At 49.4% G+C, this 102,302-nt stretch carries 90 protein-coding genes and 2 pseudogenes; 40 read left to right on the top strand and 52 right to left on the bottom strand.

The window, feature by feature from the left end; translation table 11 throughout:
• Positions 1 to 82 precede the first annotated feature (82 nt).
• Together DRI82_RS16830 and DRI82_RS16825 are read left to right on the top strand one after the other, a co-directional pair.
• Positions 83 to 1,033, top strand: a complete 951-nt coding sequence (locus DRI82_RS16830; protein ID WP_114195058.1) for an Rpn family recombination-promoting nuclease/putative transposase — start codon at positions 83 to 85, stop codon at positions 1,031 to 1,033.
• 68 nt (positions 1,034 to 1,101) lie between these two features.
• On the top strand, positions 1,102 to 1,335 hold the full coding sequence (locus DRI82_RS16825) for an RpnC/YadD family protein (RefSeq protein ID WP_211317672.1): 234 nt from the start codon (positions 1,102 to 1,104) through the stop codon (positions 1,333 to 1,335).
• 95 nt (positions 1,336 to 1,430) lie between these two features.
• Here DRI82_RS16825 and DRI82_RS16820 read toward each other — a convergent pair whose 3' ends face one another.
• Both DRI82_RS16820 and purB read right to left on the bottom strand, forming a co-directional pair.
• Entirely contained in the window at positions 1,431 to 2,834 is a 1,404-nt protein-coding gene (locus tag DRI82_RS16820; RefSeq protein ID WP_114195057.1) for an anion permease, read from the bottom strand.
• A 146-nt stretch (positions 2,835 to 2,980) separates the two neighbouring features.
• Positions 2,981 to 4,324, bottom strand: a complete 1,344-nt coding sequence (purB, locus tag DRI82_RS16815; protein ID WP_114195056.1) for an adenylosuccinate lyase — start codon at positions 4,322 to 4,324, stop codon at positions 2,981 to 2,983.
• Positions 4,325 to 4,729: 405 nt separating this feature from the next.
• Between purB and DRI82_RS16810 the strand changes: the two genes are divergently transcribed.
• From DRI82_RS16810 to DRI82_RS16800, 3 genes are all read left to right on the top strand, one after another.
• Positions 4,730 to 5,767 (top strand): LacI family DNA-binding transcriptional regulator, encoded by a 1,038-nt coding sequence (locus tag DRI82_RS16810; protein ID WP_114195055.1) that lies wholly within the window; start codon positions 4,730 to 4,732, stop codon positions 5,765 to 5,767.
• Positions 5,768 to 5,866: 99 nt separating this feature from the next.
• Positions 5,867 to 6,763, top strand: a complete 897-nt coding sequence (locus tag DRI82_RS16805; RefSeq protein WP_114195054.1) for a leucine-rich repeat domain-containing protein — start codon at positions 5,867 to 5,869, stop codon at positions 6,761 to 6,763.
• An 80-nt stretch (positions 6,764 to 6,843) separates the two neighbouring features.
• Positions 6,844 to 7,359, top strand: coding sequence for a ClbS/DfsB family four-helix bundle protein (locus tag DRI82_RS16800; RefSeq protein WP_114195053.1), 516 nt, complete (start codon positions 6,844 to 6,846; stop codon positions 7,357 to 7,359).
• Between the two features lie 16 nt (positions 7,360 to 7,375).
• On the opposite strand, the gene DRI82_RS16795 is transcribed toward DRI82_RS16800, so the two are convergent.
• The gene (locus DRI82_RS16795; protein ID WP_114195052.1) at positions 7,376 to 8,629 is read right to left on the bottom strand and encodes an MFS transporter; all 1,254 of its coding nucleotides are present in this window, start codon (positions 8,627 to 8,629) and stop codon (positions 7,376 to 7,378) included.
• A gap of 300 nt (positions 8,630 to 8,929) precedes the next feature.
• Between DRI82_RS16795 and DRI82_RS16790 the strand changes: the two genes are divergently transcribed.
• Positions 8,930 to 12,703, top strand: coding sequence for an autotransporter outer membrane beta-barrel domain-containing protein (locus DRI82_RS16790; protein ID WP_211317671.1), 3,774 nt, complete (start codon positions 8,930 to 8,932; stop codon positions 12,701 to 12,703).
• A gap of 76 nt (positions 12,704 to 12,779) precedes the next feature.
• Here DRI82_RS16790 and DRI82_RS16785 read toward each other — a convergent pair whose 3' ends face one another.
• The 6 genes from DRI82_RS16785 to DRI82_RS16760 form a co-directional block, all read right to left on the bottom strand.
• Positions 12,780 to 13,340 carry a type 1 glutamine amidotransferase family protein gene (locus DRI82_RS16785; RefSeq protein WP_245956868.1) on the bottom strand — a complete coding sequence of 187 codons (561 nt, stop codon included), beginning with the start codon at positions 13,338 to 13,340 and terminating at the stop codon, positions 12,780 to 12,782.
• Between the two features lie 79 nt (positions 13,341 to 13,419).
• Positions 13,420 to 14,043 carry an ABC-type transport auxiliary lipoprotein family protein gene (locus DRI82_RS16780; protein ID WP_114195050.1) on the bottom strand — a complete coding sequence of 208 codons (624 nt, stop codon included), beginning with the start codon at positions 14,041 to 14,043 and terminating at the stop codon, positions 13,420 to 13,422.
• On the bottom strand, positions 14,043 to 14,984 hold the full coding sequence (locus tag DRI82_RS16775) for an MlaD family protein (protein WP_114195049.1): 942 nt from the start codon (positions 14,982 to 14,984) through the stop codon (positions 14,043 to 14,045). Before DRI82_RS16775 ends, DRI82_RS16780 begins: the two co-directional genes overlap by 1 nt.
• A complete protein-coding gene (locus tag DRI82_RS16770) occupies positions 14,985 to 15,785 on the bottom strand; it encodes an ABC transporter ATP-binding protein (protein WP_170138726.1) in 801 nt (266 codons plus the stop codon).
• On the bottom strand, positions 15,779 to 16,912 hold the full coding sequence (locus DRI82_RS16765; RefSeq protein WP_114195048.1) for an MlaE family ABC transporter permease: 1,134 nt from the start codon (positions 16,910 to 16,912) through the stop codon (positions 15,779 to 15,781). The genes DRI82_RS16770 and DRI82_RS16765 overlap by 7 nt, the downstream gene beginning before the upstream one ends.
• Before the next feature lie 144 nt (positions 16,913 to 17,056).
• Positions 17,057 to 18,118 carry a malate/lactate/ureidoglycolate dehydrogenase gene (locus tag DRI82_RS16760; protein WP_114195047.1) on the bottom strand — a complete coding sequence of 354 codons (1,062 nt, stop codon included), beginning with the start codon at positions 18,116 to 18,118 and terminating at the stop codon, positions 17,057 to 17,059.
• A gap of 575 nt (positions 18,119 to 18,693) precedes the next feature.
• On the opposite strand from DRI82_RS16760, the gene tdcB reads away from it, so the two are divergent.
• From tdcB to DRI82_RS16740, 4 genes are all read left to right on the top strand, one after another.
• The gene (gene tdcB, locus DRI82_RS16755) at positions 18,694 to 19,686 is read left to right on the top strand and encodes a bifunctional threonine ammonia-lyase/L-serine ammonia-lyase TdcB (RefSeq protein WP_114195046.1); all 993 of its coding nucleotides are present in this window, start codon (positions 18,694 to 18,696) and stop codon (positions 19,684 to 19,686) included.
• Positions 19,687 to 19,711: 25 nt separating this feature from the next.
• A complete protein-coding gene (gene tdcC / locus DRI82_RS16750) occupies positions 19,712 to 21,040 on the top strand; it encodes a threonine/serine transporter TdcC (protein WP_114195045.1) in 1,329 nt (442 codons plus the stop codon).
• Positions 21,041 to 21,094: 54 nt separating this feature from the next.
• Positions 21,095 to 22,312: a propionate kinase gene (gene tdcD / locus DRI82_RS16745; protein WP_114195044.1), complete on the top strand. Its 1,218-nt coding sequence runs from the start codon at positions 21,095 to 21,097 to the stop codon at positions 22,310 to 22,312.
• Positions 22,313 to 22,587: 275 nt separating this feature from the next.
• The gene (locus tag DRI82_RS16740; RefSeq protein WP_114195043.1) at positions 22,588 to 25,383 is read left to right on the top strand and encodes an autotransporter outer membrane beta-barrel domain-containing protein; all 2,796 of its coding nucleotides are present in this window, start codon (positions 22,588 to 22,590) and stop codon (positions 25,381 to 25,383) included.
• Between the two features lie 163 nt (positions 25,384 to 25,546).
• On the opposite strand, the gene DRI82_RS16735 is transcribed toward DRI82_RS16740, so the two are convergent.
• Positions 25,547 to 26,647 (bottom strand): baeRF11 domain-containing protein, encoded by a 1,101-nt coding sequence (locus DRI82_RS16735; protein ID WP_114195042.1) that lies wholly within the window; start codon positions 26,645 to 26,647, stop codon positions 25,547 to 25,549.
• 313 nt (positions 26,648 to 26,960) lie between these two features.
• On the opposite strand from DRI82_RS16735, the gene DRI82_RS16730 reads away from it, so the two are divergent.
• A complete protein-coding gene (locus tag DRI82_RS16730) occupies positions 26,961 to 28,472 on the top strand; it encodes a Na+/H+ antiporter NhaC family protein (protein ID WP_114195041.1) in 1,512 nt (503 codons plus the stop codon).
• A 7-nt stretch (positions 28,473 to 28,479) separates the two neighbouring features.
• Here DRI82_RS16730 and DRI82_RS24560 read toward each other — a convergent pair whose 3' ends face one another.
• Complete coding sequence (locus DRI82_RS24560) at positions 28,480 to 28,611, bottom strand: hypothetical protein (protein ID WP_281269788.1); 132 nt, start codon at positions 28,609 to 28,611, stop codon at positions 28,480 to 28,482.
• A gap of 245 nt (positions 28,612 to 28,856) precedes the next feature.
• Here DRI82_RS24560 and creB point away from each other — a divergent pair, with 245 nt between their 5' ends.
• The 3 genes from creB to creD all read left to right on the top strand — a co-directional run bounded on the left by creB (position 28,857) and on the right by creD (position 32,453).
• On the top strand, positions 28,857 to 29,555 hold the full coding sequence (gene creB / locus DRI82_RS16720; RefSeq protein ID WP_114195066.1) for a two-component system response regulator CreB: 699 nt from the start codon (positions 28,857 to 28,859) through the stop codon (positions 29,553 to 29,555).
• Positions 29,552 to 30,973, top strand: a complete 1,422-nt coding sequence (gene creC / locus DRI82_RS16715) for a two-component system sensor histidine kinase CreC (protein WP_114195039.1) — start codon at positions 29,552 to 29,554, stop codon at positions 30,971 to 30,973. The genes creB and creC overlap by 4 nt, the downstream gene beginning before the upstream one ends.
• Before the next feature lie 82 nt (positions 30,974 to 31,055).
• Positions 31,056 to 32,453, top strand: a complete 1,398-nt coding sequence (creD, locus tag DRI82_RS16710; RefSeq protein ID WP_114195038.1) for a cell envelope integrity protein CreD — start codon at positions 31,056 to 31,058, stop codon at positions 32,451 to 32,453.
• A 170-nt stretch (positions 32,454 to 32,623) separates the two neighbouring features.
• Here the strand turns inward: creD and DRI82_RS16705 are convergent, their stop codons facing one another.
• Positions 32,624 to 32,785: a stress-induced protein gene (locus DRI82_RS16705; protein ID WP_114195037.1), complete on the bottom strand. Its 162-nt coding sequence runs from the start codon at positions 32,783 to 32,785 to the stop codon at positions 32,624 to 32,626.
• Positions 32,786 to 33,592: 807 nt separating this feature from the next.
• Here DRI82_RS16705 and DRI82_RS16700 point away from each other — a divergent pair.
• The 4 genes from DRI82_RS16700 to DRI82_RS16685 all read left to right on the top strand — a co-directional run bounded on the left by DRI82_RS16700 (position 33,593) and on the right by DRI82_RS16685 (position 37,943).
• Positions 33,593 to 34,939, top strand: coding sequence for a purine-cytosine permease family protein (locus DRI82_RS16700; RefSeq protein ID WP_114195036.1), 1,347 nt, complete (start codon positions 33,593 to 33,595; stop codon positions 34,937 to 34,939).
• Between the two features lie 89 nt (positions 34,940 to 35,028).
• The gene (locus DRI82_RS16695; protein ID WP_114195035.1) at positions 35,029 to 35,859 is read left to right on the top strand and encodes a nitrilase-related carbon-nitrogen hydrolase; all 831 of its coding nucleotides are present in this window, start codon (positions 35,029 to 35,031) and stop codon (positions 35,857 to 35,859) included.
• Between the two features lie 54 nt (positions 35,860 to 35,913).
• Complete coding sequence (locus DRI82_RS16690) at positions 35,914 to 36,648, top strand: IclR family transcriptional regulator (RefSeq protein WP_114195034.1); 735 nt, start codon at positions 35,914 to 35,916, stop codon at positions 36,646 to 36,648.
• 365 nt (positions 36,649 to 37,013) lie between these two features.
• The gene (locus tag DRI82_RS16685; protein WP_114195033.1) at positions 37,014 to 37,943 is read left to right on the top strand and encodes a DUF1177 domain-containing protein; all 930 of its coding nucleotides are present in this window, start codon (positions 37,014 to 37,016) and stop codon (positions 37,941 to 37,943) included.
• Between the two features lie 119 nt (positions 37,944 to 38,062).
• Here the strand turns inward: DRI82_RS16685 and DRI82_RS16680 are convergent, their stop codons facing one another.
• Positions 38,063 to 38,968, bottom strand: coding sequence for a LysR family transcriptional regulator (locus DRI82_RS16680; RefSeq protein WP_114195032.1), 906 nt, complete (start codon positions 38,966 to 38,968; stop codon positions 38,063 to 38,065).
• 111 nt (positions 38,969 to 39,079) lie between these two features.
• On the opposite strand from DRI82_RS16680, the gene DRI82_RS16675 reads away from it, so the two are divergent.
• The 4 genes from DRI82_RS16675 to DRI82_RS16660 all read left to right on the top strand — a co-directional run bounded on the left by DRI82_RS16675 (position 39,080) and on the right by DRI82_RS16660 (position 41,451).
• On the top strand, positions 39,080 to 40,180 hold the full coding sequence (locus tag DRI82_RS16675; RefSeq protein WP_245956867.1) for an alanine racemase: 1,101 nt from the start codon (positions 39,080 to 39,082) through the stop codon (positions 40,178 to 40,180).
• An 89-nt stretch (positions 40,181 to 40,269) separates the two neighbouring features.
• Positions 40,270 to 40,668: a RidA family protein gene (locus tag DRI82_RS16670; protein WP_114195030.1), complete on the top strand. Its 399-nt coding sequence runs from the start codon at positions 40,270 to 40,272 to the stop codon at positions 40,666 to 40,668.
• Positions 40,665 to 41,345 (top strand): HAD-IA family hydrolase, encoded by a 681-nt coding sequence (locus DRI82_RS16665; protein WP_114195029.1) that lies wholly within the window; start codon positions 40,665 to 40,667, stop codon positions 41,343 to 41,345. Before DRI82_RS16670 ends, DRI82_RS16665 begins: the two co-directional genes overlap by 4 nt.
• A 4-nt stretch (positions 41,346 to 41,349) precedes the next feature.
• The gene (locus DRI82_RS16660; protein ID WP_114195028.1) at positions 41,350 to 41,451 is read left to right on the top strand and encodes a hypothetical protein; all 102 of its coding nucleotides are present in this window, start codon (positions 41,350 to 41,352) and stop codon (positions 41,449 to 41,451) included.
• Positions 41,452 to 41,475: 24 nt separating this feature from the next.
• Here DRI82_RS16660 and DRI82_RS16655 read toward each other — a convergent pair whose 3' ends face one another.
• Entirely contained in the window at positions 41,476 to 41,865 is a 390-nt protein-coding gene (locus DRI82_RS16655; RefSeq protein WP_114195027.1) for a GFA family protein, read from the bottom strand.
• A 518-nt stretch (positions 41,866 to 42,383) separates the two neighbouring features.
• On the opposite strand from DRI82_RS16655, the gene DRI82_RS16650 reads away from it, so the two are divergent.
• A complete protein-coding gene (locus tag DRI82_RS16650) occupies positions 42,384 to 43,235 on the top strand; it encodes a prepilin peptidase (RefSeq protein WP_114195026.1) in 852 nt (283 codons plus the stop codon).
• A gap of 50 nt (positions 43,236 to 43,285) precedes the next feature.
• On the opposite strand, the gene DRI82_RS16645 is transcribed toward DRI82_RS16650, so the two are convergent.
• Both DRI82_RS16645 and DRI82_RS16640 read right to left on the bottom strand, forming a co-directional pair.
• Complete coding sequence (locus DRI82_RS16645; protein ID WP_114195025.1) at positions 43,286 to 44,761, bottom strand: Na+/H+ antiporter NhaC family protein; 1,476 nt, start codon at positions 44,759 to 44,761, stop codon at positions 43,286 to 43,288.
• Positions 44,762 to 44,932: 171 nt separating this feature from the next.
• Positions 44,933 to 45,274, bottom strand: a complete 342-nt coding sequence (locus tag DRI82_RS16640) for a TfoX/Sxy family protein (protein WP_114195024.1) — start codon at positions 45,272 to 45,274, stop codon at positions 44,933 to 44,935.
• Positions 45,275 to 45,691: 417 nt separating this feature from the next.
• Here DRI82_RS16640 and DRI82_RS16635 point away from each other — a divergent pair, with 417 nt between their 5' ends.
• The 3 genes from DRI82_RS16635 to DRI82_RS16625 all read left to right on the top strand — a co-directional run bounded on the left by DRI82_RS16635 (position 45,692) and on the right by DRI82_RS16625 (position 49,826).
• A complete protein-coding gene (locus tag DRI82_RS16635; RefSeq protein WP_114195023.1) occupies positions 45,692 to 47,902 on the top strand; it encodes a bifunctional diguanylate cyclase/phosphodiesterase in 2,211 nt (736 codons plus the stop codon).
• Positions 47,903 to 47,973: 71 nt separating this feature from the next.
• Positions 47,974 to 48,900 carry an amino acid ABC transporter substrate-binding protein gene (locus DRI82_RS16630; RefSeq protein ID WP_211317670.1) on the top strand — a complete coding sequence of 309 codons (927 nt, stop codon included), beginning with the start codon at positions 47,974 to 47,976 and terminating at the stop codon, positions 48,898 to 48,900.
• A 14-nt stretch (positions 48,901 to 48,914) separates the two neighbouring features.
• Complete coding sequence (locus DRI82_RS16625; protein WP_211317669.1) at positions 48,915 to 49,826, top strand: amino acid ABC transporter substrate-binding protein; 912 nt, start codon at positions 48,915 to 48,917, stop codon at positions 49,824 to 49,826.
• Between the two features lie 29 nt (positions 49,827 to 49,855).
• Here the strand turns inward: DRI82_RS16625 and DRI82_RS16620 are convergent, their stop codons facing one another.
• The 3 genes from DRI82_RS16620 to DRI82_RS16610 form a co-directional block, all read right to left on the bottom strand.
• Complete coding sequence (locus tag DRI82_RS16620) at positions 49,856 to 50,212, bottom strand: VOC family protein (protein WP_114195022.1); 357 nt, start codon at positions 50,210 to 50,212, stop codon at positions 49,856 to 49,858.
• 231 nt (positions 50,213 to 50,443) lie between these two features.
• On the bottom strand, positions 50,444 to 50,986 hold the full coding sequence (locus DRI82_RS16615) for a CS1 type fimbrial major subunit (RefSeq protein WP_114195021.1): 543 nt from the start codon (positions 50,984 to 50,986) through the stop codon (positions 50,444 to 50,446).
• A gap of 320 nt (positions 50,987 to 51,306) precedes the next feature.
• Positions 51,307 to 52,317, bottom strand: a complete 1,011-nt coding sequence (locus DRI82_RS16610) for a LacI family DNA-binding transcriptional regulator (RefSeq protein WP_245956866.1) — start codon at positions 52,315 to 52,317, stop codon at positions 51,307 to 51,309.
• Between the two features lie 169 nt (positions 52,318 to 52,486).
• Here DRI82_RS16610 and DRI82_RS16605 point away from each other — a divergent pair, with 169 nt between their 5' ends.
• The 3 genes from DRI82_RS16605 (at position 52,487) to DRI82_RS16595 (ending at position 55,516) form a co-directional block, all read left to right on the top strand.
• Positions 52,487 to 53,221: an SDR family oxidoreductase gene (locus DRI82_RS16605; protein ID WP_114195020.1), complete on the top strand. Its 735-nt coding sequence runs from the start codon at positions 52,487 to 52,489 to the stop codon at positions 53,219 to 53,221.
• Between the two features lie 31 nt (positions 53,222 to 53,252).
• Positions 53,253 to 54,878, top strand: coding sequence for an FGGY-family carbohydrate kinase (locus tag DRI82_RS16600; RefSeq protein ID WP_114195019.1), 1,626 nt, complete (start codon positions 53,253 to 53,255; stop codon positions 54,876 to 54,878).
• Positions 54,879 to 55,027: 149 nt separating this feature from the next.
• Positions 55,028 to 55,516 (top strand): GFA family protein, encoded by a 489-nt coding sequence (locus DRI82_RS16595; RefSeq protein WP_114195018.1) that lies wholly within the window; start codon positions 55,028 to 55,030, stop codon positions 55,514 to 55,516.
• 69 nt (positions 55,517 to 55,585) lie between these two features.
• Here the strand turns inward: DRI82_RS16595 and DRI82_RS16590 are convergent, their stop codons facing one another.
• Entirely contained in the window at positions 55,586 to 55,861 is a 276-nt protein-coding gene (locus tag DRI82_RS16590) for a hypothetical protein (protein ID WP_114195017.1), read from the bottom strand.
• 432 nt (positions 55,862 to 56,293) lie between these two features.
• Between DRI82_RS16590 and DRI82_RS16585 the strand changes: the two genes are divergently transcribed.
• From DRI82_RS16585 to DRI82_RS16575, 3 genes and pseudogenes are all read left to right on the top strand, one after another.
• Positions 56,294 to 57,640, top strand: a complete 1,347-nt coding sequence (locus tag DRI82_RS16585; RefSeq protein WP_114195062.1) for an ISNCY family transposase — start codon at positions 56,294 to 56,296, stop codon at positions 57,638 to 57,640.
• A 232-nt stretch (positions 57,641 to 57,872) separates the two neighbouring features.
• A pseudogene (locus DRI82_RS16580) lies at positions 57,873 to 57,990 on the top strand (transposase); the annotation flags it as partial.
• Between the two features lie 737 nt (positions 57,991 to 58,727).
• Positions 58,728 to 60,773 (top strand): autotransporter domain-containing protein, encoded by a 2,046-nt coding sequence (locus DRI82_RS16575; RefSeq protein WP_114195016.1) that lies wholly within the window; start codon positions 58,728 to 58,730, stop codon positions 60,771 to 60,773.
• Here the strand turns inward: DRI82_RS16575 and DRI82_RS24070 are convergent.
• Positions 60,762 to 60,989: pseudogene (locus tag DRI82_RS24070) on the bottom strand (GNAT family N-acetyltransferase); the annotation flags it as partial. The gene DRI82_RS16575 and the pseudogene DRI82_RS24070 overlap by 12 nt on opposite strands.
• On the bottom strand, positions 60,980 to 61,264 hold the full coding sequence (locus DRI82_RS16565) for a type II toxin-antitoxin system TacA family antitoxin (protein WP_114195015.1): 285 nt from the start codon (positions 61,262 to 61,264) through the stop codon (positions 60,980 to 60,982). The pseudogene DRI82_RS24070 and the gene DRI82_RS16565, both read right to left, overlap by 10 nt.
• Before the next feature lie 122 nt (positions 61,265 to 61,386).
• Between DRI82_RS16565 and DRI82_RS16560 the strand changes: the two genes are divergently transcribed.
• Positions 61,387 to 61,938 (top strand): DUF924 family protein, encoded by a 552-nt coding sequence (locus tag DRI82_RS16560; protein ID WP_425452667.1) that lies wholly within the window; start codon positions 61,387 to 61,389, stop codon positions 61,936 to 61,938.
• Positions 61,939 to 62,115: 177 nt separating this feature from the next.
• Positions 62,116 to 62,586: an SRPBCC family protein gene (locus DRI82_RS16555; protein WP_114195014.1), complete on the top strand. Its 471-nt coding sequence runs from the start codon at positions 62,116 to 62,118 to the stop codon at positions 62,584 to 62,586.
• Positions 62,587 to 62,616: 30 nt separating this feature from the next.
• Here the strand turns inward: DRI82_RS16555 and DRI82_RS16550 are convergent, their stop codons facing one another.
• From DRI82_RS16550 to DRI82_RS16510, 9 genes are all read right to left on the bottom strand, one after another.
• Entirely contained in the window at positions 62,617 to 63,321 is a 705-nt protein-coding gene (locus DRI82_RS16550; RefSeq protein WP_114195013.1) for a response regulator transcription factor, read from the bottom strand.
• A complete protein-coding gene (locus tag DRI82_RS16545) occupies positions 63,318 to 64,862 on the bottom strand; it encodes a sensor histidine kinase (protein ID WP_114195012.1) in 1,545 nt (514 codons plus the stop codon). Before DRI82_RS16545 ends, DRI82_RS16550 begins: the two co-directional genes overlap by 4 nt.
• Before the next feature lie 54 nt (positions 64,863 to 64,916).
• Positions 64,917 to 66,263: a vWA domain-containing protein gene (locus DRI82_RS16540; protein WP_114195011.1), complete on the bottom strand. Its 1,347-nt coding sequence runs from the start codon at positions 66,261 to 66,263 to the stop codon at positions 64,917 to 64,919.
• Between the two features lie 258 nt (positions 66,264 to 66,521).
• On the bottom strand, positions 66,522 to 66,902 hold the full coding sequence (locus DRI82_RS16535; RefSeq protein ID WP_114195010.1) for an FMN-binding protein: 381 nt from the start codon (positions 66,900 to 66,902) through the stop codon (positions 66,522 to 66,524).
• Between the two features lie 71 nt (positions 66,903 to 66,973).
• A complete protein-coding gene (locus DRI82_RS16530) occupies positions 66,974 to 68,338 on the bottom strand; it encodes an MFS transporter (protein WP_114195009.1) in 1,365 nt (454 codons plus the stop codon).
• Positions 68,339 to 68,354: 16 nt separating this feature from the next.
• The gene (gene nrfD, locus DRI82_RS16525) at positions 68,355 to 69,314 is read right to left on the bottom strand and encodes a cytochrome c nitrite reductase subunit NrfD (RefSeq protein WP_114195008.1); all 960 of its coding nucleotides are present in this window, start codon (positions 69,312 to 69,314) and stop codon (positions 68,355 to 68,357) included.
• 35 nt (positions 69,315 to 69,349) lie between these two features.
• On the bottom strand, positions 69,350 to 70,045 hold the full coding sequence (locus DRI82_RS16520) for a 4Fe-4S dicluster domain-containing protein (RefSeq protein ID WP_114195007.1): 696 nt from the start codon (positions 70,043 to 70,045) through the stop codon (positions 69,350 to 69,352).
• Between the two features lie 261 nt (positions 70,046 to 70,306).
• On the bottom strand, positions 70,307 to 71,833 hold the full coding sequence (locus DRI82_RS16515) for an FAD-dependent oxidoreductase (protein ID WP_211317668.1): 1,527 nt from the start codon (positions 71,831 to 71,833) through the stop codon (positions 70,307 to 70,309).
• A 301-nt stretch (positions 71,834 to 72,134) separates the two neighbouring features.
• A complete protein-coding gene (locus DRI82_RS16510; RefSeq protein ID WP_114195006.1) occupies positions 72,135 to 72,833 on the bottom strand; it encodes a helix-turn-helix domain-containing protein in 699 nt (232 codons plus the stop codon).
• A 325-nt stretch (positions 72,834 to 73,158) separates the two neighbouring features.
• Between DRI82_RS16510 and DRI82_RS16505 the strand changes: the two genes are divergently transcribed.
• A complete protein-coding gene (locus DRI82_RS16505) occupies positions 73,159 to 73,437 on the top strand; it encodes a YdgH/BhsA/McbA-like domain containing protein (protein WP_114195005.1) in 279 nt (92 codons plus the stop codon).
• An 88-nt stretch (positions 73,438 to 73,525) separates the two neighbouring features.
• On the opposite strand, the gene DRI82_RS16500 is transcribed toward DRI82_RS16505, so the two are convergent.
• Positions 73,526 to 74,473, bottom strand: a complete 948-nt coding sequence (locus tag DRI82_RS16500; protein ID WP_114195004.1) for an NAD(P)H-dependent flavin oxidoreductase — start codon at positions 74,471 to 74,473, stop codon at positions 73,526 to 73,528.
• A 290-nt stretch (positions 74,474 to 74,763) separates the two neighbouring features.
• Between DRI82_RS16500 and DRI82_RS16495 the strand changes: the two genes are divergently transcribed.
• A complete protein-coding gene (locus tag DRI82_RS16495; RefSeq protein ID WP_114195003.1) occupies positions 74,764 to 75,408 on the top strand; it encodes a TetR/AcrR family transcriptional regulator in 645 nt (214 codons plus the stop codon).
• A gap of 122 nt (positions 75,409 to 75,530) precedes the next feature.
• Here the strand turns inward: DRI82_RS16495 and DRI82_RS16490 are convergent, their stop codons facing one another.
• From DRI82_RS16490 to DRI82_RS16480, 3 genes are read right to left on the bottom strand one after another with little or no spacing between them, the layout of a single operon-like run.
• Complete coding sequence (locus DRI82_RS16490; protein WP_114195002.1) at positions 75,531 to 76,010, bottom strand: Hcp family type VI secretion system effector; 480 nt, start codon at positions 76,008 to 76,010, stop codon at positions 75,531 to 75,533.
• Between the two features lie 47 nt (positions 76,011 to 76,057).
• Positions 76,058 to 76,249, bottom strand: coding sequence for a hypothetical protein (locus DRI82_RS16485; protein ID WP_114195001.1), 192 nt, complete (start codon positions 76,247 to 76,249; stop codon positions 76,058 to 76,060).
• A gap of 2 nt (positions 76,250 to 76,251) precedes the next feature.
• The gene (locus DRI82_RS16480; RefSeq protein ID WP_114195000.1) at positions 76,252 to 76,944 is read right to left on the bottom strand and encodes a hypothetical protein; all 693 of its coding nucleotides are present in this window, start codon (positions 76,942 to 76,944) and stop codon (positions 76,252 to 76,254) included.
• A gap of 449 nt (positions 76,945 to 77,393) precedes the next feature.
• Between DRI82_RS16480 and DRI82_RS16475 the strand changes: the two genes are divergently transcribed.
• Genes DRI82_RS16475 through DRI82_RS16465 form a run of 3 tightly spaced genes read left to right on the top strand, consistent with a single transcriptional unit; the run spans position 77,394 to position 80,005 of the window.
• On the top strand, positions 77,394 to 78,383 hold the full coding sequence (locus tag DRI82_RS16475) for an ABC transporter substrate-binding protein (protein WP_114194999.1): 990 nt from the start codon (positions 77,394 to 77,396) through the stop codon (positions 78,381 to 78,383).
• 12 nt (positions 78,384 to 78,395) lie between these two features.
• The gene (locus tag DRI82_RS16470; protein WP_114194998.1) at positions 78,396 to 79,244 is read left to right on the top strand and encodes an ABC transporter permease; all 849 of its coding nucleotides are present in this window, start codon (positions 78,396 to 78,398) and stop codon (positions 79,242 to 79,244) included.
• The gene (locus DRI82_RS16465) at positions 79,244 to 80,005 is read left to right on the top strand and encodes an ABC transporter ATP-binding protein (RefSeq protein ID WP_114194997.1); all 762 of its coding nucleotides are present in this window, start codon (positions 79,244 to 79,246) and stop codon (positions 80,003 to 80,005) included. The genes DRI82_RS16470 and DRI82_RS16465 overlap by 1 nt, the downstream gene beginning before the upstream one ends.
• A gap of 77 nt (positions 80,006 to 80,082) precedes the next feature.
• Here DRI82_RS16465 and DRI82_RS16460 read toward each other — a convergent pair whose 3' ends face one another.
• The 13 genes from DRI82_RS16460 to DRI82_RS16400 all read right to left on the bottom strand — a co-directional run bounded on the left by DRI82_RS16460 (position 80,083) and on the right by DRI82_RS16400 (position 95,860).
• Complete coding sequence (locus DRI82_RS16460; protein WP_114194996.1) at positions 80,083 to 80,655, bottom strand: helix-turn-helix domain-containing protein; 573 nt, start codon at positions 80,653 to 80,655, stop codon at positions 80,083 to 80,085.
• Between the two features lie 45 nt (positions 80,656 to 80,700).
• Positions 80,701 to 81,831, bottom strand: a complete 1,131-nt coding sequence (locus DRI82_RS16455) for a fimbrial protein (RefSeq protein ID WP_114194995.1) — start codon at positions 81,829 to 81,831, stop codon at positions 80,701 to 80,703.
• Positions 81,832 to 81,891: 60 nt separating this feature from the next.
• On the bottom strand, positions 81,892 to 84,546 hold the full coding sequence (locus tag DRI82_RS16450) for a fimbria/pilus outer membrane usher protein (protein WP_114194994.1): 2,655 nt from the start codon (positions 84,544 to 84,546) through the stop codon (positions 81,892 to 81,894).
• Between the two features lie 68 nt (positions 84,547 to 84,614).
• Complete coding sequence (locus DRI82_RS16445; RefSeq protein WP_114194993.1) at positions 84,615 to 85,337, bottom strand: fimbrial biogenesis chaperone; 723 nt, start codon at positions 85,335 to 85,337, stop codon at positions 84,615 to 84,617.
• A 60-nt stretch (positions 85,338 to 85,397) separates the two neighbouring features.
• Positions 85,398 to 85,940 carry a fimbrial protein gene (locus DRI82_RS16440; RefSeq protein WP_114194992.1) on the bottom strand — a complete coding sequence of 181 codons (543 nt, stop codon included), beginning with the start codon at positions 85,938 to 85,940 and terminating at the stop codon, positions 85,398 to 85,400.
• Positions 85,941 to 86,107: 167 nt separating this feature from the next.
• Complete coding sequence (locus DRI82_RS16435; RefSeq protein ID WP_114194991.1) at positions 86,108 to 86,491, bottom strand: winged helix-turn-helix domain-containing protein; 384 nt, start codon at positions 86,489 to 86,491, stop codon at positions 86,108 to 86,110.
• Between the two features lie 617 nt (positions 86,492 to 87,108).
• The gene (locus DRI82_RS16430) at positions 87,109 to 87,843 is read right to left on the bottom strand and encodes a fimbrial biogenesis chaperone (protein WP_170138724.1); all 735 of its coding nucleotides are present in this window, start codon (positions 87,841 to 87,843) and stop codon (positions 87,109 to 87,111) included.
• Positions 87,844 to 87,907: 64 nt separating this feature from the next.
• Positions 87,908 to 88,120: a fimbrial protein gene (locus DRI82_RS16425; protein ID WP_114194989.1), complete on the bottom strand. Its 213-nt coding sequence runs from the start codon at positions 88,118 to 88,120 to the stop codon at positions 87,908 to 87,910.
• Between the two features lie 1,080 nt (positions 88,121 to 89,200).
• Complete coding sequence (locus tag DRI82_RS16420) at positions 89,201 to 90,298, bottom strand: fimbrial protein (protein WP_114194988.1); 1,098 nt, start codon at positions 90,296 to 90,298, stop codon at positions 89,201 to 89,203.
• Between the two features lie 14 nt (positions 90,299 to 90,312).
• Positions 90,313 to 92,877 (bottom strand): fimbria/pilus outer membrane usher protein, encoded by a 2,565-nt coding sequence (locus DRI82_RS16415; protein WP_114194987.1) that lies wholly within the window; start codon positions 92,875 to 92,877, stop codon positions 90,313 to 90,315.
• Positions 92,861 to 93,613 carry a fimbrial biogenesis chaperone gene (locus DRI82_RS16410; RefSeq protein WP_114194986.1) on the bottom strand — a complete coding sequence of 251 codons (753 nt, stop codon included), beginning with the start codon at positions 93,611 to 93,613 and terminating at the stop codon, positions 92,861 to 92,863. The genes DRI82_RS16415 and DRI82_RS16410 overlap by 17 nt, the downstream gene beginning before the upstream one ends.
• 67 nt (positions 93,614 to 93,680) lie before the next feature.
• Entirely contained in the window at positions 93,681 to 94,232 is a 552-nt protein-coding gene (locus DRI82_RS16405) for a fimbrial protein (protein WP_114195059.1), read from the bottom strand.
• Between the two features lie 722 nt (positions 94,233 to 94,954).
• Positions 94,955 to 95,860, bottom strand: a complete 906-nt coding sequence (locus DRI82_RS16400) for a GntR family transcriptional regulator (RefSeq protein ID WP_114194985.1) — start codon at positions 95,858 to 95,860, stop codon at positions 94,955 to 94,957.
• A gap of 149 nt (positions 95,861 to 96,009) precedes the next feature.
• Between DRI82_RS16400 and DRI82_RS16395 the strand changes: the two genes are divergently transcribed.
• The gene (locus tag DRI82_RS16395) at positions 96,010 to 97,032 is read left to right on the top strand and encodes a zinc-binding alcohol dehydrogenase family protein (protein WP_170138727.1); all 1,023 of its coding nucleotides are present in this window, start codon (positions 96,010 to 96,012) and stop codon (positions 97,030 to 97,032) included.
• A gap of 50 nt (positions 97,033 to 97,082) precedes the next feature.
• Here the strand turns inward: DRI82_RS16395 and DRI82_RS16390 are convergent, their stop codons facing one another.
• The 4 genes from DRI82_RS16390 to DRI82_RS16375 form a co-directional block, all read right to left on the bottom strand.
• Positions 97,083 to 97,682: a TorD/DmsD family molecular chaperone gene (locus DRI82_RS16390; RefSeq protein WP_114194983.1), complete on the bottom strand. Its 600-nt coding sequence runs from the start codon at positions 97,680 to 97,682 to the stop codon at positions 97,083 to 97,085.
• Positions 97,683 to 97,751: 69 nt separating this feature from the next.
• The gene (locus DRI82_RS16385) at positions 97,752 to 98,531 is read right to left on the bottom strand and encodes a dimethyl sulfoxide reductase anchor subunit family protein (RefSeq protein WP_114194982.1); all 780 of its coding nucleotides are present in this window, start codon (positions 98,529 to 98,531) and stop codon (positions 97,752 to 97,754) included.
• A gap of 1 nt (position 98,532) precedes the next feature.
• Positions 98,533 to 99,150 (bottom strand): DMSO/selenate family reductase complex B subunit, encoded by a 618-nt coding sequence (locus DRI82_RS16380; RefSeq protein ID WP_114194981.1) that lies wholly within the window; start codon positions 99,148 to 99,150, stop codon positions 98,533 to 98,535.
• Between the two features lie 15 nt (positions 99,151 to 99,165).
• Complete coding sequence (locus DRI82_RS16375; protein WP_114194980.1) at positions 99,166 to 101,592, bottom strand: DMSO/selenate family reductase complex A subunit; 2,427 nt, start codon at positions 101,590 to 101,592, stop codon at positions 99,166 to 99,168.
• Positions 101,593 to 102,302 lie beyond the last annotated feature (710 nt).

The raw sequence follows: 102,302 nt of genomic DNA, 5'->3' as shown, positions 1-102,302 counted from the left end.
GCAAGCCTCGGAACAGGCTGCATATTAACAAATTGCTGCTTGTGATAAAGTTCCTCCAGGCAATTTTGGACAGTGACCCGCCATGAGAAAAAATACTACACCGACCTTGCATGACGCGGTATTCAAACAGTTTCTGACTCATCCTGAGACAGCGCGTGATTTTCTCGATATTCATCTACCCGCAACATTACGTAAGATCTGTGACCTCGACACGCTCCAACTGGCGTCAGGTTCTTTTATCGAAGACGATTTACGCCCCTACTACTCCGATGTGCTTTACTCGCTGCGTGCAGGGGACGGCGACGGGTACATCTACGCGTTGATCGAGCATCAAAGCTCCCCCGACAGACACATGGCGTTTCGCCTGATGCGTTACGCTATTGCCGCCATGCAGCGTCACCTTGATGCGGGGTATAAAACGCTACCGCTGGTGATCCCAATACTCTTTTACCAAGGGAAAGTCAGCCCCTATCCCTATTCCATGAACTGGCTGCAAGAGTTTGACAACCCAGAGCTGGCTGGACATCTCTACGGGGACAGTTTCCCCCTGGCGGATATCACTGTCATCCCCGACAATGAAATTATGCAGCATCGTCGCATGGCGGTACTTGAGCTGCTGCAAAAGCACATTCGTCGGCGCGACCTCGCTGAACTTTTGGACCAGTTGGTCACACTGCTGCTTAGTGGCTACACGACTCAAGAACAGCTAATATCTGTGGTAAACTACATGTTGCAGGCGGGAGAGTCAGAAGATCCCGCTGCATTGATAAACACCTTGGCATCACGAGTGCCGCAGCACGAGGAGGTTCTGATGACCATTGCTGAAAAATTACGTCTTGAGGGCGAACAACGCGGAATCCAGAAAGGTATGCAGCTCGGTGAGCTAAAAGGACGCGAGGAAGGACGCGAGGAAGGATTGCTTCTCGGTAAACTTGATGTTGCCCGAAGCCTGTTGAAAATGGGAATGTCACGCGATGCTGTTCTTGAAGCAACCGGTCTTTCCGAAGACGAACTGGCACAGATTCGCCATTAAGTATTTGTGAGTCAGCTTACGCAAAACTGACTTCGATTCTTTCTCGACGGCAGCACGAGGAGGTTCTGATGACCATTGCTGAAAAATTACGTCTTGAAGGCGAACAACGCGGAATCCAGAAAGGACGTATGGAAGGTATGCAACTTGGTGAGCTAAAAGGACGCGAGGTAGGACGCGAGGAAGGATTGCTTCTCGGTAAACTCGATGTTGCCCGAAACCTGTTGAAAATGGGAATGTCACGCGATGCTGTTCTTGAAGCAACCGGTCTTTCCGAAGACGAACTGGCACAGATTCGCCATTAAGTATTTGCGAGTCAGCATTCGCTAAACTGATTGATGTAAAATTGCCCCTTTCGTAAGGGGCAATTCTCAACGCCGATCTTCGCTGCGATAACGACTTACCACAGCCCAAGCACCTTCCACCAAACTGCGCCGACACCTACCCAAATAACCAGATTCACCAGTGAAAAAATGAAGCCAAGTCGCCACCAGGTAGGAAGTTCAACGTATCCCGCACCGTAATAAATCGGGCCAGGTGCGCCGCTGTAGTGGGTCAATGCCAAACAGATATTTGCGGTGAATGCCAGCGCCAGCACGGTAAGATACGGAGGTGCGCCACTGGCAACCGCAACGGCCACAAACGCGGCGTACATCGCAGAAATATGCGCGGTAAGGCTGGCGAAACCGTAGTGCGAATACATGTAAATCACGATCAGCAGCCCCAGACAGGCAGCCCACGGCAAGTGTGACATCGCTGAACTCGCCGCATCCGCGAACCAGGGAATAAAGCCTTTTTTGGACAGCTCAGCCGCAAGACCAACCAGGCTTCCCATCCAGATTAAGGTATCCCAGGCGCCTTTTTCCTGAATCACATCGTTCCAGGTGAGGACTTTGGCGATCAAAAGTGCCGACACCGCCATCATGGCAACGGTAGTGGCATTGAGTTGGTTCCAGCTTGAGGTACACCAGAGAAACAGTGCCACAACGAAAGTCACCGCCAGCGTGCCCTCTTGAAGAGTAAGCCGTCCCATTTTCAGCAACTCTTCTTTCGCAATTTCCTTGGCTTGCGGCACATGTTTGAGTTCTGGTGGATAAACCAGGTACAGCAACCACGGAATCAGGATAAACGCGGTCAGCCCCGGAACCGATGCCGCCAATGCCCACATCCCCCAACTGATTTGAATCCCGGTCACTTTCGCAGCCAGTTCGACCATTAGGGGGTTACCGGCCATGGCGGTCATAAACATCGCACACACCACGCCTTCCGTCTGGTAAACCACTTGCAGGAAGTAGGCACCGGCACGACGTGACGTTGGGCCAGGCTCAGATCCAAGCGCCGACGCCAACCCCCGGGCGATGGGGAAGATGATTCCTCCCGCACGGGCCGCACTCGAGGGCGTCGCAGGCGCGAGAATCAGATCGCTGATAGCCAGCGCATACCCCACTTTCAGCGTACTGTTGCCGATACTGCGCAATACCAGATAGGCAATGCGCCGCCCGAGTCCGGTTTTAATGAATCCGCGGGCAAAAAGGAATGCGGAGACGATCAACCAGATTGCACTCGAGCTATATCCCGCCAGACTCTCGGCAAGTGTGAGGGTATTGGTGAGAATAATCACCGTAATACCGATAAATGCCACCGCGCCAACCGGCAGGGGTTGCAGGATAAAACCGATTATCACCGCCACCATCAAGGCAAAAAGATGCCAGGCCTGCGGGGATAATCCTTCGGGCACTGGCGTAAACCAAATAGCCAGTGCGACAAATATAATCAATAATGAATTTCTAATTTTTTTTGACATGGCAGCCTCTCAGACCTGACCACGTTGCTATGTTCACAACCATTCGATCCCTGTCGTTGATTGTGCATACCCTGGCCAGAGCAAGGGAAAAATATCTGACACCGCACCGGACGATGGGTGGCAGAGGTGAGGGCTATCGCCCCGTGTTAAGGACGTTTCGCCAACACCCGATCAACAAAGGTGGTTGCCAGTCCGATATAGTGATGTGGCTCCAGCATCTGTTGAATCTCACTCTCGGTGAAGTACTGCATAACCTCTGGCTGTGCCAGCAGGGCCTCTTCCATGCTGCTGCCCTTTTCGAAGACCGCCATACAGATTTTATAGACGATATCGTGCGCGCTCATTCGCCCCATTTTTTGCCCCAGATGCATCATGACCGACTCGGACAGCATCAAGCCCTTCAAATGGAACAGGTTTTTTTCCATTTTTTCCGGATAGACGATCAAGTTCTCCAGGATATCGACGCTCTTCTCCAGTGAGGTATCGAGCAACAAACAGGCACGCGGCACAAAATCCCATTCGGCGATTTCACAGCTCCAGTCCCTTTCGTTTTCACAAATCATCGCTTCTACCGCCAGTGGAGCCAAGGCACGCACACTGCGGGTCAGGGCGATGACGTTCTCACACACCTGCGGATTACGTTTATGTGGCATGGTGCTGCTACCAACCTTGCCCATAAAGAACGGCTCCTCCAGCTCACCAATTTCAGTGCGCTGCAAGGTAAGCACTTCATGGGAAATCTTCGCCAACGTCGCGGCGATCATGGCGAGCAAATTGATAAATTCTGCGATGTGGTCTCTGGCGGTATGCCAGGCAATGTCTGGAACCGCCAGATCGAGAAGTTCCATCATCCGTTTCTGCACGTCCAGCCCGCGATCTTCCAGTGAGGCCAGCGTTCCAACCGCACCTGAGAACTGGCCAATGAACAACCGTGGCGCGATCTCCTCCATCCTGACGACATGGCGGCTCAGTTCAGACGCCCACACGGCGGCTTTGAATCCCATGGTGATCGGTAATGCATGCTGCACGTGGGTACGTCCTGCCATGACAACGTCCTTGTACTTTTCAGCCAAGGCGTAGCTGGCACGTTCACATTGGCGTAAACGTCCCAGTAGCAGTTGGTATGCCTGGCGGATTTGCAAAATCAAACCGGTATCCACGATGTCCTGGCTCGTCGCACCCCAATGCACAAACTCCCCTGCATCGTTATCGAGAATTTTTTTGAACGCTTTCAGCAGTGGCACCATGGTGATCGAGCTTTTGTAAAACTCACCGATTGCGGGGATATCCACCCATTCGGCCCTGGCTTTACTGCAAATTTCCTCCATAGCCTGCTGAGGGATAATTCCGAGTTCACCCTCGGCTCTGGCGAGCGCTGCTTCAGTATCCAGCCAGCTTTGCACAAGATTCTGGTCGCTGAATATCCGGCGCATATCATCTGTACTGAAGAGGGGACCAAACACCTGGCTATCGAAAACAGTAGAATTCATCGTGGAGCTCCTTGACTTTAACGTTAAAGTTATTCGTGTAAAAAAAGGGACATGGATGTCCTTTCATCTGCGTACATAGCGCAAACCGAATCATGTTCTTAGAATGCCTTTCGACTTTAACGTTAAAGCTGACCGCTTTTCATGTCCATTAATTTTGTATGGTTTTGTGATGGTGATGTCATAATTCGTGCAGATTTTCACCACTAAACTCAAATGGGCAGGGGAGTAAAAAACACTAAAATGGACAAAAAAGAACCAGCAGTCGTTGCAATCAACAGGGAAAAGCAGATCCGTCTATCGAGGTGTAGCCTGCAAATAACAGCAAGGATCAACAGGATAAGATGGGAGTAAGAGATATTTACGTTATAATAGCCACACATTCTCACTGGAAAATTCAAAACCATAATGGCAGACAAGAGCCGTGCACGAGTGACAGTCAAGGATATTGCCAAAGTTGTCGGTGTATCGGCGACCGCAGTTTCCATGGCCCTGAACAACAATGGTTCTCTGACTCAAGCCATGCGCGACGAGATCAAACGTGTCGCCAAAGAGCTGGGATACGTGCCGAATACCGGTGCCCGTTTCCTTCGCGGTACCTCGACACGTTCATTCGGTGTGGTTATAAACTATTTCAATAACCCTTTCTTCCATGATTTTTTTATAGGTCTGGAAGATGCCATCAACCCGCGTGATTTTTCCTATTGGGCAACGCAGTCCTGGGACAATCTTCTCACCGAACAGCAGCAGGTGCGCAAACTGACGCAGATGGGCGTCGATGGGCTGATTGTTCTGCCGTGCTCGAAAGAGACCGAGCATCTGGATGAGGTTTACCAGCAGTTGAACATTCCGCTGGTGTTGATCAGTCACTCTATCGGCGATCGCTTCCCTGCCGTAGTGGCCGATAACCATGCGGGTGCGAAGTTGGCGACGCAGCACCTGTTTGACGAACTCAAACGGCCAGTTATCCATATTGCGGGACCGATCGGGGCAAAATCGGGGGTTGAACAGCGTTATAACGGTTTTTGCGAAACCATGGCGATGCTCGATCAGCAATTTTCTGCTGAAAATTCGGTATTCTTTGCCAAAGAGCTGCGTGCCAAAGCGGGCTATGACGTGATGTGTGAGATTATGCAGCGCATACCATTGCCGGTTTCTATTTTTGTAGTCAATGATGAAACGGCATTGGGCGTATTTGATTACTGCATGACCCATAACTTGCGCATGCCTGAAGATGTCGCGTTGGTCGGCTTTTCCAATATTGATTTACTCGACACCCTGAAAATACCCCTTTCCACCATCAACATTCCCAAACGAGAAATGGGGCAGTGCGCCGCAGAACTGTTGTTTGCCCAATTGGATAAGAAAAAACCACCGCTCAGCGCAGCAGATAAAGTGCGGGTTTTGCCTGTCTCCTTAATAAAACGCGGCTCCTCCCACTCTTGATCCTCCGCCTTTTTTGCTTGCCGGTAAGCGTTTTGATGACCTCTTTATGGTAAAGTTTTGGCGTGAATAATAGAGAGTCGCACGTAGGGATACAGCGCCATGCTTCATCAAGTTTCAAAAGCAGAAAAGCAGTCAGGTTCGTTACAGGAAATACTCAATCTCGACAGTCAAGGACTGGCCGAGATACCGCCTGGTGTGGCCAAGTTGTCTCATCTTAAGCAATTCAGTATGTATAACAACAGGTTGAGTGCTTTTCCTGAAGAGATATGTTCACTGCAAGCATTGCAGGTGCTGAATCTTTCCTGCAACCAAATAACCGCTATCACGGGCAGAATCGATCAACTACGCGCGCTCAGAATGCTGGATCTGGGACATAACCAGATTGACTCGATCCCGCAAGAAATCGGTAATCTGGAAGCCTTGGAATACCTCTACCTGAGCGATAATGGTTTCGCGACGTTGCCAGACTCGCTCTGCGCACTTAAAAAACTGAAGTATTTAAACGTTACGGATAATGCGCTGACGAGTATTCCCCAATGCGTATTCAAACTGGTCAATCTTCAAGAAATCCGCTTGTATAATAATAAGATAAACGCGCTACCTGCCGATGTGGGTGCCTTGACGCAAACCCGTGAGCTTTACCTGATGAAAAATGAGATCGTTCACATCGCCCCCGATATTGCCGGAATGAAAAGTCTGCGGGTTATTGATCTCTCCAATAATCACATCCCAGCATTACCCACTGAAATGACCTCTTTATCAGAACTGGCTGACATAAATCTGCGGTTTAACAATATCCAGCGTCTGCCTGATAGCATTGGAAATCTGGTTAATCTGCAAAGCCTTGATCTCCGGGCCAATCGTCTCTCATCTCTGCCGGACAGTTTTGCGCAATTGCGTAATCTTAAGAGACTGGATTTGCGTTGGAATCATTTCACGCAGGAACCGGATGTATTGCAGAGGCTGCGTGACAAGGGCTGTCTGGTGCATATTTAAGCCGGACTTGATATAAAAGTGACCCTGTCACTCAAATTGTCTCGTCACACCTTTCTACAAAATTCATAAGGATCATGAGTATGGCCGTACCGCAGAACAAGGATGAATTACTGAGTGAGATCGCCAGGAATTATGAACGGTTGCGCAAAGATTTAATCGCCTTGCCTGTGGAAAGATCCGTTGAGAAATCCCTTGAGGGCCATGCCAAAGGCACAATGATGAGTGCGTGCAATTTGGTGGCGTATTTACTCGGTTGGAATGAGTTGGTACTGAAATGGATTGCCCGGCATAAGGACGGGCAAGAGATTGATTTTCCTGAAACCGGCTTCAAATGGAACCAATTGGGCCGACTCGCGCAGAAATTTTATGAGGACTATGAGGCTCTGACGTATCAGGAACTGATTGAACGCCTCGATTCAGCGAAAAAGGAGATTGTCACCTTTATAGAATCCACTGATAACCACGATCTCTATGAGTGCGCCTGGTACGATAAATGGACGATGGGGCGCATGATTCAATTCAATACCTTGTCGCCTTATCTCAATGCCCGTGTCCGGGTACGCAAGTGGGCGAAACAACAGGGTATTATGCTGTGATCCCCCTGACACGGCCTTATTCCTGACTCCGCCGCTGTGCATCTTCCAGGAATTTAGGGCGCACCGCCGCGCCCCCAGCGATAACCATCAATATCGACATCGCCGTCAAAAACCAGAATGAGATCTGCCAATCGCCTGACAATGCGTAAAAATAACCAAACAGAAATGGGCCAACGCCCGCAAATACATAGCCAATGCCCTGCGTAAAGGCCGAGAGCGAGGCAGCGCCCGCCACGGTCCGGGTTCTAAGATTGATTAACTGAAAGGTAGTGGGGATCGTCATCAGCCCCGGTGCAGTAATCACGGTCCAGACCCAGACGTAAGCTGGCGCGTACAGGTAGCCCATATAACCTGTGATCTGCAGCACACCCGCGACACACACCACGATATACGGATTTTTCATCCGGCCAAGGTAGATCGGCAGCAGGATCGAATGGAATACCCCCAAAATAATATAAACACCGAGAATACTGCCCGCCGTATTGACTGAAATACCTTGCTGTATCAACACGGTCGGTAACCAGTTCAGCATGGTGTACATACTCATCATGCCGACGCCGAACAAAATGACCATCGACCAGGCCACCGGCCATTTCCAGACTTTCACCTGATTTAGCGCGCGTTGAGGAGTGGCGGCAGGTTGAGGCTCAGGGAGTATTGCTGCGGCGGCTGACGACTTTTTCTGGCGGGTAAGCAGCACTACAAACCACGGTACCGCAGCCATTAGCGCCACAATCGCCCAAAGGAAAACATTGGCCCGCCAACCAAACGCAGCGGTAATCGGCACTGCCACGATCGGCGGAAAACCTCCCGACACGGCGAGCATAACGGCAAATGCAGCAGTGATCGGGCCGATACGGCTGGGGAAATATTTTTTTATCAGCGGTTGGATCAGCACATTGCCAAACCCCATTCCCGCCAATGAAATCAGGCTCCAGAGGACAAACAGAGGGAAGGTATGTGCGAACGAACGAAGGGCAATACCAATAAAAATCATCAACATGGAGAGCATCAGGGCGCATTCATACCCCATCCGGCGGGAGAATGTCGTCGCCAACGCACCAAATAATGCAAAACAGAGAACCGGAATGACGCCAAGGAGCGGCACATTGAAACCCGTGACATCCTGGGCAATAAAACCATAGATGGCACTCAGTGACGTCACCCCCGCACGCAGATTCAGTGATACCAGAATGATACCCAGCAAGGGTACAAATCGCCGCTGAGTTGCAGCAGTTGGCGCTACTTCCAGAGGCGTTGACTGACTCATCTTGTTCTCCTGAATGGCAAAGCGACAAACGTTTTTGTCGGTATGGCGCAAGTCTTTTCGATATAACCACTTGAGTGGCATAGACTTCCAGTCATTATAGGATTCTATCCATTTTGCGCCTGGATGTCCGCTATCGCGATGCCATTAAACAGATTCACGTTGTCCTGTGTGCCTCTTCGCGACTCATGAACCCAGAAATCGCCATTCACACCCATTCAGCAGGAACTGAGGAGACAAAAAAACAATCATAAACTAAAGTGAATATTAATGGGGTCAGCAATAATAAATGAAGGCATGAAAATGCATAAATACGCTTTCCGTTCACACTTGATATTCTTGGGTTTATTTTATGTCTCTATCGTTGAAGCAGACTGTATCTCAAGCGCAGGGACGACTTACGATATCAATGTGGTCTGCGATACTTCAGTTCCCAACCCTTATTTGACAAACATTCAACCGGCTCCGGGGGTAACCGCCAACATCCTTCTTCAACCTGGGGCGCAAGTTTCCATTTCAGGAGGAGGAAATGGCGTATTAATCTGGGGTGGGAGTTTGATTACCAATAATGGCACGGTGCTGGTGAATATTAATGATGTCGAATTTTTCGATGCGCTCTCTGCTCGCGGGGACAATAACCAGATTTTTAACTTTGGTACACTGAATACAACGGGTCTCCGGTCAGAAGGTATTTATACCAATGGCACGAATTCGTCTTTTTTGAATGCGGGAACCATTCATACAACCTCAGATTTATCGGATGGTATTATCAGCGATCGGGGTTCATCAGGTAATACCCTCATCAATCAGGGTACGATCACCACTGATGGGGACGGATCTTCAGGTATGGAAGCGTTTGGTGACAATCACGCACTAACCAATGAAAACACTATCATAACAACAGGAAGTGACAGTTACGGACTGAAAGTTGATGGTTCAAATTCAGTATTGACCAACCAGAGCGCGGGGGTAATCACTACATCTGGGACAGGTGCTGATGGCCTTGAAGGAATTGGCAGCAATCATCAGTTAGTCAATCAGGGAAGCATTAATACCACAGGGAATAGCGCCGCAGGAATATTCGCTTATGGTGACGGAAGTCAATTAAATAATGAAAGTTCGATCATCACCAGTGGTAATTCTGCTCATGGTATTTACGCCAATGGTAATAATCTCCAGATTGTTAATCAGGGTTCAATTCTGGTCAATGGTGAATCTTCCGATGGCATCCGTTCCATAGGCAGTACCAGCCAGAATTTAGGGTCAGTTATTAACAGCGGACAAATTGAAACTCAAGGTTCATTCGGCGATGGCATAATGGTGTCCAACCCTGCCACAGTAACAAACACAACCAATGCGTCTGTCCACAGTGCCGGCGGTGAAGGTATTAATTTTATTTCCGGTGGTGTGCTGAATAATGATGGAAGCGTGCGCAGTGATACGTCTTATGGCGTATATATGGGCGGTAACGCTCAGATAACTAACACAACGCATGGCAATATTCTTGGTACCTCTGCTATTTATAATAATGCCGGAACCACTACACTGAATAATCAAGGCATATTAACCGGGCAAAATGGCGCCGCCATTTTTCTGCCGGGTAACAATGCCAGCACTATCGTAAATAGTGGAACACTCCAGGGAGGCGCAGGTAACGCCATCGTTACAGGGGATGGTAACGACAGTTTTACCCTGACGGATGGTACCGTTATCGGCAATATAGAACAAAATGGCGGCATCGACAGCGTCAATATTCAAAATGGAATTGTTACTGGAGCAATATCCCAGGGCACTGGCATTGACGATTTTGTGATGAGCGGTGGTCAGATCGGTTCCCTTGCACAAGGCGACGGTCTTGATACGTTCACGATGACCAGCGGTTCCATCGTCGGCGCATTTGTTGATGGTGATGCCGCGCAGATGAGCGGTGGGACTATTGGAAGAGTGGATATGAGGCTCGCCAATAATATCTTCAATATGTCGGGCGGAAGGATCATCGGTAATCTGGTAGCTGGCTTCGGCAATGACAGCATCACGCTAAGTGCAGGGGAGATAGGCGGTAATATCAGCGTCAGTGGCGGAACCGACAGCGTCATCATTACGGGGGGGACAGTCCAGGGCGAAGTGCGCATGAGTGCGGGCAATGACAGTTTTCTCTGGGAAAATGGCGGGGCGGTCAATGGCGCAATCCTGATGGGCGAGGATAACGATAATGCAGTTTTACGCGGTCTGAGTGCAGCAACTCTCTCCTCAACCCCCTCAATTGATGGCGGGACCGGGACGGACAATCTGACGATAGACAATACGATAGCAGATAATCCCGCCCGCTTTATCGATTGGGAAAACATTGCGTTAAATAATCAATCCCAACTCATTGTCAACAGCCCGCTCACGTTGGGGGACGCCGTTACCCGAACGGGTACGCTGAGTCTGGATAGCAGCAGCGCCATAGTTGCCGGTGGTTTGGGCGCATCAAGCATTCAGTCCAGTGATGGAAGTGACACCGTCACGGTGAATAATGCGGGCACCATCGATCTTACTGGCGGTTCACAAAGTATGGCGGACTCGCTGACTATTCATGGAAATTACGTTGGCGAAGGCAGTAGCGCTACGCTTAAGTTGCAGACTGAATTGGGTGATGAAAATTCGCCAACGGACAAACTCATCATCTCCGGGGGAAGTGCCAGCGGACAAACCGGCATTCAGGTAACAAATATCAATGGGATAGGGGCCTATACCAATGGCAATGGGATTGAACTGGTGTCGGCAATTAACGGCGCAACGACCTCCACGACGGCTTTCAGCCTGAATGGTGGTTCCATGTCTGCCGGTGCCTATGAATATGTTTTGTTTCATGGCGGGGCTACCGCCGGGAGTGAAAATAGCTGGTATCTGCGTAATACGCTGATCGCGCCGCCGATAACTCCCGAACCGTCTGAGCCTACCAATCCAACGGAGCCTACGGATCCGGGTACGCCAACGACGCCAACCAATCCGGCTGAGCCCGGCAATCCCGCAGAACCCACTAACCCCGGAACACCCACTCAACCGGGTATTGCGGTTCCCACACCCGCACCAGGCAGTCCTGCGCTGCCTGCAGCGGTATCAGGTCGCAGTGCGGTGCCGCTTTATCGTCAGGAAACCCCCATGTATAGCGTGCTTCCCCCGGTGGTATTCAAACTAGGAATGACTGCATTGGGGACTTATCATGAGCGTGAAGGCGGGCAACCGCAATTGACGGGTAACACCAGCGATCCAGAAGGATGGGCGCGTATTTTTGGTACACAAACCGACCAGCATTGGTCAGGTGATGCGGCGCCATCTTTTGACGGGAATTTCACTGGCGTGCAGGTAGGACAGGATATCTATGCTCACCAATATGATAACGGCCAGCGCGATCATGCGGGGCTGTTCTATGGATACACTCACGTTGATGGCGATATTCACGGATTTATTCTGGGTTTTCCTGACGCTGATGCCGGAACCCTGAATATGCACGGAAACAGTCTGGGGGGATACTGGACACATTTATGGCCTAATCAGGCTTATATCGATGCGGTTGTCATGCATACCTGGCTTGATGGCGATGTGAACTCAGGCCGCGGAGTGAACAGTGATGTAAAAGGAAAATTGCTGACTGGTTCAATAGAGAGCGGATTGCCCTTTGCCATAACCGATCGTTGGACGCTGGAGCCTCAGGCGCAAATTATCGCTCAACATGAATCTATTGATGATGCTGATGACGGAATTTCTTCCATCTCTTACGGCAGTGATACGCTTTATACCGGGCGCATTGGCGCCAGATTGCAGGGGAATTACACCAACCGTTCGCAAGTGTTGCAACCCTATCTGAAAGTCAACGTGTGGCATGACTTTAAACAGAACGGCTCCGTACTTTTGGCCAATGACAGTGTGGATATGCAGTACGAAAGCACGTCGCTGGAGATTGGGCTGGGGGTGGTCGCGGCAGTGAATGACAATGTCAGTCTCTATGCGGCGGCCAGTCAGAATAGCGATCTCGATGACCAATACCGCCGGGATTACAGCGGTAATCTCGGCGTCAAAATCAGGTGGTAACTACACTCCGTCGGATCGATTGATGGAAATACCTGTTTGCCCACAGGAAGTAATCGCACAACGCATTGAAAAATATTCAGGACTCCTTTCGGTGCTCAGCGGCGAACATCGCCAGATAGACCTTCAGATTGTCGTCACTGAGACCCAATGTGAGCAGTATTTCGGCCATAAAGCTGACTGGCGCGGTACCGGGGGCGGTAATAACGCGCCCATCGGCGATGGCATAAGGGACATCCTGATAGTAGGCGGCCCCACCGTAATTCAGTTTCGACAGGTTTTCTGCCGAATTGGATGTATGGCGTACCTTATCAAGCACACCAGATTGCGCCAGTACACGGGTGCCGTCACAAATCCCCGCAACGACAAGGTTTTTTTCGTAGGCTGCGGCCACCAAGGCGGTGATATCCGGAGCCTGATCGGTTTGCCAGATAGTGCCTCCGCATACGATTAACAGGTCGAGATCACCAAGCTGGATGTCTTCGATTGCCAGGTGGGGGGAGATGATCATGCCGCTTGAGGAGGTAACCGTGCTCCCGCCGGGGGTAGCGAATCGCGTATCAAAATCGTAATAACCCCGGCCAGCGGAATTGATCAGGGCTATTTCCCAATCGGAAAAGTTTTCGGTGAGAATCGTCATGGCACGTATCATTGGAATATCCCTCTCTGTGATGTTAATCAATGCCTGAGGGGGTGTGATATTTCACGCCCCCCGCCGTTTACTCTGTCGCCGCTTGCAGCGTCCAGTTCAGTACCTGCGCGGAAAGGTTGTCGCTGGCGCGGCCAAACGCCTGAACGACGTCATTCATCGACGATCCGCCTATAGGCTGGCGAATCTCAAAGCTGCGACTGGCGATGATTTTCCTTTCTGACGCACGCACCAGACGCGCATCAAAGCGGATCAATACCTCGTTCTTATTTGCATGCTGAACGCCCTGAAAGGCAGTCAAATCCCCGCTCAATTCATAATCAGCAGGCAAACCATCATCATCATTGGTCACGGCGCGCACCCGGCCATCACGACGGAACTCCATAATCAAGCGATTGCGCAGTAAAATAGGGACCGGATCGCTCCATCGTGAATCTTTATAGACAGCGAGCTCTTCACCCTGGGACTGCACGGCAATGCGTGAGCTATTCAAAAACTGGTTGGTACCCGGTTGCACCACGCGCAGTGACCAATTCACTTGCTGGCCAGACGGGGCCGCCGCCGGTTGATCCGGCAGCAGATAAACCTGCAATAGCGGGCTGCTGGGAATAATTGTGCACGCGGCCAATGACAGAAAGAACATCCCGGTCAAGAAGTATCGCGCATGGCGACGAATACGTATCAAACTGGCCATTATGGTGAAACCTCCTGGGTTCTTTCCCTGCCACGCAGTAACGCAGAAGGATTCTCTTCCAACCGGTTAATACTCCCGCGCAGCGCCAACAGTGTTCTGCGCAGCTCCTCAACCGCAGGGCCAAGCTGATTGAACCCTTGCAATCCGCTGTTCAGCGATCGTTGGTTATCAATGACCAACTGATTCAACAGGGCGCTGGTTTTTTCCAGCGACGCCATGGTTTTTGCAGCATCACTGACCATTTTTTTGCCGGAGCCATCAAGCATGCCGTTGGCATTGCGTACCAGACGATTGGTTTGCGCCAACGTGTCATTGGCTTGCTGACTGGCCTGCGTCAACGCCTGCAAGAGGTTTTTGATATTCCCTCTTTCATCAGCCACCGTATTGGTGATCAGCTCCAGATTATTCAAGGTGGTATTGAGCCGTTGCAAATTGTCCGGTGCCAGAACCTGATTCAAACGGGCAAGCACTTCATTGACGTTGGTCATCAGATCCTGACCGTTGGCCAGCAGTTGGCTCAAGGGGGAAGGCGTGGCGATAATGATCGGTATTCCACCGTCATCGGTGCTGGTCAACAGGGGACTGGACTGACTGCCGCTGCTGAGCTGGATATTTGCGGTGCCGGTAATGCCTGCAACCGCCAGTCTGGCTTGCGTATCCCTACGGATCGGCGTGGAGGCCGAGACGCGGATCCGCGCCCATACCTTGCTGGGGTTTTCCGTATCCAGACGGAGTTGCGTCACATCACCAACCCTAATCCCGCTATATTGCACGGCACTTCCGAGTGATAAACCATTCACCGCTTCATTGAAAACCACATCGTAAACATTGAATTGACGATCGCTGCCAGATCTTGTCAACCACAGGCTGAACAGCAGGGCGCAAATGACCACAATGAGCGTAAACAAACCAATGACGACATGATGAGCTCGGGTTTCCATTTATTGCCTCTCTCGGAGATTCATTGTCGTCTGATACGCTGCCCGACCGCGCGGACCATGGAAGTAAGCCTGAATCCAGGCATCATCCGTGGCAGCAACCGTATCCAGGGTATCGACAACCAGAACTTTTTTCTGCGACAGAACGGCGACCCTGTCGCAAATAGTATAGAGGGTATCAAGATCGTGGGTCACCAGAAAAACGGTGAGCCCCAGTGCATCCCTCAGCGTGCGGATTAAACTGTCAAACGCCGCTGCACCAATCGGGTCGAGGCCCGCGGTAGGTTCATCGAGGAACAGGATATCCGGGTCAAGCGCCAATGACCTCGCCAGCGCAGCACGTTTCACCATGCCTCCTGAGAGTGACGCCGGGTATTTGTTGCCTGCATTGGCCGGGAGTCCCGCCAGCGCCAGCTTGACCTGTGCCAGACGTTCGGCCTCGCTGCGCGTCAGCCCCGCAGACTCAATCAGCGGCAGGGCAACGTTTTCAGTCACCGTCAGCGAACTGAACAACGCGCCGCGCTGGAACAGAACCCCGAACCGGCGTTCCAGCAGCGAACGGGGGCGGGCGGGCAAGGCCATCAGATCCTCACCGAAAACGTGGATCTGCCCAGCCGTGGGCCGACGCAGCCCGACAATACTGCGCAACAGCACTGATTTACCGGTACCTGAACCGCCCACCACGCCGAGTATCTCACCGCGGCGCACATCCAGATTGAGATCTTCATGGACGCACTGTTTACCAAAGCAGTTGCGCAGTTGACGAATCCGGATGATGGCTTCAGGGGTAATTTCACTCACCATCCTATCTCCATGAAAAACAGTGCCGCGACGGCATCCAATAAGATCACCACAAAGATCGAATGAACGACGCTGGCGGTGGTGTGTTTACCCACAGATTCAGCGCTCCCGCTGACCTTGAACCCTTCGAGGCAACCAATAATGGCGATCAGAAAGGCGAACACGGGCGCTTTGCCCATACCTACAAAGAAATGTTCAATCCCGGTGCTGCTCTGCATGATCGAAAAAAACATGATTGGCGGAATATCCAGCGTCACGGCGCACACGACAAGTCCGCCAAAAATGCCAGAGATCATGCCGATAAACGTTAACATAGGCAGGGAGATCAGTAACGCCAGCACGCGGGGAAGAACCAGTAACTCAACCGGATTCAGCCCAAGCGCCTGGATTGCATCGATCTCTTCGTTCGCTTTCATCAAACCAATCTGGGCGGTAAATGCACTGGCGGTACGGCCAGCCATCAGGATGGCGGTAAGCAGCACGGCAAACTCGCGCAGAAAAGAGATCACCACCAGATTGACGGTAAAGATCCCTGCACCGAATGTCGTCAGTACGGTCGCGCCGAGAAACGCAATCACCGCGCCGACCAAAAAGGTCAGCAGCATAATGATGGGAACCGCGTTGAGGCCGATTTGCTGGATATTGGCGATCAATGACGTGATACGCCAACTGGAAGGACGAAACAGGGAAACCAGCAGCGCCTCAAGCGTCAGGCCAATAAAGCCCACCAAATCCCGGGCATCTTGCCAAAATGTTTCCATGGCCGCACCAATGCGGGCCAGCATGCGAATGAATGGGTTTTCTGTTTTTTGCTCTGGCGCTGCATCCCAGCCCTGAAGGGAGTTGGCAACGGTTTCCAGCAAAACCCGCCGTTCATCGGCAAGTTGCGGCGCAATGTTACGCAGGTTCTGCATGTTTTCGTTGCCGAGCAACGTCGTCAAGAGTGTCGCACCCGCTGTATCCAGCTTGCCGAGCTGACTAAGGTCGAACGACACCACGGAAGGAAGTTTCGTCCGACATTGTGCCACTTGCTGTTCGAGTGAACTGTAGTGCGCAAGCACCCAATCACCTTTGACAACAACCCGATCGCGCTCCAGGCTTAATGCGGCTACCGACTGTTTTTCTGTCATTAGTTGAACCTGTCACCCTCTCTTGGCGCACCCTGTTTTGTCATGCACGGTGAATGACCCCCTTAAGTAACAGTAGCATAACAGCACAAAAAGAGAGCCGTGAATCGAGCTACTGTGCTATTCCCCCAATCAGCACGCTATTCATTACCAAGAAAGGGCGTCTTCAGGTACACCCAATGCCAATCCGACATCCTTGATTTTTTGCCACTCTTGCGCGGAAATGGTGATGCCATTGGCACCACGCTGTTGCGCGGCAATTCGTTCTGGTTCACCGGCAATCAGGATGGGCCCATCGTTTTCCGTCGATGCCGATGAACGGACATAGTCCAGCATGGCGTCATATTCCTTGCGCAACCAATCCATGGAGACCAGATTGGCCGGGTCGATGACGATTGTGCTCATATTATTGACTATCGCGCCCTGACGCGGATTATCAGGCTGAATGGTGCCGCCGCCAGAAAGCAGGCCGGCCAGCATTTCGGCGGCAATAATCAACCCGCCGCCCTTGTGCTGGGCTATGGGGCGCAGGGCACCCGGCTCTTCATCTTCCCACATCACGCGCGGATCGTTGGTCGGATTCCCGAGACTGTCGAACATGACGGGTTCATCGAATTTTTTACCTGCCAGATAGGCAACGCGGGTTTTGCCGAGCGCCACAATGCTGGTGGCGAAATCGAGGATAAACTCAGGATGACGATCGCCTTTAGGAAACGCTATGCAGATTGGATTGGTACCGAAGCGCGCCTGAAAGCCGCCCCAGGGTGCCACCAGCGGGGGCAGATCGTTCACATTGACGAAATGAATCGACACCAAACCCGCATCAGCGGCCATTTCGCCGTACGTTCCGATGCGGCCTAAATGGCAACTGGTCGACAGGGTCATCAGGCAGATCCCGGTGGTTTTCACCCGTTCAATGGCCGCCTGCATCGCCTCTTTCCCCGTCCGTTGTCCAAACCCGCGATCGCCGCAAAACTGCAACACTGCACCGCCATCGCGAATCAATCGCGCCGGGGTATTGGGATGCATAATGCCTTTTTCTATGTACTCAACGTAGTGCGGCAACATGCCAACACCGTGGCTGTCATGACCTTTCAGATTGGCATTAACCAGATGTTCAGCGACAGTGTTCGCCTCGTCCGCCTCACAGCCTGCTTTCATCAGGATCTGGCGCGTGATGTCTGTCAGGCGGCGATCGGAAATCTGCATCGTTAGTCTCCTTCTTGCGGTAGTAGCCAAATTTCGCTGGAATAATCCTAAAGAATTTTCCGATAATTTTTCGATAAAAAAACCGTAAGCTAATAATCTTAATTTATTGCAAAAAACAATTAAACATTTAATAACCAGTTTATTAAAAATAATAAAATTATTATCTATTCTGACCATCATCGCTGTTTCCAGCGTCACTCTCTTCGGCTCTGCATTAATGGCGAAAAATTGGCGTGTGGCCTGGTTCCCTTTTCCTTTTGAGTAGTTAGCATACTTGATGTTTTACGCTTTATTCCAGCAAAAACCCGCAGCATCACGGTTTGTCGTGTTTCTGATTTTTCACTATCACGCACTTATCCCAAATTTTGATTTTCAGCGCATTTTCGGATTATAAAAACTAATTCGAAATTTCGAATGTCGATTGCGTTCCATTTATTGATATAAACAACTGGTTACACGATCACGCTCACTACATTTTGCTATACAAATCACATTAATCCAGTTTTTTGTATCGTAGGATCGCCGCGAACTTAAAATATCAACCAAAAATAACTTACCCTGCAAGGCCATAAAATATGAAAATTTACAGTAAGTTACCCCTAACCCTAAACGACATATTGGATGCACAAAAACGATTGAAAGGGCACATCTACAAAACTGGGCTGGCGAGGTCGAATTATCTGAGCGAGTGCTGCCATGGCGAAATTTATCTCAAGTTTGAGAACATGCAGCGTACCGGATCCTTCAAGATTCGTGGTGCGTTCAATAAGCTCAGCTCACTCACAGACGAAGAGAGAAGACAAGGTGTCGTGGCCTGTTCAGCGGGCAACCATGCACAGGGAGTTTCATTGTCCTGTGCCATGTTGGGTATTAACAGCAAAGTCGTGATGCCAAACTGTGCCCCAAAATCAAAAATAGCCGCGACAGCGGATTATTCGGCACAGGTTATTCTACATGGTGAGAGTTTTAACGACACCATTGCCAAAGCCAGTGAAATTATTGAGATGGAACACCGCATATTCATTCATCCTTTCGACGATGAAAAAGTTATTGCGGGTCAGGGAACAATCGGGTTGGAAATATTGGAAGATCTCTATGATGTCGATAATGTCATTGTGCCAATCGGCGGTGGTGGATTGATTGCTGGTATCGCACTGTCAATTAAGTCTATAAACCCGACCATCAATATTATTGGCGTCCAGTCGGAAAACGTTCACGGCATGGCAGCATCCTTTTATAACGGCAGTATAACCAACCACCGTAAAACCAGTACGCTGGCCGACGGTTGTGATGTCGCTCGCCCAGGCAATCTGAATTTTGAAATTGTCAAGGCGCTGGTAACCGATATTGTGCTGGTGACTGAAGATGAAATCAGGAAAAGTATGATTGACCTTATTCAGCGCAACAAAATTATTACCGAAGGTGCGGGCGCATTGGCTTGTGCAGCATTATTAAGCGGTAAGTTAACGGATTATATTACGGGCAAAAAAACCGTCAGCATTATATCAGGCGGCAATATTGATTTATCACGCGTATCACAAATAACGGGGTTAGGAAGTATTTCATAAAAAATATCTTAATAAGGAATTTTTAATGGGTATCGATAATGCTTTATCAACCACACTCGAAACAAAAACGTGGCGTAAATCTGACACTACCTGGACTCTGGGATTATTTGGTACTGCAATAGGAGCCGGGGTTTTATTCTTTCCCATCCGCGCCGGTTACGGCGGCTTGATTCCCATTCTGATTATGCTGGTGCTGGCTTATCCCATCGCCTTTTTCTGCCACCGGGCCCTGGCGCGACTGTGCTTATCCGGCAGTAACTGTTCAGGCAATATCACCGAAACGGTCGAGGAGCACTTCGGTAAAACCGGTGGGGTGGTCATCACCTTCCTGTATTTTTTTGCCATCTGTCCTCTGCTGTGGATTTACGGCGTTACCATCACCAATACCTTTATGACCTTCTGGGAAAACCAGCTCCAGCTCGCGCCGCTCAACCGGGGTGTGGTCGCGCTGGCGCTGTTATTACTCATGGCCACAGTGATTTATTTCGGCAAAGATCTTATGGTCAAGGTGATGAGTTTTCTGGTATTCCCGTTCATAGCCTGCCTGATACTGATTTCACTCTCACTGATACCTTACTGGAACGCCTCGGTTATCGAGCAGGTGGATCTTAGTCAGATATCTCTGCTGGGAAGTGACGGCATACTGGTGACCGTCTGGTTGGGGATTTCCATTATGGTCTTTTCCTTCAACTTCTCACCCATCGTTTCTTCTTTCGTGGTATCGAAACGGGAAGAGTACGAGTCAGAATTTGGTCGCGATTATACGGAGAGAAAATGCTCCCAAATTATCGGCAAGGCCAGCATGCTGATGGTAGCGGTGGTGATGTTCTTTGCCTTTAGCTGCCTGTTTACCCTGTCGCCGGAGAATATGGCGGATGCCAAGGCACAAAATATTCCGGTGCTGTCCTATCTGGCCAACCATTTTTCTGCCATGACCGGCAGTAAGTCGACCTTTGCTACCACGTTGGAATATGCTGCTTCGCTGATTGCGCTGGTCGCCATTTTCAAATCGTTCTTCGGGCACTATCTCGGTACGCTGGAAGGGCTGAACGGCCTGATCCTCAAATTCGGTTATAAAGGTGATAAAACCAAAGTCTCCAGCGGAAAACTCAATCTGGCCAGCATGATATTCATCATGGGATCAACCTGGATCGTGGCCTATATCAACCCGAATATCCTTGATTTGATTGAAGCCATGGGCGCACCGATTATCGCCTCACTGCTATGTCTGCTGCCGATGTATGCCATCCATAAATTGCCTTCTCTGGCCCGGTTCAAGGGCAGGCCGGAAAACTGCTTTGTCACCCTCATCGGTCTGCTGACCATTTTTAACATCGTCTACAAATTATTATAAATAGGGCGCCTAAAGCCCTTCATTTGCCCCAATAAAAGCGGGCGGAGTAATAACATGACTTTAAATCCTACCGTTCTGGTAATTAACTGTGGTTCATCATCCATTAAATTCTCAGTGCTGACTGCGTGCAATTGTGAAGCCGTGCTCTCTGGAATCGCCGACGGCATTGGCACTGAAACAAGCGTTTTAATGATCGATAAAACCACAAAGATTCAACTCGCCAAGGGTAATTACGTTGATGCATTAACAGCCATTGCCAATCAACTGAAAAAACGCAGTCTCGATAACTCTATTTTACTTATTGGACATCGTATTGCCCACGGCGGTGAAATATTCAGTGACTCGGTATTAATCGATGATCGGGTGGTGGCGGAAATAAAAAAAGTTTCGCCTCTGGCACCCTTGCACAACTATGCCAATTTGCATGGCATTGATGCAGCTCGCCAGTTATTTCCGGGCATCACACAGATCGCGGTATTTGATACTGGTTTTCACCAGACGTTGAAACCGGAGGTCTATCTTTACGCATTGCCATACCGATATTTCAGCGAACAGGGCGTGCGCCGCTATGGATTCCATGGCACTTCATACCGTTATGTCGCCGGGCAGGCGGCAGAATTCCTGGGTCTCGACAGTCACGACTGCGGCCTGATCATCGCTCATCTCGGCAATGGCGCATCGGTTTGCGCCATACAGGACGGTAAAAGTGTTGATACCTCAATGGGAATGACTCCGCTGGAAGGCCTGGTGATGGGAACACGCAGCGGTGACGTGGACGTTGGGGCACTGGCCTATCTGGCGCGCCAGAGCGGGCAGAGCCTGAAGGATCTGGAACAGATTCTGAATAAGGAATCCGGGCTTCTGGGGATCTCCGGTTTATCTGGCGACATGCGAATACTGGAGAAGGCTTATCATGAAGGACACGAAGGAGCACGTCTGGCGATCGGTGCTTTTGTCCACCGCCTGGCCCGGCACATTGGCGGGCATGCCAGTTCGCTGCGCCGACTGGATGCCCTGATCCTGACGGGCGGTATTGGCGAAAATTCATCGTTGATCCGTCAGTTGACGCTGCAACACCTGTCGGTTTTTGGCATTGAACTCGATCCGGCCAAAAACAGCGCCCCTCCGGGCTTATCCTGTGTCATCACCACGTCACGCTCCCGCGTCGTCGCGGCGGTGATCCCCACCAATGAAGAAAAAATGATAGCGCTCGATGCCCTCCGCCTTGGCTATACGCAAAAAGGGACTGCGGTTCCGGAGGTCGCTTTCTGAATAAGAACCATTTATTACGTGTACCTGAAAAGCGAGATTACACTCGATTTCAACAGATTGGAGGCTTGACCGTTCTTTTGATAAAAATAACTCACCTTAGAAAATTCCTATTAGCATGAATTCCTTCAAAAGAGATATTTTGAAATATATCTCTGATTGTACTTCTTAATCTGTTTTGCTATAAAATAACGCAAGGGAAAAGCTTTGCTTTGTTAAAATAATGTAAAGTTTAATATAATAAAATGATAAAATACTCATAATGGAGAGTATAAGGGATGAGAAATCCAACTTTTAACAAAACACTGCTGAAATTAACATGCTCGTTGTTAGTCTTTCCGTCAGTTCATTCATATGCAAGTAATGACCCAATTACGGCCAACGGAACGAATAGGTTATTCTTTGAAGACATCAATACCAACTCAGGTATAGGTGCCCATGCCATGAATAATGGCTCTATTCTAATGTCAAACGCTACGGATGTCTTTAACGTCACCACCAATGGTTATTGGAACGATGGTGTCGTATCTGCCAGTGGCGGTAAAATTTCATTAAACGGCAATGTATCAACTAACGGTGATGAGGCATATGGTGCTGTAGCCACTGGTAATAATAGTGAGACACGCATTAATGGCAATGTTACCACTTTAGGTCCTGATTCTGTTGCAGTCGGTGCCTATGATAATGGGAAAATATCTATAAATGGAAATGTTGAGACATTTGGTTTAGGGGATTTTAACGCTGTTGAAGCATATGATGGCGGTCATATTGAAATTATTGGCGACGTCACTTCACATAATAGTGAGCTAAGTACTGTTTATGTTGAGGGAGCCGGCAGCTATGCCAAAGTTCTGGGGAATGTTTATTCAGACGGGTATTGGTCAAGTGCTGTCGCCGTTCAGGCTGGTGGTTTTTTAGAGGTTGAGGGCAGCCTGATTGAAACGACTAACGATAAGGCTGCGGGCGTTGATGCATGGGGAGAGAATGGCCCATTTAATGGTTTACCCAATAATCAACCAACTATTGCCAATATAAAAAGTGATATAAAGACCAGCGGAAACTGTAACGATTCGCCAATGCTTTGTAATTTTGGTAATAAGTACTATGTTGCAGCTCATGGTGTATTTTCGACCAAGTCTGCTACCGTCAACATGGAAGGAAATATTACAACAACTGGGAATTATGCATCTGGGCTATACGCTTTTCGTAACGGTGAAATTAACTTTAATACCAATAATAGTAGCCAACTAAATTCAATAATTACGTCGGGCTATTATTCACATGCAGTGAATGCCTGGAATGGCGGCCTGATTAATTTAGGCAGTGCAACTATAGAAGCCGATGAGACTAAAAATGCATACGCCTTATACAGCTCATACTATGCTGACAGAGCAAATACTCAAGAGGGATTGACGACAGCATCTCCTTCCTCTTTTATTAATGGTAGCGGTGAATTTCATATTAAAGGTGGCATCTTTTCGGGCAAGGATGCAACCATTGACATGGCATTAGCACCGGCGTCTACGATTACTGGATTTTCAGAAATCGATGATAATGGGAAGATTAATCTTGATATGACAGATTCTCGTTGGGATCTCACTAAAAGCTCTCAAACAACTCATTTGAATGTCAATAACTCAAAGGTTTTATTGGGCGATCAAAATATCCGGCTAGATGGTACCAATGATGTTATTTTAACCACGGAGAGTTTATCGGGCTCGGGTGAATTTGCATTAAGAACAACGGTTGATCAGATTAATAATTACCACGATTTATTGGTCGTTACTGGGACAGGGTTGGCAAACGGCAACCATAAACTGGCGGTGAACGATAGCCAGACAGGTGGCGCAACCATTGATGGCAGCGAAAGAGTGATGTTGGTTCAAACCGAAGGTGGCAACGCTGACTTTGCCTTGGCAAATAATACTGTGGACGTTGGTGCATATAAATATGAAATTGGTAAAGGTAAGGCACAATTTAGCGAAAGAGATACTGATTGGTTCTTATCTGCGCAAGATTTAATAAGAAATGGCAATGAAGAGGAAGAAGAGGAGGAAGAAGAAGAGACGGAAAACGGCAATGAACCAGAGCCCGAAAATGGCAATGAAACGCCTCCAAGTAATAATAACTTAACGGATACGGCTAAAAACGCAGCCAATATTCTCAATTCAAGCTATCTATTGAACTATGTTGAAAACCAAACGTTGTTACAAAGATTAGGCCAGATACGCCAGAATGAAGAAAATGGTGGCCAGGCTTGGGGACGAATTTATGGTGGAAAATTAGATTCATTTTCTGGTGCGCGATTGTCTGGCTTTGATATGGATTATCAGGGCGTGCAGTTAGGCATTGATCGTAGGAAAGACCAACAAGATAGCAATATTTACTACGGTATCATGGCGGGAACCAGCGAAGGCAAAGTCGATTACTCGGTGGGTGATGGTAAGACCAAAAGCTATCATATCGGTCTCTATGGCACCTATCAGAACGAATCCGGCTTATACATTGATAGTATTGCAAAATATGTTCGAATGAATAACGAATTCAATACCAGAACCAGCGGTGGTTACCCGGTTACAGGGAGTGGGGATACCAATGGCTTTAGCTTAGGTGTTGAAGTAGGTAAACGGTACTATCCGGACGCTAAAGGGGATCAAGGACGAGGACTTAAGCAGGAGGGCTGGTATATTGAACCCCAGGGTCAGTTGACTTATTCATATCAAGGGAACGCAACCATTAATGCCACTAATGGACTGAAGACGGAACTTGACAGTTATAACTCACTAATTGGTCGGGCAAGTGTTCTCGTGGGATACACTCTTGTTAACGATGAAAACCCGGTAGATATTTATTTAAAAACGGGCTACGTCAGAGAGTTTGATGGCGAGACAGGTTATACCTTTAATAATACGGTTAAAGAGCATTATAAATTCGCCGGAAATTGGTGGGATAACGGGGTCGGTATTAATATGAAGTTAAATCAAAAACACAACCTCTATTTTGATGCTGTTTATGCGCTAGGTAACAAGTTTGATCAGCAGCAGGTTAACCTTGGTTATCGTTATACATTTTAACTGCGGACTCTGATTGGGGTCGGTTTTTTGGCAATGTAGAGGGTTTCAATACCAAAATAGTACTCATATCTCTATAGTGATGCCCTTAAACTTTATGATGTATGCTCATGAGAATCCACGCAATTGCGTGGATTCTCTTTTTCAGCCAGTTACAGAAATTGTATCAAATTGGGTAACGTAATATTGCCTGCACATCAGCACCTGGCGGCAAATCACCACTCCGCACCGCAATGACCCTCGCCCCGGTTGTCATCGCCCGTTTGGCTATCTCATCGACAATGCCGTAATTCCCCTGACTCGTGGCATCAAATGTCACCCGCCCTTGATCATCTACCGTTCCTGGCGCATGGCTTTCGATATTAATCATTAATAATTCAATCGCACCAAACGTTGCCGCACGCGCCGTATCTGAGAGATCTTGCGTGACCCGACGTTCCCCAGCACGGCTCTCAAACAGCGGTTTTAAGGCGTCTAACTGCGACTGATAGTATTTATCCATCATTGGACGGACGCGCGTCACTAATTCAGCGGTCCCAATATGATCGGCATTGGTAAATAGCGTTTCATTGGTCAGATTGGGCAGTGAGTTGGTAGAACGATAAATGGATGCCAAGGATTCCGTACTGACCAGAATAAGCGGATAGTCATGACCAGCGAAAATCGGCCTCAGCGCCTGATCTATTTTACGCGTGTATTGAGCCAGACGAACTTTGTCATGCACAGCACCATGGTTATAATCGTGTGATGCTGCATCGCCCATCGCCTCTTGCAACTGGGTCGGCATACCCGCTACTTCAATGTCTACGGCTGGCGCATCGCTAAAAAACTCGATGAGTCGCACTTTATTTTCTGACAAAGCCAGGATATACGCTGAATGCGCAAAGGTGAGGGCACGAAGCAAGGGTTTCAGATAGAAACGCTCACTGACGTCCAGACGGTTAGGCAAGTCATTGGCCAGCCTGAAGGTTCTGACAGTTTCTGGCGTGGCGAGCACCGCCAAACTCCGGGCATGGAGATCCCAAAAAGATTCATCTTTTAGAACCGAATAAAGTTCTTCTTCCAACAAGGCGAGACGCCGTTTATCAAAACCTTTCTCGACCAGTTGCTGCAAAGCCTCTTTAATAAAATTCCCAAATTGAATCTTGCTGGTTTCGAGTTTTTGACGCAGTGGGGATGTCTCGATGTAGATTGAAATGCACGCATCTGAGCGAATGTCAGAGAGGCGCAAGAACTCTTCGCGACTGGGAATATCAACGTATAACATAGATAACCTCACAGAGTTGCGGTACGGCCAATGTTTTATTCAATTTTCACCACTTTATTTTAGCGGCTACAAAGTATTTATCCTCAGAATCGATCTTTTTTTTATAAGGCCAAGTAAATAAAAAGAAAATGCAAACTTGGGCGTAATGGGTGATATGAGGACTTTCCAACACCCTCAAGCGGTAAAGATAATTTCCCCACGACTTTTATATTACTATACTGAATAGAGATTAATCTGTGATATGGCGGGTAAAACTCATGTAACCAGGCGTGGTCATGGGTGAATCACTGTTTAACAATCTCTGGAGGTGCCTATGGCCCTTGTTCCTCCCAAAAAACGCGTTATCAAGTCACCATCCTATATAGATGCCTTTATTCCTCTGTTTTCACTGGTTTTTCTGGTAGGGGCATCGGTGGCTTTATTTGGGCTTCAGGCGGCTAATGGTCCTATGCAAGTCGCGATTATTCTCTGCACGATGATTGTGTCAGTCATCGTTTTGAAGAATGGATATTCCTGGGAAGACATCGCTCAATCCAGTCAAAAAGGTATATCGACCGTAGTGGGCGCAATATTCATTCTGCTGGCTGTGGGGGCGCTGATTGGCACCTGGAATATGTCAGGCACCATCCCAACGTTGGTGTATTACGGTATTATTCTTATTACGCCAGGTTGGTTTTTCCCGATCTCATTTATTATCTGCGTGATTATTTCCATGAGTATTGGTAGCTCATGGACCACCGCGGGCACTATTGGTGTTGGATTGGTCGGGCTATCGAATATGATTGGCCTATCGCCAGAGATTACTGCCGGTGCTGTCATTTCCGGGGCGTATGTCGGGGATAAAATTTCACCACTTTCGGAGAGCACCGTACTGGCCGCGCAGTTGAATGGTGTTGAGCTGTATAGCCATATCCGAGCACAACTTTGGACCACTATCCCGGCTGCACTCTCGGCGCTGATAGCCTTCCTGTTACTCGGGATTAATCAACAAGCCAGTTTTGATTCGCTGGTCACTCAAGCTGAACTGGCTCGGTTTGACCAACTTTTTCATATCACTCCCTGGAATCTTCTGCCGCTGGTTTTCTTATTGTTATTATCAGTACGTAAGGTGCCCGCCCCACTGGCGATTATGAGTGCCGCCTTGCTAGCCGGTGTCATGGCAGCGTTTCTTCAACCGCAGGCCATTGCCCGCTTTATTGCCGAGCCCGATATTGCGGCACCGCTCGCGGCAACAAAAGGCATCTGGCTGGCGATGGCAACGGGTTTCCAGGAGAATTCAGGGATCCCGCAAATGGATGCACTGCTCTCGCGCGGGGGTATGGACAGCATGCTGTTAACGATTTGGTTGATAATTGGTGCGGTCACTTTCGGCATCATGGTGGATGACTTCGGGCTACTCGACAAACTGGTGACACCGATTTTATTGCGGGCGAGAACTGTTGGCCGCCTTTTTTTCTCGGTCGTTGCCACCGCGATAGGGCTCAATATTACGGCAGGGGATCAGTACATCGCGTTGTTATTGCCCAGCAAGTTATTCCGCAGCGAGTTTGCCAAACGTGGACTGGCTCCAGAGAATTTATCGCGTATTGTCAGTGACGCAGGTATTGTCACTTCGCCACTGATCCCCTGGAACTCCTGTGGAGCCTATATGGCTGCGGTTCTCGGTGTATCGACGATGACGTATATGCCGTTTGCCGTTTTTAATATCGCGGCGCCGATTTTTACGCTGTTGCTGGGCATAACGGGTTTCAAGATCCGTCGCATCCCAATAGAAAGAGATCAACCGGATAAAGGGTCTGTCGCCATGACGAAGGAGCAGCACTGATGGCCGATCATAAACGAACCCCGACACCGGTACCGACCCTGATGCTGGACACACCATTCGAACCGCCGCTTACGCCAACGTGACCGGTTGTGCAGGCCGTCAGCCAAAGCAGAAGAATCACGACAATACATTTTTTCATCCCGTTTACCCCATTGCACTCAGAACCCAGTACCGCGGCGTTGCTCTTGCGGGCGGAGGTGGGGGTGGCCGTCACTCACAGTATAGTGCCAAATCCTCTGTCAACCCTATTCAGCCTGCCTATATTGGTGATTGAATATGCGTCTGAGCATTGGGATCCCCACTGAATACTCGTATGATGAATACCCCAAATCAGTCGTTACTGTTAAAGGAATGATACCGAAGATGAATCCAACAAGGAGCACCATAAAGCCGCTGATCTGGCTGGTTGAAGACGAACCGAGCATCGCCGACACACTGATTTACACGCTGGAAAGTGAAGGTTTCAGCGTCGAGTGGTTTGATCGGGGGGAACCCGCGCTGCAACGGCTGGCACAGCAGGCTCCGGCATTGGTGATTCTGGATGTCGGGTTACCGGATATCAATGGGTTCGATCTCTGTCGTCAACTGCTGTCTCACGATGAAAATCTACCGGTGCTGTTCCTGACTGCGCGTAACGACGAGTTGGATCGAATTATCGGCCTTGAGATCGGCGCTGATGATTATGTGACCAAGCCTTTTTCTCCGCGTGAAGTCAGCGCCAGAGTGCGCACGATTTTGCGCCGCTTGCAGAAACAGCAACGGCGGGAGAGCGCCCCCTCGGCTGTGGCGCTCGGGGTATTTGTGCTTGATGAGGACGCCGCCACCATCCTTTATCGCCACCAGCCATTGATACTGACGCGCTATGAATATCTGCTGCTAAAAACGCTGCTGCTGGCTCCGGGGCGGGTTTTCTCCCGTCAGCAATTGATGGACACCGTGTGGGCGGGTGCCGAAGAGAGTATGGATCGCACGGTTGATACCCATATTAAAACCCTGCGGGCGAAACTAAAGGCGATAGACGACGCATCCAACCCCATTCAGACCCATCGTGGTCTCGGTTACAGCCTGAGTCGACAAGTATGAAAATCGGTCTGCGGCTGCTCATCGGCTATTTCCTGATCGTCGCCGTGGCGGGCTATTTCGTGGTCAGCATTTTTTTACAGGAGGTCAAACCCGGCGTGCGCCGGGCGACGGAGGGAACGCTGGTCGATACCGCCAACGTCCTGGCCCAGTTCGCGCGCAAGGATATGCTGCTCGGCAATGTCAGCGACGGATTGCTGGTCGATGCCTTCAGCCATCTCAATCAACGTCCGATTGGCGCCAATATTGGTGGCATCCGCAAGAACCGCAATGAATACCGCGTCTATCTGACTGACCTGGATGGGCGCGTTATCTTTGACTCCAGCGGCGAGGCTGTAGGTCAGGATTACTCCCGGTGGAATGATGTCCATCTCACGCTGCGCGGGAAATATGGCGCGCGCAGCACGCGGCTCGATCCGCAAGATGAAGAGAGCTCGGTGATGTATGTGGCTGCGCCGGTGCTTGATGGTGAACGGCTGCTTGGCGTGCTGAGCGTTGGTAAACCGAATAAGGCCATGGCACCGGTAATCAACCGCAGCGAAAGACGCATCCTACTGGCGGGCGGCCTGTTATTGGGGATCGCGTTGTTGATCGGTATGGCCTTTGTGTGGTGGATCAACCGATCTATCTCGCGGCTGGTCGGCTACGCAGATGCGGTTGCCAGTGGGCAAGTCCCGCCGCTGCCGCGTGTCGGCAGCGTAGAACTTGATCGTCTGGCGCAGGCGCTGGAAAGCATGCGCCTGAAGCTGGAGGGCAAAACCTACGTTGAGCAATATGTACACACGCTGACCCATGAGTTGAAAAGTCCACTGGCTGCGATACGCGGTGCCGCAGAGTTGCTACAGGAATCCCCGCCACCAGCCACGGCAAAACGTTTTCTGATCAACATCGAGCAACAGAGTGAACGCATCCAGCGGTTGATCGATAAATTGCTGATTCAGTCCCGACTGGAGAGCCGCGTGGGTGTGGAACTGATGCCGCTGGAGATCGCCTCACTGATTGGTGCAACGGTCGCCGGGAAAGAGGCGCAGGCGCGAAGCCGCGGTATAGCCCTGAAGATAGGGCGATTGGATCCTGCACGATTGCACGGCGATGAACTGCTGCTGAGTCAGGCATTGACCAATCTGATCGATAACGCGCTGGATTTTACCCCACATGGCGGCACCGTCGCGATCGACGGGGAACGCACGGAAGGTGGCTATCTCCTCAGCGTCACTGACTCGGGAAGCGGTATTCCCGATTACGCCCTGGATAAAGTCTTTGATCGCTTCTATTCATTGCCGCGCGCTGACCGGCATAAAAGCACCGGCCTTGGACTGAACTTTGTCCGGGAGGTCGCACTGTTGCATCAGGGAAGCATTGTGCTGCAAAACGCCGACCCGCAAGGTGCGAAAGCGATGTTATCGCTGCCCATTACCTGACTTCACAGGGACTTCACACAGGCACATTTTCCTTTCACGTAGCCCATTTATTGTCTCCTTATCAACATACGGAGAAATGATCATGTTTAAGTCGGTACTGTTTTGGAAAATTACGGCCCTGCTGGGTTTGATATCGTTAATGCTGCTGCCTGTCAGCATGTTGCGGGGGGTGATTATCGAACGCAGCCTCTACCAGCAGACAGTGGTTGATCAGGTCGGTGCCAGCACCAGCCGGTCACAGAAAGTGTTGGCACCGCTTATCGTACTGCCTTATGAAGAATGGAGTGAGACTGAGAGAGACGGCAAAATAGTAAAAAGCGTCTATCACGGCATGCGCATGGTGCTGCCTGAAACATTGGCAATTAGCGGGGCACCGAAAGTCGAACAGCGCAAGATCGGCATTTACCAGACCCAAATTTATCATGGGCCGATGACATTCACCGGCAAATTCGAAACACCCAAGATCGACGATCTGCTGATTAATCCTAATGTTCAACTGGGCCAGCCGTTCCTGGTGGTGGCGCTGAGCGATCCACGCGGTATTCAGCATATTTCCCCATTGAAGCTGGGTCAGAGTGAAATAGCCTTTGAACCGGGAACGCGGCTGGAAGAGCTGGCGCAAGGTACCCACGCGCCGATCGCGTTGTCACAGTTGAAGCAGGGCGCATTCAACTTTGCCTTCGAGATGAATCTGGTCGGTACGCATAATCTGTCGGTGGTACCGCTGGGGCGGATGACCGAACTTAAACTGAGCAGCAACTGGCCGCATCCCAACTTCCTCGGCGAGTTTTTGCCGGAAGAACGGCAGATTACCGACAAAGGTTTCGAGGCGACGTGGCGCAGCAGTTGGTTTGCCAACAACATCAACGACAGCTTCGCGAGCGACCGCAGAATCAAGATCAATAATCTGCCTGCGTTCAGCGCCAGTCTGATCGAGCCTGTTGACCATTACCAGTTGAGTGAGCGGGCGGTGAAATATGCTGTGCTGTTTATTGGCCTGACATTCATGGCATTTTTCCTGTTCGAAACCCTGACCGGGCTGCGGGTTCACCCGATTCAGTATCTGCTCGTCGGCTTCGCTTTGGTTTTGTTCTATCTGGTGCTGTTGGCGTTCTCGGAACATATCGGTTTTGCTGCGGCCTATTTGCTCGCCAGTCTGACCTGCAGCGCCCTGATCGGTTTCTATTTGAGTTCAGTATTGCAAGGCTGGTTGCGCGGTGGGATGTTTACTGCCGGGTTATTGCTTCTTTACGGTATTCTGTTCCTGCTGCTGCAATCGCAGGATAACGCGCTGGTGCTGGGCTCGGTAATGCTGTTTGCAATTTTGGCCACCGTGATGCTACTGACCCGACGCCTGGATTGGTATCGCATCGCAGATACCCGATTTGCGCCACGTAAAACCGAGGCAGACACTACTGAGATAGCAGCCCCAGCCAGTGAAGGGCCTTCGGAGGATAAGCGTTTCCGCCTTTGGGAATAATCAGGGAAGCAACGAGTAACGGGCAGCGCGTAAAGCAACTGCCCGTTATTTATGCCGATTCAATCTGTTTCCAGACTCAATCCTTCACAATTCAACTCTTTTTGAGATTCAACTCTTTTTGAGATTCAACAACAGACGAGCAAAGGGGGCATAATAAAAAAGGCGATCAACTACTTGCCTTTGCCCTTATCGCCTTTCTTGTCATCAGCCGCGCGATCTGTTTCTTTCTTTGATGTTCCTCCCTTTTTATCCTGTCCTCCTTTTTTATCGGCATCCGGCTTTTTATTTTTGTCTGGTGCGAAACTCTTTGAACGACCACGTTGCTCAGTCATAACGTTCTCCTGCTCTATTTTAGAGATAAATGAGATGAAGTCAGCATTTAGAAAGTGCGACCCTATCCATATTTCGCGAGCAATATTCCTAATCACCCCTCAAGTATTAATCTGTTTCTCAAAAACAACAAGAAAACAGCTGATATTTTATCAGAAACATTAGCTTACTCATTCATATTATCCGGCTTGCCTGGCGCTTATCGGCGTGCATTCCGCACATGCTCACTGTATTTAATTAATATTTAAGGATTTTAATGTTTAATCAGATAAAAAATCATTGGAAAGTAATAATCAAAACTCGCCCTCTCTATTATGATCATGACCAATAAAATACCCGATCCGCAATATCCCTAAATCTGGTTACGTCAAGCAGGGCATTCAGAGCATTAGGACAATTCTTATTGAAAGTTTAAGCGTGGCTCACCGTTGCTTCTATTTTGCGTTATGTTTTGTTTTTAACGGCTTTATTGGCAAAAGCATTCAGACAATCCTGAACAATGCAGGACGTCAGAGACCCTCTGCGATTCCTTGCTGAGAAAACAAGGGTAGGAGAGTGGCTTAACCCTCTTATTCAGCGTGTGTTCTTGCATAGTCTGCACTCGCCATTTGTTATCTTCATGATTAGTGAAGCATCGGACGAGTTTTCAAGCGGTCTTTTCTCGCGATTTATCTCACACGTAAGAAATAAATCATTGCACAAATGCGCGATCTTTGGCTATGGTTAACACCATAACAAGAAATGGAACCGGGTTCCATAAAATGGAACTTTCGACAAGTGTCTGATGGCGAAATAGGAAAGGTGAAGGGATGGCTGGAAATTCAGGTGAAGATTTCTCTCTGGCTCGCGTACCGCTCAGTGCCCGTAGGCCGTTTTTTGAAGTGTTGATCATCCGTATTGGCGCTCTCGCGTGCGTCTCCCAAGTCATGCTCGGTGCCGCATTAGGCTACGGATTGACATTTTGGGAAGCGTTTTGGGCGACAATCTTTGGTTCCGTTATTTTACAGGTGGTCAGCTGGGCGCTGGGTGCTGCGGCGTGTTCGGAAGGGCTGTCAATCAGTCTGCTTTCCCGCTGGGCCGGCTTTGGGAAGATTGGATCGGCGCTAATCGGTGGGGCGATAGCCATTTCCCTTATGGGTTGGTTTGGCGTGCAAAACGGCTTTTTTGCCGACGGCATGTTTAAAGCCACGGGCATTCTCTCTACGCCGATTTGGGCGATCATTACCGGTCTCGCGGTCACGGTGATAACCGTTTACGGTTATCGGTTCCTCTCTATTACAGCCAATATTTCTACACCGCTCTTTTTACTGGCTCTGGTGTGGGCGACGGTTAGCCTGATGTCCGGTCAGGATATCGGCGTGTTGATGTCCTCAACGCAACCTGCCGGGCCACATATGAGTATGCCAGCGGCAATCACTATGGTGGCAGGTGGTTTCATTATCGCTGCCATCACCACGCCGGACATCAGCCGTTTCATGAAAGGACCGAAAGACGTGTTCTGGATGACACTGATCGGCACCTTTTTCGGTGAACTGTTGGTTAACATGATTTCAGTGCTGATGTCACTGGCACTGCGCACGTCCGAAGTGTTCGATCTCATGATGACGCTGACCGGTTTACTGGGTGCATCTATCGTTATCTTCGCGACGATTAAAATGAATGATATCAACCTGTACTCGTCATCACTGGGGTTTTCGACCCTACTGAACGCCATTTTTAACCGTCGCTTCGATCGCCGGTATTTGACGTGGGGTATCGGGATTTTCGGCACCATCGCCTCCGTTCTGGGCATCCTCGATCACTTCATTGGTTTCCTGATCTATCTGGGGATCGCCATACCGCCAGTGGCAGGCATTATTGTTGTCGATTACTACGTACTAAAACGCGATCGTGCAGAACTGGCCGTCACCCGTGCCAAAGGCCTGTTGCCGGAAACCTGCGAGTTGCTGAACCCGGTTACGTTGGTAGCCTGGATATTGGCGGTGCTCGTAGGTCTGTTTACCTCGTCCCTGGGGCCATTTGGCGCCGATATCGGGGTCCCGGCATTGAACTCCCTGCTGATCAGTGCGCTGCTTTATTGGTTGGGAATGCGCTTTTACGCGCGTGGTCGCGACAAAGATGCTGTGCATTTCCGCAAAGTGAAATATATGGATTAAGGCGATGAATAGCCGATTTACTGAACGTTTGACGGTAAATCGGCCTCAGCCTTGATATCAGGAATCGGGTGGATTTAGAGGAGTGATGTATGTCGTTAACTACTGCTCGCATTGCGCTGGCCCAGTTCGATTCTGTGCTCGGAGATAAAGGGCATAACCTCCAGCGGATGGCGTCCTACTGCCATCAGGCGGCGGATCAGGGTGCAAAGCTGATCTGCTTTCCTGAACTCGCCACGACGGGTTATCGCGGAGACTTGCTGACCACGCGACTTTGGGATCTGAGCGAAAAACGTGACGGCGAGACCAGTCAGTTATTTACTGAATTGGCTAACAAGCTCGATATCACCATCGTCAGCGGTTTTATTGAGCGCGGCGAGTATCTCGGGCAAATCTATAACTCGGTCGGGGTTTGGGTGCCAGACTCGTCTGAAATCAGCGGCGTGTTCCGCAAAGTACATGCTTTCGGCATGGAGAAACAGTGGTTCACCCGCGGTGACAGTTACCCGGTGTTCGACACGCCGATAGGCAAAATCGGCATCATGATCTGCTACGATATGGGATTCCCTGAAGTCGCGCGCATCCTGACGCTGGGCGGGGCAGAGCTATTGCTCGCGCCGTCTGCCTGGTGCGCCCAGGATGAGGACGTATGGGACATTAATACGGCCTGCCGTGCGCTGGAAAATGGCACCCATCTGGTGGCGGTGAACCGCTGGGGTCAGGAAGGGGATTTACCTCTTTTTGGCGGCAGTAAACTGATCGGCCCACGCGGGCAGACGCTGGCTCAGGCCAGTACGTCCGGGGAAGAGTTGCTGCTGTGCGAGGTCGATTTCCTCGCTCAGGCACACACCCGGCTGAACGTTCCTTATTTGCGGGACAGATTTCCGCAGTCCTATAGCGCCCTTGTGGACAGGAAGAATTAGACAACGTCTGGGCTCAACCAGCAATGCAACAGATGGCTACGAGGCAGGCACAGTATGAGTATTCTGGCGAGTGTGATGGATGTTTATCAGCTCTACCTAAGAACCGGCAATGAGCTGACGGTAACGTCCCTGGTCAATGAACTGGGGATGCCCAAAAGTTCTGCATCCCGCTTGCTAAAACAGATGGCGGACTATGGCTTTCTGGAGAAAAACAAAGAGGCACCGATTTATCGTCCCGGAATGATGATCCTGGAAATCGCCCATCGGCTCAGGCTCTCTCATCCGTTCGTGGATCTGGTACTGACGTCGCTCAATGACATGACGCGGGAAACGGGATTCACCAGTTACGCTTCTGTCATCGATCGCGACCAGGTTCGGGTTGCTCATGCACGTCTTGGCAGCCAGATGATTCAGGTCGTGACACAGCCCGGTACGTTGTTGCCCGTCACGGAGACCTCTACCGGGCGCATTTTGCTCACACGAGCCACACCGGAAGTACAGAATTTCTTCCTGTCGCGAGATCCAACCCGGCAGGAATGGCTGAAGCAAGAGTTACAGAAGATTCACAAACAGGGATGGGCATCGTCGATTAATGAATATGTCTCAGGCGTCGCCTCTGTTTCCACCGTTGTTTACGATCCGGTAAGGGAGGAGTCAATCGCGCTCTGTCTGAGCATGCCCGCTACGCAGGTGACCGACGAGATGATTCAACAACTCGCACAAGTAGTCTGCAAACATGCGGCAAGGATAGGCGGTGCAGTTGGCGACCCCTACTGGTTTGGCCGATAGCGGCAGTAAGTAAAAGCAAGACCATAATATTTTGAATGATATACATTTTTTATAAAAAACAATCCATGTGCCTTCACCAGGGACACCCACCAAAGCAGAAAGGAGCCATAGCGTTGAGATTGTCGATTTAGCCATAACATGAAGAATCAGCGCGGAGATCGCTGATCAATAAAATTGTTACCAGTAAAAAGTACTACGCCCTCACCAGGGAAACACCAAACGTAGCGTAGAGGTAAAGATCCGATACTATTTACCCGCAGCCACGTTTATAAAAAATCGGCCAAATAGATGCCGAAAAATGTTTTAAAAGAAAGACTTATTACGCCTTCACCAGGGAAAATTTTTTACAGAGTTAAAGGAGCTTTATGAGCCTTAAACAGACATTTTGCGCATTTGAATTGCTTGATAGTGCAACGGTAAATGGCGACGATGTTGTCGCCTTATTTGCAAATTACCCAACAGTAAGTGCCACTTCGGTACGTGTAACAGGAACGAGGGGGAGCAGCGACTTTGTTCGTATCAAGATCCCCGGCTCCCGAGGAAAGATCTGCTCTGGCCATGCGCCAACGTTAGGCATTATCGGCCGTCTCGGCGGTGTGGGTGCCAGACCGTCACGCATTGGTCTGGTCTCGGATGCCGATGGCGCGATTGCTGCCATCGCGTGCGGACTGAAATTGGCGGACATGCAGCAGAAGGGCGACGTGCTGCCGGGAGATGTGATTATCACCACCCACATCTGCCCTAATGCACCGACGCGTCCACACAGTCCTGTTGATTTTATGGATTCTCCCATCGACGACGCGCCGATGGGGCAAAATGAAGCCATACCCGAAGCCGATGCGATCCTGTCGCTCGACACCACCAAGGGTAACCGGATTATCAACCATAAAGGGTATGCCTTATCACCGACGGTGAAAGAGGGCTATATTCTGCGGGTGGCGGAAGATCTTCTGCGTATTATGGAAATGACCAGTGGCCGCAGGGCCGTGACATTCCCTATTACCATGCAGGATATTACGCCTTACGGTAACGGTATCCATCATATAAACAGCATCATGCAGCCATCAACTTCAACAATGGCACCCGTTGTCGGCGTTGCTATCTGCACGGAATCGGTGGTTCCGGGTTGCGCCACTGGCGCCAGCCATGAAACCGATATTGCGCTGGTGGTGAAATTTGCCATCGAGGTCGCCAAAGAATTTGGCAATGGCATCTGCAATTTCTATGATGCGGATGAATATGCCCGATTACTCGCTCTCTACGGCAGCATGAGTCATCTGCAATCGGTTAAGTGATTGTAGAAAGGGAATTATAATTCTTCCCAGTCTATTATTATCGACACATTGGCGGCTGGTTATTCAGCCGCTTTTTATTTCTAACTGAATAATGTCATCTGGCGGGGCCTGTCGCGGATTCAAGCGCGCCAGGGCGGAACAGGCAGGAAAGATTCCTGCAAGAAACGCATGAAATTGCGTGTGCGCTCCGGCAGTCCTTCGCGCTGATGGGTCAGCGCCACGACATCCGCATCCGGCAACTCCCAGGCCGTTAGCAGCCGCACAAGACTACCGTCCGCTAAAGCGTCGGCAACATCCCACTCGGAGCGCAGGATAATGCCTTGCCCGTCACATCCCCATTGCCTGATCACGTTGCCATCATTGCTACTGAGCGCAGGGTGAATACGTATGCTTTGGATTTCCTGGCCTCGACTAAGGTGCCATAGGGTCACGTCTTCATTGTTCTCGTGCAGTGCTATACAGGGCTGATGGGTGAGTTGTTCGGGGCTATCGAGAAGACCGTGCCGCGCAATAAAAGCAGGCGAGGCGCAGATGAATCGGCGGTTTGGCGCAAGGGTGCGACACACCAGATTGGACACGGCAAGCTGACCAATATGGATCACCACATCGAAGCGGTCGCTCGCTTCCACCATCGGCTGGTCCGACAGGGTCAGGGCAATCTCAACTTCCGGATGCAAGCTTTTGAAGGCCGCAACCGCAGGTGCCACGTATTGCCTACCAAAGCCGAAGGGGGCGTTTATTTTCAACTTGCCGACAAAACCCCTGCGCCGTTGGTGCAGGTCCTCCAGCAGCGCGTCGAACTGCTGAAGCAACTCGGCCCCGCGAACACACAACAGCTCGCCTTCATCGGTAAAGCGTAGTTGTCGTGCGGACCGGTCCAGCAGTCGGACGTCTAGTTTCTTCTCCATCTGCTGAAGTCGCTGAGTGACCGCCGAAGGCGTCAGCCCCAGTTTACGTGATGCTTCCAGCAGGCTTTTGCTTTCCCGGATGACCAGCAAGAAGCGAATTTCAAATGCATCTGTCATTAAGAATTACTGAATCATAGAATTAGGAAGATTAAACTTTACAGTGATTCTGACGGTTTACAATAGCGCTTTTACCGGAGAGAACAAATGGAAGAACTAACCGACACCCCCGTGCTGTTATTGGACCGCGACCGCCTGGACGGTAATATCCTGCGTATGCGTGAAAAGCTGGCACCGTTCAACGTGACACTACGCCCACACGTCAAAACCAACAAATGTCTGGAGGTCACCGAGCGCTTCTTTGCTGACGGACGAGGCCCCATCACAGTTTCTACACTGCGTGAGGCGGACTTCTTTTTTGCTGCGGGTTTCACCGACATCTTGTACGCCGTGGGTATCTCCCCCAATAAGTTCGCTCATGCCGCCCGCTTGTTAGAACAAGGGGCGGACTTGAAACTGGTACTGGATAATATTGAAAGCGCTCGCCTCCTGGCTGAGTTTGCGTGCAGCAGTGGGCAAGCCTTCGAAGTACTTCTTGAGGTCGACTGCGACGGACACCGCTCGGGTATCGCGCCGCAGTCGACATTACTGGTCGAGATCGCCCACTTGCTTAGTCACAGTGGGGTCCGGGTCAGCGGTGTTATGACCCACGCAGGAAACTCCTATGACAGCCGATCAATCGCCGAAATCGAGGCCTACGCACGTCAAGAGCGTGCCGCAGTAGTCGAGGCCGCACAACTGCTCAACGAGGCGGGGTTCGATCTGTCGATCATCAGCATAGGTTCCACCCCCACAGCACTGTTTACTCAGGATCTATCCGGCATCACGGAGGTTCGGGCTGGCGTGTTTGCGTTCTTTGACCTGGTCATGGCTGGGCTTGGAGTGTGCGATGTGCAGGATATCGCTGTCTCGGTACTGACTACGGTCATTGGTCATCAGCCTGAGAAAGGCTGGATCATTGTCGATGCCGGCTGGATGGCGCTTTCTCGCGACCGTGGTACTGCCAAACAACGCGTGGATCAAGGGTACGGCATTGTCTGCGACTTGTCAGGCCAGCCTATAGGCGATCTGATCGTTACGGCGGTCAATCAGGAGCACGGGATCATTTCCTCGCGCTCGGGAAACCCTGAAGCCGTCCTGGTGCTGCCGGTAGGCACGCAACTGCGAATTTTGCCCAATCATGCGTGCGCTACCGCCGCACAGCACAGCGGTTATCACGTTCTGACCGAGGGACGCCACCTCGGTTACTGGCCACGCTTCGCGGGTTGGTAAATAGCGTTTTCTTTCTACTGCCCGCTATTAATCCATAACAGTAAAGGCGTATCCATCATCCACGGCGAACCCTTGAACGGAGAATATCTATGAAAATTATCACATCACAACAGCTCCCCTTGCCGGGGGGACATTACTCGCAGGGAGTGGTTTCGGGGAACTTGTTGTTCATCTCCGGGCAGTTGCCCTTCAATCCGCGATCGGGCACTTTTCCCGACGGCATTGAGGCCCAGTTCATGCAAGCCATGACCAATGTCGAAGCGGTGCTACGTGCCGCTGATGCAACCATGGCGAATCTGGTAAACGTGCAGATCTTCATCTCTGATGTGGAGCACTGGTCAACCGTGAATACACATTACGCGGAGTTGCTGGGTGCTCATCGACCAGCGCGCTCAATCATCCCCTGCGGCAAACTTCATTACGGTGCGTTGATAGAGATCACCGCTGTCGCTGAGCTTTTTTCTCCTGAACAGGGATCCCTGCAATGACTTTAAACTTTGCCGATAATCTGCGACCCAAGCAACCCCCAGCTCTGGTCGAGCTCGTTCTGTTCGATCTTCTGACCGCCTTGCTGGACTCGTGGACACTGTGGAATTCAGTCGCCGGTTCAGAGCACAGGGGTCGTACATGGCGCATGGCGTATCTGAAGGCTACCTATAGCTGCGGCAGCTATCGATCCTATGAAAGATTGGTCGAAGAAGCCGCGATTGCAGTCGGGCTCGGTAGCCAAGCCTCTGCGGAACTGGAAGCACGCTGGGGCGAGTTGCAGCCATGGGCCGAGGTCAAGGCGACGTTGGCGGCACTCAAGCCACATTACAAGTTGGGCATCGTGACCAACTGCTCGGAGAGACTGGGCAGTATCGCCGCAGATCGGGTAGGTGTGCCATTCGATGTGGTCATCACATCGGAAAAAGCGGGGTTCTACAAGCCGAACCCAGCGCCTTATCGCCTGGCCCTTGAAACGCTGGGCGTCGCACCGGGCAATGCGGTGTTCGTAGCCGGTTCAGCCTATGACCTATTTGGCACCGCGAAGGTAGGGTTGCCGACTATATGGCACAACCGCATCGGTCTGACGGCCCCTGAGGGCGCTCCTGAGCCTCTGATCACAAGGACTACACTTGACAGCCTGGCGGCTGACTTGTCGAGTATTTCGGCGGGAGCATGAAGGGATGAGTGGCAACTCCAGCGTGTGGGTGGGGAAGTCATTTCTCGACCTGTTTACGGCAACTGTGTTTGCCACCACGCTGGGGATTTCGGCGGTCGGTGCTTGATGATGTTGATGACCGGTTTTCGTATCAGCCTCGATTCTTGAAGAACAGGGACCGCCACCATGCTGGAGCCATATCATCAAATGAATGGTAGACGGGAGGCAGTTCAGGAACACACCCTTCATCAAATCCACCCGCCAATAGCGCCAGGGTGGGTTCGTCATCAATTGCACCCACTGAACTTCCACAGCGTGAACAGAATGATCTGCTGGAATACGCGGACGAACGGAAGGTTGAGGGAACACCCCCTTCACCCGTCCATTTGACATTTTCCTTGGTAAATTCAAACCACATGGCAGTCAGTGCACCGGTGTGTTTCTGACATATATCGCATGAGCACGTATGCGGGTGTAGGGGATTGATGGCTTCAAAACGGATGTTCCCACATAGACATCCGCCGGTGAACGTTTTATGCATCTTCTGCAGCCTTTTTGCCAAGTAACCGAGCTGTATCCCATGGGCCACAACAGCCGTTGTTGTCGTGGCGCGAAACCGAGCAAACTGCTGCGGCTGTGTACATTGCAGCACGATTATTCTGTGATGATTTGGCAAGTATAGGCACTTATTCAGATCAGTCAGCGTAAAAACAAAACGTCCGACCAGTTCATCACGGATTTCTGCTGAAACAAGAATTGCCTATGCTGTTCCTGAGTGTGCAGAAGAGGACGGATAACCTTTGTTAATGGACTGCTTTTGTTAATGGATTGCTTTACACATAAGGAGGCAAAATGGCTCGAATCGCGATTGATATATTAGCGTTGAACCAGCCCGCAGCTTCAGTTCAACTGCGATGAGTTTCATTACTCTCTGCGAAATGTCTCGCATTTTAGCTACTTACGTTACTGAAAGACTGGCATTTCCCCCGCATTCTGCAACGATTACCGCGCTTGACCATTATGACGACAGATTACCGATGCTAACGACAGGAGGATTCCTTGAACCCCATTGCGCCATTTGCTGATGTTTTTCCTGTTTTCTGGCTCTGTACCCTAAGTCTGCTGGGAGCGATCATCGGCAGCTTTCTGAATGTGGTCATTTACCGGATGCCAGTGATGTTGGAACGCCGTTGGCAACGCGAGGCGCAACAGCAACTGGGGGTAACCATCACAGAATCACCTCCACGTTTTGACCTGATGCTGCCTCACTCATCCTGCCCGCATTGCCAGACGCCCCTCGCGATCCGCGACAATATTCCCTTGGTGAGTTGGTTGTGGCTAAAGGGGAGAGCGCGGTGCTGTGCGAAGTCGATCTCTTGCCGCTATCCTTTGATTGAACTGACGACAGCGCTGCTTTTTGCTGGAGCGGGCGCTCTGCTGCCAGTGGGTTTGCCGCTGTTAGGCGTGTTGCTGTTTATGGCGATTCTGCTGACGCTGACCGTTATCGACCTGAAAACGCTCTTGCTACCGGATGCTCTTACGCTGCCGCTATTGTGGTTAGGATTGTTATTTAACTTATCAGGCAGTTTTGTTTCGCTGGAACAGGCAATAATGGGGGCCGCGATCGGCTATCTTTCCTTGTGGGGGCTATTCTGGTTGTTCAAGTATGCCACGGGCAAAGAGGCGTTGGGTTATGGGGATTTCAAACTGCTGGCTGCGCTGGGTGCCTGGATGGGCTGGAAAACGCTGCCAAATCTGGTTTTGATTGCTGCGGTATGTGGATTGATCTTTACCCTGCTGCAACGCGGGTTATCGCGTCAAAACGTCGATCAGCCACTGGCTTTTGGCCCGTGGCTGGCGCTGGCAGGCGCGATTAACATGGTCTTTTTCGTGCTGCCAACGAGTTATTGAATACCTATCGGGTATAGCCGGGTATTCAGCAGAGCAATACCCGGCTTCAATCAGCGCCCGGAAAGATCTGTTTTGAAGTCTGCAGCCATCTCATCGACCTGGGTGCCGTCAGGTCCTTCAAATTTACGTCCCCATCCAACCACAACTGAAAACGTCATCACCACAAAAAGACACAATGGGTAGAATGAGGTTAGCGTTAGCGATATGGGGTTAATCTCGGGAATGAAATTATAATCTGCCCGCAGTGCGTTAATGATCGAACTGACAATAAAAATAAACGCACTGAGGAAGGGAATAATTGCCGCAATGGTCATCGAGAAACAGTCAACCAACACTGCCCGTCTGAACGGGTGGAGATTCTTCTTCTTGCCGATTTCATCCGCGACCGGGCCAAACGTCAGAATCGATGCACTGGTGACGCCACCGACCAGCGCGGTAGCCAATATAGTGCCTGTGGCGATTGAAAATTCCGTGCCACGCACACTGTCCGTAAAACGGCTATTGCAAATAAATGCCGCGATGCGATCCATCATCAGGCTGGCTTTCAAAATCCCCATGATACCAAACAGCGACAATACGAAGAGAACGGTGCTGACCATGCTGTTAAAACCAGCAAACAGAAAACCGCTGACCTCGCCGCCTTTGATCGAGAACACATCATGCCAGGTGAAGATACCGGTCACCATGCCCGTTATCGTGCCCACGATAATGCCTACCGGTATGGCCTTAAAAATATCCCGGGTTTTTAACGCAACAATCAACAACGCGGCCACGGGGATTAACATGATCAAATTATTGGGGCTGTATTTAAGTTCCGGCAGGGAAGCCATCGGGCTAACGGCGTGATCCGCAGAACCAAAAATCCAAAACAGAACCCCGGCCATTATTGCGGCAAACAACGCATATTTGAATCGTGACGTGACCAGACCGGCTATTTCGGCGCTGCCCTGTTTTCTCGTATAGAGCTGGGTGGATGCCGAAGCAACCGTTGTGTCTGAAATAGGTGCGATGTTATCGCCAAAAATAGCGCCGGACAGAATGGCGCTGGCTAATACCACGGGATCGGCACCCAGCATGATGCCAGCAGGAAAGAAGACCGGGAAGGCAGTAAACAATGAACCAATTGAGGTCCCTGTCGAGGCTGAAATAAGGCAGACTGCACAGAAGGTAAACAGCGTGAACATTCCCCCATGCAAGCCGAGCATATTGGCCAACCAGGCGAAACCTTCCGCCACGCCGCTGGCGGCCATCAGTTTCGCAAACATCCCGATAATCAAGAGGATCGTCGCAATGGTCACGGCCATCTGGCTGCCGATCCCATGCTTGATAACTGCCTCCCAATACTGTTTATAGTCCTTGGCAAAAATCCCGCCAATAATGATTGAAATCAAGGCTCCCATCGCCAGGGCTTGCATATCAAAGATCTTGAACACGGTAAAAAAAAGTGTGCAAAAAATCAAAAATAAAACAATGGGAACCAGGGCAAAAATTTTGCCCCCTCTAAACGTCAGTTCAACTCTTTCCATGTGTCAAGACTCTCTTCTGTATTAGGTACTCCATGCATGTCCAACCAAATATTCGCAGATTTTGGTACAGCTTCCTAGCTGTTCGATTGATTGTGTCAATGGAATCTACAGTGAGGCATACATGTCGGCTCAGGGAACCGAGGAGGATGGCGAATGTTAAAGAGGCAGGCGCTATGGTTTGGCTTTCTCTTTTTTGGGCTTCTTCGGCTTTGGCGCCGGCAGTTCTTCGTAAGTCAGCGACACCAACTGACACAGCCATTCTTTGTTGTCCAGTTCATCGTCGATCAGAAAACTGGGTTTGGCTCCTTTGTAGGGCGGCGCTTCAACCGGAGTACCAATAAAATTTCGCCCGGAGACGGTCGGTTTGATGAACAGTTGACTGTTGCAGATCAAGGCGAGAACTTTTCCCTCCTTGAAGAGGGCATATTCCCCGAACATCTTTCGCACGGTCAGACCTTCCACACCCTCAAGCTGATCCATTACGTAAACCACGAACTTCTCATCTGTCGCCATGTACATTAACCCCGGTTAGATCGGTCCTTGATGTTAAATACCCACGAGGGTTAACTGCGTTGGGGGGTTTTAGCCACCCGCCAAAACATTTATCACCACGCATGAAGTCGGTTATTCCTGTTCCCACTCATGCCGTTACAAATATATTAGTGCGCTATTTAAGTCAAATTTCGTTTGGTTGGGATGGGAGGTCGTTTAAATATGTTGCTGCTACTATTTTGAGGGTATATACAATGGATTGATGAGAATTTTTATTGGCTAAGTGTTTGTTTATTCGGAGAGTAAATAAAGTAATACGCCAGTAATGATGATTCTGGCAATACGTGACCCCTGCATGCACAATCTTTATAGTCTATTGTTTTATAATAAATTACTATTTGTCTCCCACCCGCTTATGCGACAGATGAAGGGATTTGGATGATGACATCCCGCACCAGAACAACGAAGGACTTCAGCGCCCCTTTAATCGATGGAGGGTCATTATCCATGCCTCCCCGACAGCGCTGGTATCATTCTATTCTGGGTAAAGTGACGGTATTTCTTATCGTCGGCATTATTTTTTCCTATGGTGTCGGGGCGGCAGCAGGGTGGTTTATTGTCGACAAAAACTCGCAAACGCAGTGGAAGCGCCAGGCCAATACCAATGCCCACATCATCAGCTACATTATCCGCAATATATATACGTCGGTGGTAGCCCGTATGGATGAAACCGGGCAGATAACCGGCATTGTGACGGAGAATTTTCTCGGCGACGACGAGTCAATCCTGCAAACCGGATTCAATCCTGTCGATGTGCTTTCCCTGGCCGCCATGCAGACCAATAACCGCGTATGGCTTTTCCAGTATCGGGAAAACGAGGGCTTTGTCAGCATCGCTGATGCGAATGGAACACTGAACAAACATATTCTCATGCACGATGATGGAACGCCCGTGCAAGCGGATGCAAGGAAAAACAGCTTTGCAGGTTTTGTCCAGATTAACAATGAAGACTATTTTGTCAGCGAAATCCCGTTATTGACGCCATCAGGAAAAATGCTGGGGGCGTTGGTCAGCAGCATTGGCGAAAGGCAGGAGTTGTACCGAACGCACAATATTCTGCTGCGTAATTCGCTGATCGGTCTGGGAATCGTATTGCTGTTGACGGGACTGACCGTCGCGCTGCTGATGAGGCAGTTTTTTTATTCTGTACCCGTACTTATCCAGGCGCTCAGGCGTATTGCACAAGGCAATACGCAAGACACTACGCCATTTTTACAGCGGGATGATGAAATCGGTCAATTGGCTGTCGCCATCGAAAAACTCCGGCAGGCCATGGTTGAGCGCGAACACCTGCAATTGGTTAAAGAAACGGTGCAGAAAATGGAATACATGGCGCATCACGATCCGTTGACAGGTCTGCCAAACCGAACTTTCTTCGGCGTGGCTCTGGATAATGCCCTTACGATGCTGAAATTGGAGAGCAAATTTTTTAACCTGATGCTGCTCGATCTCGATCACTTCAAAGAGGTGAATGATACGTTCGGTCATGTGGTCGGGGATGCGCTGTTAATCGATGTCAGCGAGAGGATCTCTTTGTTGCTTTCAACCGGAAATATGGTTGCCCGACTGGGGGGAGATGAATTCGCCGTGATCCAATTGGTGAAAGAAAACCCCATACAGGAAGCAGCACAGTTGGCAGGGCAGTTAATCAAATCAATTAGTGAACCTTTTTACATTCATGGCCATGAGTTTGGCATTGGGATCAGTATCGGGATTGCCAACGCGCCCCAGCATGGCGTGACTCCCCATATCCTGATGAAGAATGCCGATTTGGCGCTGTATGCCTCGAAGAGAACGGGACGCAATAATTACCATTACTTTGAATCTGGCATGGCTATGACCAATTCCGTGCCGATCATTGCCGAACTGGACATTGAAAGCGCGATGGACCGCAACGAATTCGAAATCCACTATCAGCCGCTGATACGACTTTCCGACAACAGCATCACCGGTTATGAAGCGCTGGTACGCTGGCGTCGTTCTCCCCAGGAACTGCTGATGCCGGACACGTTCATTCCGCTGGCGGAGAAAAATGGCCTGATTGTCAGGTTGGGGGAGTGGATAATCCGCCAGGCTTGCAGCGATGCCATGACACATTTTGATGCCCGTCATCGCGTGTCAGTGAATGTTTCGGGGATTCAAATCCATCATGACGGTCTGATCGATGTCCTGAAAAACGCACTGGCGCAAAGCAGGCTTCCGGCTTATCGGATTGAGATCGAGATAACAGAGCCGATTCTGCTGGATCGCAAAGAAGCGCTGCCGGTGCTGCGCAAGATTCAGAATATGGGAATAGGGATTGCCCTGGATGATTTCGGCACAGGCTATGCGTCCCTGAACTGTCTGGCGGATTTTCCATTCACTCGCGTGAAGCTTGATAAAGGTTTAATCGACGGACTGGAAGACAGTGAGTCGAAACGCATAATTGTGGCTAATATTATGTCATTGGTTCATCAGTTAGGTATGGAAACTCTGGCGGAAGGGGTAGAAACCGAACTGCAACGGGAATTGCTGCGTCGCGCCGGATGTCAATTTGTTCAGGGCTACCTGACCGGTAAGGCGATTCCAGTGACGGCACTGGAAGTCTGATGGCTTTGCCACTTATTCAGTAACCAAACTGTAGTCGCAAATAAAACACCATAATAAATCAGGAGCTGATTTTGCGGATTCTCAATGGATTTTACCTGGCCTCTTTCGCACGAGGGATCCTGCTCGCTACCGTGTTTGCACTGCTGCCGCACGCTGCGTTGGCAGATGATATGCCGATGGACAGCACGCTGACGAATATCGCGCAAACCAAAACAATAAAAATTGGCTACCGGGTGGACGAACCGCCTTTTTCATACGCGGTGCAAGGCAAGGCGACCGGCTACTCGGTTGATTTGTGCTTACGCGTGGTTGATGGAATAAAAAAATATTTGTATCTGGATGAATTAAATGTGGTTTTTATCCCTGTCACGACAGCGACGCGATTTCCGCTGATTCGTAACCGAGGGATCGATCTTGAGTGCGCGGCAACCACCAATAACCGTGAGCGGCGTGAATTGGCGGAGTTTTCCTATCCTCACTTTGTCACCTTCACCCGATTTGTGGCGCTAAAGCGAACGGGCATTACGCGGCTGGCTGATTTGGCAGGGCGTAGCGTCTCGGCAAGCAGCGGGACGATCAATATTGAGCAATTGAATGAAGCCAATATGCGTATGAAGCTCAACATTTCTGTCGTGCTGAAAAAAGTGAATCAGGAGGCGTTTGAATCGGTTGCAAACGGCAATGTATCGGCCTTCGTTATGGATGACATTCTGCTGGCCGGGCTGGTGGCTTCATCTCCCAATCCGTCTGAATTTATCCTTTCAGATGACCGTTTAAGCCTACCGGAACCCTATGGCCTGATGATGCCACCAGGGCAATTAGCGTTCAAACGCGTCGTAAATGAGCAACTGGAGACTATATTCACGCAAGGCGAAATAAACGCCATCTATGATAAATGGTTTCTTTCTCCGATTCCGCCTGATGGCGTAAATCTCCATTACCCTATGTCGCAAAGTCTGAAAATGATTTTGTCGCAACCGAAAGAATACCTTGAGTAAAGGAGAGAGGAACGATGTGTCGATTTGAGCTACGATTGCGGCATTTCCTGATGGTGTTATTCATTGTGACAATAACCGTAAGCCATCTGTCGCGGGCTGCCGACTCCCTTTCAACACTTGAAAAGGTGCGTCAAACCAAAACCCTCAAGGTAGGGTACGGTAATACTGCGCCATTCTCCTATGTCAGTCCCGATGGGAAGGTCATCGGCTATTCAATTGATTTGTGCCAGCGGGTAGCCGAAGCTATCAGGATCCAACTTGGACTGGATACCCTCAACATTGATTATGTGTTCCGAACACCCGCCAATCGGGTGCAAATGCTCAACAGTGGCGATATTGATCTCGAGTGCGTTGCCAGTAGCAATACCGCTGAACGCAGGCGTAATGCCGCGTTTTCTATCAGCCATTTTGTCGTTAATACCCGCTTTGTTTCCCTAGTCAAAAATCATTTGAATACACTGGATGATTTACGCGGAAGGAGCGTTAGTATTGTGCTGGGAACGGTGAATATTGGTCCAATCAATCAGGTCAACCGGGATAAAAAACTGAATCTTTCCATTGCGATCACCGACTCCCTGCAGAAGGCCTTTGATATGGTTTCACAAGAGAAAGTCTCCGCTTTTGCCATGGATGACATATTGCTGCATACCATGATAGCCAACTCTTCTAACCCGCAGGATTATGTTATTTCCAATGAGACCGTAGGTGAAGAGACGGAGTATGGCTTGATGATGCGCCTTGATGACAAAGATTTTCACAATGCGGTAAATACTGCGCTTAAACAGATTTATGCCAGTAATGAAATCGACGCCATTTACGCGCGTTGGTTTACGCAACCGCTTCCCGGCAGCCAGATTAATCTCAACTACCCAATGAGTGAAAGGATGAAACATACTTTCACTACCGCCAGTACCGCAACTCGCTGACGTCCGGGCGATCCACAATAACCTGATGCTCAGTTATCTGACCATACTGCCAGTTGATAACCATCGGGGTCGGTAAAGTGAAAACGACGCCCGCCCGGGAACGAGAATATCGGCAGCACAATGGTTGCCCCCGCGTCCTCCAAACGTTTCTGGGTTTGCTCCAGATTTTCAGCGTACAGAATCACGAGCGGTCCGCCGTTAGGGGCAACCTCACTCAGCGTAGTAAAACCGCCGCACAATCGACCGTCAGTAAATTCGCAATATCGCGGACCGTAGTCGGTAAAACGCCAATTGAATACGGCGCCATAAAAGTCTTTCGAACGAGCAATATCACTCACGGCAAACTCGATGTTGTCGATCCGACTATCATTTTCCTGAACACCCATAACTCGCTCCTATTATTGATCCACTGCGCTATCTTAAACATTTGCACAGTTTATGTCAGCAGTAGCGCTGGTCATTCTTTTGATATCATAGCAGCTTTGAAAACATTGCAGCTTTTAAGTCATTGTGGTTTTGAGGTAATGAACGTTTCTGAGATAATTGTTGTTTTGAGATATTGCCGCCGTATTACAGGCGGCAATAGCAAAAAAGCGGCAGGGGAAAGTGTTGTAGCCTTAAATAGAATTCGACGGAATTTCAAACAGGAGCACCAGGTCGCCGCTGTAACTTCCTTTGGTGCTGACATTGTTCAAGGCTGAAGGTGCTTTGGCGTTGACCTGCAACTGGTAAACGTCTTCATAGCCATTGCCTACCCTTAACTTCTGAGTGAAAGTCTGGGCGTTGCCACCGGCACTGAGATCTTTTCCTTTATTGCCGCCCTCTGCCAGCTTGATATTGACGCCTTGCATTTTATAGGCAGAATCAGTGCGAATAATTTCAAGTGGATGAACCAGGGAAACATTAAATCCCTTCGTGGTTGACCATACTTGTACAGGGATAGTGCTGTTGAAGGAAGTCTGTGTGCCATCGGTTGAGGCCAGACTTACCGTGTCATACCACCCTTGACCGCCAGGCCGGGAGACATAAATACTGTCACTGATATTTGCGGTAATCGTAATGGTTTTAATAACTGAGGGGTTTCGTTCTTGTGCTTGAGTAATCCCAGAAAAAATCAGCAGTCCGGTTGCAATCGTCAAAGCTAATTTATTGATTTTCATTTTTTATTTACCGTTAATAGATATTATCATTACCGGTATGACTGCCAACAGTTCTGTTTCTTATTCCTTTTTAAAAATTATCCTAAACCACCCATAATTGAAACGTGGAAACTATGTTCAGGCATCCGGTTGGGATCCTACCCATATAAAAATTCCCGCCATTTTTTGTTATTAATTACCCCCTCATGGAGTAATGCGCTAATTATAGGGATAATTTTGTTCTATGCAGGACTTTCTCTTGCTGAATATTTCAAAAGGTGACGCATATTACATTTTTGATGTTATAAATGGCTTAAATATACATAAAAAAATGACGAGAGTCATATTTTCCCCATGAATACCACTGGGATTTCGATGCGTGTGTCCATGCTGGCACCCTTATCTATGATCTCGAATACGGCATTGAGCATGCTGGGTACATCCTGGCGCACCATTTCGATCTCGTCACCGAGAAGGGCAACGAATGGATCCCAGTCAAAGCACCCCATAACGGGTGGCGATTGATCATAGCGGCCTGATTTCCTTACCCAATGCACCACACCTTCGAACGAAATCGTTGAGTTGATAAACATGCCCCTGGGGATTTCGCCTTCAGAAGCGGCCAGTGACTGAAGCGCTTTCTCGGCCTTTTCCGGCGCATAGCCGCAGGTTTGGATGTAGCGCTCGTCAACGACGATACCCATATCCTCATGCGCCTGGCGAAAACCGCGCACACGCTCGGCAGTGTTATGGTCACTGCCACGACCGCCGATGAACAAGAGGGGGGATGCTTTTCCAAGTTTGCGTTCACAGTTGACCAGAATGCGCCGTGTCAGTTCACGCGCACCGGTGAAGTTGTCAGAAATCACCGAAGGCGCGCGGGAGCCCGGCAAATCGAGATTGAGGCTATGCACCCCAGCAGCCTGACAGACATCGGTGATTTTATCCGGGTCGGTCGCCCCCGTGGCAATCAGCCATTCGACCTGATACGAGAGCATTGTGCGTGCTGCTTCGATTTCCAATTGCGGATCACGACTGGTGCAGGTGATGATCGGGAACAATCCCCGCGCACGCGCCATGGTTTCGAAGAGTTCGGCGATCGAACCAAAGTAACGGTTGTCGTATTTAGGAACGATCATACCAATGATTTTGGATTTATCCCGGCGCAACAGACTGGCCTGCATGTTGAGCGTATAACCCTGCTCCTCAGCCAACCGCATGACCTTGTCGGCCAACTGGCTGCTAATCCGGCGTTTTTTCCAACTGCCGTTCAATACTGAGCTTACTGCACTGGCCGACGTACCAGCGAGTTCAGCCAGATCGTAAATGGTTGTTTTCTTGACTTGCTTCACGAATATTTGCCCCTCTATTGAACATATCTTGACATCATTATGGAGCGGTCGCAATGTTGCTCCATCGATTGAGCTAATGTACTCGATACAAGTTACCCGATATAAGTCGCTCAACAGAATTTTAATCATCACGATCGCACCTACACCCTGATCCAAGGAGAATTTCACAATGACTGAACTCATGAAAGGTAAGGTTGCTGCTATTACCGGTGCTGCTTCCGGCATTGGGCTTGCATGTGCACGAACATTATTAGCCGAGGGCGCAACCGTAGTTTTGATTGACCGGGCGAAAGACCGACTGGATGAACTGTGCATCGAACTGGGCGCTAACGCCAGGCCGCTAGTGGTCGATCTTTTGAATGGATCGGAAGTTTCCGCCATGCTGCCACGCATTCTGGACGCCGCGGGTGCCGATCGACTCGACATTTTTCATGCCAATGCCGGGGCTTATGTCGGCGGTGCTGTTGCGGAAGGTGACCCGGATGCCTGGGACCTCGTGCTGAACCTTAATATTAATGCCGCGTTTAGATCGGTGCATGCGGTGCTGCCGCATATGATTGCGCAGAAGTCCGGCGATATTTTGTTCACCAGCTCGATTGCGGGTGTGGTGCCGGTTGTCTGGGAGCCAATCTATACCGCCTCGAAATTCGCTGTTCAGGCTTTTGTGCATTCCACGCGTCGGCAGGTGTCCCAATATGGCGTGCGCGTCGGCGCTGTTCTGCCCGGTCCGGTTGTCACTGCGCTGCTGGACGATTGGCCGAAAGCCAAAATGGAAGAAGCACTGGCGAATGGCAGCCTGATGCAATCGCAAGAAGTGGCGGATGCCGTGCTATTCATGCTGTCCCGGCCGCGCAATGTCACGATCCGCGATTTGGTCATCCTGCCAAACAGTGTCGATCTGTAGACGCATCGCCTGATTTAAAACGAGGTAAATTATGATTATCAGTACGCAGGAAGCTCAACGTTACGTTATCGGGGTCGATGTTGGCACAGGAAGTGCGCGCGCCGGATTATTTGACCTCAATGGCCGTTTGCTCAGCGTCGCAAAACGAGATATTTCGCTGTTCCGTGAGACGGGGGCCGTGGTCGAACAGTCGAGCAGTGAGATCTGGCTGGCCGTCTGCACCATCGTGCGCGAGGTGGTTTCCCATGCCAAAGTCGATCCGGCTGCGGTTGTCGGTCTTGGTTTCGACGCGACCTGTTCGCTCGTGGTTCTTGGCGAGGGTGGACATTCCCTGGCCGTGGGTCCGTCAGAGGAGTCGAACCGCGATATTATCGTCTGGATGGATCATCGGGCTGTTGCCCAGGCTGAACGCATCAATGCGATTGGCCATGATGTGCTGCGTTATGTGGGCGGGCGCATTTCACCTGAAATGGAAACACCCAAGCTGTTGTGGCTTAAGGAAAATCGCCCGAAAGTATTTGATGCGGCATGGCAATTTTTCGATCTCGCGGACTTCCTGACGTGGAAGGCGACGGGTGATCTCTCTCGATCCACGTGCACGGTGACCTGCAAATGGACCTATCTCGCCCATGAGCAACGCTGGGATCCCAGCTATTTCCGGGCGATCGGTCTGGATGTGTTGGCGGATGAAGACTTTTCCCGGATTGGCGCCAATATTGTCGAGCCTGGAACCACACTGGGGGAGGGACTGACGGAAGAAGCGGCCCAGGCAATGGGTTTGAAAGCCGGGACCGCGGTCGCAGCAGGGATGATTGATGCCCATGCGGGCGGTATCGGCACGGTGGGGATCGACGGTCAGCCAGAAAGTAATCTCGGTTATGTCTTCGGGACGTCGTCCTGCACCATGACGTCAACGGTCGAGCCAGTCTTCGTTCCGGGCGTCTGGGGGCCTTATTATTCAGCCATGGTACCTGGTATGTGGTTGAATGAGGGTGGTCAGAGCGCCGCCGGGGCAGCAATCGACTACCTTCTCTCTTTCCACCCTGCATCGGCGGAAGCCGCAGCGAAGGCGGCAGGACGCGGCATCCCACTGCCTGTTCTTCTCGCCAATATCGCAGCAGAAACATCCCACGATGTATCACAAGCCATAAGGCTGGCTTCGGGCCTGCATGTGGTTCCTGAGTTTCTCGGCAATCGGGCACCGTTTGCCGACCCACATGCCCGTGCAGTCATTGCAGGTCTGGGCATGAGTCTGGACCTGGACGGTCTTGTTGCGCTCTACGTCGCCGGTCTGTGCGGTATTGGTTATGGTCTGAAGCAAATTATCGAAACGCAGGCCAACGCCGGGGCAAACGTTGAACGAATTGTGATCAGCGGTGGCGCTGGGCAGCATGACTTTGTGCGTCAGCTTCTTGCCGACGCCTGTGGGAAACCGGTCGTTGCCTCCACATCCGAGGAGCCGGTTCTGCTTGGTTCAGCCATTCTCGGGGCGGTTGCCGCCGGTGCCTTCGACAACGTCCGTGACGCCATGGCCAGTCTGACCGCGTCTGCGAGTGTCTACACTCCGGCAGGTGGCGAATTGTCCGCAATACACGCCAAACGCTATGAGGCCTTCAAAAACCTGCAAAGCGCATGCAGGGAAATGCGGGATTTTTAGCGCCACACCTAAATGTTCCAAGGGGGCCTGCCCTGGTAACGGAGCAGGTCTGCTCAACACAATATTCATTTTTTTGATCGATGTTAAATTCTGCAGAAATAAATCGCTATAAGCTTGATAAGTATCACCTAGCGAAGACATGTGAACAAATGAATACATCACAGTTTAGGGCTGAAGGCGGATGTACATGTGGCAACGTGCGATATGCAGTCAACATCAAGCCATTGATTGTGCACTGTTGCCACTGCCGCTGGTGCCAGCGGGAGACCGGTTCAGCTTTCGTGCTGAATGCGCTGATTGAGAACCAATACCTTCAATGCACGCAGGGTGAAGTCAGCGTGATCAAAACGCCAACCTTGAGTGGCAGGGGGCAGAAGATTGCCCGCTGCCCCCAATGCCATGTTGCGCTCTGGAGCCATTACTCTTGGAACGCCAATATCTTGTTTCTTCGTGTAGGTACGCTGGACAACCCGGATCTGATGCCACCGGATATCCATATCTATACTCAAAGCAAACAACCCTGGGTCATTTTGCCTGAGGGGGCGTTGACCAAGCTTAAATTTTATTCCGTTAAATCAGTGTGGCCCGAGGAGAGTCTGCGGCGTATTGCTGCGCTAAAAGAACAGTCGTCGAGTTAATCCAGCTTCCGGTGGTAAGCAATTTGGCTGCGTCTGCATTTTTTGCAACAAGCCCGAAGATAGAACAGGTTAGTCAGACTTAGACTCGAACAGGTCGTCGGAAGCTTGCCGTGCAAATGTGTCCATATTTTGTACCCTTACTTTTTCACACTGAACTTTTGAGATGGTTCCGTTCTGCTCTCTGTTTTCTACTTCTTTAAACGCCGGATCCCAAATCCAGTTATTTCTAAAATACTCTCCCTCAGCTAGCCTGGCACAAAGAGCATCATTATCCAGTTCAGCTACAGGTGCTGAACATGCCGTTATAATAAGTGAGAAAAAAGGAATAACGATATATAACTTCATAGGATAGTCCTTGTTTTCATTAAAGTAATTACTGTTTTAAATTCAGAATGAATTTAAAACGACGTTGTGTAATTGCCTGATATTAAAAGTAGTTCAAAGCAAATGAAATATCAATTGTGAGGAAATTGTGAGGTTATTTAACATTTGGGGAGAATATCTAAATAACGTAGAAAAATAGAGTGGGATAATTTATTTAGTCGACAGTACATTATAAGAACTTAATGAAAATCATATCATTGGCCGGGTAGGCGGAGTGAATGATAAAATGCCAGGAAGTTGCCTCATCTTTACAGGTCATTTAACATAATCAATGTTATGCGTACCAATGATGTAACACCAATATTATAATGTCACCTTTTAACAAGTTTAAAATGTCACCCTGGGACGGCAATTCTGCTGCAAGTCCGGGGAGATTTTCAGATGCTGGTGACTATGTCAGAAAAAGAACTTCACCGTCTTCCGGTGATCCAGGCCGTTGTCGAAAAACGTTTACGCCGCCGCGATGCCGCTTCGCAACTTGGACTGACCGAACGTCAGGTTCAACGACTGATGAACCGCTACCGTGATACTGGTGCTGCAGGTCTTGTCAATCTTAGACGCGGTAAACCTGGCACTCATCGTTTAGATGATTCGCTACGCCTTAATGCTCTGACGCTGCTACGTGAAAAATACGCTGACTTTGGACCCTCACTAGCCGCAGAAAAGCTCAGAGAACGCCATCGTATTTCGATTTCAGTTGAGACCATCCGTCATTGGATGATCACTGATGGCCTCTGGGTTCCACATTCCTGTCGTAAACCTCGCGTTTATCAGCCCCGTTATCGTCGCGATTGTCTTGGAGAACTTGTCCAAATTGACGGTTCTCATCACGACTGGTTTGAAGGCCGGGCTGCAAAATACTGTCTGCTCGTGTTCATTGATGATGCCACTGGACGCCTGATGCACCTGAGATTTTGTGAGACTGAATCAGCCTTTGATTACATGGTATCTACACGGGAATACCTTGATAAACATGGTAAACCAGTGGCTTTTTATAGTGATAAACATGCCGTGTTTCGCGTCAGTCAGGCTGACAATCGTCGGACAGGAACAACACAGTTTGGCCGGGCTCTTCACGATCTGAACATTGAGCTCATCTGTGCCAACAGCTCTCAGGCCAAAGGCCGCGTTGAACGAGCAAACCAGACGCTTCAGGATCGTTTAATCAAGGAAATGCGGCTCGAGGAAATCAGCAATATTGAGACAGCCAATGCGTGGCTGGAAACGTTCATTATGGACTTTAACCTGCGGTTCGCCAGAGCGCCTGAATTCTCCAAAAACCTCCATCGCCCGGTGAATGAAACAAAGTTCGAACTGGATGATATATTCGCCTGGCAGGAGTTACGGACAGTCTCGAAATCGCTGACATTTCAGTACGATAAGATGTTGTATCTTCTTGAGCCTTGTGAAGAAAATACGCGAATTGCCGGTGAGAAAATCAAAGTTTATGATTATCCTGACGGCACGCTGGGGTTCAAATATGCTCATAGGACGCTGACCTATCAGGTATTCGACAAGCTGGCCTGCGTTGATCAGGGAGCCATCGTGGACAATAAACGGCTTGGTGCAGTATTAAAATTGGCACAGGTAACTCAGGACGAACGGGAACGCGAGGGTAAAAGAGAACGCAGCAAGAAAATGCCCAAACGACGCGCTCAGGCAAGAGTACAGGAACAGTTGAAAGCCATCAACCCGGTACTGGTTAATCCGGCAGAATTCAGAGCCAGTTTAAAACGCTAACTCCCTATTCTTTCAGACTTTGCTAGACATAAAGGTGACATTTTAACTTTGGATCTAAGGGTGACATTTCAACTTCGGGTAGACAGTTTTCACGCTCTGACCCGCAACTCCCCCCACGTCCCATCCTCTAAAAACAGCTCAAAATGGCTCTGCCGGTGAATAGCTATGTGAATCGCCATGTGTTTGGTAGACACCTTGGAGTCATTTATGATCGCTTAAATGAGAGGTGCCCATAAGCGGTAAACGTTATCCCGAAGAGTTCAAAATTGAAGCTGTCAAACAGGTTATTGATCGCGGCCATTCCATATGCGAGTGTCGCAACCCGCCTCGATATCACCACCCACAGTCTGAGGTATTCTATCTCGCTCATAACAATACTTAATAGCTTAATGGCTTAAGTTCGGTGATTTTTTCTTTCGGTATAATTTAGTTAGCCTCATCATGTTATATCTTTGATGTTTTATTGTATGCGAATGTTAATGTGTTGCATTAAAATAATATCATTCACTCAAAAATAGTTGGTATGAAATCAAAGAAAGAATACTTAATTTCATTTTTTCGTCAAAAAAAACGATTTTCTTGGTTTTTTAATTTAAAATACTTAGTAACTAATTATTACGATATGTAATTAAGGTACCTATGTGTAGTGACCTGCGTTTATAAATAGCCAATCCCGCATTTATCGCGTTTTTCGGCCCCCGTTATCTGCAAATGAACCTGCATTTGATTGTTTCGACCTGCATTCCATCGTCGCAAACTCACATTAACTGCAACTAGTGCTGGCCCCAGAAAGCCAGAGAACTTAAGTGTAAATGGACTTTGATTTCAGAACTGAGTTGTTGCACTCGTCAGGCCAGAGTCCATCGGCTGGGCTTATTGCCTCGCATACTGTCCACAAAACGAACGTTTATTGAACGGCTTGGTGGGCAGATTTCAGTTGCAGATATTGTGGGTTGGTAATCTGCGGATCTGAACCAAGGCTGGATAAATGCAGGTTCGTTTTCAGCTAATGTGAGTCGGTGACCATTTTCATTTGCAACTAATCTGGGCTGGAAATTGGGGGTAAGGCAGGTCGTACCGATTTCAAATGCAGGTCACTACACCTATGAAAGTCAGTATGCGCTTTATGATGATATGGATTTTTATGAAAAAAACTTTACTTGCTGTTTTGATAATCAGTGCCATCACTCCCACCCTTGCTCAAGATATTATTTTTGAAGACCCCTTAGATTTGGGTACGTTAGGGTACGATAATTCCGAGCAGTCCTATGCCGCCGCGGTTTCCGCCGACGGACGCGTGGTCGTGGGGAACTCAGAGAACGGTTCCGATGACGGTTACGGTTATGGTAATTACCATGCCTTTCGCCATAACGAAGGGGACAGCCAGATGACCGACCTGGGGACCCTCAGGGCTGACAATACCGGAACTTCTTTGACCATTGCCATCTCCGCCGACGGACGTGTGGTCGTGGGGTCGGCAGATAGCGATTTCGGTTACGGTTACCGTGCCTTTCGCCATAACGAAGGGGACAGCCAGATGACTGACCTGGGGACCCTCAGGGCTGACAATACCGGAACTTCTTCGGCCAATGCCGTCTCCGCCGACGGACGCGTGGTCGTGGGGCAGGCAGATAGCGATTCCGGTTACGGTTACCGTGCCTTTCGCCATAACGAAGGGGACAGCCAGATGACCGCCCTGGGGACCCTCAGGGCTGATAATTCCGGATGGTCTTCGGCCTATGCCGTCTCCGCCGACGGACGCGTGGTCGTGGGGGCGGCAGATAACGATTCCGGTGACGGTAATTTCCATGCCTTTCGCCATAACGAAGGGGACAGCCAGATGACCGACCTGGGAACCCTCAGGGCTGATAACTCCGGGTGGTCTTCGGCCGATGCCGTCTCCGCCGACGGACGCGTGGTCGTGGGGGAGGCAGATAACGATGCCGGTAATTACCATGCCTTTCGCCATAACGAAGGGGACAGCCAGATAACCGGCCTGGGGACCCTCAGGGCTGATAATTCCGGAACTTCTTTGGCCAATGGCGTCTCCGCTGACGGACGTGTGGTCGTGGGGGCGGCAGATAACGATTTCGGTTACCGTGCCTTTCGCCATAACGAAGGGGACAGCCAGATAACCGACCTGGGGACCCTCAGGGCTGATAATTCCGGGTTTTCTTTGGCCCGTGCGGTCTCCGCCGACGGACGCGTGGTCGTGGGGGAGGCAGATAACGATGCCGGTAATTACCATGCCTTTCGCCATAACGAAGGGGACAGCCAGATGACCGACCTGGGGACCCTCAGGGCTGACAATTCCGGGAGGTCTGCGTCCACTGCCGTCTCCGCCGACGGACGCGTGGTCGTGGGGGAGGCAGATAACGATGCCGGTAATTTACGCGCTGTGGTCTGGAAAGTCACAACCCCGGAACTGCCTGAGCCGCCAACGGAACCCGTACCACCTACACCACCTATCATTATTATCGTTGATAAGGATAATACCCATCAGGCTATGGCCAATACTGCCGGTAATGCTCAGCAAGTCCTGAGTCTCTATCAGGGAGCGTTGGACTCACTGGCTGATGCGCGTTGTCAAATAGGACAACGCAACTATTGTGTGGGGGCCTTCACTCAACTCAATACCGCTCAAAGTAGCAATTACCGGATGGCCACCGGTCTGTTTGGTTCGGTACGCTTGCCTGATGAACACTGGACTGTGGGTGCATCATTCAATCTTGCCCATAACACCGAGTTGGTTGACGGTTACGATACCCGGGGAGACCATAAACCCGGCTTGGGTCTTTTTACGCGTTATCAGACCAACCGGGATAATTCAGGGTTAAGTATTGACGCCTCCGGGGTTTTTATTCAACAAGATATGACCATTCAGCGGGACGTTCTGGCTAATACGGAAGCCGGAAAAGGAGACGCAACAATCAAAGGGTATCAAGCCCGATTAACGGCCACTTATGGTATTCCTCTTAATGACCGGACACAGATAGCCCCCCTGGTGGCGATTAAATATCAGGATATTTACCGTACCGGCTATACCGAAAATAGTCAGGTAGCAAAACACAGTAATGAACGCCAACAGATTGGCAAATATGTCTTTCGTCATGGAAGAACTGGCTTTGCCTAACTCGGCGTGACTGACTGAGCCGGTTGCAATGGAGGAATAACCCACTACACGTTTTGTGCCTTCCAGACAGATAACGAAAGTACGGAAGGCATTCTGGAGCTGGTTTTTCATGGCTCGACGGCGCAACCAGTCACTCAACACCTCATTTCCGCACTCGAACGGCTGGAGAATATGCTCTTCTGTCAGCAGTTCTGGCGCGGTAATGATTATTTCCATTCAGGCTTCACATCCATTAAGCGTTTACGCCCTTCTATGTTTTGCACAGGAGCTTCATGCTGTTCAATGAATGCTTGATAACGAGCATCATCAAGGACGAATACACGCTGATCCAGGATGATGTTTTGTGCCTCATGAACAGCCTTCTCAATAATGAAGTCGGTCCGGTTCTTATTGACCAGACTCGCAGCATAGTCGATTACGGCACGCTCTGCTTTGGTCGCCCGGACGTTAATTTGCTTGTCACGAGTGGGTTTACGAACGGTATTTTGCATAGCACCCTCCTTATGGTAACAAAATGCTATACATTGATATGAGATTCCATGTCTTATGCCCCGTAGGTGAAAACGCTATCGGGCCAATTTCAAACGAATCGTCTTATAGAGCGTTGGAGCTAATGATGCCGGTTGAAACTTTAATGAATGCCAGGAACCTACTTGATTTCTGGTTCAATGAAACATCGCCAGAGCGCTGGTTTAACTCCGATAAAATCTTTGATGAACAGATCCGCAGCCGCTTTTCTGCCATCCATTATGCCGCAGTCCGTGGAGAACTTTTTGGCTGGAGAGAAAGCGTTTTCGGGCGTCTTGCCGAAATAATCATTCTGGATCAGTTTTCACGGAATCTTTTTCGTGGCAGCCCTCTTTCCTATGCATCAGACGGCATGGCATTAGTACTTGCACAGGAGCTGGTAAAATCAGCTGATTTTTGTACTCTACCCGTAGAAAAAAGAGAGTTCGCCCTTTTACCTTATATGCATTCAGAGTCGATTGCTATCCACGAAATTGCGATCAAACTTTATCAACAGTACGCCAGCAAGCAATCTCTCGAATTCGAAATACAGCACAAGCAACTTATTGATAAATTTGGAAGGTATCCGCATCGTAATACGACGCTCAAAAGGCGGTCTACACCAGAAGAGATTTCCTGGCTTAAAGGACAGAAATAGCATTCAAATGTAATTTCTCGTTTATGGGGTTGGAATAAGTAAAGTAAATCATCGCAGGGGCTTAAAAAAAAGGAAGTACAAAATCAGACTGACCCTGATGGAGGGGAGAATTGAATGCCGTCAAACACAGATCTGACCTTTGACTATAATGTAGCAATTTACCGAGGATGAAAGAAAATGAACCTTGACCCCAAGACCGATCTGAAGCTTGAGAGAATTGTGGACGTTCCCCGTGAACTGCTTTGGGAATGTTGGACGACGCCTGAGCACATCAAAAACTTCTTTGTCCCACGACCACATACGGTCAAGGAATGCGAGATCGATCTCAGGGTCGGTGGTCGGTTTAATACGCTCTTTGATGTGGACGGCAACGAGATGAAGAACGACGGTGTCTTTCTGGAGATCGATCCGGGCAAAAAACTCGTTTTTACCGACGCCTATACCGAGGGCTGGAAACCCAGTGAAAATCCGTTCATGACGGCGATTATTCTCCTGGAAGACGTGAGTGACGGTGTAACCCGCTATACTGCCATCGCGCGACACTGGTCACCCGAAGCACGTCAACGCCATGAAGATATGGGCTTTTTCACTGGCTGGGGAATCGTCATCGACCAACTCGTAGAGTACGCCAAAAACCTGGGGCGCTGACTTACCCCGCGACCATCGCAAATAAAGACATTACTCGCCACCCAACAGATCGCCTTGATAACGGTAGCCAATACCATGCACCGTGCGGATCAGAACCGGATTGACAGGATCCGGTTCGATGGTTTTGCGAAGCTTGGAAATATGCTGGTCGAGCGTCCGGCTCTGCGGCAAATGATCGTATCCCCAAACTGCATCAAACAGCATATCCCGGGTCACCACCCGATTTTTATGCTGATACAGATAACGCAGAATATTGACCTCGCGCAGCGACAATTCAAGACGCTGCTCCTGCCGGGTGGCGCACAATTCATTCGGAAATACGGTCAGATCACCAAACGGAAAAGCAGCATCTTCCGCCGACTGGGGACTCTGCCGCAGACACCGGCGGGCAATCGTCTTGATTCTGGCGCGCATTTCATGAATGCCGAAGGGTTTACTGATGTAATCATCGGCCCCGAGCTCCAGCCCGATCACCCGATCAATCTCTTCATCCTTGGCCGACAGGAAGACAATCGGGATTTGCCAATCGTGCTTGCGGATCTCCCTGCACACCTTGTAGCCGTCCAGTTCCGGCATCATGATATCGAGAATAATAAAGTCCGGCTGCTGCTGACGATAAAGCGCCAGTGCCTGCACACCATTTTCTGCCGCGATGGGACGATAACCTTCATGCGCCAATACTTCCATCAGGCCGTTACGAATATGGGCATTGTCTTCAGCAATTAATATTTTCACGTCAGCGAATCCTTATTTTTACTGGCATCTTGTTCAGGCGCGAGGGGGAGTTTCAGGGTAAAGCAACTCCCGGTCGAATCGCTGGTGACCAAAATCTCCCCCTGCAAACTGGTCGCCAGTTGTCTGGCAATGGTTAAACCAATGCCTGTACCGGAGACGCCTTCGGTAATGTGGTTTTTCACCCGGTAAAAAGGTTGAAAAATTGCTTTAAATTCTTTTGCTGCGATACCGCAGCCGTAGTCGCGTACCCGAATCAGCGCTGTGTTCTCAGCCTGCTCGGCAATCAGCTCAACCCGTTTTCCCTGCGCGGCATATTTTTCGGCGTTGCTGAGAAAATTACTGATAATTTGCGTCAGGCGATCCACATCGGTAGTCAGATGAATATCACCATTGACGATCAGTGCCAACTCCATATCTTTCGCGGCAAAAGCAGGCGTAAAAGTATGGTAAATGTTATTGAGCACCGGGGTTAACTCCACCGATTGCAGATGTACCTTCGGCACATTGGTAAAGCTGAGGATATTCTGGATCAGGCGCGAGAGTCGCTGGCTTTCATTGAGGATCACATCAAGATAACGCTGGCTTGCTGAAGTTGGGACGCCCTCCTCCGGCTGCATCTCCTGAAGCATCTCAGTGTACAAGGTGATATTGGTCAGTGGCGTTTTCAGTTCGTGGGATACCTGACCAACGAAACTGACCTGCTGCTGTGCGAGCCGTAACTGGCGGGTATATTCACGGTAAAGGTAAAACATTCCCAGCCCGATAATCACCATCAGCAATACCAGCATTAATCCACCCCACAAATAGAGGGGGAAGTCATTCACCGGTTTGGCGTAATAGTCTATCTGCCAGGAGCCCAGTGGATAAGGCAGGCGTTGGGAGTTCGAGGCAATCTGACCAGTTACCCCTTTCTGGCTGTCGTTTTGATAGATCAAACGTCCATCATCCAGCACCCGCAGCGTGTTCGGGGCATAGTCAAAATCCAGAGTGTTAATCACATCGGACAGCAGTTTGACGTAGGAGACTTTAAAACCGATCACCTGGTTATCCCGCTGCTGCCAATAAATCAACAGAGGATCGCTGAGCTCACGACTGAGGTACCAGCCTGAGGTCGGTTGGGTCTTTTCGTCGGTAAAGTAGTGGCTGTAGAGCAGGCTCGGGTCCTGCACGAGAGGAGTGATCACCTGCACCCAGGCTTTGTCTTTCTCGGTCAGCGCGGCGCGGGTATCGGGAAAGACGAGTTGGTTTTTCTTCAGTACGAACAGGGCATCAATACTGCTTTCTTGCGCGACCAACTCATTGAGAGTCTCATTATCCAGATTGATGAAGGAAGCGATTGAACCAAGACGAACGGCGTTCCGAGCCAACAGATCCAGGATAAAGTTGCTGACCTGTTCGGTATGGCTCTGTGCCAAACGTTGGTTCTGGTAGTGGCGCAGCAGGGCTTCATGGGTCAGGGTCCGATAGCCGAAGCAGGCTATCGCTGCAAAAATCAGCAACGTGATAAACGTAAAGAGAAACAGGCTTCTTGACGGCTTCATTTTCCATCCCAAGGAACGCTGAGCCAGCGAACTGGCCCAGCATGACGTTGACGGTTATTTCTGCTGCTGCTTGACGCTGTAGTTCTGTTCTTTCAGCTCCTTACGGTAGGTGGCGGCATCTTTACTGTCAATCTCCTCCGCCAATTTACGTTGTTTCTCCGTGCTCTCTCGCATTTTTTTCTCCGCCACCGGGCTGGCGAAGGATATTCCACCCAGCGCGCTAGCATTGGACTCCAATACTTTCTTCGCATCATCCTTGCGCCCTGCATCGATGAGCCTGATCGCTTCGTCATTGGCCAGTGCCGTTTTTTGAATCTCTGACTCAACCAGTACGTCTTCCTGCACGGCTTCGCTCACTTTTGCTGCCGACTTGCTATAGCTGACCGTCACCCGTTCATTGACCCGATCTTGCTGTTTATTGCTGAGATTAAGGTAACTGACACTGACGTCGGCCAGATTTTTTTGCTGATTATCCGTGCCTTTTTCCGGTATCACCTCCAGCAGAACGTATTTTTCCTGATTGGAGTAGAGCTGATTCAGCTTCACGTTAACCGTATTACCGGAGATATCGCCATCACGTCCCAGCAACCGTACCGGTTTCACCCGATCACCCGTTTTAATCTGCACGACGACATCTTGCGCCACCACCGACATCACGTCCTGAAACTCTTTGGTAAAGGCACTCTCCAGATCGGCTGAGTTGGCGACAAAAGCGTGATTGCCGTCGCTATAGCCAGCAATGGCGGTCATCAGATCCTCATTATAATTTTCACCCAGACCGACCGTGGTGATGGCAATTCCCTTCTTGGCGGCCATGCGCGCCAGGTCGGAAAGCTCATTGATTGAGGTTGGGCCGATGTTTGCCTGACCATCAGAGAGAAGGATGATGCGATTCACCTGCTCGCGGTTCAGGTTTTTATCGACCTGCCCTATCCCCTTGCTCACGCCAGCAAACAGGGCGGTCATTCCCTGCGGATGGATATGCTGCTGAATCTTGGCAATCAGCGCCTGCTTATTATTGACTTTCGTGGCAGGGATAATCACTTCGGCGCTGTTATCGTAGGCAACCACCGACAGGGTATCTGTCGCGTTGAGCATGTTTACCGCCAGGATTGCCGCCTCCCTCGCCTTCTCAATACGCTCGCCGCTCATGGACGTTGAGCGGTCAATCACCAACGCCAGATTGATGGGGCTGCGGCGTGTGCTGTCGAGATTGAAACCAGTCAGGGATATTTTCAGGTAGTTTTTATCGTCACTGTTGACCAGCATCACTGGCGCAGCAAGCTCTGACTTAACGCTGACCACCGGCATGACCGGCTTTGCCATGGAAAACAGCGGGAGCAGGAATATGACGAATAATGCCGCCACCTGTTTTATTCTCATTGCCTGTTTTAATAACATGATAGAACCTCTTGTGCAGGACTCGGTGAGTAGTGCAGCGATTGTTAATCTTATCATGCGTCTAATGGTCTGTTTGCTGTATAAAGTTTGTCAAAAGTTTGTAAAAGGGGGCTTTTCATGTCCCGTTCCGTGGCAATCCCCTGAGGTGCCGATATTTCCGCCACCTGATCACGATGGGTAGATCCGAGCATTGCAGGGATCACCTCCCCCTCCCATAAAAACTGAGTAGGAAATCGCGATCCCTGCACTTGTCAGCCCCTATTTTTTATAGGCATTAACATCTGCGCCGGACTGTTTTAAAGCATCTTCTACCGCCTCGAGTACGGCATTACTGGTCATGGTGGCACCTGTGTAAGCGTCGACAGACAGACTTTGCTGCTCAACGATGGCTTTTCCCACCTCGGGGCCGCCGACACCGCCGAGCTCTGGCGTCTCTTCCGAGGCATCCACAACGATGTTCTTAATCACGCCGTCTTTATCAATAGTCACTTTAACCCCGACCATACTTTCGAGGCCCAGCGCTTGCGCGCTGTATTCCCCGGGTGTCACTGCGGCATAACCCGGATTGGCAACGCTCAGTGTCAACAGAGCCAGAACGGGTAAAAAACCGCTAATACTCCCTTTATTTTTGTACTGCATATAACGCTCCTTAAGTTTATTGAATTCATTTTTCACTGGTAAAAAAGAGAGGGTTACTTTGTATGTTCACCCTACTGTCCTGAGTAACTCTCGTTATTTTTCAGGAAAATAAAAATCACGCTGCAAAGTAAAATGCCTGCACTCATCAACAAAAACAGATTATGGAAATTATTGAGGTTATAACCTTCGTCACTCTGCGAGACGAAATTCAAAATGGCAAAGCTGAGTGTAATACTCAACATAATCGCGATAAGTTGGATTAGCGTAAGTAAACTATTACCTGCGCTATAGGTATTTTCGGTTAATTCACTGAAAGAAAGAAAATTGATTACCGAGAAAAGCAAAGTACTCAGCATGCCCAGAGTAAAAGCCAGCACACCAAACAGTTCGAGCGGGCTTTCAGCAGTCAGCAATCTCAGCGAAAAAACCACTGAGGCGGTTAACAACGTCATCATCACCAATAGATGTCGGTAACCCAGCCAGGCGAGGATCCTTTCAACCACAATTTTCGCGGATATCGCGCCCGTCGCCACACAGAACATGGTGATGGCGACCGTTGTCGGATCGAAATTAAACAGGGTTTGCATCATCAACGATAAAACCAGAGGTATCGACGACAGAAATGTTCGCAGTGCAATACTGCTGACAATGCTTACCGAGAACGCGGGTATTTTCAGCAGCGATAACACAAACAACTGTTGTTCCGTTTTTTTATGATGGAACCCGTACAGCCCCATCAACGCCAGCGCACAGCAGAAAATAACCATCGCGCCCGGTAAGGATAAATACTGATGGCTCACCCCCATCAAACCACACATCACCAACAACAGAGCCGGCGCGATCAGCGCGTAGCCATGTAAATCAAATTGCTGTTCCGTGCTGATTGGCGAGATAACTCGCTTGCCCGCCAAATAGCCGCAAAACAGGCATAAGGGTAAATTAATCAGAAAGATAAACTGCCAGGAGAGAAACGTAATGCACCACCCTGCCAGCAACGGACCCATAATGGTGCCGCATAAACCCAAAATGGTAATTTTGTTGAGGTACTTTATTTTATTTTCTGGTGACACCATTTTCAGGATCAACACGCGTGACGCTGGCAGCATTAATGCGCCACCGATGCCCTGAACAATCCGCCATAACACCAGGCTCCAGAGACTGATGGACAAGGCGCAGAACAGACTTCCCAAAGCAAACAACGAAACCGCCCATAAATAGGCTTTCTGCTCGCCACACTTATCGATTATCCAACTACTGACTGGAGTGAAAATCACCACAGTGAACATGTAGCAAGTCACCACGATTTCCATGGTATTGATTTGCAGCTGTAGAGATTTGGCTATGGCTGGAACGGCCAAATACAGCATGGTGGTGTCCAGGGATTGCATAAAAAATGTCAATGACGCAATGCAAACCCAGGATTTGAGATTCTCCATAAGTACCAGCTTAGATTTATGCAATCGTCAATTGGCCCGCATATAAAATAAACACTCGCAGCGTCAGGACACTTAACAACGCGATCGCCGACATCGTCAGCATCACTGGCTTGTTCTGTTTTCCTGCGGGTAACTGCGTAACCAGCAAGGGAAGAATAATGCCCAATCCAACCACACCTAACCAGAATACGCTGCCCCAGAAACCACTCAGGGCCGAGATACTGGCAACCATTTTTTGTCCCCCGCCAAAATAGAGACCGGTGAAGAACGAAATCAATAACAACCCCTCAAACAGGATCAAAGGCAGTTCGATTTTATGTACAAATTTCATCGAAACACTGTGCATTGGCTCTTTAAAGATGCCGATACAGATCACTAGCAGCATGGCGATACCCGATAACACGCCGGAATTAAGAAATAGCACCGGCAGCAAGGGATTATTGAGCATAGGGAACGATTTAAGCGCAGAGAGCAGAAATCCGGTGTACACCCCTAAGAGAATCGCCAGGAAAAACAAGACAAGATCCATTTTCTTGCCAAAACCAGCGGCGGTATTAAGCAGTGAAAGATAAAACCGTTGCGCCTTGCTGTGCTGCCTAAATACCCTCTTTCCAAAAGAGGAGAAAGCCTGCTGATAAGTACTGAATATCCACAAAAAAAGAACGATGGAATACACCTGAAACAATGCGACACCCATCGACATTATCGAGGTGGGGTTATAAAACACCATCACCCGCCAAAATGAGAGGGGTTTGGCCAGATCGAAAACCAAAATCCCCAAACCAATGAAAAGCATCAGCGGAGCGGTTATGGCGGTAGCCTTCATGACGTTGGCGCTTTGCGCTGCGTCACTCGCCACCCATCGTTTAATAATAATCGCCATTAACACCATGCCAGACGAAATACCCACGGCAAATAAATAGATGGCGATTGGCCAATGCCAGACTAAAGAATCAAAATGAAAATAGTTATCCATAGTTATCAACTCCTGCACCACAGCAAACTCATTAATCAGCTCCGGTTAATACGGATTTCGCCGTATTTACCCGGAATGCGGTATAACTTGGGATGAGTGCCGAGATAAAGTTTGTTTCGATAGACGACTTTATTATTAATCGTTTTCACCAGTTCGCTTTCAGGATCGTTCAGATCACCGAACAGCAGCGCTTTGGTCGGGCAAATTTCTACGCAAGCGGGAAGTTTCCCTTGTTCAAGCCGGGTATCACGGCAGAAGTTACATTTATCCGCCGAGTGGCTGACCGGATCAATAAATCGTACCTGATAAGGACAGGCGGCAATGCAGTAACCACAGCCGACGCAGCGGTCATGATCCACATCCACAATGCCGGTTTTCGGGTCTTTATAGGCGGCTCCCGTTGGGCAGACGCTGACACACGCCGGATTATCACAATGTACGCAGGAACGGCGGAAAAATTGCCGTTTCGACTTCTCGGGCTTTTTATCCAGATCGGTATGATTAGGCAGAATATAAAGACGACTCACTCCTTTTGGAACCGAATTGGTTTTGCGGCATGCAGCAACACAAGCCTGACAGCCGATACACAGTGTCTCATCATGCAATAAGCCATAGCGTTTGTTTTTGGCTTCACTTTCATCGGCAATGGCCAGAGGATGACTGCTGCCGGTAAAAAAAATGACACTGCCAGCCCCCATCAATCCAATAAAACGTCGACGTGAACAGCTCATAGTGGCTCCTTGAACAACTCCCTGGAGAATATAAAATGACTTCTTTTTATTTAATTATGTTAATGCGGAATCTGTTGATCCTGGTGTTGCCTAAGAAATTGATAGATCTGAAAATAGCGATATATCTGAAAAAATCCTTTTCCACCTTATTTTCCGATCTCTCGAGTCGGAATTTATTGCCATAATAGGGTGCGATCGCTTTTGATTAACTCAGGCTTTATCAACCTGAGTTAATCGGTGTATTAATTCATTGCGCGAGGATTAACTCTTCTTGTCGCTGGCTTTCACTACCAGTGGTTTTTTCGCACCCAGATCCTGCGCAATATTCTCTGCCGCAATACGCGCCGAGTTAATCGCAAAACCCACGGTACTTCCTGCCATGACCAAATCATAACTGTCGCCGTACATTCCACCCGCATCGTTACCAATGACATACAGCCCGGCAACTGGCGTGCCTTTGTCATCAATGGCCTGCAGTTTTTCATTGACCTTGACGCCACCCAACGTTCCGAGGGACGTTGCGACGCTCTTGACCGCATAGAATGGTGCTTTGGCGACAGGACGCAGATAACGGGCATCTTTAACGAAATCTTCGTCGTGACGTACGCTGCACAGTTCGTTGTAACGTTCGATATTCTCTTTCAGCGTTTGATAATCCATCCCGGTCTTTTGTGCCAACTCCTGGATGGTATTGGCGCGGAACGCCTTGCCTGCTTTTTCGCCGCGGGCAAAATGTTCTTCCAGTTTGGTGAGCTTGGTGGCGACAGGGACCATCACGCCGACACCGACATCAATGCCATGATCGATCATGTAATTTTTGGTGTTTTCGTCATACAGCACGAACATCACCCCACCCTGATTTTCCAGGGCATTCCCGGCAAAGGGCCATTGCTCAATATTGGCTTCGTTAGTAAAACGTTCGCCTTTGGGGTTCAACCACAAATGAGGCTGCTTGGCGGAGGCGGCATAATGGTTGGTGGTTGACTCTTTTGACGGACCCGGACGATACGACATATTGATAAATTCGCGCCCATCTTTCGCCGCCCCCACTTCCCAGGCCATTTTAATACCGTCGCCCATTTTACCGTCGATACCCACCACTTCCACATCGGGGAAACGGGTATATTCAGTCAGCATTTCTTTGTTACTACCAAAACCGCCGGTAGCAATCACCACCGTTTTAGCATTAATACGAATAGCTTCACCGGTAGAACTCTCCGCCATTAAACCGACAATTTTTCCTTTATCATTGGTGATAAGTTGTTTGCCGGCGGTTTTTAATAGCAGTGTTCCTCCTTGTTCAGCGAAACGCTGCTGGAGAACATCAATCACTGCCCGGCCACGCCCCTGATAAATATGCCATGTGTAATAGCCGCCGGGGTAATTGGACGTCAGCTTTTCAAAGTGAACCCCTAAATTTTGTAGCCAATCAATGGTATCTGCGGATTTATTAATATAATTACGTACCAGCTTGGCGTTGGGCCGCCAGTGGCTGTAATCCATCACCAGTTTGAACGCCTGATCGCGGGTAAAAACGTGATTATTTTCACGCTGCATTTTACTTTCTACCGCGAAAATCCCTTCAGAAAATTGTCCTGTTCCCCCGGTTTGCGGGCGTTTCTCAACGTTAACGACCTTGAGGCCCTGCTCGGTTAAGGCGTAGGCAGCCGCTGAACCGGATGCTCCGGCACCCACGACCACCACGTCAGTTTCCATTACCTGTTCTGCATGCGCCAGCATGCCAAAACATGAAAGAATGGCGGCTGAAAGAATTGATTTCAATCTCATTTCGCTCTCCTTGATTTTATATATTATTATTGTGAAACAAGCGTGATCCACTCACTTCTCAAGTTTATATATCAAGGGAATTCACTCTTTACGTATACCGTGATACGTTATTTGGAATAATTTTATTTATGTTAATTAGCTCTCACTTTTTATTCACCTTACTTTTTATTACCATTATTTTTCACCTTTAAATTACAAATAGGCAACAACGCAAATACAATGAAATGAGTGATAATTTGCAAAACTCAATTTAAAGAAAATAATCAGAAAGCACCGGACACATAAATAAGTGAAATAATTGTTACTTCGCTGGAAAATAACTAAGCCAGTCATAGACATCATCAAATAACAGATGATTAACAGTGATGGTTTTATTTTCTCTGCATATCAGACCCGCGCTCTGCCAATGGGCTAATATTCTTGAAATTGTGACACGGGTAACATTGATGATCTGACCATATTCTTCATGGGTCAGCGTCAATGGCACGGCATACCAGCCTTCCTTGATACCAACGTAGCTCTCCAATAAAATACTTTTCAGTAATATCTTCAGGCGTATGGCGGGTTCACAGGTCATATTGGTGATAACGGCTTCCAGACTGCTCTCTTGCTTGGCAACGACATGGCGGCATATTTTGATCGCCAGTTCGGCATCCTGCTGCATGGCTTTCAGCAGAATATCCGGCGGTACCAACAGAATATCGGCGTCCCTAATCACGATGGTTGTGACATTAACTTGTTGTTTTGTAATGCAAGTTATATCACCCATAGTACGTTCAGGTAAAACCAGTGAGAAGGACAGCGGATTATTCTCAACATAATTGGCATAATACATACACAGACCATTTACCAAATAGAATAACTTCTGGGATTCTCCCCTATTCTTGATAATTGTTCCTTTCCTGTAGTGGACCAACGTTCCATGTTGTTGATATAACGCTCGAAGTTCAGCCGGATCTTTGGGATATATCCAAGGTTTTTGATGAAAGATGTGTCTCATTATTTTGTACCTATCCTGGTAATCAACAAAAATTATCTCAAAAATGTGTTTCCTTTCCAGCGCTGCGTTATGTGTATGTGGTTAAGAAGCCAATTCTTGATCATCACGATGAGCTCAAAACCAGTTTGCCCTTTCCTTTTCGTAATTTCCAGCAGCAAGATCGATATTTGCCCAAGACAAGGCGATTGAATTTACAAGAGAAAATCCCAGTCTTTCTTTAAGTTCTGTAACGACTGGAAAAAGTGAGGAGTGGCAACAATAATTATACCGTTACAGGAATATGCTTCGGCACTGTTTTTAAATATCTTTTTTTGCGAGGATTGTTATGAAATTATTGAAAGCTATGACGGCGTTAATTCTTCTCGGTGTTTTCTCTGCGGGCGCCATGTCAGCACAATTGTTGACTGAAGAAGAGTTCGCAAAGACTTCCGATCAGTATATGAAAGTGGGTAATGTTGTAACTGACGGAGAAACCGCGCCATCGGATGCGAAAGACGAACTGTCTGATAAAGCAGACAAACTGGGTGGCGAGTACTACGTAATCAAGTCTGCCAACACCAATGAAAAAATTCATGCGTCTGCGGATGTGTACAAGAAGAAATAGTCGTTTAGAAGTGAAGGGCTATTACTTGACTCAGGCCGTAGAAACGACGGCCTGAGTTATTCACTTATTTAACGATACTTTTATATAATCAGGCAAACACTGCGGCCATCTCCTCGACTATGTCTTTGGCGGACGCAATGGTCGAAATTCCCCCGGCACTTTCAGAAACGCTGATAATACCGTTATCGAGATCTCCGTCCAGCATCGCCGTTTTAATACTGCCCACTTCACTGTCGCCTTGACCATTTTTGATACGTTTGGTCGCCACGACCCGAACATCCCCCGCCCGAGTGTTGATAACGACCAGATCCTCAGATCGAACCGCAAGGATGGCTTGCTTCGCCGCTTCGCTGGTGGGCGATTCACAGGTCATGAGGAATCGGGTGCCCATATACACACCTTCCGCACCCATAGCAATCGCGGCATTGGCAGTCTTGACGTTGTAAATACCACCCGCGGCAATAACAGGAATCTTCACGGCATCAGTCACTTGAGAAACCAATACCAGCGTACTGATTCGATTATCACTCATGTGCCCACCCGCTTCCTGCCCCGTCGCAATAATGGCATGTACGCCAGCCTTCTCTGCGGTAATCGCATTCTCCACCGTTGGCGATATTTCGCGGTGAATAACGATCGCCCCGGCCTGTTTCAAGCGATCAATATGTTCGAGGCCCTGTGTGATGTCCTTGCCGCTGGTAATCACGATTTTCACCCCTTCTTCGAGGATGACATCCATCAACGGTCTGGCGTATCTGTAACTGATCTCAACCCCTTCGATCGGCAATAAGAAATTAACTGCGAAAGGTTTATCGGTCAGCGCCCTGGTTTTCCTGATTTCTTCCCGGAAAAGTTCTGCCGTTTTCAACGGATCACCGGTGACATCCTTACGGCCTGCATTCGGGCCGAGAACACCCAGTCCCCCCGCATTGGATACCGCTGCTGCCAGTTCCGCAGAGTTTAGCCAGACCATGGATGCCTGAATAATGGGGTATCTGATTCCCAGTAATTTTTCTATGCGTGATTCGTTTTTCATTTGTTATCTCCATATAGTTTTTGCTGTGTGCATGCTTCAAATCAGGCAAAGAGCTTGACGAAGTCTCTGACTCTCTTTCTTTCATTGCGGCAATCATTTAATGAATGACCGTTCACTAAATGCTATCAATCACAAATTGATGTGGCAAGCTTTATTTTATGAATGAGCATTCATTAATTATTTTTCAGATGCTTTTCATATATTTAACATGATTCTGTCGGAAGGAAATAGGGCTGGACAGATTGACAATATTTTTTTAGAATGATCGTTCATTAAATGCAGGAGGTGATATGTCAATCACGCAGAAGCTAGCCACCAGCCGGGGACGGCCTAAAACGTTTGATCGCGAGAAAGTGCTGGATATCGCCATGACGCTTTTCTGGCGCTATGGCTATGAGCCAACGTCCCTGTCAGAGCTGATAAAAGCCACGCAGAGCAAGCCCGGCACGCTCTATAGCGAATTTGGCAGCAAAGAGGGGTTATTCTGTGCCGCCGTTGAACGTTACCTGACGGTTTACAGAGAAAAACAGTACGCGTTGCTGAATCAGGAGGCGATGTCCGTCACAGAGATCATCGATCAACTGGTCCATTCATTGGCCGATTTTTTTACCGATCCGATCACCCCATCTGGCTGCTTCATGGTATCGGCGACTTTCGGCATGGCCGCTGAAGACACGATGCTTTTTGACATGATGAAACAGAAACGCGATGAGCTTGAAAATTACATTGCCGCTTTCTTGCAAAAGCGACGGGAGAAAGGAGAGCTTGCGGCGGCGACGGATACCACGCTACTTGCCAGTTATCTGACAACCCTGTTGCACGGTATGTCAGTACAGGCACGCAATGGCGCCAGTCATGAGCAGCTACAGCAAAATGCCCGCCTGTTTATGGCGATGTGGCCGCAGTTGTGTGAACAGTGTCAGTTACAGAGATAAGAGCTAAAACGCAAAGTACATTTTTTAAATAAAATCTTATGCAAATGGAATTTATCAACATAGTACAAAAAAGGATCTTTCTGAGATCCTTTTTGAATTGCTGAACATTTTTTACCCTGGCATTAAGCTATCATGCGTTCATTCCACGTATCTCGGTACAAAATATTCCCCTCTGTATATTTCCAAGTGATCGCCTCATAACGTAACTCAATATTTTCCAGATGAGTACTGGTCATTCCATTTGGTAATAAAAACGGTGAAATTGTCGTTATCTTCACGTTTTCAAGAAGAATGTTAAAATACTCACTCTCCATTCCAGCATCAAGAATACGATACATTTTTATCGTTGCAGACTTAAGTGTTCTTCCCTGACATAGAGCGCGAAAAAGAAGTGGTGTTGTTCGATCAAATTCCTTTTGAATCGTAATCGGGTCATGCACCCTTGTCCCCGTTAATTTACCCAAATGAGAGTCCACCGGGATGGTGACATTATGGCTTACTGAGCGTAATTCTATCGAACCCAAGCGGGTTGGCATTAAGCACCCGCCGACAATGGGCGAGCCATTTTCGTCTGTTAACCAAAGATGAGCTGGGGTAGACATATAGAGCATCCTTTATCAAGTAACAATACGTACTTTTCCATAGAAAATTAGTGTTTATAGTTAAACCAAAATACAAAAATCAGCACTACGACAAAAAATATTCCTGTTGCTTGTACTGCAATGCCAGGGAAATATTGAGCCACAGCAACACCGAAAATCACGACAACAATTAGCGGGACATATCCCCAAAAAAAATATGATAACTGAGCTTTAAGCCATTTCTTTAAGAAATTAATCATGACTATTTCACCATGTTAATTATGGCGTTCACCACATCATCATCTGACAACAAATCAGCTTCAAATGCCCTCGCTTTCATGAAAAGAGGTTCAACTAAAAAGTACATCATCTCTAACTTTCTCATATACAGAGCATGATAATACCTTGGATTGAGCAAGCTCAGGCGTTCTGCGCTTGCGGATGCTTTCTGAACATAGCCATAAAGCCCTAACCCGGTAACAACAAGCGTAGAGCCAGTCTTGGTACCTTTTATAAAATTAGTATTCATACTAACACCAAGACAAATAGAGGTTGTTATACCCAATACAAAAGCCTGATTTGTTAATGAACTCGCTGAGATATTGACATCCGCTTTTATCAGAAGTCTCTTGATGTACTCCAACTGCTGTGCGCTTTTGTTCTTAAATATTAACTCAACGTAAATCTTGACTATTTCATATACAATATTTCTATCTTTAATAAGCTGATAAATCCCTTCCGAAAACCTGAGATCTTCACTCTTGAGTTTTGCGCATATATCCTGGTAATTATCGGTAAAGCATAATGTGTAATACAGCAGGCGAGTAGCACCATCACTAATCTTACTGGCCTGCTCCAGAGCCTGATCCTTAACCCCTGAAAGAGCCTTATCAAGCTGGAGAGCCATTAACTTATCGACCTGCATATCCCGAATTATCAAATCACTGTGATACATAACCAAATCCTTCAGTTAATTATTCCTTTACCTATGGAGTTCACACATTTCTAGAGAAAATATATTTAGCAGAATCAATACATTTATTTAATGTTGGTCTCGGCATCCATTAATTAATAATATTACGCCTGCGGTTGTCGCCAGGAATGATCATTAAATGCTCAGACTAATAGTTCAGACTGCCAGCGACTTTGCCAGCACAACATGTAGCCTTCTTGCTTAAACGCTATCTGTAGCTTGGGCTCAAAACTCACCTGGGTTGGCCATCAGGTCAGGTTTGCAGGTTCACACAAGTCGGCATTGCAGGGGACATACAGCGCCAGCAAACCAGCAAATCGCCGCGCAGGACGCATTATCGCGCCGTTTACTGTTGCAAAACGTTGCAATATTTCGTCGAAAAAGGGCATTATCGAATCATCTGAATTTTACATCATTTCAAGGGAATCGATATGCCTCCATTTTTTGCAAAAAAGTACGCTCTCGCTGCCGTTTGCTGTCTGGGACTGCTGGCTTCCCCCCTCACGTTTGCCGCGCCAACACCTGAGCCCGGTCCGCTGAAAATGGGGATTCAACCCTGGTTGGGCTATGGTCAGTGGTACGTGGCCGAAAGCCATGGCTTATTCAAACAACACGGGCTGGAAAAGGTCGAACTGCTAAACTTTGCCGAAGACAAAGATATCAACGCCGCGCTGGCCAGCGGGCAGATTGATGCAGCCAATATCGCGACGCACACCGCCATGTCGATGGTCTCTGCCGGATTGCCAGTGAAGATCGTGATGCTGCTTGATAGCAGCGAAAGCGCCGATGCCTTGCTGACCACCAGCGATATTACCAGTTTGAAAGATCTCAAAGGCAAACAGGTCGCTTATGAAGAGGGTACAACCAGCGACATTTTGCTGCACAGCGCACTGTCATCGGTGGGTTTGACACTCGCCGATATCAAGCCCGTGCCAATGCCGGTCTCTTCCGCAGGTACGTCGTTGATTGCCAAACGTGTTTCTGCCGCCGTGACCTACGAGCCGTATCTGAGTGTGGCGAAAAGCCAGGATCCGTCGGTAAAAGTCCTGTATAGCGGCCATTCCGATCCGGGCCTGATCAGTGATGTGTTGGTGGTGCGTAATGACGTTCTGAAAAACAGACCGGGTCAGGTCGCTGCATTGATCAAAAGTTGGGATGCCGCGCTGACTCACTATCAGGCGAACAAGGAAGCCGATCGCGCGATCATCGCCAAGGGTGTCGGTGCCAGTCCTGATGAGCTGAAAGCCGCTTTCGACGGCGTGAGTTATTACTCCCTGGCGGATAATAAACGCCTTCTCGGCCATGACTTCTCTACCGAAACCTTCCAGCATGTACTGAAAGCAGCTACCGATGCCGGTCTCATTCTCGCACCTGTTACGCCGCAACAGGTTATTGATGCCAGCGTTGTAGATGGTCTGTAAGGTGGAAGAAACATGGCTTTAGAAAAACCGGAGGCGCCGCAAGGCGCTTCCGTTCCCCACCGCAAACGCAAATCGCGCTTGCTGGTGATTGGTGGTGTCCCGTCGCGTCGGCAGTTCGTGGGCATTGCCATAACAGTTTTTTCCCTGCTGGTGCTTTCATGGTGGCTGGCGACACGTAACGGCGCGATCCCCCCGCTCTTTCTACCCGGGCTTGAGAAAGTCTGGCTACGCATGATGAAGCTGGCGATGGACGGAACATTGCAAAGCGACGTCAAAGACAGCCTCTATCGCATCGCCATTGCGTTCGCCATTTCTTCACTGATGTCGATTGTCATTGGCGTGCTGGCCGGGTGTTACGGCTTGTTCAAAGCCATTTTCGAACCGCTGGTCGATTTCATCCGTTATATGCCGGTGGTGGCGTTTGTGCCGCTGACCATTCTCTGGACCGGCACCGATGATTTCCAAAAATTCCTGGTGATCTGGATTGGTACCTTTTTCCAACAGGTACTGATGATGATGGATGCGGTAAAACGCGTGCCGGGGGATTTCATTGGCCTCGGTCGCACGCTGGGCATGCCGGACTGGAAAATCCTGTTCCGCATCGTTCTGCCCGCCGCGTTTCCGGGTATTTGGGACGCGCTGCGCATCAGCCTCGGCTGGGCCTGGACCTGGCTGGTACTGGCTGAACTGGTCGCTTCCACCTCCGGATTGGGTTATCGCATTGTGGTGTCACAGCGCTATTTCCAGACCGATACGATCATCGGTTACATTCTCTTGCTCGGGTTGCTGGGCTTGATCACCGATCAACTGATGCGCGCCGCAGAGCGCGTGCTGTTCCGCTACAACCGGAGAAGTTCCTGATGGCGACGCTGTCCCTTCATCAACTGGTTAAAAGCTTTCCCGTGGGAAAAACACGCAAACAGGTGCTGAACGGTATCGATCTCAGCCTGAATGACAACGAATTCGTCTCTATTGTGGGGGCATCGGGTTGCGGCAAAAGTACCCTGTTGTCCATTGCAGCCGGTCTTGAGGATTTTGATGCCGGTGATGTGCGGGTGGACGATCGGTCCATTACCGGGCCCGGCATCGATCGCGGCGTCGTATTCCAGACCTACACGCTGTTGCCATGGCTAACCGCGAGGCAGAATATCGAGTTTGCGCTCAAGGCCGCAGGCACACCGGCCAGGCAGTGCCGTGATATTGCGCAGCAGAATCTGGAATTGGTCAAACTGGGGAGTTCTGGCGATCGCTGGCCTGCCGAGCTTTCCGGCGGTATGAAACAGCGGGTCGCTATCGCCCGTGCGCTCTCCTACCGCCCCAAAATCCTGTTGATGGATGAACCTTTTGGTGCGCTGGATGCCATGACGCGCCATCAGATGCAGCAATTATTGATTGAAATCTGGGAAGTTCACCGTCTCACCGTGATGTTCGTTACCCATGATATTGAAGAAGCGGTGTTCTTGTCCGATCGGATTGTGGTGATGGGAAAAGGGACCATCGACAGTACGTTCGATGTACCGCTGCCCCGTCCGCGCCATGAGACCATGAACCGCACGCCCGACTTCCTCAATCTGCAACATCAGGTGCTGGATCGTATTCGTCATCCGGACAACCAGTTCTAACACGGATCGCCCCACCGTTTGCTGTGGATTCAGGGCAAACGGTGGACGGCGATTCATGCAAGATAGGCGCAACAAAACTAGATTATAAACTCTTCGATATTTTGCTGGATTAATATCTTTGAAAGTAATGTTGCCTGGTTGATATTTTTCAGCCCCAATTTATGTAATGCACTCCTTTTATGTGAGCTAATGGTCTTTTGTGAAATATCAAGCTTTTTGGCGACTGACGCCCCTGGCCTCCCCTGCAATAATTCTTTTATGACGGTTTTTTCGCGCGTTGTTAACACATTTTTTATGTGCAATGTGCTGGAATGCATAATCGCGTCGAATAGAAAGTTGAAATCCTCTACGCTGCTGTTTTTTGGAATGTAATGACAGCCGCAATAATGGCTAAAGATTTCATCATCTGCGTTTTTCCCCATGATAATGACCCTGCTATTAGTTTCAGCCAGCAAGGAGAGCAAAGCTACAATTTCGCTCTCAGAATCGAGACAAATTAACAAAACACGATTCGGGTCCAGATAAGCCTTATTGTGCGATCTGAGATCAAGCGGACGACTATTTATTGCCACCTCACGTTTATCTTTCATCAGTTGTCGTAAACCAGCCAACATATATTGATCGTTGGAAATTATATGTACATTCATCATGTTTCTTTCCCTTTAAACGAGCCAGACAATCCCTCTGCCTGCCATTTAGTAGTACAGAATGTTTACGGTGACCTTACCGTTTGCTTTCCCTGGCGTAACCGTACTGCTGGTCTGATAGTAACGGACGGCCATAGGGAGCTTAATTGTCCCAGGCGCATCCGAACTGACATTCATTGAAAAAGACTTGTTGAGTTCAATCATCGACAAGGATCCCGGAATGTTGAAATCCCCCCTGGCCAGCTGTAATCCAACGCCTTTGGCAGTCCCACTTCCTGTCGCGATAGTGAATAAGCCATTCGCCGCGTCATATATCCCAGAGCCAGAAGGACTTACGGTAATCCGCATAATGTTCGAGTTGGGGGTCCCCGACGGCACTGTGCCACTGGCTTTCATTGCCAATGTGCCATTACCCGTGTTATAGAACCCTTTAAAAGCGGGGCACCCTGTCAACATCATTGAGCTATCAACCCAAGGGGATGTTGTGCCAATTCCGGTGAACGTTTCGGGTATATCATACCGCCCTAAATCAACCGCCAAATCAGGTGTAACACAACTGCCACTGACAACATTCAACTGCCCGGTAAACCGCAATGTGCCTATTTCAAAAGGGAACCCCGTGACCAGTGGGTTATCGGAGCCGGAGCCGGTGATCTTAATCGTGGGCAGATCGGTGCCATGGATGACTCCTGGCGTAATGACCCCTCTTTTGGTGAAAAATAGACTGACTGTCATGCTTGCGGCCTTTCCCTGATTACCCAAAAGCGAGACAGAAGTACTGACCCCACTGCGATTCAGGGGGATACCTTGGTTAACCCGCATTTCCATACTCAATCCAGATACACCCGTTTCAAAGAGCAGAGCACTGGCGTTGGCAATTTCGGCCAGAGGCATACTGTCATAGGCGGTCAGCATCGTGACCTTGGTTGTGGTCTCAACGCGACAAGTGGCTCCGACACTATTTGAAAGTGTAATAGTTACATAGTAAACATCTGCCATTGATCCGGCGTCAGACCCCACGGTAATGGTCTGATTACCCAAATCAACCACGTCCGCAAAAAGGGCCGACGAAGCAAACCGCGCACATTCATTTGCACCCACCTCAGCCGCTCCGCCACCGCTGTAGAGTCCGATACCTGTTGCCAGCACAGCCAGCAATACTTGTGTCAATTTTTTCATTATCTTGTTCCGTTTTACTGTCGTGATGGGATTTGGGTAGCAGGTAAACCCTGTAAGTCCTCAACTGCCTGATGGCGATCCAGAGGCTGACCTGCTGGCAAGTTCCTTGGGAACGTTGTTATTTGATGCTTGCTGGCAGAGGCTCGTGAATGTCTGGACTGCCGATGCCTTCTGCCCTTTCGGCTGCGGCATCAATACATATCCGACCTGACACGCCATGTGACTGCCATCACCCCAGATCACGTTCAGTTTGCCGCGCTCGCTGCTGACCCGGGCGTAAATCTGACCACCCTGACCCACAGCCCCGACGTTATTACCCTTTTCATCCTGCACGCTGGCACCAAACGGCACCGGCTGATCCTCGAACGTGGCATTAATCAACACCGGCCAGCCCTTTTTGGTGGTGTATTTCAGCATCACTACGGCGCCCGCATGCGGTGCGACTTTCTGGGCGGTGTTATCCAGTTCGACATTGCTCGCCGTACCTTTCGGATCGATGCTGACATCGTTCATCTGGTAAGGGTTCAGGTAAGGCACGATTGCATAGCCATGCGAGTCGATATGAACGCCCGGGTAGGAAGACACGCGCGCACCTTCTGCACCTTTTGCTTCAACCACGGCAAAGGTTTCCCCGTTATATGGCGTCAGCGTCACGCCGCCAGGGTGTGCCACCATTGTGCCGTTGAGCCCCAGTCCCTGACTCTGGTAATTTTCCCCAGCACCATACGAGGCACTCACCGCCGTCGCCTGACTGCGGTACTGCGCATTGAGCGCGCCAGAAGCACCACCGCCGTTGTTGCTGTTCATCGCCGATGCACTGTAACTGAACTGGTTACCTGCTCCTGCCGTTCCTGACAGTGCAGTCTGCTCACGCATATTGCCGTTCGAATCCCGGTTGAGTTGTACGCGTATATTTGGCGTATGGCTGCTGTCACGGCGACCAAGCGGGAAACTGAAACTCAGCAGGTAGTTGTTTTGCGTCGATCCATAGGCCGATTGACTGCGGTTGACACTGAGGCCATAGCTCAGGCTCTTGTAGCGATTGCTGTAGCCCATCTGGTACTGCGTGTCGTTACCTTCGCGGTTCCAGTAGTTTTGCAGCGAACTGCTGATATAGAACTGTCCCCAGTCGCCAGGAAGTCCCTGACCGGCGGTCAGCGTCACGCGGTTTTTCGCCCGGCCAACCGAACTGGCCGGGAATCCCTGGCGCACCGCTTCGCGGGTGTTCATCGCGGTCAGGTAATCCATAAAACCCTCAGTGGAGAAACGGTACGCCGCCAGCGACAGGCTGCTGTTGGTTTCGCTGATCACCTTGCTGTAGCCAAGCTGATAACTCTGGCCGGACTGCGTCCCGCCGCTGTTGGCAGGCAGATGGGTGCGTGCCTGCGTGACGTCAGCGGAGAATGCTCCAACGAACGTTCCCACTGCGGCACCCAGTTGCAGGGCATGGTAGTCCTGGCTGGCTTGCACACCGCCATAACCCGTCACAATATTCGTCAGGCCGCGCTGGTAGGTTGCCTGGTAAAGTGCCGGATCGTCGTCGATAAAATCATTGCGCAGCTTGCCCATCGTGACACTGTAACGATGCGTGCCAGGACGCAACAGTTGCGCCACGGAGGCAAAAGGCACGGTGAAATTCTGCTCTGAACCATCGGCCTCATGTATCGTGACATCGAGGTTGCCACCATAACCGGTAGGATAGAGATCGTTGATGATGAACTCGCCCGGTGACACGGTGCGCTCATAAATTATCTGACCGCCCTGGGTTACCGTCACCCTGGCGGCGGTACGGGCAATGCCGCGGATATCTGGCGCATAGCCACGCAGGGATTCCGGCAACATCCGTTCATCGCTGCTCAGTTGCACCCCGCTGAACGGCAGTGTGTCAAAAATCAGGCCGTTGGTATTCGACTCGCCGATCAACGCCCGCCCCTGCAATACCGGGATATCGCGCTGCATATAGGTGTTAAGGGTGGTGTATTTCTTTTGACCGCCGTCTGCCCAACTGTAGGCACCGTTATGGCGCGCGTACCAGGCACCAATATTCACTCCGGCATTGATACCCGCATACAGGGATTTGCTGTCATTGCCGTTGGATTGGCTGCTGTAGGCATTGATGTTGTAACCCAATATGCCCGCAGGCACGCCACTGTCCCACAGTGCCGGATTGACGGTACCCCGCGCCAGCGTATTGACATACGCCTGGGGCAGTTGGATATCCAACCGCTGTTCATTGCTGTCAAACACCACCTGCGCAGCCGGGATCTCCTGGGTCAGATCAATGCATTGCTCTCCCCCCTTTATCGCCTTGAGCAGGGATGCTGGAATACGGTCAGTATTGAAATCGATGGATCCGACGATCTTTGGGGTCAGGCAGGGATACACCGTTTTGTCTTCACGACTTTTAAATTCAACGTCGGCATTCAACAGCGCCGTCCTGTTCAGATAGATGGCGACCTTATAGTGCCCCGGCAGGGCATTTGAGCCGTTGGCAAAACGAGAGAGATCCATCTCCTGCGCATTCCCCATATTGAGGAATTGCGGATCGAACTCGACATTGCGGGCGATGCTTTGCGGGGGAGTTACCCGCAGGTCAGCCTGGGCATTTGATGCCGTGAACATGCTGACGAGTATGAGGGCAATGGGCGTCATTTTTCCGGTATAGCTACCGGCGGAGGTGGGTATTGCCGATCCTGACTGTCGTAGAGTCTGCATAGAAGTAACCTTTACACCGCGCTCGCGATGACATCCCTGGAAAATAATGGAAATCCGTTTATGTCTATTTATTTGACGGTGGCTTCATGAGTGGTAATGGCCCCGTAATCATTGACGGCTGAATAACTGATTTTGTTCTTGCTGCCTGCCCCCGGTAATTTGAATTCGAGGCTCGACATTGGAGCAATCATCTCCCCTTCAACGCCGGCTTTTTGACTGTTGCCAGCCAGACCGATCTGCACCAGCGAGACGTAATACGGCGTGGCGTTTGTCGCACGCAACCCCTGTGCGGTGGTATTCCACGTCAGGGCACTGGCTGCATCATTGGCGTTGCCTTGCAACCCGCCCGGCCGGAAAAACAGTTTGATCCGTGAGCGGAAAGCCATATTCAGCAAGTTCTTGTCGTCTGCGCCGGATTTTTTCGCCGGAATTTCAAGTACATTCAGCCAGAAGACCGATTCTTTATTGGCAGGCAACGTGGCGCCGTTGTAACTCAGGCGCAATGTCTGCGATTTGTCCGGATCGAGGCGATTGATGGGCGGCGTCAGGATAAACGGTGTTTTGATGGTTTCAGGCCGGGCATCAATATCGCCATTGTCGATCCAGCTTTGGATAAGTACCGGCCCGCTACCTTTGTTACTTAATTTTACGGTCACTTCTTTTTGTGCTGCCGGATAGATCACCCGGGTGCCGCTGATAACAATGCTCGCAACGGAAAGTGTACTGACAGAACAAAGAAGCGCCCCCAGTAAAAATAAACTACTGCTTTTTGCAGAATAAGAAAAAAACATGGTGAGCACTCCTGAAAAAATAGAAAGAAATAACAGGGGGATTACTCCCCCTTAAAAAGCTTATTTATATTGCAGGGAATACGTCACATTACTGACCACAGTACCTGCCGTTGTTGCATCTTCGGCATAGTACTGTACAGAGTAAGGCAGGTTGGCACTGCCGGTTGAAACATCAACATAGGTGGTACCCACTACCTGGCTGGTATCACCCGCTTTGATGACGGCATCTGAATTGGAGGAGTCGAGCAGTTGCAGACTAACGTTAGTTGCATCCCCGGTCATATTTTTCAAACGACCCGTGACAGCATCAACGTTGTAACCGCCCTCAAAGAAAGCAGAAGCCGTTGTCAGTGTCCCCGCACAGTCACTTAATGCCATGTTGAAACCGGTACGCCCGGTGACTTCGCCCGCAGCGGCCAGAGAGTTGATGCCCACCGTGGGCAAAACAATGGTGGCATCAGCATCAGTGCCGTCAATGGTGACTTTACAAGTCGTGGCAGTCAATTCACCCTCGAAAGTGATCGTGCCAGTTGATGCTGCATTTGCCATATGAGCAGCGCCAAAAATTGTTGCGAGAGAAGCGGCGATGGCTAATTTGTTCATGATATACATCCTTTATATTGGATTGACGCTTGATTAAATAAGTAAATATCCATTTACTCTTTTCATCCCAATACGGCTCTTCCATATTGGAAATGTGATTCCCCCTACAACGTTAATTGCAGAGATTAAATTAATTAATGACAGTGGGATTTTTGCAAAAATACCGGTTAACCAAAGTATAATGTTCTTATTTGTTGCCGGGGGATAATATACCCTTGGCCGCGACTCGTATTAAGAAACTCATCAGGTACAGCGATAACAGCCAACTTGGCTTTCAGCTCTTTAATTACCTGCCATAAACGCTGGTTAGAGGAACGAAGATTATGAGCATCCCAAATATTTTGCAGTAACTCTTCCTTGGTCACGAGATTGTCATTGGCATTCTTCAATAAATAAACCAACAGATTCATTGAAGTATCAGTGAGCATTGCAGCGCTGAAAGTGTAGTTTTTTACGCTTGAATCCAGAGATATTCTTACTATGGTTCTTTGTTTAACATTAACGCAAACGTCATCGCCAATGAGAAAGCCGAATTCTTCCAGGTTATTCATTATAAAATCCTTTTAATAAAACGGGACTTAAACATGCATCCATTATGCCGTTGCGGGTCAAACAGTCCTCACTTTTATAGTTTGATATTCTAGTGGATGCTATCTTTAATACAACAAGCTATCTTGACGTATTTAATATGTTAATTAATTGTTTAAATGTATATGTTCTACATTAAATTCAGCCTGATCGCAGGATTTACATCTGAAATATAACTGCCTGAAGAACATAATTTTAGAACTATCATCGCGGACAAGCATGAACATAAAAAACCAAATTTAATTTATTGGTAGCATAAAACACCACTCCATTTTTAATGGACCACTCGCAAATCACACATAAAAAAATAAAACGATTATACGAGTACGATTTCCGACACTAAAGTGCCATCTTTTAGTTTAAGAGTGTCTGCAAGTCCTGCTATTTCTCTTTCATTTTTTCCTTCCTGTCTTCGTTGCTGTGAACACATTACGTATAAAAATTCGAATTAGAAATCGAACCTTCACCTGAAGAAAGACTTCAGGTGAAGGCATCATGTTGAAGGGAAAAAACAGTGTGGACATACAGAAGTGCGTTATCTGAAGGGGTTACTGAAATGACATTAGCCGATCAAAGCCCCCTAACGCGTCAAGGGTTGTTCGCTGTCAATAACCGTACCGAAGTCATCGATGACCGAAAAGAATATTTTCATGCCGGGATCAAACGAGCCTTTTACATTGCCCAGAATGAACCGATCGCTGCCGAAAGGTTTGAGCATTCCGTCATCCGGTATTGTGGTCGCAATGGGGTGATTTTTATCTTTGCCTACGCTGAGTTGCAACAGCGTCTGGTGAATAGGTGTGGGGTTGGTGACGCTCAATATCAAATCGCCACGTTCGCTGGCTGCGCTAAAACGCAATTGATCGTGTGGTGTTGCGCTGATTGTCGGTAACGACTGCGGTCGGTAGAAGAGTTTAATGCGGGTTCGGAAGGCCATTTGCATATGGTTTGTTGTCGCAAAATCTTTCGCTTTTGGCGGAACTTCCAACACATTGAGCCAAAATGCGGACTCACGATCGCTGGGAACCAGTGCATCGCTGCCGGTATAAAGTACCCGTAAGCGTTGCGAACGTTTACTCTCAAGGCGCAGAATCGGCGTGGCTACCGTGAAGGGGGTGGAAATCTTTTCGGGTGAGGCTTCGCTGTCACCCGTGTCAATCCACACTTGCAGCAAAACAGGCCCTTCCCCGTCATTGACCACCTTGATGGTGGCATCTTTGTCTTTGCCATCCATAATCAACCGTGTTGAACCCAAATAGATCGCCGCGTCTGCCGTTGGCGATCCCCATAAGGGAAAAGCAACAAGGGCAACCATAGTTGCCCTCTGTAATACCCGCATTGCCCTGAACATCATCGAAGTAAAGGTTGTCATATTGACGTTATTTGTAGCTCATCGTAAAGGTGACTGCCGTGTTCACGTTCCCTGAGGTGACGCGCGCTTGCGTTTGGTACAATCCCGCCGTTAACGGTACTTTGTAGTTGCTATTGGCTTTTGGCAATGAAGGATCATAAGTATCTAATATATATTGGGTACCGAACGTGATCGGATCCATCTTCTTGTCGAGTAATTGCACCCCAACCCCTCCCGCCATCGATCCTGCTTCGTTCCATACACGGTATAGGGCGGATAGCCTTGGGTCGTGAGTGTCGGGCCAGTATAATTACCGCGCGGGACGCAGCTCCAAGCCAGGGGTTTGCTAACACATTATTTTGCTGAAATATAACTATAAATGATTACCTTTCCTTATTTTAATTTTAAAAATGTTTTTTTAATTAATATAGAATAGAGAGGAGTTGGTGGGGAATTTGTTGGTTTTAAAGCAGGCTCGGGGCAGGTTTCGGTTGATATCAGATTGATGTTCTTGAACGTCAAAAGATAGCTTTGTTGGTTGATTGCTTTCGCTATGCTGTTGATCTTTTAGTATGAAAATCGGCAATCAAGCAAGGGGCGAAAGCGCGCCCCTTGCATCCGCGCTTCACGCAGCACGAATTGCCCGCGTTGCGGGTTCCCTCGGTTGTCATTGCGGCGGACGGGTCGGCTTTAGGCTACAGTCCCTGTAGCCGGACGCCTTTCGCCGCAGTCCTGGCGGCTCATCCCTGCCTACATTCCGCCCTCAGCAATTCATGATGCTCGGGGTAGTTCAAAATCTAAAGAAACAAAGAAACAAAGAAACAAAGAAACAAAGAAACAAAGAAACAAAGAAACAAAGAAACAAAATATCAAGATTTCATACAGAAATTATCAACTCATCCGTTATCTTATTTTTTGACGTTTCTGTTTCCGTTGACGTTGCTGTTTCCGTTGACCTTCCCAGAGCGTCATGACTCGCTGAGCGAAGAACGCAGGCAGGGGCGAACCGCCAGGATGGCGGTGAGAGGCGTCCGCCCACATGGATGTGGGCTAAAGCCGACCCGTCCGCCGGAGAGATGAGGGAAGGGACCGGCGCAGCCGGCGAGAAGTGTAGCGAAAAAGCCCGGGTTCAAAGGGCCGCGGCGACTGGCGGCCCTTTGTCGGTTGAGGCTTCGAGGCTCAAGTAGAAAAATACATTTATATCAACCGAAACCTACTCCAAGCCTATTTTTAAAGAAAATCAAGCCAAAGCCTCCAACCAATAAAACCCTCTTTTGACGTTAACGTTAGAGTTAGAACTAGAGTTCATCTCAAAAAAAATTTATTTATAATTCAAAGTAAAAGTAACCGCAGAACTCACTGTCCCCGAAGTAACCTGCCCCCCCGTCTGATACAACCCCGCCGTCATCGGCACCCGGTAATTACTATTGGCTTTGGGCAGCGAGGGATCATACACCGCCAGGGGATACCTGGTGTTGAAAACAATCGGTGCCATATTGCCATCAAGCAATTGAACCCCCACGCCCGTGGCGGTCGACGATGAATTCATGGCAACCACACCATTCGTTGAATCCACCACACTGGTTGTCGCTGCAAAACTGTAACCAATACTGACCAACCCCGTAGGACATTGATTGAATGCGAGGTCGAATCCTGTGCGTGCAGTGGTTGTCCCCACGCCCCTGAAATCGCCGATCAAGGCAGTGGGCAAATTCACGATTACATCAGGCGTTGTGCAGGTACCCTCCAGATTGGATATGTTCGACCCCGGTTGAAATTGTGCAACCATAGGTGCGTTGAGACCTGCAAAACTTCCGCCGTTGTACGTCTGGTAATGCTCCATATATATCGGGTGAAATGTAGGAACGCTTCCGGCGGTCAGATCGTCAGCGGTTTTGACAAAACGCAACTGTACGTCCGTACCCAAATTTATCGACTGGCCACCATCCGCATTGGGAACAGCAAATGACTCGGAATGAATCTGTTGTCCGCCCGGTGCGATAGTCAGTGGTTGCCAGTCGCTGACTTGCCCATTAAAAGAGAAACGCCACCGGACGATATAACCCAGTCCCGTTTTTAAATTCGTGTCGTATATCGTGTAGGCACCGCCATCTATCTGCATCGTTCCATATTGGGTATGGGAAGTGTAACCCTGGGTCGCGATCCTTACTCCGTCCCAATTCCCTGGCGTGCAAGCCCAGGACTGGTTGTTGGTTGAGGTCAGCCAACCGCCTAACACATCACCTATCTCGGTGTTCTTCCCTACCTCGATTGTTGAACTATTAAAATATTGAAAATTGATATTGTTTTCACTTGAGCAATTAACCCAAGTTCCTTCCGCACTGGCTGTTGTTGCATGGCTGAAAATAAGTAACACGACAGCGCCCAGGCATAAATAGCGTTGATTTCCTGTGTCCATTCCCTCCTCCTTGCTTAATTGCACACGACATCTGCGCGACGGTAATCGGTTGAATCACTGGTTGATTGAGGTAATTGGTAGTTGAATTGGCAGTTCTCGTCTGCGCCTTCCCCCCATTTAACATCCAATCGGCCTTTATCAGATTTGACGCGCAAAAACCCTTGCCCGGACTGGGCAATGTATCCGACGTTATTATTTTTCTCGTCAGTCACTGTCGCGCCGAAGGGTAAAGGGTTTCCCTTGGCATCACGCGCGTTGGTCAACAGGGAATAGCCGGTTTCCGTCTCATAGCGCAGCAAGGTCACGGCACCTGCCGTTGGTGCGATATATTGCGTGGTGTATTTCAACTCGACGTCACTGGATAAACCCTTGGGGTCAAGCTCTACCGAGTTTTGCCGGAAAGGACTCAGGTAAGGCACGACTGTCCTTCCACGACTGTCCAGTTGCAAGCCACTGTAATTAGTGACGCGGATACCTTTGGCGTTGTCCGCTTCTACAATCGCAGAGGTTTCTCCCAGCATTGGGGTAAGAACCACCCCACCACTGTAGGCAACGATCCCGCCTGACATATTGGCACCGTATTGACTGTAGCCATCACCTTTGGAGTAGCTGCCGCCTACCGTCGCATACGGCGCTGACCAGGAACCGCTCAGTCCGCCACTGGTATTGGCGCCATTGTCTTGATAATGTTCGGCATTGATAAAGGTATTGTAACTGTATTGATAGGCCTCGCCAAAACTCCCCCCAACACTGTTCTGCAAAGCCTGCCGGTCTCTGTCCTGCGTATAACTAGTGGTCAGATGCGGGGAATTACGGCTCGATCCCAGCGGGATGGATACTGTCAGCATCACCCGGTTATCCCAGCGATCCGTCTGCAAGTTACGGACACGTTCGAAATTGATCCCGTAATTCACTCTTTGATAGAAGTTGTTATAACTGAACTGATATTCCGTATCCGTCCCGCCCCGGTTCCAGTAATTCTGCGTATTCATATTCAGGGATAAAGCACCAAAACCCTCCGCAAATTGTTGTGTCGCATTCACCTGCAATCGGTTTCGACGCTTCAGGTTATTGTAAATATCCCAATCACTGTTTCTATTACTGTAATCGCGCAGTGCGATAGCTTCGTCGGCCTCAAAATAACCCGAGCTGGAATAGCTATAACTTGCCAAACTCACGTTGGTATTGATGACAGGCAATATTTTCGCATAGGTAAAACGCACGCTTTGTCCCTGCTGATTGTCCATATTGTCGAATTTCGCCTGAGACTGCGTTATATCGAGGGAGATTGCACCGTAATCCGTATTTAAGGCCAGACCAGCGGAAACCGCTGCATAATTCTCTGCGCCGATAACTCCGGTATAACCGGTAATCAGGTTTGAAATTCCATGACGCAGTGTCGCCATAGTGATTACCGGTTGATCATTAATTCCGGAATTGCGATATTTACCGGCCATCAACGAAAAGCGGGTAACGCCAGGGCGCAATAACTCGGCGATCGTCGCATAGGTAACAGTGAAACTGCGTTCACTGCCATCCGCTTCCCTGATCGTGACCAGCAGGTCACCGCCGCTTCCGGTTGGGTACAAATCATCAATGACAAAAGCACCCGGCGAAACGGTGGTCTCATAAATCTGGTTGCCACGCTGACTCACCCTCACCCGCGCGTTGGTATTCGCGGTTCCTTGGATAACCGGCGCGAAACCGCGTTGGGAATCGGTGTACATCCGGTCATCAGAACTCAACTGCACGCCGAGAAAGCCGAGGCTATTGAAAACCTGCCCGTCGGTGGTCGATTGCCCCAAGACCAGCTTGCTGCGCCACGGCACAATGCTCCGCTCCAGGTAGGTTTCATTACTGTGGTAACTGAATCCAGAATTATTATCCCAATCCGCTGACGAGCGATAACGCAATCGCCACGCATCCCAATTGAACCCGCCCCGCAACGAGAGATATTGGCTGGTTTGAGCAGGTGTTCCGGTTTGTTCAGAGTGGTAGGCATTGTAGTCATATTGCAGCGTTCCGGCGGTTATGCCGTTGTCCCAAAGCGCGGGACTGACATAACCCCGCGCCTGACGTTGCAGGATAATCTGCGGTGCCACAACATCCAGCCGCTGTTCTCCGTTATCGAAGGTGGCTTTTGCGCCGGGCACCAACTCTTCAAGCGCGCTACATTGCTCCCCCGCCTGAAGTTTACCGATGACGTCTTTATCCAGCTTATCGAGGGCAATATTAAATATCTGCAGCAATTCCAGATCATAACAAGGCCGGACAATGTTGGGATTCTCTGGCGCTGGGGTAAAATTGACATCCTTGCGGCCAACCCAGCGTTCATTGAGATAAAGATTGATTCTGTGGCTGCCCGCAGCAACCGGATTGCCATGGGAAAACTGGCTGATATCGACAGCCGAACGCAAAAACTCCTCATTGAATTCGACTTCAGCAGCATCTTCTGCGTGTACTGGCAGGCCCAATGCCAAGACCAGCGGCGTTAGGCACGAGACACCCACTCTGGAGGCCAGATGAATAAATGATAAGTACCCTCCATGATGAACCGAAACTCTACAGATTCCTTTCATTAAGAGTTTCTCCGCCGTGATCATTAACCACGGTGAAAAATAAACGCGCACCTTTAGGTAGCGCAGACTTTACACCTTGCAAGGGAAACGATCTTTCCTCATTGGGTGCAACCATTTTGTCATCGACTTTTGCCACTTCTCCAAGCAAAGGGGCGTCTTTGGACATTTTTATATCGAACTTACGGAAGGTTATATAATAGGGCGACGGATTTTTTACCGTAACTTTATAACCTGATGCCACTTTTACCAGCCGGAGTTCTAGTTTTTCATAGGCTTGCAAAGGCGTCATCGATAAATCATTGGGCCGATAGAATATTTTTATTCTCGAACGGAACGAGAACTGCATTATATTATCGCCAGCCTGGGTCTGTTTGGTGGCTTTTGCCGGTATTTCCAACACATTCAGCCAGAAAAGTGATTCGCGATCGGTGCGTAAGCCGCCCCCTATCCGCAGAATACGTAAGGATTGGCCTTTGTCGGGATCAATACGGGCTAAAGGTGGGGTTAAATTGAAAGGTACATGGCTGGTGTTGGGTTTGGAATTGACATCCCCATCGTCGATCCAGGATTGGATAAGAATAGGATTTTTCCCCATATTTCGCAATTGCACTATTGCTTCACCATTATTTTCCAAATAAACGACGCGAGTGTTGTTTATTATCACCCCTGCTTGTGCGACTTGCCCCCAAAGCAATGATAAAGAAATGGCCGCAACGGCTAAGATCTTCCCTAACATGATTTTAATCCTGAAAAATCTTATGACTAAATGGGGTGAGAGATCCTTTCACCCCATTTTCATTTACTTAATCGTAAACGATGCTGTAATCAACTTGAGTTTCGACATTACCGGCAGTGGCGCCTGTCATATCAGTTGCATAGTAACGGGCATAGAAATTCATGGTGCCAGAACCGTCACCGGTTGAAATATCAATGGGCAGAATATGTTGCTCGGCGCGAGTCCCGCCGATCTTGATGACTTCCAGATCGGCATTGAGTAATTCCACATGCACATTAGAGGCCGTACCGATGCTATTCAAGCGTCCTGAAGCCAGGTCAACCCTGTTACCCACTTCATAGAACGTGCCGGCACTGTTCAGCACTGCTCCCGTACATCCAGTTAAAGCGATACTATAAGGCGTTGCACCAGCCACACTACCCAATGTGGGTAATGCTGTTGTTGAAACGGTTGGTAATATTAAGCTCGCATTGTTGTTACCGCCATTCACGCTAATGCTACATGTGGTGTCGGTGATCTGGCCGTTAATAGTGATGGTGCCATCAGCAGCCAGCGCAGAACCAGCAAAAGTTATCCCGACAACGGCAGCAATAAGTGCAGATGTTTGTTTAATTTTCATCATAATCTTTATTCCATTAAAATTATTAATGCATATATGCAACGATAACTATTTATTTATCGCTGAGTCCTGTGATTTTTTTGTATTGGTGTTGCAACTCCCTGAACGTTTCCCGCATTTATCCTGAGAGTCATATCATCATTTCATGCTCTAGGACAATTCGCAATACGCTCTATTTTCCAACGGATTACCCTACCTATGACAAATTTTTAGGAGATCCAGCTTATTCATACATTATCAGAGTTTAATGTCGAAAAAATCATGAAAGTCAATGATTTATTTTGAGGGGGATAATATATATGAAGTTTAATAAAATTAAAATATTCCTTGATAGTTATCAATAAAACAAGAGTGACACATTTTTTACCAGGCAATAACCCTATAGGTAATTAAAAAAAGCAGGAATCAGGCAATGACGTTTTTTGATTGACAAAATAGTTATCGTTTTTTGCAAAATTATTCACATTTGTACTTTCAACAAATTTACGCTGGATCGGGCAAATCTGCTTTTTTGATGTAAATTAAATTCACGTTCAAAGATATAACGTTCGAAACGAATCGGAAAATTCTTCAACAAAAATCAAGGCCATCGAATAAAAAACAAACAAATTTAATCTATTAGGCAAGCAACCGGCTAAAAGTGAGTAACATCACGCGCAGAAAACAGATATTTCTCACCTATACAAACCGCCAGTCCGTTCTCATTTTCTTAACAATTCCCATTAATCCGCATACTGACTTATGGAATGCATCATGGATTCCTTCGCCGTATCAAGATGTCGGCGCATCTCACGCATCGCATTGAGGTCGTTACGGCAGATCAACGCACTCAATATCGCCATGTGTTCATCGGTAGCGATAATATTACGTTGCTTGAGATCGCGCTCATCCCACTGATAATGAAAGTGAAAAATAACAGAGATAATTTCAAGGGATTGATTGAAGAACGGATTGGCGGCAGCCGAGAGAATCAGGGTATGAAATGCCTGATCGAGTTGCGAAAACATGCGGTAGTTGTCGCTTATGGTGTGACGGAATTGACGGTGCCGGTCAAGCAACTCTTTGGCCTGTAACCAACGTTCATCTTCTGGCGGTAAATTCATAAACTTATTCAGCGCATGGGTTTCAAGCATTTCCCGCAGTTCAAACAGCTTCTCAGCATAATCCTGATCGAATTTTTTCATCCGCCACTGCCCACGACGAACACTTTCGATCAGATCATAACGACAGAACCGCAACAGGAATTCACGCACCACGATCGGGCTGACCATTGCTTCCCGGGCCAGTTGCAGTTCGGTAAAACTATCCCCCGCCCGCAGTTTACGCTGATTAATCATATGGAAGAATGCACGTTCAAAAATGCACGTCTGCTCCTCAAGCGGTTTGCTGACGCTGTCGAATCCGTCGCTCTCATCAGGCGCACGCACAATAAGATAGTGGGAGTTTACTTTTTCCAGCACACCTTGCTCATGCAGATAGTTCAGCGTGTGATTCACCGTTGTACGGCTAATTCCGTACATTTCTGCCAGCGCCGCCTGGGAAGGGAGCGGTGAGAGAATATGACCTTTGCTTATTCCATCGATCATTTGGTTGATGACATTGTGCCGTAGGTTTTGCGTTCTGCTCATCACGATTCCCTTTTTGTTTTTTGCATTTAAAGCCAATTTAAAGCTGAATACTCGGAGCCAACGCACAAATGGAGGCGGTAATTTATCTATGGTCTGCTTTTTTATTTAATAAAAGAGTCCACCCATCTTGAGGACTTTTTATGAACCCTATACACACCATGAAAACGCTGATTTGCGAAGAACCGACCAGGCTGGTTTACCGGCAACGCGAGCTACCCGTGCCCAAGGAAAATGAGGCGTTGATTCGCGTAATGAACGTTGGGATTTGTGGTACGGATATTCATGCCTGGGCCGGTAATCAACCTTTCTTTAATTATCCCCGGGTGTTGGGCCATGAAATTTGCGGTGAGGTCGTTACGCTGGGAAATAGCGCCCATCATTTGCAAGCAGGGCAACGGGTCAGTGTTATTCCTTATGTCGCCTGCCAGCACTGCAATTCCTGCCGGGTGGGCAAGACCAACTGTTGTGAGAATATTTCCGTTATCGGCGTACATCAGGATGGGGGATTCAGTGAGTATCTCTGCGTTCCGGTGAGCAATCTTTTAATTGTTGATGATGTTGATCCCATTTCTGCCGCGCTGATTGAGCCTTTTGCCATCAGTGCCCACGCCTTGCGTCGTGCAGCGGTGCAAGCCCACGAGCATGTTCTGGTGGTAGGCGCAGGTCCGATTGGTCTCGGCGTTGCAGCCATTGCCAAAGCCGATGGCGCACGCGTCGTGATGGCCGATACCAGCGAAGAGCGCCGCCGCCATGTGGCAGAGAAACTGGCTATTGCGACGTTGGATCCTTCCGAAGCGGGATTCGAACAGAATCTGCGACAACAGTTTTCCGGCATGCTGCCAGAAAAAGTGATTGATGCCACCGGTAATCAACATGCGATGAATAATACCGTTAATTTGATTCGCCATGGCGGCAGCATTGTGTTTGTCGGCTTATTCAAGGGCGATCTCAGTTTCCCGGACCCCGATTTCCATAAAAAAGAGACCACCATGATGGGCAGCCGCAATGCCACTCATGAAGACTTCGCCAAGGTCAGCCGCCTGATGGCGGAAGGGAAATTATCTGCTGATATGATGCTCACGCATTATTTTGATTTCAACACCCTCGCCAATGACTATGAAACTGACGTGGTAAAAAACAGGTCGCTGATAAAAGGGGTGATTCAGTTTTGATTGGCACTGCAATGAAGATCAGGCCGGGAGGTTCCGGCCTGATAACTGATTTACGCGTTGGCGTCTATGCGTCCAAAGCTGATGTCATTGCGCAACTCAGCCAGAAACAGCGTGGCGATCTCGGCAAGTGACGCATAGCAAGGACTGATTTCGTTCTGCTGTAGACGTTGCAGGTAGAACGCAGACCACGTCAACAGATGCTGCTCAAGCAGTTCCTGTGCGGCATCGAGCCGTTCTTGCTCCAGCAGTTGCGCCAATGCCAGTAACATCAGCCCAAACTGATCTTCCGGTTCATTCATGCCCGAATTGAAGAGTAATTGGTTATCCGCCAGAAAAGCCCGGTATCTCATGGTCGATTCCGACATCAACAACCCGTCTTTATCGAGATAGACCGCTCCCCACGGCGGTGCAACCATTATCCCCTGCCCCTCAAACAGCACAGAGAACTGATAGCTGAGATCGCTTTGCGGCGGTATCGTCATTTCACGCAATATCCGTTCAATCGCGGTATTGTCACGCCAATCAAACAGGTTAACGACGCCCTCAAGCCCGTGGAGCAGTTGATAAATGTGCGCCTGGGACGGCGAGAAATAGAACAGGGAACCCAGCGTTCTGGGCAAGAGCGCCACATGTTGCACATTAATCCCCATTGAAAATCACCTCCATAGAAAAATAACCCCCACTAAAAAAAGCAGGCTCGCCGCAGCGAGCCTGTCATATCACATCGCCACGGACCACAAGTTATAGAAAGCAATTCGCCCGAGCAGTTCGCCAACGATCGCCAGCGAGGCACAGGTTGCCAGCAGCATTTTGCCACCAGAGCGGCGCAGTGCAAAAAACAGCCCCAGCGCCAACACGCCAATCATCAACACCGCCTGAACCGTGAACCAACTGGTTTGCGCACCCGCCAGCGTGGCGTCAGCCATAAACAGCTCGCCAGCCGCATTCGCCCGCATGGCCAGTGAAATCACTATCGCAGCGCAACTCAGTGGCAGGCCAATACGCCAGGCACCAAATAGCGCGGCCAGCGCACCACCGCCAATCAACACCGTCAGCATCATAAATCCACTGGTGAACGATGAATTCCAGGCTGGCACCGTATCCAACTGATACACCGCTGGAATCGACACCACAAACGCGATCCCCACGACTACAGTAATCATAGCCAGGATTTGATGCAGTCTGGCGGTGCCTTTATTCAACAGCATGCCAAGCGCCGTCAAACAGCCAAACAGACCAAAAACGCCTGAAAGGACGATTTCATTGCTCATGGGTGAACGACCCACCCCCAGCAGCATATTGAATGCGCGCAGCGGCTGGCCTACGTGGAATGTTCCAAGCAGCAGACCGACAATAAACACCACCATGGCGGCGGTCAGACCGATTGCCAGTTGGCGTTCATTGATTTGTGCGAGGCGATAGCTGATATACAACAGCACAAACGCGCCTACCGCAGACTGCGAAAGAACGGTAAAAAAGACCAAAGGGAGTTCATGCATGCTACACCTCCTGTGGATTCTGAGTGGCACCCTCTCTGTCGCCAGAAGGGCGCGCGCAAGGGTGGGCCTTGACAATCAGATTCGGTTTGGTAAACCGTGCGCTGGGTAACGGTGCGATCTCATTCTCACTGCCGTATTTCGCCCGTAGCTCGGTGATTTCGCCAAAATCCAGCGCGCGCTGCGGACAGGAATCGACACAAATTGGCCGTAGTCCCTGCTCGAGCCGGTCATAGCAGCCGTCGCACTTGAGCATAATCTTCCTCGTACTGTCGAATTGCGGCGCGCCGTAAGGGCAACGCAGTTCACAGTAGCGGCAGCCAACGCAGAGATCCTCATTCACCACCACCAGCCCGTCCTCTTTGCGCTTATGCATCGCGCCCGTCGGACACCCCTGCACGCAGGTCGGCTCATCGCAGTGATTACAGGCAATGGAGAGATAGTAGCCAAAGGTGTTGTCAATCCACGCATTGCCCTCCTTAATCCAACTGCCACCGCCGTACTCGTAAACCCGGCGCAGTTTCGGTCCCACATCCAAATCCTTCTTGTCTTTGCAACTGACCTGACAGGTCTTGCAACCCGAGCATCTGGATGAGTCAACAAAAAATCCATATTGCGTCATAATTTGTTATCTCCCTTATGCCTTTCTGATTTCGACAAGATTGGTGTGCTGTGGATTGCCTTTAGCCAGCGGCGAAGGCCGGTGGTGAGTCAGCGTATTGATACAGCCGCCAATATCGACACCTTCGGCATTGACCTGTTCCCACGCCCCCTGAGGTACCCCGACCACGCCTGGGGCGATACGGTGGGTGAGTTTGGTTTTGATCTCGATGATGCCGCGATCGTTGTAGACCCGCACCACATCCCCCGCTTGCAGACCGCGCGCCTGCGCATCCATCGGGTTAATCCAGATCTCATCCGGCACCGCTTCACGCAGTTGCGGAATCGGGTGGTAGGTCGAGTGGGTACGCCCTTTGGTATGGAAACCAATCATTTGCAGAGGGTATTTCTCTTTCATGACGGTATCCAGGTGGGACTCCCACGACGGGCAAAACTCAGGGATCGGCGTAATTTTTTCGTCCGCTTGCAGCACCCATTTTGCCGCGATATCCGCAAGGCGCGCAGAGTAGATCTCAATCTTGCCTGACGGCGTTTTCAGCGGATTATCCTGCGGTGAGCGGCGGAAATCGCTGAATGCAACACTCTCTTCATCGGTGGCAATTTCCTGATCAATCACCCCCATGTGTTTCGCCACTGACCATTCGGGCAGGTGCGGACGTTTGGCTTTAATCTCGGCGTAGTGTTTCTCGACCCATTGCGGCTGTGTCAGACCGGTGGTGAACTTCTCACGCATTCCCAAATGACCGGCAATATCGGCGCAGATATCGTAGGTGCTGCGCACTTCCCACATGGGTTTCACCGTGGGCTGGATAGAGATCATAAAGTTGTTGGAACCCGACGCGTAGGAGTTATCCACCAGATCCTCGGCCTCGAGATAACTGGTCTCAGGCAAGAGAATATCGGCGAATTTCGCGCTGGAGGTCATATGGTTATCGATAACCACAATCATTTCACATTGGGTATCGTCCGCCAGGATCTTTTTGGTACGGTTGATATTGCCGTGCTGGTTCAATAGCGTATTGCCCGCCTGATTCAACACAAACTTGATGCCGGTCTTGAGTTTTTCTGCCTCTTTCAATCCCCAGGTGGTTGGGGTGAACATTTCCGGCGTCGCGATGGCATCCGTCCATAAATAGCAGGGGATTGCCGTCTTGATGGGGTTATCACCAGCCGGGATTTTCGGCACGCCGTAAGACTTGGCATACGGCCAGTTGCCGGTGTTGGTTCCCGGCAGGCCAAAATGCCCGGTCAGCGCAGGCAGCATCTGGATCGCCCGCACGGATTGCTCGCCGTTGGCATGGCGCTGTGGCCCCCAGCCCTGGGCGATATAACAGGCCTTGGCATTGGCAATTTCACGCGCCAACTGGCGGATACGTCCCGCCGGTATGCCGGTGACATCTGCCGCCCATTCTGGTGTCTTGACGGTTTTATCGTCGCCATTCCCCAGAATATAGTCTTTGTAGCCGGCGTTCTTCGGTGCGGTTTCCGGCAATGTGGTGCTGTCAAACCCGACGCAGTATTGATTGATCTGCTCTTCATTCAGCAGATTTTCGACGATCAGCGTGTGAACCATACCCGCCACCAGCGCGGCGTCAGTGGTAGGTCGGATTGGCATCCACTCTGCATTGCCGGTAATGACAGAATCGGTATAACGCGGATCGATGATTACAACTTTGGCGCGTGACTGTTCCAGGGCCCGCCGCATCTCCTCAACCTGACCGCCACCGGACATGCGGGTTTCAGACAGGTTCATACCAAAGAACACCACCAGATCCGAGTTTTTTACCTGATCGAAGTGGCTGGCAAAATAACCGCCGTGGGTAAACGGCGTCGCTACGCTAATTTGCGCCGTTGAGTAGGTGTTGTAATAACGGAGATAACCGCCATTCAGATTAAGTAAACGCTGCCAGACGGTGGTACCCTGCGTGTGGTAATAAGCCCCTGATTGGTAATTATAATAGAAGGCTTCATTACCGTATTTTTCTTTAATGCGCGTCATTTCTTTGGCAATGGTAGATGTCGCTTCTTCCCAGGTTATGCGTTCAAATTTCCCTTCGCCACGTTTGCCAATGCGTTTCATTGGATACTTTATCCGATCTGGACTGTATACCCGCCAACGACTGGAGCGTCCACGTAAACACGGTGAAATTCGATGCTGCCCAAATATACTGTCATTAACGCAATCTTCTGCTTCTATTCGTATTATCGTGTCGTCTTTTACAATTACTTTCAATGGACAGCGACTGCCGCAGTTCACCAGGCAGGCGCTGTGTTTGACCATTTCTGCCGCACCACCCGCTCCCGCAGGGCTTGAGGCAAAGGCAGAGAATGGCAGAGACAGGCTGTTGGCAATACCAATAGCCGCCATGGTTTTGGTGGTGGTCCCCAGAAATTGCCGACGGGAAATATCCTTAAGCAACAAATCTTTCGAAATTTTTGACATGCTAGACTCCTTATTATCTTTTTACCTCTTCAGATTACGGCTTTTAAAAAAAAGCAAGTTTGATGGAGATCAAATATCACTATTAGGAATAATCTACACAAGAATATTGTGAAGCAGATCGTTCATTTATTTCCATATAATAAAAGCCCTAATGCAATTGAATATCATTACGGATAAATATTTACTTTTGATCTACGCGTTTTTACAAAAGGGGTAATTTTTATCTCGGAATACTCCCAAAAACAGAGTATTTCTTACGTTAAAATAATTTATGCTATTGGGAACTTATTAGTAAAATATTAATTACTTCAGCGTTGCTGGGTATTTTAAATAGGTTTTCAGGCAGGTCTGTACGCGCGACCCTGCACCGCGACATTCCTTGTCGACTGCGCTAGTGCATTCACTATCTCATTAAATTTAATTATCTAATCTCATTAAACTTAATTATCTAAATATTCGTTTTAAAAACGGGTTCGGAGCAGATTTGGTTGATATCAGATTGATTTTTATGGCTTTCAAAAGATAGCTTTGCTGGTTGATTGCTTTGGCTATTTTGTTGTTCTTTTAGTGTGAAGATCGGCAATCAAGATACCGTCTTGTCACCTTAGTTGGCAAGACGGATTTCTGCATTGAATTTCATTCCTGACTTCAATACTCCATAGGCCAATTGCAAGAGTTTCCTCATTGCCGCGCAAATCCCTATTTTACCC

The sequence above is a fragment of the Edaphovirga cremea genome (assembly GCF_003332275.1).
Lineage (GTDB): Bacteria > Pseudomonadota > Gammaproteobacteria > Enterobacterales > Enterobacteriaceae > Edaphovirga > Edaphovirga cremea.
This window is presented reverse-complemented; position numbering and strand designations above follow the sequence as displayed.

Bases quoted from the DNA above. Each gene is read 5' to 3' on its own strand.
- DRI82_RS16795 (WP_114195052.1), bottom strand. From the start codon at position 8,629: ATGAGTCAGTCAACGCCTCTGGAAGTAGCGCCAACTGCTGCAACTCAG.
- DRI82_RS16830 (WP_114195058.1), top strand. From the start codon at position 83: ATGAGAAAAAATACTACACCGACCTTGCATGACGCGGTATTCAAACAG.
- DRI82_RS16705 (WP_114195037.1), bottom strand. From the start codon at position 32,785: ATGACTGAGCAACGTGGTCGTTCAAAGAGTTTCGCACCAGACAAAAAT.
- DRI82_RS16825 (WP_211317672.1), top strand. From the start codon at position 1,102: ATGACCATTGCTGAAAAATTACGTCTTGAAGGCGAACAACGCGGAATC.
- DRI82_RS16820 (WP_114195057.1), bottom strand. From the start codon at position 2,834: ATGTCAAAAAAAATTAGAAATTCATTATTGATTATATTTGTCGCACTG.
- DRI82_RS16490 (WP_114195002.1), bottom strand. From the start codon at position 76,010: ATGTCTACCCCAGCTCATCTTTGGTTAACAGACGAAAATGGCTCGCCC.
- DRI82_RS16475 (WP_114194999.1), top strand. From the start codon at position 77,394: ATGCCTCCATTTTTTGCAAAAAAGTACGCTCTCGCTGCCGTTTGCTGT.
- DRI82_RS16605 (WP_114195020.1), top strand. From the start codon at position 52,487: ATGACTGAACTCATGAAAGGTAAGGTTGCTGCTATTACCGGTGCTGCT.
- DRI82_RS16480 (WP_114195000.1), bottom strand. From the start codon at position 76,944: ATGTATCACAGTGATTTGATAATTCGGGATATGCAGGTCGATAAGTTA.
- creC (WP_114195039.1), top strand. From the start codon at position 29,552: ATGAAAATCGGTCTGCGGCTGCTCATCGGCTATTTCCTGATCGTCGCC.
- DRI82_RS16660 (WP_114195028.1), top strand. From the start codon at position 41,350: ATGAGTGGCAACTCCAGCGTGTGGGTGGGGAAGTCATTTCTCGACCTG.
- DRI82_RS16445 (WP_114194993.1), bottom strand. From the start codon at position 85,337: ATGTTTTTTTCTTATTCTGCAAAAAGCAGTAGTTTATTTTTACTGGGG.
- DRI82_RS16425 (WP_114194989.1), bottom strand. From the start codon at position 88,120: ATGGCGGGAGGGGTTGGGGTGCAATTACTCGACAAGAAGATGGATCCG.
- DRI82_RS16450 (WP_114194994.1), bottom strand. From the start codon at position 84,546: ATGCAGACTCTACGACAGTCAGGATCGGCAATACCCACCTCCGCCGGT.
- DRI82_RS24560 (WP_281269788.1), bottom strand. From the start codon at position 28,611: ATGAAAAAATGTATTGTCGTGATTCTTCTGCTTTGGCTGACGGCCTGC.
- tdcC (WP_114195045.1), top strand. From the start codon at position 19,712: ATGGGTATCGATAATGCTTTATCAACCACACTCGAAACAAAAACGTGG.
- DRI82_RS16390 (WP_114194983.1), bottom strand. From the start codon at position 97,682: ATGGGGATTAATGTGCAACATGTGGCGCTCTTGCCCAGAACGCTGGGT.
- DRI82_RS16765 (WP_114195048.1), bottom strand. From the start codon at position 16,912: ATGACAGAAAAACAGTCGGTAGCCGCATTAAGCCTGGAGCGCGATCGG.
- DRI82_RS16555 (WP_114195014.1), top strand. From the start codon at position 62,116: ATGAACCTTGACCCCAAGACCGATCTGAAGCTTGAGAGAATTGTGGAC.
- DRI82_RS16510 (WP_114195006.1), bottom strand. From the start codon at position 72,833: ATGAGACACATCTTTCATCAAAAACCTTGGATATATCCCAAAGATCCG.
- DRI82_RS16640 (WP_114195024.1), bottom strand. From the start codon at position 45,274: ATGGCGACAGATGAGAAGTTCGTGGTTTACGTAATGGATCAGCTTGAG.
- DRI82_RS16735 (WP_114195042.1), bottom strand. From the start codon at position 26,647: ATGTTATACGTTGATATTCCCAGTCGCGAAGAGTTCTTGCGCCTCTCT.
- DRI82_RS16800 (WP_114195053.1), top strand. From the start codon at position 6,844: ATGGCCGTACCGCAGAACAAGGATGAATTACTGAGTGAGATCGCCAGG.
- DRI82_RS16700 (WP_114195036.1), top strand. From the start codon at position 33,593: ATGGCTGGAAATTCAGGTGAAGATTTCTCTCTGGCTCGCGTACCGCTC.
- DRI82_RS16575 (WP_114195016.1), top strand. From the start codon at position 58,728: ATGCAGGTCACTACACCTATGAAAGTCAGTATGCGCTTTATGATGATA.
- DRI82_RS16635 (WP_114195023.1), top strand. From the start codon at position 45,692: ATGATGACATCCCGCACCAGAACAACGAAGGACTTCAGCGCCCCTTTA.
- DRI82_RS16375 (WP_114194980.1), bottom strand. From the start codon at position 101,592: ATGTCAAAAATTTCGAAAGATTTGTTGCTTAAGGATATTTCCCGTCGG.
- DRI82_RS16655 (WP_114195027.1), bottom strand. From the start codon at position 41,865: ATGCATAAAACGTTCACCGGCGGATGTCTATGTGGGAACATCCGTTTT.
- DRI82_RS16695 (WP_114195035.1), top strand. From the start codon at position 35,029: ATGTCGTTAACTACTGCTCGCATTGCGCTGGCCCAGTTCGATTCTGTG.
- DRI82_RS16410 (WP_114194986.1), bottom strand. From the start codon at position 93,613: ATGTTAGGGAAGATCTTAGCCGTTGCGGCCATTTCTTTATCATTGCTT.
- DRI82_RS16440 (WP_114194992.1), bottom strand. From the start codon at position 85,940: ATGAACAAATTAGCCATCGCCGCTTCTCTCGCAACAATTTTTGGCGCT.
- DRI82_RS16405 (WP_114195059.1), bottom strand. From the start codon at position 94,232: ATGAAAATTAAACAAACATCTGCACTTATTGCTGCCGTTGTCGGGATA.
- DRI82_RS16775 (WP_114195049.1), bottom strand. From the start codon at position 14,984: ATGGAAACCCGAGCTCATCATGTCGTCATTGGTTTGTTTACGCTCATT.
- DRI82_RS16420 (WP_114194988.1), bottom strand. From the start codon at position 90,298: ATGGACACAGGAAATCAACGCTATTTATGCCTGGGCGCTGTCGTGTTA.
- DRI82_RS16465 (WP_114194997.1), top strand. From the start codon at position 79,244: ATGGCGACGCTGTCCCTTCATCAACTGGTTAAAAGCTTTCCCGTGGGA.
- DRI82_RS16515 (WP_211317668.1), bottom strand. From the start codon at position 71,833: ATGAGATTGAAATCAATTCTTTCAGCCGCCATTCTTTCATGTTTTGGC.
- DRI82_RS16620 (WP_114195022.1), bottom strand. From the start codon at position 50,212: ATGGGTGTTCAGGAAAATGATAGTCGGATCGACAACATCGAGTTTGCC.
- DRI82_RS16505 (WP_114195005.1), top strand. From the start codon at position 73,159: ATGAAATTATTGAAAGCTATGACGGCGTTAATTCTTCTCGGTGTTTTC.
- DRI82_RS16520 (WP_114195007.1), bottom strand. From the start codon at position 70,045: ATGAGCTGTTCACGTCGACGTTTTATTGGATTGATGGGGGCTGGCAGT.
- DRI82_RS16665 (WP_114195029.1), top strand. From the start codon at position 40,665: ATGACTTTAAACTTTGCCGATAATCTGCGACCCAAGCAACCCCCAGCT.
- DRI82_RS16500 (WP_114195004.1), bottom strand. From the start codon at position 74,473: ATGAAAAACGAATCACGCATAGAAAAATTACTGGGAATCAGATACCCC.
- DRI82_RS16730 (WP_114195041.1), top strand. From the start codon at position 26,961: ATGGCCCTTGTTCCTCCCAAAAAACGCGTTATCAAGTCACCATCCTAT.
- DRI82_RS16595 (WP_114195018.1), top strand. From the start codon at position 55,028: ATGAATACATCACAGTTTAGGGCTGAAGGCGGATGTACATGTGGCAAC.
- DRI82_RS16810 (WP_114195055.1), top strand. From the start codon at position 4,730: ATGGCAGACAAGAGCCGTGCACGAGTGACAGTCAAGGATATTGCCAAA.
- DRI82_RS16455 (WP_114194995.1), bottom strand. From the start codon at position 81,831: ATGAAAAAATTGACACAAGTATTGCTGGCTGTGCTGGCAACAGGTATC.
- DRI82_RS16805 (WP_114195054.1), top strand. From the start codon at position 5,867: ATGCTTCATCAAGTTTCAAAAGCAGAAAAGCAGTCAGGTTCGTTACAG.
- purB (WP_114195056.1), bottom strand. From the start codon at position 4,324: ATGAATTCTACTGTTTTCGATAGCCAGGTGTTTGGTCCCCTCTTCAGT.
- DRI82_RS16535 (WP_114195010.1), bottom strand. From the start codon at position 66,902: ATGCAGTACAAAAATAAAGGGAGTATTAGCGGTTTTTTACCCGTTCTG.
- DRI82_RS16670 (WP_114195030.1), top strand. From the start codon at position 40,270: ATGAAAATTATCACATCACAACAGCTCCCCTTGCCGGGGGGACATTAC.
- DRI82_RS16645 (WP_114195025.1), bottom strand. From the start codon at position 44,761: ATGGAAAGAGTTGAACTGACGTTTAGAGGGGGCAAAATTTTTGCCCTG.
- DRI82_RS16760 (WP_114195047.1), bottom strand. From the start codon at position 18,118: ATGCAGATTTCCGATCGCCGCCTGACAGACATCACGCGCCAGATCCTG.
- DRI82_RS16740 (WP_114195043.1), top strand. From the start codon at position 22,588: ATGAGAAATCCAACTTTTAACAAAACACTGCTGAAATTAACATGCTCG.
- DRI82_RS16560 (WP_425452667.1), top strand. From the start codon at position 61,387: ATGATGCCGGTTGAAACTTTAATGAATGCCAGGAACCTACTTGATTTC.
- DRI82_RS16565 (WP_114195015.1), bottom strand. From the start codon at position 61,264: ATGCAAAATACCGTTCGTAAACCCACTCGTGACAAGCAAATTAACGTC.
- DRI82_RS16785 (WP_245956868.1), bottom strand. From the start codon at position 13,340: ATGACGATTCTCACCGAAAACTTTTCCGATTGGGAAATAGCCCTGATC.
- tdcB (WP_114195046.1), top strand. From the start codon at position 18,694: ATGAAAATTTACAGTAAGTTACCCCTAACCCTAAACGACATATTGGAT.
- DRI82_RS16790 (WP_211317671.1), top strand. From the start codon at position 8,930: ATGCATAAATACGCTTTCCGTTCACACTTGATATTCTTGGGTTTATTT.
- DRI82_RS16585 (WP_114195062.1), top strand. From the start codon at position 56,294: ATGTCAGAAAAAGAACTTCACCGTCTTCCGGTGATCCAGGCCGTTGTC.
- DRI82_RS16400 (WP_114194985.1), bottom strand. From the start codon at position 95,860: ATGAGCAGAACGCAAAACCTACGGCACAATGTCATCAACCAAATGATC.
- DRI82_RS16590 (WP_114195017.1), bottom strand. From the start codon at position 55,861: ATGAAGTTATATATCGTTATTCCTTTTTTCTCACTTATTATAACGGCA.
- DRI82_RS16690 (WP_114195034.1), top strand. From the start codon at position 35,914: ATGAGTATTCTGGCGAGTGTGATGGATGTTTATCAGCTCTACCTAAGA.
- DRI82_RS16625 (WP_211317669.1), top strand. From the start codon at position 48,915: ATGTGTCGATTTGAGCTACGATTGCGGCATTTCCTGATGGTGTTATTC.
- DRI82_RS16485 (WP_114195001.1), bottom strand. From the start codon at position 76,249: ATGATTAATTTCTTAAAGAAATGGCTTAAAGCTCAGTTATCATATTTT.
- DRI82_RS16615 (WP_114195021.1), bottom strand. From the start codon at position 50,986: ATGAAAATCAATAAATTAGCTTTGACGATTGCAACCGGACTGCTGATT.
- DRI82_RS16435 (WP_114194991.1), bottom strand. From the start codon at position 86,491: ATGAATAACCTGGAAGAATTCGGCTTTCTCATTGGCGATGACGTTTGC.
- DRI82_RS16495 (WP_114195003.1), top strand. From the start codon at position 74,764: ATGTCAATCACGCAGAAGCTAGCCACCAGCCGGGGACGGCCTAAAACG.
- DRI82_RS16540 (WP_114195011.1), bottom strand. From the start codon at position 66,263: ATGTTATTAAAACAGGCAATGAGAATAAAACAGGTGGCGGCATTATTC.
- DRI82_RS16385 (WP_114194982.1), bottom strand. From the start codon at position 98,531: ATGCATGAACTCCCTTTGGTCTTTTTTACCGTTCTTTCGCAGTCTGCG.
- tdcD (WP_114195044.1), top strand. From the start codon at position 21,095: ATGACTTTAAATCCTACCGTTCTGGTAATTAACTGTGGTTCATCATCC.
- DRI82_RS16415 (WP_114194987.1), bottom strand. From the start codon at position 92,877: ATGAAAGGAATCTGTAGAGTTTCGGTTCATCATGGAGGGTACTTATCA.
- DRI82_RS16680 (WP_114195032.1), bottom strand. From the start codon at position 38,968: ATGACAGATGCATTTGAAATTCGCTTCTTGCTGGTCATCCGGGAAAGC.
- DRI82_RS16770 (WP_170138726.1), bottom strand. From the start codon at position 15,785: ATGGTGAGTGAAATTACCCCTGAAGCCATCATCCGGATTCGTCAACTG.
- DRI82_RS16430 (WP_170138724.1), bottom strand. From the start codon at position 87,843: ATGGTTGCCCTTGTTGCTTTTCCCTTATGGGGATCGCCAACGGCAGAC.
- DRI82_RS16380 (WP_114194981.1), bottom strand. From the start codon at position 99,150: ATGACGCAATATGGATTTTTTGTTGACTCATCCAGATGCTCGGGTTGC.
- DRI82_RS16545 (WP_114195012.1), bottom strand. From the start codon at position 64,862: ATGAAGCCGTCAAGAAGCCTGTTTCTCTTTACGTTTATCACGTTGCTG.
- DRI82_RS16460 (WP_114194996.1), bottom strand. From the start codon at position 80,655: ATGATGAATGTACATATAATTTCCAACGATCAATATATGTTGGCTGGT.
- nrfD (WP_114195008.1), bottom strand. From the start codon at position 69,314: ATGGATAACTATTTTCATTTTGATTCTTTAGTCTGGCATTGGCCAATC.
- DRI82_RS16780 (WP_114195050.1), bottom strand. From the start codon at position 14,043: ATGGCCAGTTTGATACGTATTCGTCGCCATGCGCGATACTTCTTGACC.
- DRI82_RS16530 (WP_114195009.1), bottom strand. From the start codon at position 68,338: ATGGAGAATCTCAAATCCTGGGTTTGCATTGCGTCATTGACATTTTTT.
- creD (WP_114195038.1), top strand. From the start codon at position 31,056: ATGTTTAAGTCGGTACTGTTTTGGAAAATTACGGCCCTGCTGGGTTTG.
- DRI82_RS16470 (WP_114194998.1), top strand. From the start codon at position 78,396: ATGGCTTTAGAAAAACCGGAGGCGCCGCAAGGCGCTTCCGTTCCCCAC.
- DRI82_RS16600 (WP_114195019.1), top strand. From the start codon at position 53,253: ATGATTATCAGTACGCAGGAAGCTCAACGTTACGTTATCGGGGTCGAT.
- DRI82_RS16685 (WP_114195033.1), top strand. From the start codon at position 37,014: ATGAGCCTTAAACAGACATTTTGCGCATTTGAATTGCTTGATAGTGCA.